General features: G+C 67.3%; 73 protein-coding genes and 1 pseudogene (1 of these 74 cut by a window edge). 23 read left to right on the top strand and 51 right to left on the bottom strand.

Annotated elements, in window-relative coordinates; all coding sequences use genetic code 11:
• Nucleotides 1-306 precede the first annotated feature (306 nt).
• Nucleotides 307-990, top strand: coding sequence for a rhomboid family intramembrane serine protease (locus ASD68_RS14705; RefSeq protein ID WP_056084306.1), 684 nt, complete (start codon nucleotides 307-309; stop codon nucleotides 988-990).
• Here the strand turns inward: ASD68_RS14705 and ASD68_RS14700 are convergent.
• Nucleotides 955-1,758 (bottom strand): glutamine amidotransferase, encoded by an 804-nt coding sequence (locus ASD68_RS14700; RefSeq protein WP_056608052.1) that lies wholly within the window; start codon nucleotides 1,756-1,758, stop codon nucleotides 955-957. The genes ASD68_RS14705 and ASD68_RS14700 overlap by 36 nt on opposite strands.
• A gap of 32 nt (nucleotides 1,759-1,790) precedes the next feature.
• Complete coding sequence (locus tag ASD68_RS14695; protein WP_056608049.1) at nucleotides 1,791-3,611, bottom strand: GspE/PulE family protein; 1,821 nt, start codon at nucleotides 3,609-3,611, stop codon at nucleotides 1,791-1,793.
• 95 nt (nucleotides 3,612-3,706) lie between these two features.
• Between ASD68_RS14695 and glyQ the strand changes: the two genes are divergently transcribed.
• Both glyQ and glyS read left to right on the top strand, forming a co-directional pair.
• A complete protein-coding gene (gene glyQ / locus ASD68_RS14690) occupies nucleotides 3,707-4,618 on the top strand; it encodes a glycine--tRNA ligase subunit alpha (protein WP_056608047.1) in 912 nt (303 codons plus the stop codon).
• Complete coding sequence (gene glyS, locus ASD68_RS14685; protein ID WP_056608046.1) at nucleotides 4,611-6,749, top strand: glycine--tRNA ligase subunit beta; 2,139 nt, start codon at nucleotides 4,611-4,613, stop codon at nucleotides 6,747-6,749. The genes glyQ and glyS overlap by 8 nt, the downstream gene beginning before the upstream one ends.
• A gap of 182 nt (nucleotides 6,750-6,931) precedes the next feature.
• Here glyS and ASD68_RS14680 read toward each other — a convergent pair whose 3' ends face one another.
• Complete coding sequence (locus ASD68_RS14680) at nucleotides 6,932-7,228, bottom strand: hypothetical protein (RefSeq protein ID WP_156458429.1); 297 nt, start codon at nucleotides 7,226-7,228, stop codon at nucleotides 6,932-6,934.
• A gap of 514 nt (nucleotides 7,229-7,742) precedes the next feature.
• Here ASD68_RS14680 and ASD68_RS14675 point away from each other — a divergent pair.
• Nucleotides 7,743-10,805 (top strand): TonB-dependent receptor, encoded by a 3,063-nt coding sequence (locus tag ASD68_RS14675; RefSeq protein ID WP_056084325.1) that lies wholly within the window; start codon nucleotides 7,743-7,745, stop codon nucleotides 10,803-10,805.
• Nucleotides 10,806-11,075: 270 nt separating this feature from the next.
• Complete coding sequence (locus tag ASD68_RS14670; protein ID WP_056608044.1) at nucleotides 11,076-11,948, top strand: YbaY family lipoprotein; 873 nt, start codon at nucleotides 11,076-11,078, stop codon at nucleotides 11,946-11,948.
• A gap of 75 nt (nucleotides 11,949-12,023) precedes the next feature.
• On the opposite strand, the gene ASD68_RS14665 is transcribed toward ASD68_RS14670, so the two are convergent.
• From ASD68_RS14665 to mnmG, 4 genes are all read right to left on the bottom strand, one after another.
• Nucleotides 12,024-13,991 carry an autotransporter domain-containing protein gene (locus ASD68_RS14665; protein ID WP_056608042.1) on the bottom strand — a complete coding sequence of 656 codons (1,968 nt, stop codon included), beginning with the start codon at nucleotides 13,989-13,991 and terminating at the stop codon, nucleotides 12,024-12,026.
• Nucleotides 13,992-14,089: 98 nt separating this feature from the next.
• The gene (locus ASD68_RS14660) at nucleotides 14,090-16,438 is read right to left on the bottom strand and encodes a Tex family protein (protein WP_056608039.1); all 2,349 of its coding nucleotides are present in this window, start codon (nucleotides 16,436-16,438) and stop codon (nucleotides 14,090-14,092) included.
• A gap of 173 nt (nucleotides 16,439-16,611) precedes the next feature.
• Complete coding sequence (locus ASD68_RS14655; protein ID WP_056608038.1) at nucleotides 16,612-17,361, bottom strand: RDD family protein; 750 nt, start codon at nucleotides 17,359-17,361, stop codon at nucleotides 16,612-16,614.
• Between the two features lie 77 nt (nucleotides 17,362-17,438).
• A complete protein-coding gene (gene mnmG / locus ASD68_RS14650; protein ID WP_056608117.1) occupies nucleotides 17,439-19,316 on the bottom strand; it encodes a tRNA uridine-5-carboxymethylaminomethyl(34) synthesis enzyme MnmG in 1,878 nt (625 codons plus the stop codon).
• Nucleotides 19,317-19,927: 611 nt separating this feature from the next.
• Between mnmG and ASD68_RS14645 the strand changes: the two genes are divergently transcribed.
• A complete protein-coding gene (locus ASD68_RS14645; RefSeq protein ID WP_235577638.1) occupies nucleotides 19,928-20,107 on the top strand; it encodes a hypothetical protein in 180 nt (59 codons plus the stop codon).
• Between the two features lie 19 nt (nucleotides 20,108-20,126).
• On the opposite strand, the gene pepN is transcribed toward ASD68_RS14645, so the two are convergent.
• On the bottom strand, nucleotides 20,127-22,778 hold the full coding sequence (gene pepN, locus ASD68_RS14640) for an aminopeptidase N (protein ID WP_056608035.1): 2,652 nt from the start codon (nucleotides 22,776-22,778) through the stop codon (nucleotides 20,127-20,129).
• A 66-nt stretch (nucleotides 22,779-22,844) separates the two neighbouring features.
• Between pepN and ASD68_RS14635 the strand changes: the two genes are divergently transcribed.
• Nucleotides 22,845-23,858 (top strand): aldose epimerase, encoded by a 1,014-nt coding sequence (locus ASD68_RS14635; RefSeq protein WP_056608033.1) that lies wholly within the window; start codon nucleotides 22,845-22,847, stop codon nucleotides 23,856-23,858.
• Nucleotides 23,855-24,808 (top strand): pyridoxal-phosphate dependent enzyme, encoded by a 954-nt coding sequence (locus tag ASD68_RS14630; RefSeq protein WP_056608031.1) that lies wholly within the window; start codon nucleotides 23,855-23,857, stop codon nucleotides 24,806-24,808. Before ASD68_RS14635 ends, ASD68_RS14630 begins: the two co-directional genes overlap by 4 nt.
• Before the next feature lie 105 nt (nucleotides 24,809-24,913).
• Here ASD68_RS14630 and ASD68_RS14625 read toward each other — a convergent pair whose 3' ends face one another.
• On the bottom strand, nucleotides 24,914-25,798 hold the full coding sequence (locus ASD68_RS14625; protein ID WP_056085128.1) for a DMT family transporter: 885 nt from the start codon (nucleotides 25,796-25,798) through the stop codon (nucleotides 24,914-24,916).
• 200 nt (nucleotides 25,799-25,998) lie between these two features.
• Between ASD68_RS14625 and pyrC the strand changes: the two genes are divergently transcribed.
• Nucleotides 25,999-27,051, top strand: coding sequence for a dihydroorotase (gene pyrC / locus ASD68_RS14620; RefSeq protein WP_056608029.1), 1,053 nt, complete (start codon nucleotides 25,999-26,001; stop codon nucleotides 27,049-27,051).
• Nucleotides 27,052-27,108: 57 nt separating this feature from the next.
• Nucleotides 27,109-27,699, top strand: coding sequence for a DNA-3-methyladenine glycosylase I (locus ASD68_RS14615; RefSeq protein ID WP_056608027.1), 591 nt, complete (start codon nucleotides 27,109-27,111; stop codon nucleotides 27,697-27,699).
• A gap of 10 nt (nucleotides 27,700-27,709) precedes the next feature.
• On the opposite strand, the gene treF is transcribed toward ASD68_RS14615, so the two are convergent.
• From treF to ASD68_RS14575, 8 genes and pseudogenes are all read right to left on the bottom strand, one after another.
• Complete coding sequence (gene treF / locus ASD68_RS14610) at nucleotides 27,710-29,305, bottom strand: alpha,alpha-trehalase TreF (RefSeq protein ID WP_056608025.1); 1,596 nt, start codon at nucleotides 29,303-29,305, stop codon at nucleotides 27,710-27,712.
• A 7-nt stretch (nucleotides 29,306-29,312) separates the two neighbouring features.
• Nucleotides 29,313-30,080: a glucose 1-dehydrogenase gene (locus ASD68_RS14605; RefSeq protein WP_056608023.1), complete on the bottom strand. Its 768-nt coding sequence runs from the start codon at nucleotides 30,078-30,080 to the stop codon at nucleotides 29,313-29,315.
• 88 nt (nucleotides 30,081-30,168) lie between these two features.
• A complete protein-coding gene (bioC, locus tag ASD68_RS14600; protein WP_056084364.1) occupies nucleotides 30,169-31,047 on the bottom strand; it encodes a malonyl-ACP O-methyltransferase BioC in 879 nt (292 codons plus the stop codon).
• Nucleotides 31,048-31,057: 10 nt separating this feature from the next.
• Nucleotides 31,058-31,831 carry a pimeloyl-ACP methyl ester esterase BioH gene (gene bioH / locus ASD68_RS14595; protein ID WP_056608021.1) on the bottom strand — a complete coding sequence of 258 codons (774 nt, stop codon included), beginning with the start codon at nucleotides 31,829-31,831 and terminating at the stop codon, nucleotides 31,058-31,060.
• Nucleotides 31,832-32,001: 170 nt separating this feature from the next.
• Nucleotides 32,002-32,718 (bottom strand): annotated as a pseudogene (locus ASD68_RS14590) (sulfurtransferase); the annotation flags it as partial.
• Nucleotides 32,719-32,744: 26 nt separating this feature from the next.
• Nucleotides 32,745-33,938, bottom strand: coding sequence for an 8-amino-7-oxononanoate synthase (gene bioF, locus ASD68_RS14585; RefSeq protein WP_056608017.1), 1,194 nt, complete (start codon nucleotides 33,936-33,938; stop codon nucleotides 32,745-32,747).
• Between the two features lie 117 nt (nucleotides 33,939-34,055).
• Nucleotides 34,056-35,096: a biotin synthase BioB gene (gene bioB, locus ASD68_RS14580; protein ID WP_056608015.1), complete on the bottom strand. Its 1,041-nt coding sequence runs from the start codon at nucleotides 35,094-35,096 to the stop codon at nucleotides 34,056-34,058.
• Nucleotides 35,097-35,195: 99 nt separating this feature from the next.
• Nucleotides 35,196-37,178 (bottom strand): multicopper oxidase domain-containing protein, encoded by a 1,983-nt coding sequence (locus ASD68_RS14575; protein WP_056608014.1) that lies wholly within the window; start codon nucleotides 37,176-37,178, stop codon nucleotides 35,196-35,198.
• A 136-nt stretch (nucleotides 37,179-37,314) separates the two neighbouring features.
• On the opposite strand from ASD68_RS14575, the gene ASD68_RS14570 reads away from it, so the two are divergent.
• The gene (locus ASD68_RS14570) at nucleotides 37,315-38,028 is read left to right on the top strand and encodes a ComF family protein (protein ID WP_056608012.1); all 714 of its coding nucleotides are present in this window, start codon (nucleotides 37,315-37,317) and stop codon (nucleotides 38,026-38,028) included.
• 84 nt (nucleotides 38,029-38,112) lie between these two features.
• On the opposite strand, the gene ubiA is transcribed toward ASD68_RS14570, so the two are convergent.
• Nucleotides 38,113-39,138, bottom strand: coding sequence for a 4-hydroxybenzoate octaprenyltransferase (ubiA, locus tag ASD68_RS14565; protein WP_235578755.1), 1,026 nt, complete (start codon nucleotides 39,136-39,138; stop codon nucleotides 38,113-38,115).
• A gap of 219 nt (nucleotides 39,139-39,357) precedes the next feature.
• Between ubiA and ASD68_RS14560 the strand changes: the two genes are divergently transcribed.
• Nucleotides 39,358-40,479, top strand: coding sequence for a GGDEF domain-containing protein (locus tag ASD68_RS14560; RefSeq protein WP_056084382.1), 1,122 nt, complete (start codon nucleotides 39,358-39,360; stop codon nucleotides 40,477-40,479).
• Between the two features lie 56 nt (nucleotides 40,480-40,535).
• Here ASD68_RS14560 and ilvA read toward each other — a convergent pair whose 3' ends face one another.
• From ilvA to ASD68_RS14485, 15 genes are all read right to left on the bottom strand, one after another.
• Complete coding sequence (gene ilvA, locus ASD68_RS14555; RefSeq protein ID WP_056084385.1) at nucleotides 40,536-42,125, bottom strand: threonine ammonia-lyase, biosynthetic; 1,590 nt, start codon at nucleotides 42,123-42,125, stop codon at nucleotides 40,536-40,538.
• A gap of 2 nt (nucleotides 42,126-42,127) precedes the next feature.
• Nucleotides 42,128-42,382 (bottom strand): acetolactate synthase small subunit, encoded by a 255-nt coding sequence (ilvN, locus tag ASD68_RS14550; protein ID WP_007081402.1) that lies wholly within the window; start codon nucleotides 42,380-42,382, stop codon nucleotides 42,128-42,130.
• 10 nt (nucleotides 42,383-42,392) lie between these two features.
• Complete coding sequence (ilvB, locus tag ASD68_RS14545) at nucleotides 42,393-44,258, bottom strand: biosynthetic-type acetolactate synthase large subunit (RefSeq protein WP_056608113.1); 1,866 nt, start codon at nucleotides 44,256-44,258, stop codon at nucleotides 42,393-42,395.
• 107 nt (nucleotides 44,259-44,365) lie between these two features.
• Nucleotides 44,366-44,713, bottom strand: a complete 348-nt coding sequence (locus tag ASD68_RS14540; RefSeq protein WP_056608009.1) for a hypothetical protein — start codon at nucleotides 44,711-44,713, stop codon at nucleotides 44,366-44,368.
• Between the two features lie 65 nt (nucleotides 44,714-44,778).
• The gene (gene ilvC, locus ASD68_RS14535; protein WP_056084392.1) at nucleotides 44,779-45,768 is read right to left on the bottom strand and encodes a ketol-acid reductoisomerase; all 990 of its coding nucleotides are present in this window, start codon (nucleotides 45,766-45,768) and stop codon (nucleotides 44,779-44,781) included.
• A complete protein-coding gene (gene ilvD / locus ASD68_RS14530; protein ID WP_056084394.1) occupies nucleotides 45,765-47,486 on the bottom strand; it encodes a dihydroxy-acid dehydratase in 1,722 nt (573 codons plus the stop codon). Before ilvD ends, ilvC begins: the two co-directional genes overlap by 4 nt.
• Before the next feature lie 37 nt (nucleotides 47,487-47,523).
• On the bottom strand, nucleotides 47,524-48,606 hold the full coding sequence (gene leuB / locus ASD68_RS14525; protein ID WP_056608007.1) for a 3-isopropylmalate dehydrogenase: 1,083 nt from the start codon (nucleotides 48,604-48,606) through the stop codon (nucleotides 47,524-47,526).
• On the bottom strand, nucleotides 48,603-49,184 hold the full coding sequence (leuD, locus tag ASD68_RS14520; RefSeq protein WP_056608005.1) for a 3-isopropylmalate dehydratase small subunit: 582 nt from the start codon (nucleotides 49,182-49,184) through the stop codon (nucleotides 48,603-48,605). The genes leuB and leuD overlap by 4 nt, the downstream gene beginning before the upstream one ends.
• Complete coding sequence (leuC, locus tag ASD68_RS14515; protein WP_056608003.1) at nucleotides 49,181-50,593, bottom strand: 3-isopropylmalate dehydratase large subunit; 1,413 nt, start codon at nucleotides 50,591-50,593, stop codon at nucleotides 49,181-49,183. Before leuC ends, leuD begins: the two co-directional genes overlap by 4 nt.
• Entirely contained in the window at nucleotides 50,590-51,579 is a 990-nt protein-coding gene (locus ASD68_RS14510) for a branched-chain amino acid transaminase (protein ID WP_056608001.1), read from the bottom strand. Before ASD68_RS14510 ends, leuC begins: the two co-directional genes overlap by 4 nt.
• The gene (locus ASD68_RS14505) at nucleotides 51,576-53,183 is read right to left on the bottom strand and encodes a 2-isopropylmalate synthase (protein WP_056607998.1); all 1,608 of its coding nucleotides are present in this window, start codon (nucleotides 53,181-53,183) and stop codon (nucleotides 51,576-51,578) included. The genes ASD68_RS14510 and ASD68_RS14505 overlap by 4 nt, the downstream gene beginning before the upstream one ends.
• 423 nt (nucleotides 53,184-53,606) lie before the next feature.
• Nucleotides 53,607-54,929: a threonine synthase gene (gene thrC, locus ASD68_RS14500; RefSeq protein ID WP_082546087.1), complete on the bottom strand. Its 1,323-nt coding sequence runs from the start codon at nucleotides 54,927-54,929 to the stop codon at nucleotides 53,607-53,609.
• On the bottom strand, nucleotides 54,926-55,906 hold the full coding sequence (locus ASD68_RS14495) for a homoserine kinase (RefSeq protein ID WP_056607996.1): 981 nt from the start codon (nucleotides 55,904-55,906) through the stop codon (nucleotides 54,926-54,928). Before ASD68_RS14495 ends, thrC begins: the two co-directional genes overlap by 4 nt.
• Nucleotides 55,903-57,072, bottom strand: coding sequence for a homoserine dehydrogenase (locus ASD68_RS14490; RefSeq protein WP_056607994.1), 1,170 nt, complete (start codon nucleotides 57,070-57,072; stop codon nucleotides 55,903-55,905). Before ASD68_RS14490 ends, ASD68_RS14495 begins: the two co-directional genes overlap by 4 nt.
• A gap of 392 nt (nucleotides 57,073-57,464) precedes the next feature.
• Entirely contained in the window at nucleotides 57,465-59,450 is a 1,986-nt protein-coding gene (locus ASD68_RS14485; protein WP_056607992.1) for a bifunctional 2',3'-cyclic-nucleotide 2'-phosphodiesterase/3'-nucleotidase, read from the bottom strand.
• Between the two features lie 162 nt (nucleotides 59,451-59,612).
• On the opposite strand from ASD68_RS14485, the gene ASD68_RS14480 reads away from it, so the two are divergent.
• The 3 genes from ASD68_RS14480 to ASD68_RS14470 all read left to right on the top strand — a co-directional run bounded on the left by ASD68_RS14480 (nucleotide 59,613) and on the right by ASD68_RS14470 (nucleotide 63,956).
• Nucleotides 59,613-61,361: an alkaline phosphatase gene (locus ASD68_RS14480; protein WP_056607989.1), complete on the top strand. Its 1,749-nt coding sequence runs from the start codon at nucleotides 59,613-59,615 to the stop codon at nucleotides 61,359-61,361.
• Nucleotides 61,358-62,401 carry a glycerophosphodiester phosphodiesterase gene (locus ASD68_RS14475; protein WP_235578754.1) on the top strand — a complete coding sequence of 348 codons (1,044 nt, stop codon included), beginning with the start codon at nucleotides 61,358-61,360 and terminating at the stop codon, nucleotides 62,399-62,401. Before ASD68_RS14480 ends, ASD68_RS14475 begins: the two co-directional genes overlap by 4 nt.
• Nucleotides 62,402-62,468: 67 nt before the next feature.
• Nucleotides 62,469-63,956 carry an amino acid permease gene (locus ASD68_RS14470; RefSeq protein WP_056607987.1) on the top strand — a complete coding sequence of 496 codons (1,488 nt, stop codon included), beginning with the start codon at nucleotides 62,469-62,471 and terminating at the stop codon, nucleotides 63,954-63,956.
• A gap of 40 nt (nucleotides 63,957-63,996) precedes the next feature.
• Here the strand turns inward: ASD68_RS14470 and ASD68_RS14465 are convergent, their stop codons facing one another.
• Nucleotides 63,997-65,091: a GGDEF domain-containing protein gene (locus ASD68_RS14465; protein ID WP_056608107.1), complete on the bottom strand. Its 1,095-nt coding sequence runs from the start codon at nucleotides 65,089-65,091 to the stop codon at nucleotides 63,997-63,999.
• A gap of 283 nt (nucleotides 65,092-65,374) precedes the next feature.
• Here ASD68_RS14465 and ASD68_RS14460 point away from each other — a divergent pair, with 283 nt between their 5' ends.
• The gene (locus ASD68_RS14460) at nucleotides 65,375-67,273 is read left to right on the top strand and encodes a M61 family metallopeptidase (protein WP_007081384.1); all 1,899 of its coding nucleotides are present in this window, start codon (nucleotides 65,375-65,377) and stop codon (nucleotides 67,271-67,273) included.
• A 64-nt stretch (nucleotides 67,274-67,337) separates the two neighbouring features.
• On the opposite strand, the gene ASD68_RS14455 is transcribed toward ASD68_RS14460, so the two are convergent.
• Nucleotides 67,338-68,084: a pteridine reductase gene (locus ASD68_RS14455; protein WP_056607985.1), complete on the bottom strand. Its 747-nt coding sequence runs from the start codon at nucleotides 68,082-68,084 to the stop codon at nucleotides 67,338-67,340.
• A 77-nt stretch (nucleotides 68,085-68,161) separates the two neighbouring features.
• Nucleotides 68,162-68,986 (bottom strand): hypothetical protein, encoded by an 825-nt coding sequence (locus tag ASD68_RS14450; protein WP_056607982.1) that lies wholly within the window; start codon nucleotides 68,984-68,986, stop codon nucleotides 68,162-68,164.
• Between the two features lie 265 nt (nucleotides 68,987-69,251).
• Here ASD68_RS14450 and ASD68_RS14445 point away from each other — a divergent pair, with 265 nt between their 5' ends.
• The 3 genes from ASD68_RS14445 to ASD68_RS14435 all read left to right on the top strand — a co-directional run bounded on the left by ASD68_RS14445 (nucleotide 69,252) and on the right by ASD68_RS14435 (nucleotide 73,093).
• Entirely contained in the window at nucleotides 69,252-71,387 is a 2,136-nt protein-coding gene (locus tag ASD68_RS14445) for a TonB-dependent receptor (RefSeq protein WP_056607981.1), read from the top strand.
• Between the two features lie 93 nt (nucleotides 71,388-71,480).
• Nucleotides 71,481-72,674 (top strand): SAM-dependent methyltransferase, encoded by a 1,194-nt coding sequence (locus ASD68_RS14440; RefSeq protein ID WP_056607979.1) that lies wholly within the window; start codon nucleotides 71,481-71,483, stop codon nucleotides 72,672-72,674.
• A gap of 8 nt (nucleotides 72,675-72,682) precedes the next feature.
• On the top strand, nucleotides 72,683-73,093 hold the full coding sequence (locus tag ASD68_RS14435) for a VanZ family protein (protein ID WP_056608104.1): 411 nt from the start codon (nucleotides 72,683-72,685) through the stop codon (nucleotides 73,091-73,093).
• 27 nt (nucleotides 73,094-73,120) lie between these two features.
• Here ASD68_RS14435 and ASD68_RS14430 read toward each other — a convergent pair whose 3' ends face one another.
• The 5 genes from ASD68_RS14430 to ASD68_RS14410 form a co-directional block, all read right to left on the bottom strand.
• A complete protein-coding gene (locus ASD68_RS14430) occupies nucleotides 73,121-75,298 on the bottom strand; it encodes a sulfatase-like hydrolase/transferase (protein WP_235578753.1) in 2,178 nt (725 codons plus the stop codon).
• Between the two features lie 72 nt (nucleotides 75,299-75,370).
• Nucleotides 75,371-76,606, bottom strand: coding sequence for a multifunctional CCA addition/repair protein (locus ASD68_RS14425; RefSeq protein WP_056085139.1), 1,236 nt, complete (start codon nucleotides 76,604-76,606; stop codon nucleotides 75,371-75,373).
• Nucleotides 76,607-76,650: 44 nt separating this feature from the next.
• Nucleotides 76,651-77,817 carry a PQQ-binding-like beta-propeller repeat protein gene (locus tag ASD68_RS14420; RefSeq protein WP_162247421.1) on the bottom strand — a complete coding sequence of 389 codons (1,167 nt, stop codon included), beginning with the start codon at nucleotides 77,815-77,817 and terminating at the stop codon, nucleotides 76,651-76,653.
• Nucleotides 77,818-77,906: 89 nt separating this feature from the next.
• Nucleotides 77,907-78,845, bottom strand: a complete 939-nt coding sequence (locus ASD68_RS14415; protein WP_056607972.1) for a complex I NDUFA9 subunit family protein — start codon at nucleotides 78,843-78,845, stop codon at nucleotides 77,907-77,909.
• A 2-nt stretch (nucleotides 78,846-78,847) separates the two neighbouring features.
• Nucleotides 78,848-80,899: a transglycosylase SLT domain-containing protein gene (locus tag ASD68_RS14410; RefSeq protein ID WP_056607971.1), complete on the bottom strand. Its 2,052-nt coding sequence runs from the start codon at nucleotides 80,897-80,899 to the stop codon at nucleotides 78,848-78,850.
• A 121-nt stretch (nucleotides 80,900-81,020) separates the two neighbouring features.
• On the opposite strand from ASD68_RS14410, the gene ASD68_RS14405 reads away from it, so the two are divergent.
• Entirely contained in the window at nucleotides 81,021-82,613 is a 1,593-nt protein-coding gene (locus tag ASD68_RS14405; RefSeq protein ID WP_056607968.1) for a hypothetical protein, read from the top strand.
• Here ASD68_RS14405 and ASD68_RS14400 read toward each other — a convergent pair.
• The 5 genes from ASD68_RS14400 to ASD68_RS14380 all read right to left on the bottom strand — a co-directional run bounded on the left by ASD68_RS14400 (nucleotide 82,518) and on the right by ASD68_RS14380 (nucleotide 86,311).
• Nucleotides 82,518-82,952, bottom strand: a complete 435-nt coding sequence (locus tag ASD68_RS14400) for a hypothetical protein (RefSeq protein WP_056607967.1) — start codon at nucleotides 82,950-82,952, stop codon at nucleotides 82,518-82,520. The genes ASD68_RS14405 and ASD68_RS14400 overlap by 96 nt on opposite strands.
• The gene (locus ASD68_RS14395; RefSeq protein WP_007081369.1) at nucleotides 82,949-83,767 is read right to left on the bottom strand and encodes an endonuclease/exonuclease/phosphatase family protein; all 819 of its coding nucleotides are present in this window, start codon (nucleotides 83,765-83,767) and stop codon (nucleotides 82,949-82,951) included. Before ASD68_RS14395 ends, ASD68_RS14400 begins: the two co-directional genes overlap by 4 nt.
• Nucleotides 83,768-83,863: 96 nt before the next feature.
• Nucleotides 83,864-84,520, bottom strand: a complete 657-nt coding sequence (locus ASD68_RS14390) for a thiol:disulfide interchange protein DsbA/DsbL (protein WP_056607965.1) — start codon at nucleotides 84,518-84,520, stop codon at nucleotides 83,864-83,866.
• Nucleotides 84,521-84,573: 53 nt separating this feature from the next.
• Nucleotides 84,574-85,464, bottom strand: a complete 891-nt coding sequence (locus ASD68_RS14385; protein ID WP_056084455.1) for a thiol:disulfide interchange protein DsbA/DsbL — start codon at nucleotides 85,462-85,464, stop codon at nucleotides 84,574-84,576.
• Nucleotides 85,465-85,555: 91 nt separating this feature from the next.
• A complete protein-coding gene (locus tag ASD68_RS14380; RefSeq protein WP_082546085.1) occupies nucleotides 85,556-86,311 on the bottom strand; it encodes a c-type cytochrome in 756 nt (251 codons plus the stop codon).
• Between the two features lie 114 nt (nucleotides 86,312-86,425).
• On the opposite strand from ASD68_RS14380, the gene yihA reads away from it, so the two are divergent.
• The 3 genes from yihA to ASD68_RS14365 all read left to right on the top strand — a co-directional run bounded on the left by yihA (nucleotide 86,426) and on the right by ASD68_RS14365 (nucleotide 88,574).
• Entirely contained in the window at nucleotides 86,426-87,076 is a 651-nt protein-coding gene (gene yihA / locus ASD68_RS14375; RefSeq protein ID WP_056607963.1) for a ribosome biogenesis GTP-binding protein YihA/YsxC, read from the top strand.
• A 15-nt stretch (nucleotides 87,077-87,091) separates the two neighbouring features.
• Nucleotides 87,092-87,724: a thymidine kinase gene (locus ASD68_RS14370; RefSeq protein WP_056607962.1), complete on the top strand. Its 633-nt coding sequence runs from the start codon at nucleotides 87,092-87,094 to the stop codon at nucleotides 87,722-87,724.
• A gap of 85 nt (nucleotides 87,725-87,809) precedes the next feature.
• On the top strand, nucleotides 87,810-88,574 hold the full coding sequence (locus ASD68_RS14365) for a hypothetical protein (RefSeq protein ID WP_056607960.1): 765 nt from the start codon (nucleotides 87,810-87,812) through the stop codon (nucleotides 88,572-88,574).
• A 105-nt stretch (nucleotides 88,575-88,679) separates the two neighbouring features.
• Here the strand turns inward: ASD68_RS14365 and mutM are convergent, their stop codons facing one another.
• The 5 genes in view from mutM to ASD68_RS14340 are tightly spaced (at most 13 nt apart) and all read right to left on the bottom strand, a layout consistent with a single transcriptional unit that may run on beyond the window.
• Complete coding sequence (mutM, locus tag ASD68_RS14360; protein WP_056607958.1) at nucleotides 88,680-89,507, bottom strand: bifunctional DNA-formamidopyrimidine glycosylase/DNA-(apurinic or apyrimidinic site) lyase; 828 nt, start codon at nucleotides 89,505-89,507, stop codon at nucleotides 88,680-88,682.
• A 13-nt stretch (nucleotides 89,508-89,520) separates the two neighbouring features.
• The gene (locus ASD68_RS14355; protein WP_056084473.1) at nucleotides 89,521-90,012 is read right to left on the bottom strand and encodes a hypothetical protein; all 492 of its coding nucleotides are present in this window, start codon (nucleotides 90,010-90,012) and stop codon (nucleotides 89,521-89,523) included.
• 1 nt (nucleotide 90,013) lies between these two features.
• Nucleotides 90,014-91,369, bottom strand: coding sequence for a Gldg family protein (locus ASD68_RS14350; RefSeq protein WP_056607954.1), 1,356 nt, complete (start codon nucleotides 91,367-91,369; stop codon nucleotides 90,014-90,016).
• The gene (locus tag ASD68_RS14345; protein WP_056607950.1) at nucleotides 91,369-92,139 is read right to left on the bottom strand and encodes an ABC transporter permease; all 771 of its coding nucleotides are present in this window, start codon (nucleotides 92,137-92,139) and stop codon (nucleotides 91,369-91,371) included. The genes ASD68_RS14350 and ASD68_RS14345 overlap by 1 nt, the downstream gene beginning before the upstream one ends.
• A protein-coding gene (locus ASD68_RS14340; protein ID WP_056607947.1) for an ABC transporter ATP-binding protein crosses the window boundary here: on the bottom strand, nucleotides 92,136-92,295 show its 3' portion. Its footprint extends 602 nt past the window's final position; 160 of the gene's 762 nt are visible here — the last part of the coding sequence; its start codon lies off the right edge, out of view; its stop codon occupies nucleotides 92,136-92,138. Before ASD68_RS14340 ends, ASD68_RS14345 begins: the two co-directional genes overlap by 4 nt.

The raw sequence follows: 92,295 nt of genomic DNA, 5'->3' as shown, positions 1-92,295 counted from the left end.
CGCCGATGGTAGTGTGGCTCGCCCATGCAAGAGTAGGTCACCGCCAGGGGCTTTATCCTGATCAACCCTCACCGGAAACGGTGGGGGTTTTTCTTTTGCGCGGCTTCTTTTTATCCGGCTGACGAAGCGCACCGTCCGGGCATTGGATAGCGCTGTTGAGGACGGCTTCCGTCGATATCTGGCCTGGTTTGTTCGTCGAGTCGATGCGATGGACCAGCGCCGCGCACAGTGCGCGCGATATGGACAAGCTGATGCTCATCTATGATGGGGAAGGCGCGCCATGTCGCGCACCTGAGGAGTGCGCACTTGTTTGTCCATGTCGAAACGCGTCGACGCGCCCGGTGGCATTGGGCGACCGCGTTGATCGTGTGTCTTTGCGTCATGTGTTTCGTGGGCCTGGCGTTGACGCCTGTGCCGACGCGTATCGCGCTGTTGCTGGAATGGGGCACGGTGCCCGCCAATATCTTCGATACCCACGAGGCATGGCTGCCGCAGTTGGTGGACCCTGCGTTGCTGCGTCTGTTTACCGCGCTGTTCATTCACGTCACGTGGTTGCACCTGATGAGCAACCTGTTGTTTTTGCTTATTTTCGGTCTGCCGGGTGAGCGGGCGTTGGGGTCGCTGCGGTTCCTGGCATTGTTCGTGATCGGCGGGATCGTGGCCAATCTGATCGGGGCCTTGTCCCTGGCCGGTGTGCGGCTGCCGATCATCGGCTGCAGCGGCGCGGTCTCGGCGGTGGTGGGCACGTATGTCGCGTTGTTTCCGCGGGCCAAGCTCGGGCTGGTATTGCCGTTGGGGCTCTATCTGGAATTCGTCCGCGTGCCGGCCTACCTGTTGATCGGTATCTGGGTGCTGCTGCAGCTGCTTTTCAGCTACGCGGGCCCCAGCTACGGCGCCTATGTATGGTGGGCGCACATCGGCGGATTCATGGTCGGCCTGGTGTTCGCGCTGTTCTCACGCGATGCCGTGGCGCGCCGCTTGCGCTATTGAGTCGGTGGGGGAGGGCGCCGCCTTCTGCCCCATGTGGAGATGGACGAACCGACGGAACAACCCGCGGGCCACCGGCGTAGCCGCCACCTCGCGGAAGATCTGGCGCGGGTCGGACCCCTCCCGCTGCATGTCGGCATGTTTGCGCCGGATATAGGCACGCATGACCTCGGCATTGAATTCCGGGTGGAATTGCGCGCTATAGGCCTGCTTGCCATAGCGCACCAGGTGGTTGGGGTCGCGCTCGGAACGGGCGAGCACGGTGGCTTCGAGTGGAATTTCCACAACGCTTTGTTCGTGCGTGGTGTGGGCACGAAAGCTGGTCGGCATTCCCTCGGTGAGGGCGTCGAGCGGGGCGTCGGCCAGGAAGTCGATCGGCAAGGTGCCAATCTCGCGCCCCCCGGGCAAATAATCGACACGGCCGCCCAAGGCGTGCGCCATCAGCTGATGGCCAAAGCAGATGCCGAACATCGGCAGTTCGGCGTCCATGGCGTTGCGGATCCAGCCGGCAGTGAGCTCGCTCCATGCGGCGCGCTCGGTAACCATCGCGGCCGAACCGGTAATGAGCGCTCCCGCCACCTCATTGGGCGCCGGTAGGCGTTCGCCGGCGGTCACGTCGATGACGCGAACCTGGCTGGACGGCAACCGCGCCGCGAGACAGAACCAGTGGGCGAAGTCGCCATGTCGGGCGCGGATGGGTTTGGGCGCGTGACCGGTGCGAATCACCAGAACGGGTTTGGACGGCGGAAAACGGTTGGGTGGAAATTTCATGCGGGCTGGAAGGGCAGGTGGAAAGAGGCGGGTTACGGTGCGCTGTCGCCAAGCGCGTCGATCGGGGGCAATACGGTGAGGATTTCCTGCACGGTGGTGAGGCCTTTGGCGACCTGGTCGGCCGCCGAGATCCGCAACGGGCGCATCCCTTCATCCAGTGCGGCCTGGCCGAACTTGCCAAGATCCAGTTGCGCCGACACAAGCGCCCGCAAGTGCGGGGACAGCATCATCATTTCGTAAATGCCGGTGCGACCCATGAAACCGGTGTTGCGACACTCCAGGCAGCCCACCGGGCGGAACACCTGCTCCGGCACGGGCATCGACCAGCCGTGGGTCAGCACGGCCCACGTGTGGGGATCCTGCGAGGTGGCTTCCTTGCAGTGGACGCATAGCGTTCGCACCAGACGTTGCGCCACTACGCCGGTGAGCGTGGATTGCAGCAGGTAATGCGGTACGCCCAGATCGAGCAGGCGGGTGATGGCGCTGGGCGCGTCGTTCGTGTGCAGCGTGGACAACACCAGGTGGCCGGTGAGCGACGCCTGCACCGCCATTTGAGCGGTTTCCAGATCGCGGATTTCGCCGATCATGATGATGTCGGGATCTTGCCGCAGCAGCGTGCGCACGCCGGCGGCGAAATCGAGATCGATCGATGCCTGCACCTGCATCTGGTTGAACTCGGTGGCCACCATCTCGATCGGGTCTTCCACCGTGCATACGTTGAGTGCCGGCGTGGCCAGATGCTTGAGGGTGGAATAGAGCGTCGTGGTCTTGCCCGAACCGGTGGGGCCGGTGACCAGCACGATGCCGTGCGGACGCTCCACCATGCTGCGCCACTGGGTACCCTCCGAGGCGGAAAAGCCGAGCTGCGCGAAATCCTTCACCACCAGGTCGGGGTCGAAGATACGCATCACCACTTTCTCGCCGAACGCGGTGGGCATGTTCGAGATGCGCAGTTCCACTTCGCGCCCGGCCGACGAGCGTGTCTTGATGCGGCCGTCCTGCGGGCGGCGCTTCTCGGCCACGTCCATGCGGGCGAGGATCTTGATGCGCGCGGTGACCGCCGTCATCACCGGTGGCGGCAGCTCGAACACCTTGTGCATGACGCCGTCGATGCGGAAACGGATCTGGCCGGCCTCGCGGCGTGGTTCCAGATGGATATCCGATGCACGCTGTTCGAACGCGTACTGCAGCAACCAATCGACGATATGCACCACATGGCGATCGTCCGCGCCCACTTCACCCGTCTTGCCCAGTTCCACCAGTTGCTCGAAGTTGAGCAGGGCGGACGTGTCGTAGCCATTGCCCTTGGCATCCTGCGCCATCTGGATCGAGCGCTGTACGCCGTAGAACTCCTGCAGGTAGCGATTGATGTCCAGCGGGCTGGACACCACCCGCTTCACGTCGCGCCGCAGCATCTGCGACAGGTCGCCGGCCCATGCCGCATCGAACGGTTCGCAGGTGGCGAACGTCACCGAATCAGGGGCGGCGGCGACCGGAAGGATGCGGTGCCTTTGCGCATACGCGTGGCTGACCACCTGGGTGACCGCGCCAGCGTTGATCTTCATCGGATCGATTTTCAGGTACGGCAGGTCGGCTTTCGCCGCCAGCCATTCGGTCAGCGTTTCCAGGCTGAGCGGCCGGCCGGGGTCGCGCTGATTGGGCAGCTTGGCGTTGGCCACGAGCACCAGCGGGTGCAGTTCCACCGTGGCGCGTCCGGCGCGGATACCCATGCGCACCCGTTTCGCATCGTCACCCAGCAGAAAGCCGTCCACCACCAGCGAAGCCAGCAGATCGTCCAGTTGCAGTCGGCCGCGACGGCCGAGCAGCGACGCGATTGGCGGTGACATGGCCATCCGAATGAATTCCCGTGAGCCCCGGCTGGCCGCAACCAGCGTCGAGGCAAGCTGCCGCTATACTAACGCGCTTTATTGCAAGGTCACGGAGAACCATGTCCGCCCGCACGTTCCAGGACATCATCCAGACCCTCAACCGCTATTGGGCGGCGCAGGGTTGCGTGTTGCTGCAGCCGCTCGATACCGAAGTCGGCGCCGGCACTTTTCATCCCGCAACCTTCCTGCGCGCGCTGGGCCCGGAGCCCTGGGCGGCGGCGTACGTGCAGCCTTCGCGTCGGCCCACGGATGGCCGTTATGGCGACAACCCCAATCGCTTGCAGCACTACTACCAGTACCAGGTGGTGCTCAAGCCCAATCCCGAGAACATCCTGGAGTTGTACATCGGTTCGCTGAAAGAGCTGGGCCTCGATCCGCTGGTACACGACCTGCGCTTCGTCGAGGACAACTGGGAATCGCCCACGCTCGGCGCCTGGGGTTTGGGTTGGGAAGTGTGGTTGAACGGCATGGAAGTGACCCAGTTCACCTATTTCCAGCAGGCCGGCGGGCTGGAATGTCGCCCCGTCACCGGCGAAATCACCTATGGCCTGGAACGCCTGGCGATGTACCTGCAGAACGTGGACAACGTCTACGACCTGGTGTGGACCGACGGCCCGCGCGGCACGGTGACCTACGGCGACGTGTTCCACCAGAACGAAGTGGAGCAGAGCACCTACAACTTCGAGCACGCCAACGTGGCCGAGCTGCTGCATTGGTTCGACGTCTGCGAAAGCGAGGCGAACAAACTGGTGGCCGCCAACCTGCCGCTGCCCGCCTACGAACAAGTCATGAAAGCCAGCCACACCTTCAACCTGCTCGATGCCCGTCGCGCCATCAGCGTCACCGAACGCCAGCGCTACATCCTGCGCGTGCGCACCTTGTCGCGCGCCGTGGCTGAAACCTACGTGGCGCAACGGGAGAAACTCGGTTTTCCGGGGCTGAAACAGGCAAAGGAGCAGGCCCGTGGCTGAGCATGAATCGCTGTTGATCGAACTGGGCACCGAAGAGCTGCCGCCCAAGGCGCTGGATGATCTCGCCGCGGCCTTCCTGCGCGGCATCTGTGACGGCCTGGCCAAACGTGGCATCGGCGCCGATCTGGATCACGCCATCCTTTATGCGTCGCCCCGGCGGCTTGCCGTGCATATCCCGCACGTGGCCACCCATCAGCCGCCGCAATCGATCGAACGCCGGGGCCCGGCACTGGCGGCCGCACACGGCAGCGACGGCCAGCCCTCGAAAGCGCTGCTGGGCTTTGCCCATTCCTGCGGCGTCGGCGTTGACCAGCTGGAGAAACTCGAGACCGACAAGGGCGCCTGGTTTGTCTGGCGCACGGTCAACCCGGGCCAGCCGGTTTCGGCGCTGCTGTCCGAGGTCATCAACGAGGCCCTGGGCCATCTGCCGATTCCCAAGGCGATGCGCTGGGCCGATCACGACTACAGCTTCGTGCGCCCCGCGCATTGGCTGGTGATCCTGCACGGGGCCGAGGTCGTTCCCGGCGAAGTGCTGGGCCTGAAGAGCGGCCGCATCTCGCACGGGCACCGTTTCATGCATCCCGAGCCGGTGACGATCGCCGATGCCGACAGCTGGCTGGACACGCTGCGCGCCGCGCACGTGCTGGCCGACCCGGTCGAGCGCCGCCAGCGGATCCACCAGCAGGTTGGGCAGGCCGCGCTCGAAACCGGCGGCGTGCCGCGCATGGATGACGCCCTGCTGGACGAACTGGCCAACCTCACCGAATGGCCCGTGGCGATTGCCTGCACGTTCGAGCGCGACTTTCTCGAAGTGCCGCCCGAGGCGCTGGTGACCACCATGGTCGCCAACCAGAAATTCGTCCCGGTATTCGACGCCAACGGCGCGCTCACCGAACACTTCATCGGCATCGCGAATATCCAGAGCAAGGAGCCAGCCGAGATCCGCAAGGGTTACGAGCGGGTGATCCGGCCGCGTTTCGCTGACGCCAAGTTCTTCTGGGATGAAGACCTCAAGACGCCACTCGCCGACAACCAGGAGTTGCTCAAGAGCGTCACCTATCAGCAGGCGCTGGGCAGTCTGTGGGACAAGAGCGTGCGGGTGGCGGAACTGGCGCGCATCGTCGCCAACCGCGTCGGCGCCGACGCCGGGCTCGCCACGCGTGCCGCAAGCCTGAGCAAATGCGACCTGCTGACCCGCATGGTCGGCGAATTCCCGGAACTGCAGGGCGTGATGGGCCGCTATTACGCCAATCGCCATGGCGAACCGGCCCAGGTGGCGAACGCGCTGGACAGCTATTACCAGCCGCGTTTCGGCGGCGACGCCATCGCCAGCGACGCGATCGGCCAGGTGCTGGCGGTTGCCGAACGACTCGATACGCTGGCCGGCATCTTCGCGATCGGCATGAAACCCGGCGGCAACAAGGATCCCTTCGCCCTGCGCCGCGCCGCGCTCGGCCTGGCGCGTACCTTGATCGAGGCGAGCATGGACCTCGATCTGCACGGCAGCTTCCTGGAAGCGCTGGAACTCATACCCGACAGCGCGCTGTCGGCAGCGCTGAAACCCGGCAAAGATGGCGTCGTACCTGCGCTGAAGCCCGGCCGCCGCGCCGTCCTGGCGGCTGAACTGTGTGATTTCGTGTTCGACCGCCTGCGCGGCTACTACGCCGAGCAGGGCTTCGACACCAATCAGTTCGAGGCCGTCCTGGCCGTGCAGCCGCGCAGCCTCATCGACTTCGACCGCCGCCTGCGTGCCGTGGCTGAATTTGGCCGCCGCCCCGAGGCCACGAGCCTGGCTGCCGCCAACAAACGTGTGGCCAACATCTTGCGCAAATCCGAGTCCGAGGGGGGCGCCGCGCTGCCCGCCGTGGACCCGGCACTCTTCGAAACCGACGCCGAACGCCAGCTCGCCGCCGACCTGGACGCTGCCCGTCGCGATACCAGCGATGCCCTGGCCCAGGGTGATTACACCGCCGTACTGAGCCGCCTGGCCCGGTTGCAGGCCCCGGTGGACAGCTTCTTCGACAGCGTACTGGTCAATGCGGAAGACCCGGCCACCCGTGCCAATCGCACCGCCTTGTTGCGACAACTGCAGGATCAGTTCACGGCGATTGCCGACATCGCCAGGCTGTAGCCGCGCGTCGGGCATCGGATCAATCGTGCTGATGGGCGGTCGACCACCGTTCCTGACGAAGCACCGGCTGTAACGATCAGCGACCTGCACGTCCCGCCATTGCGGCGGTGCGCGCGGACGTCTGGGCGTCCATTCGGATCTGACGGCCGCCGGTTCCCGTCACTCATGACAACGGATCGATGTCATGGGTTGTGCGCCAGATCGCTGGGTACGACGTCGGTGTAGTTCGCAAATTCGCTGTAGGTCAGGCGATGGTCGCCATTGAGGTCGTACCGCGTGAACTGGGACCGCAGCAGAGGCATTCGCGGCGGCACCTCGGAGAAAGACAACACCTTGTCGCTGTTGCGATCGAGGGAAAGAAACGCTTCGGTGGACTCCATCGGCGTCATCAGCGGCTTGCGGTGCGCGCGCTTCAGCGCTTCACGGGTGGCCTGCACGTCGAATGGCTCCCGGCCCGATGTGCTGATCTGCCGCGACATTTCCATTCGGGCTTCGGAACGACCCTTCTGCGCATCCTGCCCATACAGCGGGGTGGCCAGGATGACGCAAGCGATGAACAGCGACGAGGACGAGAATGTTTTCATAAGGTTTCAATCCCATTCGATGGAACGCTGACAGGGGTCGAACTTTAACCTCGGCTTGCACGAAATCCGGGGCATCCGTGCTCACAATAATCGTTACTGCGGAAACCATCGATACAGCTTGTTGAATGAACTGACTATTCTGGCGTGATGCGGCACGCCGATCATGCTCTAGCACGAAATATTTCGTTACTCAAGAGCCCCGTTCTTGCTGGTGCAAATGTTAAGGTTTCGTACACGCGTGTTAGTAAAGTGTTGACCACCATGATTTCATGAATTAACGTCGGGCGAACTTCGCAGCAATCGCAGCAGGTCGAAGCGGCACTTCGGCAATAGCGAAGGCGGCAGTTTAGGGTCCCAACAATAAGTTTCATGCGCCCGGATACCCGGGTAGAACCTTGGAGTCACCACTATGAATTCGCGGAAAACATCCATCGCGCGCCAGCTTCCACGCACCGCGCTCGCCATGGCCGTCGGCTTGGGCTTTGCCGGTTTGGCTTTCGGCCAGGCGACCACCGGCAGCATCTTCGGCCAGGTTCCCGCCGGCAACGGCGATACCGTAACGGTCAAGAGCTCGTCTGGCGTGACCCGTCAGGTCGGGGTCGATTCGTCGGGCCGTTATGACATCGGTTCGCTGCCGCTCGGCAGCTATACGGTTACCTTGCAGCGGGACGGCAAGACCGTTGATTCCCGTTCCAACGTCACTTTGCGCGTGGGTTCGGGCACGGAAGTCTCCTTCGGCGGCGCCGAGGGCGCACGGAACCTCGCCGCGGTCACGGTTCAGGCGAACGCTTTGCCGACCATCGACGTGACCGGCGTCGACTCGCGCACAGTCATCACCGCCGAGCAGCTGGCCAAGTTGCCGCTGGCCCGCAGCGCGGAAGCCATCGCCTTGCTGGCACCGGGCGTCACCCAGGGTAGCTCGCTGTTCACCAACGCGACCGGCGGTTCCGTTGTCTCGTTCGGTGGCGCGTCCGTCACCGAGAATGCTTATTACCTCAATGGTTTGAATACCACCGATCCGCTTAGCGGTTTTGGTGGCATCAGCCTTCCCTATGGCGCCATCGATCAGCAGGAAATCCTCAGCGGCGGCTACGGTGCGGCTTACGGTCGTTCCGATGGTGGCGTGATCAGCCAGGTCGGCAAGCGCGGCACCAACGAGTGGCACTTCGGTGGTCAGGTCCTGTGGACCCCGGATGACCTCAAGGCCGACCCGGACAACTGGTATTACCGCAACAAGGACGGCTCGAAAGGTGACATCCGCCAGTATCGCCACGACAACAAGTCCTGGACGACCACGGTGGATGCCTATGTCGGCGGCCCGTTGATCCAGGACAAGTTGTTCATTTTCGCGGCGGTGGAAGCCGAACGTCAGCAGGGTAAGAGCACCGGCTCCAACGCGGCTCCGTATGTCACGCATTACCGCTACGACAACCCGAAGTGGTACGCCAAGCTGGATTGGAACATCACCGATCGCAACATTCTTGAAGTCACCGCGGCGTCGAACAAGTCCTCCTACGAGGGCGTGATGAACAACTTCGACTACGACACCCAGGAAGAGGGTGGTTTCAACAGTTACGACACCAGCACCAAGAAGGGTGCGGACATCTATCTGGGCAAGTTCACCAGCTACATCACCGATGACCTGACCGCGACCGTGATGTACGGCAAGATGAAGGGCACCTGGTACAGCGACACGCCCGGATACGATCCGACTTATCCGTACCTGTTCGGTTACCCCGATCAGAACCCGGATGTCCCGGGCGCCGGCAACCAGAACACCCAGACGGTGTCCACCATCAACCTGCCCGGCCACCGTTCGACCAGCACCAACTTGCGCGTTGACCTGAGCTACAAGCTGGGCGATCACACGATCACCGGTGGTATCGACAACCAGACCGTCAACAATATCGATGCTGGTACCAAGTTCCCGGATTCGGGCTTGGGCTACGCCTGGGAATACGACACCATGGACGGCGATGCCGACACGTACGTTGTCGGTGGACCCGATACGGGTGCGGGTTGGGAGAAGCGCCCGTGGGTGGTTAACACCGGATCGCAGCCTGGTGGTGATACGGGCTTCTACGTCGCACGGTACCGGTATCACGACGATGGGTCGTTCCGTGTCGTCCAGCGTGCGCAGTACATCGAGGACAGCTGGCAGATCAATGACCGCTGGTTGGTCAAGTTGGGTCTGCGCAACGACCAGTTCACGAACTACAACGCCGGTGGCGAACCGTATCTGCGCTTGACGTCGCCGCAGTGGGCCCCGCGCCTGGGCTTCAGCTGGGACGTCAATGGCGACTCCAGCTTCAAGGTCTACGGCAACGCCGGTCGCTACTATCTCGCCCTGCCCAGCAGTGTGGCGCAGCGTTCGGCAGGTTCGTCGCTGTATACCCGCGAGTACTACACCTACGACAGTATTGATGCTAATGGCGTGCCCGTCGGCTTGCACGCCCTCGATACCAGCGTAGGTGCTGGCCAGCCGTTTTCTGCCAATGGTGAGTACGGTCAGCCGCGTGACCCGAAGGTGGGTTCGGCGGGCGATCTGACGTCCGAGTACCAGGACGAGTACATCTTCGGTTTCGACAAGTCGCTGGGTGACGCGTGGGTCTTCGGTGCGAAGGCTACCTACCGCAATCTTCGCAACGCGATCGACGACATCGGTGATGCGCCCTCGATCCTTGCCAAGATGGACGAGATGGGCATCGATCCCACCACTTATGACGTTGGTCAGATTCCCGGTAGCTTCCTGATGAACCCGGGTAAGGATGCGGTGTACTCGATCAAGAAGCTGGACGGCGGCTATTACGAAGTGCCGATGCGCTGGAAGGAAGATTTCGGCTTCAACACCACCATGAAGCGTCACTACTACGGTCTCGATCTGTACTTGGAGCATCCGTTCGACGGCAAGTGGTTCGGCAAGATCGATTACCTGTATTCGCGCAGCTACGGCAACAGCGAAGGCCAGGTTCGTTCGGACATCGGTCAGGAAGACGTGTCGGCCACGGTGGACTGGGATTACGCCGCGACCATGGAGTACGCCAACGGCGCGCTGGCTAATGATCGTCGCCATCAGTTGAAAGCGTATGGCTCGTATCAGATTGCTCCGGAATGGCTGGTTTCGGGCAACGTGGCCATTGCGTCTGGTGCGCCGAAGACCTGCTTGGGCTACTACGGCCCGGGACAGACCAACCCTGGTCTGGGCTACGGTCCGTACTATCACTATTGCAACGGCAAGTGGACGCAGCCGGGCGATACGCGTCACCCCTGGACGTACCGCGTGGATCTGAGCGCCGAGTACCGTCCGGAGTGGGCGGGCAAGAAGCTGGCCTTCAACGCCATGGTCTACAACGTGTTCGACAATCAGGTGATCACGCAGACCTATCCGATCTCGACGAGCGCAAGCTATGGCCGTCCATACGGTGCGACGACCCCGCGTTACGTCCGTTTCGGTGTGTCGTACGACTATTGATGGTGAGTTAGGTAGCAAATTCACTGCTGTTTGAGTGACAAGAAGGCCGCCGGTTCTCCGGCGGCCTTTTTCGTGCGTGGGCAAACCCGCGTTCTGCCCAGCCCGGTGTCCGGACGACGGGGCGGAAAACCCGCTAACGCGGGTGAATACCCGGTTGACTTTTCCAGCCGGACTGTTTCCGCTATGCTCCGGGTTTCCCCCGCGAATGACTGTGGCGTTACGACGTCTGACAGGTTCGTGTCCGTTGAACGCAGAATTCGAGGTTTCCCCATGCGCAAGCTGGTTTTGTTGCTGACGTCACTTGCGGCGTTGGTTTTGGCCGGGTGCAATGCATCCCCTTCGTCGCAGCAGAACGGCGCGGGCGTTGCCGCGTCGGGCAGCGCGGCTTCCGGCGTCGCGGCCAACGTGGTGAGCGGCACGGTCGCTCTGCGCGAGCCGGCGCAGTTGTCGCCGAAGGCGAACCTGGTGATCAGCCTGGTCAACGTGTCGTCGACGGCGCAGACCGGCACGGCGCCGCTGGCCAGCAAGACGGTGTCGCCCGCGACGACGTTTCCGCAGTCGTTCGAGCTCACTTTCGATCCCGCCAAAGTCAATCCGTCGGACCTGTATGTGGTCAAGGCGCAGCTGACCGATGGCGAACGCCAGTACACCATGCCGCTGCAGGCTCCCGTGTTGACCAATGGCAACAAGAACGAGGTGTCGATCCAGCTGGTGGCCGAGCAGACTGCCGCGGAGAAGGACCTGGCTGCGTTCAATTCACTGGAGCAGCAGATCGGCGGCATGATGGTCAAGAGCGGCACCAAGCTGGGTGACGGCGTCTCCCGCGGGTGGCAGATTTTCCGTCAGGCCGGTGATATCAAGTTCATCCGCGAGCTGGTGGATTACGGCGACAAGGGCTTTACCAGCACCGATTTCGCCTACCGGGATGGCAAGCCGTGGGCGGCGGTGCAGCAGAAGAAGGCCAGCCGGACCGCCAAGCCGACGTCCACCGACAGCGCGAGCTGGGCCGAGAACGGCACCCTGGTGCTGAAGCTGCACGAGGCGGATGGCAAGACCGAGACGCTGGATTCCGATACGGCGTCGAGCTTGCACCAGCAGGCCGTGAACATCCTGAGCCTGGCGACGGGCGGCAAGAACAAGTAGCAGCAGGCTTCCCCTGCAGCAGATAAAAAAAGCCGCCAGCGCAAACTGGCGGCTTTTTTCATGGCGATCAGATCATCAGAAGCCGATCTTCATGCCGATGTTGACGCTGTTGTACTTCTGGCTGTTGTCGCTGAAGCGGCCGCTGTAGCCGATCCAGCTGCTGATGTTGGACGTCAGCTGCGCCGATAGGCCCACGTCGGCGGTGCCCCAGCTGTCGTCGGGGATGAAGCCGGTCAGGGCGAAGGTGCCGCTCATGCTGTTGAGGCCGGCGCTGACGGTGCGCGGGTCGGCCTTGCTGTCGTGGTTCCAGGCCACTTCGGCGTAAGGCGACAGCACCGTGTTGCCGGCCTGCCAATGGCCCTGCAGACGCCAGCCGGCGGTGGCCACCAGTGCGTCGCGCTGCTGCCGACCGAACCACATCGCGGTACTGTCGTTGCCGTTTTCGGTGTAGCCATTGATCTTGACGGTCTGCCATTCCACGGTGGCGAACGGCCCGGTACGCAGGTCATTGAAATCGAACCACCAGCCACCGGTCAGCCCGCCGCCCAGATGCGAGCCGTCAGCCTTGCCCGTTTCGCTGCGATGGGCGGCGCCGATCGCCACGCGACGCTCGATGTCCTTGAAGTTGGATTGTCCGAAGTTCGCGTAACCGCCCACGTAGCCGCCGCCGGCATGGTAGGTGACATAAGCCTGGCCGCTGATGTCCTGCAGCTTGTAGCCGCCACCGCCGGCGAAATCGGCGGTGTGCTGGCCCACGCCCAGCGCCATGCCGGCGGAAACATGATCGGTGGCGCGTACGTCGGCGCCCAGTGTGAGGTTGACGTTGTTGCTGTCGGTTTTCGGAGCGCCGTTGACGGCCTTGAAGCGCTGGCGGCCGTAATCGATGTTGACGAAGGCGCGCGTGTCGCTGCCGGCGCTGTCGGCCAGCATCTCGTTGCGGATCGCGCGGGTCTGCGCGTTGTTGGCGGCCAGCGGGGCTTCGCCCAGCAGCGATACCTGTTCCGGCGCGCGCAGTACCGACAGCACGTATTGGCCCAGCATGGCGTGGGCCGCGGTCGTGGGATGCACGCCATCGGCGAACAGGTAGCTGTTTTCCGTGCCCGGCGCATAAGTGACCGTGGCGCCCGGCGTGCCTTGCGGCGCGCACGCCACCGAGCTGCCGCTGCCGCCGGTGCAGGCCGGGTCAGTGACATTGCTGAAGCCGTACATCTGCGGGTTGGCCACCACTTCGTTCAACAGGCTGTAGGTGTTGATCGGGATGATGCCGGTGCCCAACCGCGAAATACCGGCGTTGAGCTGGCCGTTGAAGATCAGGCTCAAGCCGCTCAGCGAGGCGGCCGCTTCCGCGCCCTGCGACCTGGCCGAGGGCGTGATGCCCACGTTGGGCAGGTTGAACACCAGGATGTTGGTGGCGCCCGCGGCCTGCAGCTCGCCGATCAGCTTGACCTCCTGCTGCGCGGCGGCGGCGACATTGGCCTGCACCTGCTCGGCCGTTTCGAACGAACTGACGCCGGCGGTCGCCATGACCTGCGAACTGATCTGTGCGGCCACCTGTGCGGCCGTCGTGGCCGGCAAGCCCGCTGTATTGGCAGCGATCAACTGCTGCGCGGTCGCGCCGGCACCTGCGGCGGTGGCGTGATAGAAAATATCGTTGGCACCACCCCAGACCGAATAAAGCGCCTTGCCATCCACTGCGCCGGCCGCCAGATAGCCATCGATTTGCGACGTGATGGTCGGCACGCCTGCCGGCGTGCCCGGCGAATTGGTGTTGATGCCGGCGCCGCCCCACGCGTAATCGCTGCCGCCGGTGAGCGAGGGTGCCAGCTGGAACCCCAGATCCGTCGCCACGTTTTCGATCGTGGTGGTGCCAGGGTTGGTGGTGAACCGCATGGGCACCGGCGATTGCGCGAACGTGGAAAGGTTGCCGCTGTCGCTGAGGCTGTCACCAAAAACGACGACGTTGCTGAACTGGGCGGCGCTGGCACTGGCGCTGAATAGCAGTGCTGCGGAAATGGCCCCGGCGAGATAACGAGAACGCGGCATGGAAGCACTCCTGATCGGAAAACTTGTTATGTCCGAGTTACGTTAATCCAATCCATACGGAAGCGCATGCTGCGGTGCACGGCGGCCGGGGCGCGGCGTCAGCGCTCGCGCGCCTTGGCCAACGCATCGGCAAAAGCGCTGTTGGCGGGAGGGGTGGTCGGCTTGGGCACACCGCCGCCGGAGCGTGTGCCGCCGCGCCCATCGCGGGCGCCGCCGCGCGACGACGGCTCGCCATTGCCCGCCGGTTTGCCGCCGCGCGGCTGGCCCGGTTCGTCATCCAGTCGCATGCTCAGCCCGATGCGCTGGCGCGGCAGGTCGACTTCCATGACCTTGACCTTGACGATGTCCCCGGCCTTCACCGCATCACGCGGATCCTTGACGAAGGTGTGCGACAGCGCCGACACATGCACCAGCCCATCCTGGTGCACGCCGATGTCGACGAATGCGCCGAAGGCGGCCACGTTGGTGACGCGGCCTTCGAGGATCATGCCGGGCTTGAGATCCTTCACGTCCTCCACGCCTTCGGCGAAAGTAGGCGCCACGAATTCGGGGCGCGGATCGCGGCCGGGCTTCTCCAGCTCCTTCAGGATGTCGCGCACGGTGGGCACGCCAAACTTTTCGTCGGTGAACTGTTCGGGCTTCAGCGCGCGCAGGAAGCTGGCGTCGCCGATGACGCTTCTCACCTCGCGGCCGCACTGCGCAATGATGCGCTCGACCACCGGGTAGGCCTCCGGGTGCACCGCGCTGGCATCCAGCGGGTTGTCGCCGTTGGATACGCGCAGGAAGCCGGCGCACTGCTCGAACGCCTTGTCACCAAGCCGCGGCACTTTCAGCAGCGCCTTGCGATTGGCGAACGGGCCGTTGCCGTCGCGGTGCTTCACCACGTTTTCAGCCACGCTCGCGGAAAGGCCGGCTACCCGCGACAGCAGCGCGGCCGAAGCGGTGTTCACGTCGACACCGACCGCGTTGACGCAATCCTCCACGCGGGCGTCCAGTGCGCGCGCCAGCTTGATCTGGTTCACGTCGTGCTGATACTGGCCCACGCCGATGGCCTTGGGTTCGATCTTCACCAGTTCGGCCAGCGGATCCTGCAGCCGGCGCGCGATCGACACGGCGCCGCGCAGGCTCACGTCGAGGTTGGGGAATTCCTTGGCCGCGGTTTCCGAGGCGGAATACACCGAGGCGCCGGCCTCGCTCACCACTACCTTCGACAGCTTGTGCTCCGGATGGGTCTTGGCGAGGCCCTTGATGAGTTCGGCGGCCAGCTTGTCGGTTTCGCGCGAGGCGGTGCCGTTGCCGATGGCGATCAGGTCCACGCCGTGCTGCTTGCACAGCCGCGCCAGCGCGGCCAGCGATTCGGTCCACTGTCGTCGCGGCTCCAGCGGATAGATGGTGTCGGTGGCCAGTAGTTTGCCGGTGGGATCGACCACGGCCACCTTGCAGCCGGTGCGGATGCCCGGGTCCAGGCCCATCACGGTTTTGGCGCCGGCCGGTGCGGCCAGCATCAGGTCTTTCAGGTTGTCGCCGAAGACGCGGATCGCTTCGTCCTCGGCGCCTTCGCGCACGCGGCCGAACAGGTCCAGGGTCAGGTGCAGATGCAGTTTCACGCGCCAGGTCAGGCGCACGGTTTCGCGCAGCCAGGCATCGGCAGCGCGGCCGCGGTTGTGGATGTCGGCGCGGGCGGCGACGCGGCCTTCGGCCTCGGCGTGGCCCTGGTCGGCGTCGGTGTCGGGTGCCAGTTCCAGCTCCAGCACGCCTTCGTTGCGCGCCCGCATCAGTGCCAGCAGACGATGCGAGGGGATCTTGCCGATCGGTTCGACGTGATCGAAGTAGTCGCGGAACTTCGCGCCTGCCGCCTCCTTGCCTTCAACCAGCTTGGCGCGAATCTGGCCCTTGCTCCACAGCCAGTCGCGCAACTCGCCGACCAGCGCGGCGTCTTCGGCGATGCTTTCCATCAGGATGGCGCGGGCGCCGTCCAGCGCCGCGCGTACGTCGGCCACACCCTTCTCTGCATCGACGAAGGCCTCGGCGAAGGCTTCCGGCGTTTGCGTGGGGTCGTCGCGCAGGCCCAGCGCCAGCGGTTCCAGCCCGGCTTCACGGGCGATCTGCGCCTTGGTGCGGCGCTTGGGTTTGTACGGCAAGTACAGATCTTCCAGCCGCGCCTTGGTGTCGGCCGCGAGCAGGTCGCTTTTCAGCGCATCGGTGAGCTTGCCCTGTTCCTCGATGCTGGCCAGGATCGCCGCACGCCGGTCTTCCATCTCGCGCAGGTAGTGCAGGCGCTCTTCCAGCAGGCGCAGTTGCGTGTCGTCGAGCCCGCCGGTGACTTCCTTGCGATAGCGCGCGATGAACGGCACGGTGGCGCCGCCATCGAGCAGATCCACGGCGGCGCGAACCTGTTCGGTTCTGGCGGCGATATCGTTGGCGATGCGTTGTTCGATGCTGAGCATGGGTGGCTTTCAATTCCTGGCGACGGCGCGTGGCGTCGGTTCACTGTGGTCGAACCGCCGATGATAACAAGCAGGCCAACGCTGTTCAGCGCGCGGCGCGCGGATCAGTTCGGCGGCGGATTCGAGGGGTCTCGCTCGGGCGCCGTGCTTCAGGGCGACGGCGCCGATGCCGGTCAGGCACTGAACGTGTTGCTGTTGCCGGGCGGCGATGAGGGGTTGCCTGCGTCGCTGGCGCGGCCGTTCAACACCAGGGTTTTTGCCAGCATGTCGTGCAGGCCCTGGTGACGCGAGGTCCAGGCGACCGTCAGATAGCTGATCAGCGGAATCAGCGCGGTAATCGCGTTGGCCAGCCGGACCGCATTGCGCAGCGCGCTGCGGGCGAAGCCGAGGCGCTGGCCGTCCATGTCGGTGACGCGCAGCCCGAGCGCCAGCTTGCCCGGCGTGGCTTGCCACCGTGAGCACTCGAAAAACGCGTAATAGAGGAAGCCCACCAGCAGCGACCACATCGCCGCCGGCCGCACCGTGCGGGAATAGTCGGCCATTGCCACCATCGGGGCGATGCCGCTTTCCACCTGGCTCATGAAGTGCTCGAACGCGGCCGGCGCACCCATCGACAGGGCGATCAGGGCGGTGGGCAGCAACAGGATGAGATAGTCGATGATCCAGGCGCCGAGGCGCTTCCAGAAACTGGCCACGTCCTCCAGTGCGCTGTCGTTGATGGTCGGCAGCGGCGGCACCCGCGGGGCGTCGGAGGTTTCGGGTTGCGCCTGGGGGAAAAGCACCGACAGCGGTTGCCAGTCGGCCAGCCCTTCGTACCAGCCCAGGTCGGCGGGGCTGACTTCCCCGCTGGCCAGCCATTGGCGGATATCGGCTTCCGTATACGGGCCGTGGCGCTCACCGTCCCGACCGATCCAGACTTCCATCGTGCATGTTCCTGCTTGGTGATGCCGGCCATGATGCCATGCGCGGGCGGAGGCGATGTGACCGGAAACTCCGGAAGTCAGGCCGCGTCGCGACGTTTCAGATGCACCAGCAGCAACGAAATGGCGGCGGGAGTCACGCCGCTGACGCGGGCCGCCTGGCCGACGGTGGTGGGCAGCGTGCGCTTCAGCTTCAGCAGCACTTCGGCGGACAGCCCGCGTACCTTGTCATAGTCGAAGCTGGCGGGAATGGCGGTGTGCTCGTGGCGCCGCTGGCGCTCGATCTCCTCGCGCTGGCGTTCGAGGTAGCCGGCGTACTTGATCTGCACCTCGACCTGCGCGGCCACGTCGTCGCGCGCCACGGCAGGGCCGAATTCGGCGATGGCGGTGAGCTGGGCGTAATCGATTTCAGGACGGCGCAGCAGATCCGTGGCGCTGGTTTCGCGACTCACCGCAATGCCAAGTTCGCGTTCGACGGCCGCCCCGAATCCATTGTTGGGGCCGGCCCACAAACCGCCCAGCCGCTGCATTTCGCGCTCGACGGCCTCGCGTTTGGCGCGCAGCGCATCGAAGCGCGCCTGCGGCACCACGCCCAGCGCGTGGCCGGTTTCGGTGAGGCGCAGGTCGGCGTTGTCCTCGCGCAGGTGCAGCCGGTATTCCGCGCGCGAGGTGAACATGCGGTACGGCTCGATGGTGCCATTGCTGGTGAGGTCGTCGATCAGCACACCGATGTAGGCCTCGTCGCGGCGCGGATACCACGGCGCCTTGCCTTGCACGGCCAGCGCGGCGTTCATGCCGGCGATCAGGCCTTGCGCGGCCGCTTCCTCATAGCCGGTGGTGCCGTTGATCTGGCCGGCGAAATACAGGCCGGGGATGGCCTTGGTCTCCAGCCACGGGTTGAGTCCGCGCGGGTCGAAATAGTCGTATTCGATGGCGTAGCCCGGGCGGGTGATGTGCGCGTTCTCGAAGCCCTTGATCGAGCGCACCAGCGCCAGCTGCACGTCGAACGGCAGCGAGGTGGAGATGCCGTTGGGGTAGATCTCGAAGGTGTCCAGCCCTTCGGGCTCGATGAAGATCTGGTGCGAGGACTTCTCCGCGAAGCGCACCACCTTGTCCTCGATCGACGGGCAATAGCGCGGGCCGATACCCTCGATCTGGCCGGTGTACAGCGGTGAGCGGTCCAGCGCGCCGCGGATCAGTTCGTGGGTATGCTCGGACGTGTGGGTGATCCAGCAGCTGACCTGGCGCGGGTGTTCGTCGCGGGTGCCGAGGTAGGAAAATACAGGTGCCGGAGAGTCGCCGGGCTGTTCCTGCAGCGTGCTGAAATCGATGCTGCGCTGGTCGATGCGCGGCGGCGTGCCGGTCTTCAGGCGGTCCGTGGCGATCGGCAACTCGCGCAGTTTCGCGGCCAATGCGCTGGAAGGTGGATCGCCAGCGCGGCCGCCGGCGTATTGCGCCGGCCCGATGTGGATCTTGCCGGCGAGGAAGGTGCCGGCGGTAAGCACCACCGCGCGCGCGCCAAACGACAAGCCCATCTGCGTGACCACGCCGCAGACGCGGCCGTTCTCGATGATGAGGTCGTCCACCGCCTGCTGGAACAGCTCCAGGTTGGGCTGGGTTTCCACAATGTGGCGGATCGCCGCCTTGTACAGCCCACGATCGGCCTGGCAGCGGGTGGCGCGCACGGCGGGGCCTTTCGACGCATTCAGGGTGCGCCACTGGATGCCGGCACGGTCGGCGGCGTGCGCCATCGCACCGCCCAGCGCATCGACCTCCTTCACCAGGTGGCCTTTGCCGATCCCGCCGATGGCAGGGTTGCAGCTCATCTGCCCGATCGTCTCGATGTTGTGGCTGAGCAACAGCGTGCGCGCGCCGGTGCGCGCGGCGGCAAGCGCTGCTTCGGTGCCGGCATGGCCGCCGCCGATCACGATGACGTCGTAGTGGGTGGGATGACGCATGAAACTGCCCTGGTCGTGCAAAAGGTGACGAAATACGCGCAATGGTACTGCCATCAACCCGTTGCGGCAGGATTTGGCTGTGCTGGCACGCATCCTGCTTTTCCCGGGCTGCACTTTCCCGGGCAGACGCTGCGCCCGGCGCGCCGAGATCGAACGACAGGGGTTTGATCGCGTACCGGGAAAGGAAGCCTAGACGGCACCCTTTGGGGTGCCGTCGCCTTTTGCGGAGCCGGAAAAACCAGACCCGCGACAAGCGCGGGTTGCGGAGCTGGAAAAGCCAGACCCCGCGCAAGCGCGGGGTCTGGGGGCTGCTTAGATCTGGCGTCCGGCGGTCTCAGGAACAGGGGGAATCCAGGATGACCGTGTTGCCGGACGCCAGAAGCCGTGAAAACTGGCGCGTTCAAGGCCAAGCGGCGGTCTTGAAGCTTCAGTCGATATTTACTCCGCGCGCGTGAACACGCAGTGACTGGCGCGGGAGTTTGTGTCCAATCGCGGCAACAGCTGACACTCCACGGCAGCCGAGGCCTACATTTCCGCTCGTGAGCGGATCTCCCCCTCTTTTTGGCATGCCAGTTGCAGCAGGCACGGCAACCCAGGGAGGACGTTTGACCATGAACTTCGATTTTGAACCGGTGTATGCCCATCACGATCTGTTGATCGAAATGGGCCGGGTGGAACTGGCCATGGAAAATATCGAGGAGCGCGCGGGCGAGGAAAGCTCCAGCCTGCTGCCACGACTGGTTTCGCGCATGAACAACCTGCGCGAGGCGCTGGACCATCTGCCCGCCTGATCCAGCCCCTTGCGACGGACTACTGCTTCCGTACGTTGGCCACGATTTCGCGCAGGTTGCGTGACAATCCTTCGCGATTGGCCAGATCCTCGATGACCCTGCGGGCCGCTTCACGACGGCCCGGCTCCAGCCGCTGCCAGCCGTTGAAAGCGGTGGCCAGCCGCGCGGCCACCTGCGGGTTGAGCGCATCGAGCTGCACCAGTCGCTCGGCCAGGAAGCGGTAGCCCGCGCCATCCGCACGGTGGAAGCCGCTGGGGTTGGCGCGCACGAATGCACCCAGCAGCGACTGCACGCGGTTGGGATTCTTCAGGGTGAACGAGGCGTCACGCTCCAGCGTCAACACGCGACCCAGCGCCGTCTCGCCCGGCACCTGTGCCTGCGCCATGAACCATTTGTCCAATGCCAGCGCGTTGTCGGCATAGCGCTGGCGGTAGTGCGCCAGCGCCGCCGGTGCCTGCGCGGCGTCGCTGCGCAACAAGGCCATCAATGCGCCAAGCCGATCAGTCATGCCAGGTGCGCTGTCGTATTGGGTAGCGGCAAGTGGCTGCGCCGCGCCGGGATCGATCAGGCACAGCAGTTCCAGCACGCGCTGTTTCAGCCGGCGTCGGGCCTGACTGGCGGCATCGAGGGAAAGGCTGGCTTCGCCGGCCAGCGCCAGATAACGCTGATGCAGCGCCTCGGCGCCGATGCGCTCCGCCAGCTGCCGCTGCAGTTGCTGGCGCAAGGCGTGGATGCGCGCCGGGTCGACGCTGGCCTCCCGCTCGGCCCACTCCACTTCGCTCGGTGGCGTCAGCAGGTTGGCCAGCAGGGCGGGCTCGACATCGTTGTGGGCGAACAAGACAGACAACGCGTCGAGCCACGCCTCCAGTGCGTGGCTGGCGCCGCCATCGCGCAGCTCGACATAGGCCAGCGTGGCCAGTTGCTGGCTGGCCTCCCAACGGTTGAAGCCGTCAGGGTCGTGGCGCAGCAGCAGGGCCAGTTCGGCGGCGTCGTAGTCGCATTCCAGGATTACCGGTGCGGAGAAGCCGCGCAGCAGCGACGGGACCGGTGCCGTCGGTACGTCCCGGAAGATGAAGGTCTGCTCGTCCGCCTCCAATACCACCACGCACTCGGTTTGTGGTTTGGCCGTCTGGCCGTCCAGATGCAAGGCCATCATCTGCCCATCACCGTCGAACAGCGCCAGCTTCACCGGAATGGGCAGGGCCTGTTTTTGTGGCTGGCCTGACGTGGCTGGCGTGTGCTGGCGCAAGGTCAGCGCATAGCTGCGGCGGGCTTCGCCGTACTCGCCGCGCGCATGCAGGCGGGGCGTGCCGGCCTGGCCGTACCACGCCAGGTAGGGGCCGAGGTCGGTGTGGTTGGCTTCGCCCAGCGCACCGAGGAAATCCTCCAGCGTGGCGGCGCGGCCATCGTTGCGCGCGAAGTACAGGTCCATGCCGCGTCGGAAACCCTCGGGACCCAGGCGGCCGGCCAGCATGCGCACCAGTTCGGCGCCTTTCTCGTACACCGTGGCGGTGTAGAAATTGTTGATCTCGCTGTACTGCGCCGGGCGCACGGGGTGGGCCAGCGGGCCGGCGTCCTCGGGGAACTGGGCGCGGCGCAGCAGCGATACGTCCTCGATGCGCTTCAGCGACGTGGAGTTCATGTCGGCCGAGAAGCTCTGCTCGCGGAACACCGTCAGCCCTTCCTTCAGCGACAGCTGGAACCAGTCGCGGCAAGTCACCCGGTTGCCGCTCCAATTGTGGAAATACTCGTGCGCGATCACCGATTCCACGTGGCGGTATTCATCGTCCGTGCTGGAGTCGGGGGCGGCCAGCAGGTACTTCGCGTTGAAGATGTTGAGGCCCTTGTTCTCCATCGCACCCATGTTGAAATCGTGGGTGGCAACCACGTGGAAAACATCCAGATCGTAGTTGCGGCCGTAGGTCTGCTCGTCCCAGCGCATCGAGCGCTCCAGCGCATCCATCGCGTAATCGCAGCGATCGATGACGTCGGCTTCCGACCAGATTTTCAGCGTGACCGCGCGGCCCTCGGCGGTGACGTAGTCGCGTTCGATCGACTGCAGGCGGCCGGCCACCACGGCGAACAGGTAGCTGGGTTTCGGGTGCGGATCGACGAAACGCGCCCAGTGCCGGCCATCGTCCAATACGCCGGCGCCATCGGGATTGCCGCCGGCCAGCAACACCGGGAAGCGGTCGCGATCGGCGCGCAGGGTGACCGTGTAGCGTGCCTGCACGTCCGGCCGATCGGGGAAGAACGTGATATGCCGAAACCCTTCGGCCTCGCATTGGGTCAGCAGGAAACCCGCCTCGGCCGACCCGGAAAGATAGAGCCCCTCCAGCGCGGTATTGGCCGCGGGGCGCAGGCGCACGCGGGTTTCCAGCACGCTGCCATCGCGCGCGCCGTCCACCTCCAGCACGTTGCTGGCGTAGCGGAAGGCGTCGGGTGGAAGCGTGGTGCCATCGAGCGTGATCGACAGCAACTCCAGGTTTTCGCCATCCAGACGCAGCGGTTGCGTCTGTGCGGGGTCGCGACGCAAGTGCAATCGCGCGGTGACTTCGGTGGTGTCGATGGCCAGGTCGAAGTCCAGTTCGACCGTTTCGACGCGCCACGCCGGCGCGCGGTAAGCGTCCAGGCGGGTGGGGGCGGCAAGTTGTTCAGGGCGGGCATTCATGCGGAAAACAGATGGGTGTGAGAGGCGATCAGGCTAACATGGGCCTTTTCGCGACAGGAGCATCCGATGACGCGCTATACCGTCGAAGAGGTCTTGTGGGACGAGCAAACCGTCCTGGTGCTGACCGACCAAGCGCAGCAACGGCACGTGCAGATTGCCCGCCACGGCGCGGCCTTGCTCACCTTCAAGATCATGGTCAACGGCGTGCTGCATGACCTCGCCGACGGCTATCGCGATGCCGCCGAGATCGTCAGTCGGCCGAGTTCGCGTTTCGCCATCATGGTGCCGTTCGGTGGCCGCATTGCCGCCGCGCGCTATGAATTCGATGGCCAGGCGCAGGATCTGCAGCCGGGTGTGGTGGGCGATCAGCGCGCCAGCCGTCACGGCTTCGTGCGCGGCGTGGATTTCGACATCGTGGCCTTGTCGGCCGACGAGCAGCGCGCGCAGCTGACCCTGGCGACGTCGTCGATCCGGCCGCAACCGGGCTACCCGCACGCGATCGACCTCAGCATCACCTACACGCTGGACGTGCAGGGGCTCACGCTGGAAGCGGCCATGCGCAACGTGGGCGACAGCGCCGCGCCGTGCTTTTTCGGCTGGCATCCGTACTTCCGCCTGCCGGCCGGCGAGGTGGACGACTGGCAGCTGCAGATACCCGCGCAAACGCTGATCCACACCGACGCCAACCTCATCGCGTTGCCCGGCGCGCCCGCGTACGTGGCGCTGGATGACGCGCCCGCGCTGGATTTCCGCGTGCCACGACGCATCGACGACGCCATCATCGACCAGGGCTACACCGACCTGGAGCCGGAAACGGACGGGCGCATCCGCACCTATTTGCGCGACCCGGCCAGCGGCGTGGGCATTGCGGTGTGGCAGGAGCGCGGCATGATGCACGCCTTCACCGCCGACACGGTGACGCGCGACGTGCGCGGCGCGGTGGCGCTGGAGCCGATGGAATGCATGGCCAACGCGTTCAACCGGCCCGAGTGTGCCGACACGATCCGGTTGATGCCGGGCGCCGAGCGTCGCTTCCGCTGCGGCGTGGAAATCGACATGGACGCCGTGGCCTCGGCATGAATCGCGACGCACTCCCAACCCTCGACGATATCCGTGCCGCCGCTGCGCGCATCGCGCCGTATGCGCAGCTCACACCGGTGCTGCGCAGCGACGCGCTGGACACGTTGGCCGGCGCGCGGCTGCATTTCAAGTGCGAAAACCTGCAGCGCAGCGGCGCTTTCAAGTTTCGCGGCGCCTGCAACGCGGTGTGGGCGCTGGACGATGATCAGGCCGCGAGCGGCGTGATCACGCATTCGTCCGGCAACCACGGCAACGCGCTGGCGCTGGCCGCGGCCACGCGCGGCATCGCGGCGCACGTGGTGATTCCCGAAGGCGCGGTGCGTGCCAAGGTCGAGGCGATCGAACGCGCCGGCGGCACCGTGCATCGCTGCGCCCCCACGCAGGCTGCGCGCGAGGCTATGGCCGCCGAATTGCAGCGCCAGACCGGCGCCGTCTTCGTGCACCCCTATGCCGACACCCGGGTGATGGCGGGGCAGGGCACGCTGGCGTTGGAGCTGTTGCAGCAGGTGCCGGACATCGACACCTTGATGACGCCGGTGGGCGGTGGCGGGCTGGCCACCGGCGTGGCGATTGCCGCGCATGCGCTGGATCCGACGCTGGCGCTGTTCGGCGCCGAACCGGCCGGCGCCGATGACGCGGCGCGATCGCTGGCGCAGGGTTCGCGGGTCACCACCGTCGTCCCCGACACGCTTTGCGATGGCCTGCGTGCGCTGGTGGGCGAGCACAACCTGGAGGCGCTGCGCGCGCACCATGTCGAGGTCATCACCGTGACCGACGACGAAACCGTGGCCGCGATGCAGCTGTTGTGGCGCGAGTTGAAAGTGCTGGTCGAAGTGTCCAGCGCCACGGTGCTGGCGGCGATCCTCAAGCAGCCGCAGCCGTTCGCCGGCCGCTGCGTGGGCGTGGTGCTTACCGGCGGCAATATCGACCTTGCGGCGTTGCCTTGGTGAATGCGCTGTGGGAGCGACTTCAGTCGCGATGCCCTTTCTTTGGAGCTCCAGAACAAGAGCATCGCGGCTGAAGCCGCTCCCACAAAAGCCGCTCCCACAGTAGTGTCAGCGGATAGCCCGCCGTGCGCCGACACCACTGATCGCCAGCAATCCCAGCAGCACCAGCACGATGCCGACCCACTCCATCAACGACGGTCGTTCGTGCAGGATCAGCCACGCCAGCACCACGCTGACGATCGGCACGCCCAGGCTGGAGACGCTGGCCACGGTGGTCGGCAGGCGCTGCAGCACGATGGACCACAGCCACCACGCCAGGCTGGACGCCAACAGCACGCTGTAGGCCAGGCCGGCGATGAAGGCGCCACTCCACTCGATGTCGCGCTCCGGCGTCACCAGTGCCAACACGCCCAGCGCCATGCCGCCCAAGAGCATCTGCCATGCCGTCAGGTTCAGCACCGACGGCGCGTGGCGCTGGAACATGCGCTTGCTGAGCACCGTGCCGGCGGCCCAGGCCGCGCCGCCGGCGATCGCCAGCGTGGTGCTCAGCGCGCTGCCCAGCTCGTGCCAGGGTTCGATGATGCAGACCAGGCCGATCGCGGCCAGCGCCACGCCAACCCAGTGACGCGCGGTGGGGCGGTCGCCCAGCACCAGCCACGCCAGGAACACCGCCCAGAACGGCATCGTGTAGGCCAGCAACGCCACATGGCCGGCGCCGCCGTCCATCAGCGCCCACTGTTCCAGCCCCTGGAACGCGGCGGTCTGGCACAGGCCGATCGCCAGCGTGAGCAGCAACGGCGGCGGCCGCAGCGATTGGCGCGACAGCAGCAGTGCCACAAACAGCACGCCGGCACCGAGCAGGTAGCGCAAAGCGGCGAAGTGGAACGGCCCGGCATACGCCAGCACCTGTTTCATCACCACCCAGCTGTAGGCCCAGATCAGGATGGTGCCGATCAACGCGAACAGCGCGCCGCGTTGCGGAGAGGGGGAAATGGTCATGATGGGGCGATACGGAAGGTGGCGCAGTGTAGCGTGCCGCAGCGAAGTGGCGTGTCCGTGGCAATCATGGGCGCGCGGCGTTTCGGTGGCGCGACGCAGCGGCTTTGCGCCCCGCCGCGATACCATGGGCAAATCGCGAGACCGCCTGTTGCGCGGCGGTCGCCACCCCTTAACCTGTTTCGAGTCTGCATGCCATGAGCCCTACGCGCCTGGAAATCACCCGCCCCGACGACTGGCACCTGCATCTGCGTGATGGCGAGGCGCTGGCGTCGGTCATCGCGCATACGGCAAAGCGGTTCGCCCGCGCCATCGTGATGCCCAACCTCAAGCCGCCGGTAACCACCGTGGCCCAGGCCGAGGATTACCGCCAGCGGATTCTCGCCAGCCTGCCGGCCGGTTCGCGCTTCCAGCCGTTGATGACGCTGTACCTCACGGAAACCACTACGGTCGACGAGATCGCCCGCGCCGCCGCCAGCGACAGCGTTTTCGCGGTGAAGTATTACCCGGCCGGCGCCACCACCAATTCGCAAGCGGGTGTGCGCGATCTGGCCCACGTCTATCCCGTGCTGGAGGCGATGGAGAAACATCAGCTGCCGTTGCTGATGCACGGCGAGGTCACCGATCCAGCGGTCGACATCTTCGATCGCGAGCGCGTCTTCATCGAGCGTCACCTGCTGCCACTGCGCGAAAAATTTCCGGCCCTGCGCATGGTGCTGGAACACATCACCACCCGCGACGCCGTCGATTTCATCAGCACCGCACCGGCCAACGTGGCCGCCACCATCACCGCGCATCACCTGCTGCTCAATCGCAATGCGCTGTTCGAGGGCGGCATCCGGCCGCACAACTACTGCGCGCCGGTGTTGAAGCGTGAAACCCATCGCGCGGCGCTGCTGCAGGCGGCCACCAGTGGCAACCCGCATTTCTTCCTCGGCACGGACAGCGCGCCACACATCCGCGAAGCGAAGGAAACGGCCTGCGGCTGCGCCGGCGTCTACACCGCCCACGCGGCGATCGAGCTGTACGCCGAAGCGTTCGAGCAGGCCGGCAAGCTGGACCAGCTCGAAGCCTTTGCCAGCTTCCACGGCCCGGATTTCTATCGCCTGCCACGCAACCAGGATCGGCTCACGCTTGAGCGCACGCCCTGGCAGGTGCCCGACGAGTTCCCCATGGCCGGCGCCACCTGCCGGCCGATGCGTGCGGGCGAATCGATCGCGTGGTCGATCGCCGACAACGCTGTGGCCTGAGCCTTTGGTGGCGGCAGCGTGTGGCAACATGATCGCTTTCCCGCCAGGCCTGTTTCCATGAGCGTCCCCTCGAATCCCGTGCGTTGCGCCTGGGCCGGCAGCGACGCGCTGATGCGCGACTACCACGACACCGAATGGGGCGTGCCGCTGCACGACGACCGCGCGCTGTTCGAATTCCTCTGCCTGGAAGGCGCGCAGGCCGGCTTGTCCTGGCGCACCGTGCTGACCAAGCGCGACAACTACCGCAAGGCGTTCCACGATTTCGAGATCGCCCGCGTCGCCGCGATGACGGACCGCGCGCTGGAAAAGCGCCTGCTCGACCCCGGCATCATCCGCAACCGCCTGAAAGTCTCATCCACCCGCGGCAACGCGATTGCCGCGCTCGAGGTGATTGACGAGTTCGGCAGCCTCGACGCGTACCTGTGGTCCTTCGTCGACGGCAAGCCGCTGCTGAACCGCTGGCGTGAACCGTCCGATGTGCCCGCCAGCACCGCGCTTTCCGATCGCATGAGCAAGGCGCTGAAGAAGCGCGGCTTCCGCTTCGTGGGCAGCACCATCTGCTATTCGCTGCTGCAGGCGACCGGCATGATCAACGACCATCTGGTCGGTTGTTTCCGGCACCCCGGATCCCGGCCGCACCAGCCGTAGCGAACGCCGATCAATTCCGGCTGGCGGCTTTCGCGGTATTGGCCTCGTTGGCCGGGTCTTCGCGCAGCAGGCGGCGTGTGACGCCGTTGGTCCAGCCGAAGCCGTCCTGCAGCGGGTATTCGCCGCCGCCACCGCCCACGGCGCAGTCGTCCTGTTTCATCACCACGTATTTTTCGACCAGCTTGCTTTCGCGCTGGTACAGGCTGCCGACCGTGTGCAGCCAGCGTTTGGCGATCTCGTCGGCCAGCGGGTCGTCGTAATGGCGCAGGCCGCCGATGGCCAGCCATTGCAGTGGCGCCCAGCCATTGGGTTGGTCCCATTGCTGGCCGCTGATGCTTTCGCTGGTGCCGATGCCGCCGTCCTGCAGCAATCGCGCGCGAAGCGCTTCGCCCACGCGCCGGGCCTGCTCGCGGGTGGCGATGTTGATGTACAGCGGTGTGGCGGTGGCCGCGTTCAGTGCGGTGCGCGGTGCCTGCCGCTGCCAGTCGTAGTCGAGGTAGGCGCCGGCCTCTTCGTTCCACAACATCTTGTCGATCGCCGCGCGTCGGGCGCGGGCCTTTTCCTGGAAGGCTTCGCCCTGTTCACGCTGGCCGTTGGCGCGGCTGAGCAGGCCGATCTGCCCTTCGAGCTTGTACAGCAGCGCGTTCAGATCGACCGGCAGGATCGAGGTGGTACGGATGCTGGCCAAGCTGGCATCGTCGTCGCACCAGCGGGCGCTGAAATCCCAGCCGGAGGCGGCGCCGGCACGCAGTTCGCGGTAGACCTCGTGCACCGGACGTGAGGATTGTTTGGCCGTGGTCACGTCCTCCAGGTAGGACTCTTCGCGCGGTGTGTCACGGTCATCCCAGTAGCGGTTGAGCAGGCTGCCGTCCTCCAGCCGCACGCAGTGGCGGTGGGCGTCGCCGGGGCGCAGGTCGTCGGCACCGTCCATCCAGTAGGTGTATTCCTTGCGCAGCCGCGGCAGGTATTCCATCGCCGCGCAGATGCCGCTGTGCTCGAACAACTCCACCATCAACGCGAACACCGGCGGTTGCGAGCGGCTGAGGTAATAGCTGCGGTTGCCGTTGGGCACGTGGCCGTAGGTGTCGATCAGGTAGGCGAAATTGTTGGCCATGTCGCGCAGCAGATCCTGCCGCCCACTCTCGGCCAGGCCCAGCATGGTGAAATAGGAATCCCAGTAGTACAGCTCGCTGAAGCGCCCGCCCGGCACCACGTAGGGGTTGGGCAGGGGCAGGATGGAGCTGTGCGCGGGGTGCTCGCGCGGCTGCCGCGTGAGCACGTTCCACAAGCCGTCGATGTGGTCCCGCAGCGGCTGGCCGGGTGTCGAGACGTAGTGGCTGTGATGGACTTCCGGCGGCGAGAAATGCTGTTTCACGAACGCCTTGAGATCGAAATCCGCCGCGTCGCTCTGGCAGCGGTAGGCGTCCAGTATTTTCTCGGGATCGCCGCGCGGCGCGCAATCGACGAAGGTCTTGCTGTCCTCGAACACGCGGCCCGATTGCACCGCCACGAACAGCTCCTGATAGCGATCGGCTGGTGTGAGCGTGTCGGCCGGTGCGGCGCGGGCGGCGCGCTCGGCGTTGGCATGCGGGTCCAGTACGGTCATCGCCGGCTCACTGTTCGTGGTAGTTCCACAGCAGGCCGCCGTCGATGCCCACCGTGGTGCCGGTGATGTACGCCGCATCGTCGCTGGCCAGGAAGGCCGCCACGCCGGCCACGTCCTCCGGCGTGCCCAGACGCTTCAGCGGGATGTTCGCGCGCAGCGCTTTCAGCAGCGCGGGGTCGTCCATCAGGTCGGCGTTGATCGGCGTCTTGATCGCGCCCGGCGCGATGTTGTTGATGGTGATGCCCAGCGGCGCCAGCTCGATGGCCAGGTCGCGCGTCAGCATTTTCAGGCCGCCCTTGCTGGCGCAATAGCTGGCGAAATGCGGAAACGGCAATTCCTCGTGCACCGAGCTGATGTTGATCACCCGGCCGTCGCCACCGCGTTCGCGCACGTGCCTGGCGAAGGCCTGGGTGATGAAGAACGGGCCTTTCAGGTTGACGTGCATCACCAGGTCGTAATCGGCTTCGCTGGCGTCCAGGAAGCCGGCGCGCCGCTCCACGCCGGCGTTGTTGACCAGGATGTCGATGCGGCCCATCGCGGCCACGCCTTCGCGGATCACACGCTGGCCATCGGCCACCTTGCCCACGTCGCCGACCAGCAGTGCCGTCTTGGCGCCCATCGCCTGCAGCTCCTGCAGGGTCTCCTCGGCGCGCGGGTTGTCCGACAGATCCTCGATGATGACAGCGGCGCCTTCCTGCGCCAGCCGCGTGGCGATGGCGCGGCCGATACCCTGCGCGCCGCCGGTCACCAATGCCACCTTGCCTTGCAACTTCATCGCGGCTCCCTGCATCGAAAACAATGTCTTCGAGGATAAGCCGCGGTGGTGTGAACGCGATGCGAGCGGGGAGCGCGCGGGGCTCAGGTCAGCGCCGCGAACCGCGCAGGCTGTCGACCGAGAAACTGGCGATCTCGACGCCGCCTGCGCCGCGCCGCGCCTGTCCTTGCGGCGGCCCCCATGCGTGCGCGGTGACCACTTCCCAGGTGGCCGGGATATGGCCGTCCAAACGCATGGACTCGTACGCTTCCAGCATGCGCTGGTAGCGCGCCTTGCCGGTGAGGCCGCGCTCGCGCGCGCGGTCGGCGTTGGTGGCGCCAAGACCTTGCAGGTCCTGCAGCAGCTTGCGCGGTTCGCTGTAGGTGAGGGTGTAGCGGCACACGTCGAGCACCGGATCGCGCAGGCCCGCGGCCAGTACCGCATCGCCCACGTCGTGCATGTCCAGGAAGCGGCTGACGTGGGCTTGCTGGTCGGCCTCGGCCCAGGCCGCGCGCAGCTCTTTCAGCGTGTCCGGGCCGAAGCTGGAAAAGACCAGCATGCCGCCGGGTTTCAGCACGCGTACGCATTCGGCGAACAGCGGCGGCAGCGTATCGACCCACTGGAAACAGAGGTTGGAATGCAGCACGTCGACGCTGTGGTCGGCCAATGGCAAGGCGGTCGCTTCGGCGCAGACGCGCAGGAACGGCTTGCGCCAGCTGCTGTGTTTTTTCGCGGCGCGCAGCATCGGCAGCGCGAGGTCGATGGCGATCACTTCCGCCTTGGGATAGCGTTGTTTCAGCAACGCGCTGCCGCGGCCGGTGCCGGCGCCGATGTCCACCACGCGCTGCGGCGTCTGCAAATAGAAGTCCAGACGATCGAGCAGCAGCGACTGCACTTCGCGCTGCAGCACGTCGTGCTTTTCGTAGGTGCCGGCGGCGCGGCCGAACTGATGGGCTATGCGGGATGGGTCGAGCTGGAACGCGGTCATGGCATCGGTTTCATCGTTCGAAAGTGGCCAGCAAGGGCTGCAATGCCTGCGCCACGGCATCGGCGTGGGCGAAGAACGGCGCGTGGCCGGCTTGCGGTATGTCGTGATAGCGCCCGGCGCACTGGCTGGCCGACCACTGCATCGCCTGCGGCGGCACCAGCCGGTCGCGGCGACCGGAGATCCACGTGCTGGGTACGGTGAGGTCGGGCAGGGCGGCGCGGCGATCGCTGGTTTCCAGCAGCGCGATGCCTTCCTGCAGCACGCGCCGGTCGGGTTCGCCACGCTCGAATACCAGTGTGCGCAGGTGGCGCAATTCTGCGCGCGGGTCGGCGCTGCCCATCGCCTCCAGCGCCAGGAAGCGCTCCAGCGTGGCGTGGTAATCGGTTTCCAGATCGGTCGCCAGCTGACGGACCAGCGTCTCGTCGGCGCCATGCGGCCAGCTGGCGTCGCGTGCGAATTTCGGCGTGGCGCACAGCATCGACAGGCCGCGCACCTGGCGCGGCATGTCCAGTGCGGCGGTGAGCGCGATCAATCCGCCCAGCGACCAGCCCAGCCATATCGCCGGTGGCGTCTGCGCCGCGATCGCGGCGGCGCAGACGCGCGGCTCCAGCGGCAGCTCGCTGTCGCGCGAATAGCCATGGCCGGGCAGGTCGACCACATACATCGTGCACTGGTCGTCGAGCGCCTCCACCAACGGCGCCAGCACGCCGCCGTGCATGGCCCAGCCGTGCAGCATCACCAGTGGGATGGGGCCGTGGCCCGCCTTTTCGACAAAAAGCTTCACGCGTTGGCCTCCTCTCCCCTGCGGGGAGAGGATTGAGGAGAGGGGGCGGGGCTTGCGGGAGGGATGATCGGAGCGCGCTTCGCATCAACAGGGCCGCCAGCGCGTCCCCTCTCCCCAGCCCTCTCCCCGCAGGGGAGAGGGGGAGTAGTGCGCGGCGGCGCCGCTACCGCAAGCTTCGCATCCAGCGCCACGCGTCCGTCGAACACGAAGCAGTCGCCCTGCCAGTGCACGCCGTCGGTTTGTTCGAGGTATTTCAGGATGCCGCCCTCGAGCTGGTAGACGTGGTCCATGCCCAGCGCCTGCATGTGCAGCGCGGCTTTCTCGCAGCGGATGCCGCCGGTGCAGTACGACACCACGGTCTTGCCGGCGTAGCGCTGGCGGTCGGCGGCGATGGCGGCGGGGAAGGCGGTGAAGTTGGCGAGCGCGTAATCGACCGCGCCGCTGAAGCGGCCCAGCGCGATTTCGTAGTCGTTGCGGGTATCCAGCAGCACCACGTCGCGGCCGGCGTCGTCGTGGCCGCTCGACAGCCAGCGTTGCAGCGTGGGGGCATCGACGGCGGGCGCGCGGCCGCCCTCGGGCTGGATGGTCGGCTGGCGCATGCTGATGATTTCGCGCTTCAGGCGCACCCGCAGGCGGCCGAACGGCACGCTGTCGGAGAGCGATTCCTTCACTGCCATGTCGGCAAAGCGTGCGTCGGCATGCAGATACGCCAGGAACTGGTCGATACCCTCGCGGCCGCCGGCCAGGAACAGGTTGATGCCTTCGGGCGCCAGCAGGACGGTGCCCTTCAGCGCGGCCGATTCGCAGCGTTCGCGCAGGTGTTCGCGCAGCCCGGGAAGGTCGTCCAGGCGGATGAATTTATAGGCGGCAATGTTGACGATGGACATGGAAAACTTCGCAAGCAAGCCCGCAATTATACGCGGCGGGGCGAAGCGGCCGGTGCGGGCAGGGTTTCCAGCGCGGCCAGCAACTGGTCGACATGGGCGTCGTCATGGGCCGCCGACAGCGTGATGCGCAGGCGCGCCTTGCCGGCGGGCACGGTGGGCGGGCGGATGGCGCCGACCAGCAGGCCGTATTGTTCCAGGTGGTGCGAGGCGGCCATGGCGGTGTCGGCGTCGCCCAGCATCAGCGGCTGGATGGCGCTGGAGGACGGCAGCAGCGGCAGGCCCAGCTCAGCGGCGCCACGGCGGAAGCGGGCGATGTTGGCGGCGAGTTTTTCGCGGCGCCACGTTTCGGATTGCGCCAGTTGCACCGCGACCCGCGCAGCGGCGGCCACGGCCGGCGGCATTGCGGTGGTGTAGATGTAGGGCCGGGCCAGCTGGGTGAGGCCGTCGATCAGCGACGCCGAACCGGCCACGAATGCGCCGGCGCAACCCAGCGCCTTGCCCAGCGTGGCCATCAGCACGGGCACGTCATCCTGGACCAGACCCGCCACGCTGAGGCTGCCGGCGCCGTCAGTGCCCAATACGCCCAGGCCGTGGGCGTCGTCGACCATCAAGGTGGCCTGTTCGCGCGTGCATAGATCGGCCAGCTCGCGCAGCGGCGCCACGTCGCCGTCCATGCTGAATACGCCGTCGGTGGCCAGCAGCGCAGCGGCCTCGCCGCGGCTGGCGAATTGCCGCGCCGCGGCCGCTACGTCGGCGTGCGGATAGCGCTTCAACTCGGCGCCGGAAAGCTGCGCGCCATCCAGCAGGCAGGCATGGTTGAGCTTGTCCTGCAGGCACAGGTCGCCGCGCGCGAGCAGCGTCTGCAGCACGCCCAGGTTGGCCATGTAGCCGGTGGAAAACAGCAGGGCGCGATCGCGCCCGGTCCATGCGGCCAGGGCCTCTTCCAGCGCGGCATGGTCGCGCCGGTGGCCGCAGATCAGATGGGCCGAGGTGCTGCCCACGCCTTCAGCGTCAACCGTGCGCTTGAACGCGGCGACCAGTTGCGGGTGTTGCGCCAGGCCCAGGTAGTCGTTGCTGCAGAACGACAACAGGCGCCGGCCGCCGCTTTCCAGCCAGGGGCCGTCGGCGTGGTCGATCGTGCGCAGGCGGCGCAGCAGTTGGGCGGCTTCGCGTTCGGCGCGCTGGGCGGCCAGGCGTTGGAGCAGGTCGGGGCGGGTCATGCTTCAGGGGGGAAGAGCACCCCCTCCCAGCCTCCCCCTGCGAGCAGGGGGAGGGGACAAGCCGCTCTGCTCCCTCCCCCGCTTGCAGGGGAGGGTTGGGGAGGGGTGCTCCTGCTTTTAAGCCGCCGCACTGCAACCGCAACCTTGCCCGCAACCCGCCGCCGCGCCCTCGGCGATATCGGCATGCACCGTGTTGGCCTGTTCGACGACTTCCATCGGATGCAGGTCGAGACGGCGGAACAAGGCGTGATCGGCGGCCACGTCGGGATTGCCGGTGGTGAGCAGCTTGTCGCCCAGGAAGATCGAGCCGGCGCCGGCGAAGAAGCACAGCGCCTGCACCGCGTCGTCCATCTGCTGGCGACCGGCGGACAGGCGCACGATCGAGCGCGGCATCAGGATGCGTGCCACCGCGATGGCGCGCACGAACTCGAACGGGTCCAGCGGCTCGGCATCGGCCAGCGGTGTGCCGGGCACCGGTACCAGCTGGTTGATCGGCACCGACTGCGGATGCGCGGGAAGGTTGGCCAGCGCCTGCAGCAGGCCGGCGCGCTGCTCGCGCGTCTCGCCCATGCCCACGATGCCGCCGCAGCAGGTTTTCAGGCCGGCGTCGCGTACCTGTTCCAGCGTGACCAGGCGATCCTGGTAATCGCGGGTGTGGATGATCTCGCCGTAGAACTCCGGCGCGGTGTCGATGTTGTGGTTGTAGTAATCCAGCCCCGCGTCCTTCAGCGCCTGCGCGTGGCCGTCGCCCAGCAGGCCCAGCGTGGCGCAGGTTTCCAGGCCCAGGTCCTTCACCGCGCGCACGATCGCGGCAACCTTGGGGATATCGCGATCCTTGGGCCCGCGCCACGCCGCGCCCATGCAGAAGCGGCTGGCGCCCGCATCCTTCGCGGCGCGGGCACGCTGCAGCACCTCGTCGATCTCCAGCAGTTTCTGCGCCTGCACGCCGGTGTCGTAGCGCGCCGCCTGCGGGCAGTAGGCGCAGTCCTCAGGGCAACCGCCGGTCTTGATCGACAACAGGGTCGACACCTGTACCGCGTTCGGGTCGTGGTGTTCGCGGTGCACGGCGTGCGAACGGAACAGCAGGTCGTTGAACGGCAGGGCGAACAGCGCGACGACCTCGTCGCGGGTCCAGTCGTGACGGACGGCAGCAGGCATGGCGGACTCCAGGGCAGAGGCCGCGAAGTGTGGGCGGGGCTCGCCGCCTCGTCAACCTGAAATGAATCATCAAGGTTGACGAGGTGGCCGCCCGCCGCGCTATTTACTGGCGTCGCGTACCGCCTTCACCTGTTCGGCAGTGACCTGCTTGGCCTGGTTGCCCCACGAAATGCGCTCGTGGTTCGCGATGTCGGCGATGTCCGCGTCGTTGAGGCTGGCGGCGAACGGCGGCATCGCGCTGGGATAGCTGACGCCATCGATGGCCTCGCCATGCAGGCCGTGCAGGATCACGTCGAGCTGCTTGGTCGGATCCGCGTTCAGCACGGCAGGGTTGCCCTTGAGTGGCGGAAACGCGCCGGGCAGGCCCAGACCGGTGGGCTGGTGGCAGGCCGCGCAATACGTGCCATAGAGCTGCGCGCCGTGGGCGGGATCGAACGTGTACGGCCCGGTGGCGGCCGGCGGCGGCGCGGCGTTCTCATCCACCGGTGCCTTGGTGATTTGCGGCTTGGCCAGCGCCTCGCCCGGCGTGGCGATCTCCAGGATGCCCTGCGCGCCCAGCACGGCGTGCGCCATCGAGTGATCCACGAACGGATAGTGGCCCGCCTCGTCCAGGGTGAGGTCGAACACCGCGCCCTCGCCCGGCCCCACCGTGTAGGTGGAGACACCGTCGATGGCCTGCGCCGGGTTGCCCCCGGGGTAAACCTTGTCGAAGATCGCGCCGATCACGTGGAACGCGCTCCACAGGCTCGGCCCGGCGTTGACCACGTACAGGCGCACCAGATCGCCCGGCTTGGCGGTCAATGGATGCTGCACGTACTGGAAGGCGGCGCCGTTGAACACCACTTCGTCGGGGCGGATCTGCTGCATTTTCTCGTAGTTGCCCGCCATCAGCGTGCCGGACACCTGCTGCGTGTACCACTCGCCCTGCACCAGCACGTAGCTTTCAGCCGCCGGCGGCAGCGGCTCGGCCGGGTCGACGATGATCGCGCCATACATGCCGTTGCCGATGTGCAGCAATACCGGCGGCGTACCGCAGTGATAGAGGAACGCGCCCGGCACCTTGGCCACGAACGAGAAGGTGATCGACTCGCCCGGCATGATGTCCACGTAATGCAGGCTCGGTGGCGTGATTGCCGAATGGAAGTCGATCGAGTGCTGCATGGTGCCGCGGTTGGTGAGGGTGACGTTCACCGTCTGCCCCTGGCGCACATGGATCACCGGGCCGGGTACGGTCTTGCCGAACGTCCAGGCCTGGTACTGCACCCCGCTGGCGATCTCCACGGTGTCGTCGCTGGAGGTGATCTGCACGTCCACGCTGTCGCCCGGTTGCAGTGGCGGCAGGCGTGCATCACGGGCCTGCTTGATCGGCTGGGTGGAAGCCAGCGACAGCGGCGTCACCGCGGCGGCGGCGGCGGCGGGGCTGGCGCTGCGCACGTTCAACGCGCTGTGCAGACCGGCCAGCAGCAGCGCCACCAGCAGCAGCACGCCAGCCAGCGCCGGACCCTGCACGCGCCAGGACAGGTGCTGCACCTGCTCCAGCGGTACACGGCTGTTCCATTCGGAAAACCGGCGCCAGCTCGGCCAGCGGCTCTCGATCAGGTAGTCGACGCTGTATGGGCTGGGGCCGGCGCGCAGGTTGATCACGATCAGGGCGGCGAAAATCAGCACGAAGCTGATCGCTGCGCCGATGTTGTTGGCGCCCACCGAATAGGGCCCGCCAAAGCCCTCGGCCGTACTCCAGATCAGCAGGCTGAAAAGAATGCCCACGACATAGGTGATCTTGCGCGCGAAGCCCAGCAGCAAGGCCAGCGCCAGCAAGGTCTCGGCGATCCGCGTGGCCCACACGAACAGGCCCACGTTCGGTGTCACCAGGGCGATCCACATCTGGAACCACCACGCCGACCACGCCGGCTGTCCGGTGGCGGCGTTGTGCAGGTAGCCCACGTAGTGATCGGCAAAACCATCGGTCCAGGTCAGCGCGGCGCTTACCGCCCAGATCACGCCGAAGGCTACGCGCAGCGCGGTGCCGGCGAGTGTCGGCCAGGTCGATGGAGCGGCTTGGTTGTCGTGCGACGAGATCATGCAGGCCTCCTGGTGGGAAGAGACGATGGGTACGCGACACGGCGTACCCGTCGATCATCGAGTGTAGAGCGTGAACGTGCAATCGGCGCGAACCGGTTTTGCCGCTACCATCGAGCGATGCCGGAACGGTAGGTACATGGACACGACCCATCGCCAGCGATCCTGGCCGGTGCTGCTGCACTGGATGTTGCCACTGCGCTGCCTGCTGTGCGGCGGCGCGGGCGCGCACGGCATGGACTTGTGTGCCGACTGCAGCGACGAACTGCCGCGCAACCGGAGCTGTTGCGCCCGCTGCGCCCTGCCGCTGGCCATACCCGCCGCGCTGTGCGGCGAATGCCAGCGGCGGTCGCCACCATGGGATGCCGCGTGGGCGCCGTTCCGCTACGGCTGGCCGCTGAACCGGCTGGAATCACGCTTCAAATTCGGCGCCGACCTGGCTGCCGGCCGCGTGCTGTCCAGCCTGTGGCAGCGCGAAAGCCGCCCCATGGCATTGCCCCGGCAGATCCTGACCGTGCCGCTGCACCGCAGCCGCCTGCGCCAGCGCGGCTACAACCAGGTGCTGGAACTGGCACGGCCGCTGGCGCGCGAACTGCGCCTGTCGCTATGCGTCGATGCGATCCAGCGCGTGCGCCGCACCGAGGCGCAGACCGAGCTCGATGCGGTAGCTCGCCGACGCAACGTGCGTGGCGCCTTCGCGCTGCGCGAGGGCGTGGCGCTGGCGCCGCACGTGGCGGTGATCGACGACGTGATGACCACCGGCGCCACCCTGGCCGAATGCGCCCGCGTGCTGAAACGTGCGGGTGTGCAGAGGGTCGACGTGTGGGCGCTGGCGCGGGCCGGCAACCGGTAGGAGCGCACCCTGTGCGCGATGCTTTTTGCGGAATTCGGGATTCGCAAGGGCCAAGAGCAAGAGCATCGCGCACAGGGTGCGCTCCTACATGGCAAGTGCCAGCACGATGCCGATCCACAGCGCCAGCCCGACCCAGTTGTTGTGGCGGAAGGCGGCCAGGCAGGCGTCGCGTTGGCGGTCGCGGATCAGCCACAACTGCCAGGCGAACAAGCCGGCCACTGCCAACAGGCACAGCCAGAACGGCCAGCCCAGCGCGGCGCGCTGGCCCACGAACAGCATTGCCAACAGGAACGTGCCCATCAGCACGCCCAGGATCGGCACGTCGGCATCGCCAAACAGGATCGCGGTGGACTTGGCGCCGGCCTTGAGGTCGTCCTCGCGATCGACCATCGCGTATTCGGTGTCGTAGATCACCGACCACAGGATGTTGCCGATGAACAGCAGCCAGCCCACCGGTGACACCGTACCGGTCGTGGCCGCGAACGCCATCGGAATCGCCCAGCCGAACGCCGCGCCCAACACCACCTGCGGCATGTAGGTGTAGCGCTTGGTGAACGGGTACAGCGCCGCCAGCGCCGCGCCCACGAAGGACAATTCGATGGTCAGCCGGTTGGTGAACAGCACCAGCACGAACGCGACCGCCAACAGCGCGCCGGCCACCAGCAGCGCCTCGCGCGGCGTGACCCGGCCGGCGGCAATCGGCCGCCCCGCCGTGCGGGCCACCTGCGGGTCGAGGTGGCGGTCAGCGTAATCGTTGATGGCGCAGCCGGCGGCGCGCATCGCGAACACCCCCAGGGTGAAGATGGCCAGCAGCTTCCAGGACGGGAAATCGCCCGCCGCCAGCCACAGCGCCCACCAGGTCGGCCACAGCAGCAGCAGCGCGCCGATCGGGCGGTCCATGCGGGTCAGCACCAGGTAATCCAGCGCCTTCTCGCGGTGGCGCGCAGGCCAGCGGCGCAGCAGCCAGTTCAGGACCCGCGTGGCCGTGGTGGAGCTGTCGGCCGGGCGCGGCGCCTTCGCGCGTGGCCGCGTCGCCGCGCCGGGGCGCGGGCGGGGGGCTGGCGAGGGGGCAGCTTTCTGCGGGCGGCGCTTGCGGGACGTGGGAGCCATGGGCGAAGTTTAGCCCGAGCCCGGTGCCATGGCTGTGCCACGCCGCACGCCCGCTGCGACCCTGCCCGCGGCATGGATCGACGACGAAAACACGGCGGCTTCGACCATGGTCGCCCTAAAGCGCCATGACAAACAGCCGATACATGTTCAGGCCTGCCGTTTCGGCCCTCCGCCACCTCTGGCCTTGGGCGGATGGCGCCTTGGAGTTCGGGAGGAGTGATGGTCGAGTGTGAATGCTCCGGGCGGGAGAACCAGGCGGCGTCGGGCACAGCCAACGTCGAGCCTGTCGACGCGTCCCGGTTGCTGGCGCATTCGCGCCTGCTCGATTCCGTGGCGGCGTTCACCCATCACCGCGACGTCGATGCGCTCGATCACAGCCTGGTGCTGTCGCTGGCCGAATTGACTTCGGCGCACAGCGTGTCGCTGGGCAAATACACCGCCGACAACCTTGGCCGGCTGCGCACCGTGGTGCGCTGCACGGTGGGCGCCCATGGCCATTACGAGTTGCGTGCGTTCGAGCCGGCGCCGAATGATCCGTCGCTGCACCTGTTGCGCCAGGGACTGGAGCGGGTGGACGCGCATGCGGAACAGGGTGCCGAAGGGCTGCACCGGCTGATCGTGCCGATACTTTCCGAAGGCCGCGCGGTGGGCGCGTTGCAACTGGAAAGCGACGTGCCTTGCGGCGACAGCCTGCCGCTGGTCGCCGGCTTCGCACGCATCTATGCCAATTACACCGCGCTGCTCAACGAGAGCGAGCGCGACAAGCTGACCGGCTTGTACAACCGCCGCACGTTCGAACGGCACCTGCGACGCCTGTTGCAGCCGGACCCTGCGGCGATCACCACCGAAGCGCTTGACGAGCGCCGTCATGGTGGGCCGTCTGCGCGCGACGAGGTCTGGCTGGCCATCCTCGACATCGATCACTTCAAGCGCATCAACGACAGCTACGGCCATGTCTACGGTGACGAGGTGATCCTGCTGCTGGCACAGCAGATGCGCGCCTGTTTCCGCCAGTCCGACGTGTTGTTCCGCTTCGGCGGCGAGGAGTTCGTGATCCTGCTGGCGGCGCATGACGAAGCCACCGTGCGCAGCGTGCTGGAGCGGTTCCGCCTGCGCATGGCCGCGTACGTCTTTCCGCAGGTGGAGCACGTCACCGTCAGCGTCGGCTATGCGCGTATCGGCGAGCACGACTACCCCGCGACCATCCTCGAGCGCGCGGACAAGGCGCTGTACTTTGCCAAGGAGCACGGGCGCAACTGCGTGCAGGGCTTCGAGGCGCTGACGGCGCAGGGCCTGCTGGCCTCCGGCGGCGCGGCGGCGGGAAGCATCGACCTGTTCTGACCGACCTGTTCTGATCGAGCTACCCTGGCCGAGCTACCCTGGCCGAGCCGCGCGGGTCAGCCCTGCAGCAACAGCCGATAGGCGCTGTGGTCGCTCTCGTTGCGATACGGATAGCCCAGCGTTTCGAGGAAGCGCTGGAACAGTTCGCGTTCGTCCGGCGGCACCTGGATGCCGACCAGGATGCGGCCGTAATCGGCGCCCTGGTTGCGGTAGTGGAACAGGCTGATGTTCCAGTCCGGGTGCATGTGGCCCAGGAAGCGGGTCAGCGCGCCGGGGCGCTCGGGGAATTCGAAACGGTACAGCTGCTCGTCCTGCGCCAGTGGCGAGCGGCCGCCCACCATGTGGCGCAGATGCAACTTGGCCAACTCGTCGTCGGTGAGGTCGAGCACACCGAAATCCTGCGCGTGGAAGGCGGCGATCAAGGCCTCGCGTTCGTTCCGGCCGGTGGTCTGCACGCCCACGAAGATGTGCGCCAGCCGGGTGTCGCCGACGCGGTAGTTGAACTCGGTGATGCTGCGATCGCCCAGCGTGGCGCAGAAACGGCGGAAGCTGCCGCGTTGCTCGGGTACGGTCACCGCGAACACGGCCTCGTGCTGCTCACCGACTTCGGCGCGCTCGGCCACGAAGCGCAGCTGATCGAAATTCATGTTGGCGCCGGAGACGATCGCCACCAGCGCGCCCTCGCTCTCCTCGCCCGCGGCCTTCTGGTCGGTGATGTATTGCTTGAGACCGGCCAGCGCCAGCGCGCCAGCGGGTTCGGGAACGCTGCGGGTTTCCTGGAACACGTCGCGGATGGCGGCGCAGATCGCATCGGTATCGACCCGCAGCATGGCGTCAACGTGACGCTTGCACAGGGCATAGGTGCGTACGCCGACCTGCTTCACTGCGGTGCCATCGGAAAACAGGCCCACTTCGTCCAGCGTCACCCGTTCGCCGGTTTCCAGCGAGCGGGCCATCGCATCGGAGTCGGCCGCCTGCACGCCGATGACCTTGACCTCCGGGCGCAGCGACTTGATGCAGGCGGCCACGCCGGCCAGCAGGCCGCCGCCGCCCACCGGCACGAACACCGCATCCAACGGGCCTGGGTGCTGGCGCAGGATCTCCAGGCCGATGGTGGCCTGGCCGGCGATCACGTCCGGGTCGTCGAACGGGTGCACCACGGTGTAGCTGTGGGCGTACTGCAGGCGCAGCGCCTCGGCCTGGGCCTCGCTGTACGAGTTGCCGCACAACACCACTTCGACGGAACTGCCGCCGATGCGGCGCACGGCATCCAGCTTGACCTTCGGTACCGTCACCGGCATCACGATGACCGCGTGGATGCCCAGCTTCGCCGCCGCCAGCGCCACGCCCTGGGCATGGTTGCCGGCGGACGCGGCGATCACGCCGCAGGCACGCTGGGGCGGGTCGAGGCGGCTCATCTTGTTGTAGGCGCCGCGCAGCTTGAACGAAAAGACCGGTTGCTGATCCTCGCGCTTCAACGCCACCGACCGGCCGTAGCGGGTCGACAACAGCGGTGCCGGCTGCAACGCCGTCTCGCGCGCCACGTCGTAGACGCGCGCGGCGTACATGCGCCGCAGCAACTCCTCGTCGGACAACGAGGGCACCCCGTCCGGTTGCACCGGCGCCTTGCTGGTGACGGCATTCATCATCAGTCCGCCGTTGCCTGGTGGCTGACTTCAAGCACGTCGATCAGCTTGCGCGTCTGGCGCACGATCTGCACCACGGCCTGGTCGTCGCCGCGGATGCTGAGCACCAGCTTCGAGATGGCGGGGTCGGCGGTGGCGGCCACGTTGAGCGAGTCGATGTTGTAGCTGCGCGAGGCGAACAGCCCGGCCACGCGCACCAGCGCGCCGGTTTCGTTCTGCAGCATGATGGTAAGCGTGTGTTGCGTGACGGCGTTCATGGGCATCCGCTCAAAACATGTCGTTGCGTAGGGTTTCGTCGCCGGCGGCGCGCTGCCGCGAGGCGATGAAATCACCGGTGATCATCTGGGCGTACGACATGCCCGGGCCCACCATCGGGTAGACGCCGGCGTCCGGATCGATCATCACTTCCAGGAAGGCGGGGCCCTCGAACGCCAGGAATTCGGCGATGGTGTCGGCCAGTTCCTCCTTGCGCTCCAGCCGGCGCGCCCAGGTGAAGCCGTCGGCCTGCACGGCCTTGATGAAATCCTTGGTGTGCAGGCTCTTGTCGGAGGAGGCGAAGCGGCCCTTGAAGAACAGCTTCTGCCACTGCCGCACCATGCCGTCGCCGCGATTGTTGAGCAGCACGATCTTCACCGGCAGGCCATACGTGGTGACGGTTTCCAGCTCGCCCAGATTCATGCGGATGCTGCCGTCGCCATCGATGTCGATGACGGTGGCGTCGCGCCGCGCAAACTGCGCGCCAATGGCCGCGGGCAGGCCGAAACCCATCGTGCCCATCGAGCCGGAGCTGAGCCAGTGGCGTGGCGCGCGGTAATCGAAATACTGCGCCGCCCACATCTGGTGCTGGCCCACGCCGGTGCTGATGATCGCGTGGCCGTCGGTGATGCGGTTGATCGCCTCGATCACCGCATACGGCTGGATCAGCTCGCTGTCGTGGTCGTAGTTCAGCGCGTGCACGCGCTTGAGCTCGGCGATATGCGCGTGCCAGGCGGCGTAGCGGCCGTCCTGCCGTGGGTGGATACCGTGCGCCGCGCCGTACTCGCGCAGGCGCTCGAGCGTGCGCCGCAGGTCGCCGATGTGGTGCCAGTCCACCGCCTTGACCTTGCCGATCTCGGCCGGATCGATGTCCACCTGGGCGATGAATTTCGCGCGGGGAGCGAACTTGTCCGGCACGCCGGCCACGCGGTCGTCGAAGCGCGCGCCCAGGGTCAGCACGAAGTCGCAATCCTCCACCGCGTAGTTGGCGTAGGCGGTGCCGTGCATGCCCAGGAAATGCAGCGCCAGCGGATCGGTGGTGTCGAACGCGCCCAGCCCCATCAGCGTGGTGGTGACGGGCAGGCCGAAATCGGCCACGAAATCACGCAGCGCCTCGGCGGCGCCGGAGGCGATCACGCCGCCGCCGGCGTAGATCAGCGGACGCCTGGCCTGGGCCAGCGCGTCGAAGAAGCTGGCGCAACCGGCATCGTCCAGCTGGGCCGACTGCACGTTGCGCAGGCGCGCGCGGTAGCCAGGAATCGGCAGCTGGCCCTGGCCGGCAAAGGTCAGCGCGGTGTTCTGCACATCCTTGGGTACGTCCACCACCACCGGGCCGGGCCGTCCGCTGCGGGCGATCTCGAACGCGGTACGCAAGGTGGCTTCCAGCACGCGGGCATCGGTCACCAGGAACACGTGCTTCGCGCAGGCGCCCATGATCGTGCTGACCGGCGCTTCCTGGAACGCGTCGCTGCCGATGGCGGCCACGCCGACCTGGCCGCAGATCACCACCATGGGAATCGAGTCGGCCATCGAGTCACGCACCGGGGTGACCATGTTGGTGGCGCCAGGGCCGGAGGTGACCACGGCCACGCCCACCTTGCCGGAGGCGCGCGCATAGCCGGCGGCCATGAAGCCCGCGCCCTGCTCGTTCGCCGGCACGATCAGCGGCAACGGCTCGCTGCCGTCGTCGTTCGGATGGGTGGCGTTGTACCGGAATACGGCGTCGTAGACCGGCAGGATGGCGCCGCCGGAATAGCCGAACATCACGTCGACGCCTTCGTCCGCCAATACCTGCACGATGACCTCGGCGCCGCTCATCGACTTCGCCGCCAGCGGGTGCAGGTCGCCGGCGGGAGCCGGGGTGGACTTGGTGTTCATCAGTTGTGCATTCACGATGTTGCGGTTCCTTGGCATGGCCGGCAGCCGCCGGGTGCTTGGACGCGATGCGATGACGGTGCGGCGCACCGGTCACCCCAACGCTTGTGTCATGAGTGGGAGGTCGATTCCCGTGGTGGTCGTCCTGACCTGACCGGAACGCCGTAGATCTCGGCGATCTTCAGATCCTGTTCCTTCGCGCAGAAGCTTTCCCACACCAGGCCATTGACGTCGGTGGTGCTGGAAAATCCTTCGGCGAGGTCATCCTCGAAGCCGATGTGGCGCAACTGGCCCGCGCGCTCCGGCATCTGGTTGATGGAGAAGTTCAGCAGGTCGGTACGCCACATCGCGTACTTGCCGGCGACGACGGCGCTCGGCTGGGCATCCAGTCGCTGGCTGTAGTCGTCGATCGACTCGGCCAGGTCGCGAACCGCCATCGCAATGTGAAAACGTTTCACGTCGTGTCCCCGATGGAAAAACGTTGCCGCTCCGTTCCCCGGCGAACCGGGGAACGGGACGTCGATCAGCCTGCCTGCTTCGCCGTTTCCGGCTGCAGCCACGGCATGCGGGCGCGCAGCTTGGCACCGACCACCTCGACCGGATGCTCCAGATCGGCCTGCTTGAACTTCTTGTAGTTCGGCAGGCCGGCTTCGTACTCGGCGATCCAGTTGCGCGCGAAGGTGCCGTTCTGGATGTCGGTCAGCACATCCTTCATGCGCGCCTTGACGCCGGCGTCGATCACGCGCGGGCCGCTGACGTAGTCGCCGTACTGGGCGGTCTCGGAGACGAACTGCAGCATCTTGGTGATGCCGCCTTCGTAGAACAGGTCCACGATCAGCTTCAGTTCGTGCAGCACTTCGTAGTAGGCGATTTCCGGCTGATAGCCCGCTTCCACCAGGGTCTCGAAGCCGGCCTGCACCAGCGACGAGGCGCCGCCGCACAGCACGGCCTGCTCGCCGAACAGATCGGTCTCGGTCTCTTCCTTGAAGTCGGTCTTGATCAGCATGGCGCGGCCGCCACCGATGCCGTTGGCGTAGGCATGCGCCTTGGCCTCGGCCTGGCCGGACACGTCCTGGTACACCGCCCAGATGCTGGGCACGCCGCGGCCGCGCTCATACTCGGTGCGCACCAGCGCGCCGGGGCCCTTGGGGGCCACCAGGATCACGTCGATGTCCTTGCGCGGGTCGATCCGCTTGAAGTGCACGTTGAAGCCGTGCGCGAACAGCAGCGCCGCGCCGGGCTTGATGTTCGGCTCGATGCTCTGCGTATAGACGTCTGCCTGCACCATGTCGGGCGTCAGCACCGCGACCAGGTCGGCACCCTTCACCGCCTCGCCCGGCTCGGCCACCTTGAAGCCTTCGGCACTGGCCTTCTCCCAGGACGGGCCGCCCTTGCGCAGGCCGACGACGACGTCGAGGCCGGAGTCGCGCAAGTTGAGGGCGTGGGCGCGGCCCTGGCTGCCGTAGCCGAGAACGGCGATGCGGGCATTGCCCAGGGTGTCGTTGTTGCTCATGCGGTAACTCCTGCTTTGGTTGGTTTGTTTGTGTGGGCGGGCGTCTGCACCGCCGTATCGGGATGGGTGTTGGCGCCGTCGGAGGCGGAACCAACCAGCCGCGCGTACTTGGCCAGCACGCCGCGGGTGACTTTGGGCTCGGGCGGCTGCCAGCTGGCGCGGCGGCCGTCGAGGTCGGCATCGGTGACCAGCTCGCGGGTGTTGGCATCGATGCGCAGGTGGTCGCCGTCACGCAGCAGCGCGATCGGGCCGCCACGCGCCGCTTCCGGCGCCACGTGGCCCACCATGAAACCGTGGGTGGCGCCGGAGAAGCGGCCGTCGGTGATCAGCGCTACGTCATCGCCCAGGCCGCGGCCGATCAGCGCGGCGGTGACGCCCAGCATCTCGCGCATGCCCGGGCCGCCGGCGGGGCCTTCGTTGCGGATCACCACCACGTCGCCCTTGCCGATGCGTCCTTCCTGCACGGCGGTGAAGGCCGCTTCCTCGCTCTCGAACACGCGGGCGGTGCCTTCGAAATGGGTGGCGCCATGGCCGGCGCTGTTCTTGCCGGGGATCTTCAGGATGCAGCCTTCCGGCGCGACATTGCCGTAGAGGATGGAATAGCCGCCGCGCGGCTTGATCGGTGCGCTGACCGGGAACACCACCTGCTGGTCCTCGAAACGCGGCGCCTCGGCGGCTTCGGCAAACAGCGTGCGGCCGGTGACGGTGGGTGCGTCCTGCAGCATGCCGGCGGCGATCAGCTCCTGCGCCACGCGGGCAATGCCGCCGGCGTCGAACAGCTCGACCGCGGTGTACTGGCCGCCGGGCAGCAGGTCGGAGATCACCGGGGTGTTCTCCGAAGCGGGCTGGAAGTCCTCCAGCGTCCACGGCACGCCGGCCTCGCGGGCGATCGCCAGCAGGTGCAGCACGGCATTGGTGGAGCCGGCGGTGGCGGCGACCATGCGCGCGGCGTTGCTCAGCGCGGTGCGGTTGAACATCGAGCTGGGGCGGCGATCCTCGCGCAGGCATTCCATCACCAGCTCACCGCAGCGCTGCGCGGCGGCGAGTTTGTCGGGATGCGTGGCGGGGATGTCGTTCAGGCCCATCGGCGACAAGCCCAGCGTGGTCAGCACCATCGCCATGGTGTTGGCGGTGAACTGGCCGCCGCAGGCACCGGCGCCGCCGCAGGCATCGCATTCCACTGAGCGCAGCTCGGCATCGTCGATCTTGCCCGCGCCGTGCGCGCCGACCGCCTCGAACACCTGCTGGATGGTGATCGGGCGGTTCTTGTGCAGGCCATGCGCGATGGTGCCGCCGTACAGCGCCACCGCCGGGATATCCAGCCGCGCCATCGCCATCGCGGCGGCGGGGATGGTCTTGTCGCAACCGCACAGCACCACCATGGCGTCGCACAGGTGGCCCTCGACCGCCGCCTCGATGGAGTCGGTGATGACCTCGCGGCTCACCAGCGAATAGCGCATGCCGGCCGTGCCCATGGCGATGCCGTCGGTGACCGCGATGGTGTTGAACTCCACTGGCGTGCCGCCCGCGGCGCGGATGCCCTTGGCGACTTCCGCAGCCAGATCGCGCAGGTTGAGGTTGCACGGGCTGACGTCGGACCAGGTGTGCACCACGGCGATCAGCGGCTTCTTGATCGCGTCGTCATCCATGCCGGTGGCGCGCAACATGGCACGGGCGGGAGCGCGATCGGCGCCGGTCTTGATTGCATCACTACGCATGGCGGTTCCAGTAGGACATGGGGAAGGGGGCGTCCGGTCAGCCGGCCGAGCGCAGGGAAGGGGCGCTGGCGTAGCCGTCTAGGGCCTGCAGCACCGCGTCCAGCACGTCCTGCGTGCCGGCCTGGCCGCCGATGTCGCGGCTGTGCGGGCCGTCGCTCAGCACGCGGTCGATGGCGGCTTCGATCGCCACGGCTTCGGCTTCCAGCTGCAGCGAGTGGCGCAGCAGCAGGGCTGCGGAGAGGATGGTGCCGACCGGGTTGGCCACGCCCTTGCCGGCGATGTCCGGGGCCGAGCCGTGGATGGGCTCGTACAGGCCTACGCGGCTTTCGCCCAGCGACGCCGACGGCAGCAGGCCCAGCGAACCGGCCAGCGCGGCGGCCTCGTCGGTGAGGATGTCGCCGAACAGGTTCTCGGTGACCACTACGTCGTAGCGCGACGGCTGGCTCAGCAGCAGCATCGCCATCGAGTCGACCAACTGGTGCTCCACCTTCACGTCCGGGAATTCGGTGGCGATGCGCTGCACCGTGCTGCGCCACAGGCGCGAGGTTTCCAGCACGTTGGCCTTGTCCACCGAGGTGAGCTGCTTGCGGCGGCCGCGTGCCAGCGCGAAGGCGCGGCGGGCCACGCGTTCCACTTCGGCCACGGTGTATTTGCATTCGTCGGTGGCGGTGTCGTCGGTGCGGGTCTTGGCACCGAAGTAGGCGCCGCCGGTGAGCTCGCGCACGAACAGCACGTCGACGCCTTGCAGGCGCTCGTTCTTCAGCGGCGACAGGTCGGCCAGCGCCGGATGCACCTGCAGCGGGCGCAGGTTGGCGTACACGCCCAGCGCGGCGCGCAGGCCCAGCAAGCCCTGCTCGGGGCGCACCGGTGCGTTCGGATCGGACCATTTCGGCCCGCCCACGGCGCCCAGCAGCACCGCGTCGGCCTGCTTGCAGGCGGCCAGCGTGGCGGCGGGCAGCGGCTCGCCGGTGGCGTCGATGGCGCAGCCGCCGATCAGCTGTTCGTCGAAGGTGAACTCGTGGCCGTAGTGGCCAGCCACGGCTTGCAGCACGGCGACAGCCGCGGCGGTGACTTCCGGACCCACGCCGTCGCCGGGCAGAGTGACGATGCGTGCCTTCATGCCGCTTTCTCCTGTTTCTCAAAATGGCCGATGGCGTCGGTGTGCTGCAGCAGGAAGCCGAGCTGATCCACGCCGTTCAGCAGGCAGTGGCGGGCGAATGGCTCCAGCGTGAAGGCGACGTGGCTGCCGTCGGGCAGGGTGATCGTCTGCGCCTGCACGTCGATGGTCAGTTCCACGCCGGGGTTGTCCAGCAGCCAGCGGTGCTGCGCCTCGGCGATCACGATCGCCAGCAGGCCGTTCTTCAGCGCGTTGTTGCGGAAGATGTCCGCGATCTCGCTGCACAGCACGGCCTTGATGCCGTAGTCGAGCAGCGCCCACGGCGCGTGTTCGCGCGAGGAGCCGCAGCCGAAGTTGCGCCCGGCCACCAGGATCTCGCAGCCCTGCGACTGCGGCTGGTTGAGCGGGAAGGCGGGGTTGTCGGAGCCGTCGCTCTGGTAGCGCCAGTCGTTGAAGCACAACTTGCCCAAGCCCTCACGCACCGTGGTGGTGAGGAAGCGCGCCGGGATGATGCGGTCGGTATCGATGTTTTCGTCGGTCAGCACGGCGGTGCGTGACTGCAGGCGGGTAATCGGTTTCATGCTGCGGCCTCCGTCAGGTACACGCGTGGGTCGGCGACCACGCCGGCCACGGCCGATGCGGCCGCGGTGGCCGGGCTGGCCAGCACGGTGCGGGCGCCCTTGCCCTGGCGGCCCTCGAAATTGCGGTTTGAGGTGGACACCACCAGCTGGCCCGGCTGCGCCAGATCGCCGTTCATGGCGATGCACATCGAGCAACCTGGCACGCGCCATTCGGCGCCGGCATCCAGAAACACCTGGTGCAGGCCCTCGCGCTCCGCATCGCGGCGCACCGCTTCGGAGCCGGGCACCACCAGCATGCGCACGCCCTCGGCGACGTGGCGACCGCGCAACACGCTGGCGGCCTCGCGCAGGTCGGGCAGGCGCGAGTTGGTGCAGCTGCCGATGAACACCACGTCCACCGCCATGCCTTCCATCGACTGGCCCGGCTCGTAGTGCATGTAGTCGCGGGCGCGGCGCTCCTGCGCGTTGGTGGGTTCCGGCAAGGTGGCGCTCAGGGCGCTGGCCATGCCCGGGTGGGTACCGTAGGTGACGGTAGGGCCGATCTTGCTGGCGTCGAAATGCACCTCGCGGTCGTAGCTGGCGCCCTCGTCGCTGCGCAGCGCGCGCCACTTCGCCACGGCGACGTCCCAGTCCGCGCCTTGCGGTGCCAGCGGGCGGCCCTTGAGCCAGGCAAAGGTGGTCTCGTCGGGGGCGATCATGCCGGCGCGGGCACCGGCCTCGATCGACATGTTGCAGATCGTCATGCGCTCTTCCATCGACAACGCCTCGATGGTCGGGCCGCGGTATTCCAGCACGTAGCCGGTACCGCCATCGACGCCGATGCTGCCGATGATGTGCAGGATCAGGTCCTTGGCGCCCACGCCGGCCGGCAGCTTGCCGTCCACGTGGATCGCCAGAGTTTTCGGCTTGCGCTGCAGCAGGCACTGGGTGGCCAGCACGTGGCCCACTTCGGTGGTGCCGATGCCGAACGCCAGCGCACCGAACGCGCCATGGGTGGAGGTGTGGCTGTCGCCGCAAACGATGGTCATGCCCGGCTGGGTGGCGCCCAGCTCCGGGCCGATCACGTGCACGATGCCGCGTTGGTCGCTGTCCCAGCCATGCAGGGTGACACCGAACTCGGCGCAGTTGGCTTCCAGCTGTTCCACCTGCGCCTTGGCGGCGGCATTGGTGTACGGCCGCACACCGTCCGCGCCGGTGGGCAGCGTGGGCGTGGAGTGGTCGAGCGTGGCCAGGGTGCGATCGGGGCGGCGCAGGGTGAGGCCGCGCTGGCGCAATTCGCTGAACGCCTGCGGCGAGGTGACTTCGTGCACCAGGTGCAGGTCGACGTACAGCACGGCGGGCGTATCGGTGGACTCGGGCGCCACCACGTGGGCGTCCCATACTTTTTCGAACAAGGTTCTTGCGGTCATGCGTTGGCTCCAGTCGACGCTGGCTGTTCCTGGGGAGTCCGGCCGTGGATGGCCGGTTCTTGATTGTCGCGGTCACTGACAACATTCAGCCAGTTCCAGCGGTCTTCGGTACGGCCGTCGAACAGGCCGAAAAATGCCTGGCGCAGGGCCTTGGTGATCGGGCCGGGCGTGCCGTCGCCCACGTTCTTGCGATCGACCGAGCGCACCGGTGTGACCTCGGCGGCGGTGCCGGTCATGAAGATCTCATCGGCGGTATACAACGCCTCGCGCGGCAGGTCACGTTCTTCCACGCTCAGGCCCAGGTCGGCCGCCAGCGTCAGCACGGTGTCGCGGGTGATGCCGGCCAGGATGCCGGCGCTGGACGGCGGCGTCAGCAGCTTGCCGCGCTTGACCAGGAACAGGTTCTCGCCGGCGCCTTCGCTGAGCAGGCCGTTGTGGCCAAGGGCGATGCCTTCGTCGTAGCCGCCGCGGCGCGCCTCCAGCCCGATCAGCTGGCTGTTGAGATAGTTGCCGCCGGCCTTGGCCCAGCTGGGGATGGTGTTTGGGGCCGGCCGGTTCCACGAAGACACGCACACGTTCGCGCCATGCTCGGCCGCGTCACCCAGATACGCGCCCCAGTCCAGTGCCATGATCGCCACGTCCACCGGGGCCTCGCCCTTGGGCAGCACGCCCAGGCCGCCGGCGCCGCGGAACACGATCGGGCGCACGTACGCCGACTGCATCTGGTTGGCGCGAATCAGCTCGATGCAGGCGGCATTGATCTGCGCCTCGGTGTAGCCGATCTCGATCTCGTAGACCTTGGCCGACTCGAACAGGCGTCGGGTGTGGTCTTCCAGCCGGAAATACGCCGGCCCGCGGTGGGTTGCGTAAACGCGCTCGCCCTCGAACACGGAGGAGCCGTAATGCAGCGCGTGGGTGCTGACATGGACATTGGCCTCGGCCCAAGGCTTGAGCTGACCGTTGTGCCAGATGAAAGGCGTGCTCATGGTGTGGATTCCAGTGCTTTCGGTGCGGAATGCGAGCGGGCCGGAGCCTGCCGTTCGATGCGGTTGACGATCGCCAGCGCGGCCAGTGCGGCGGCTTCCACGATGTCGGTGCTGACGCCGTTGCCGTGCCAGTCGAGGCTGCCGTGGCGAGCGGTGAGTTCGGCGCGACCCTGGGCATCGCCACCTTCGCCCATCGCGCGGACCTGGAACTGGGTCAGCGCCAGTTCGATACCGGTGGCGCGGGTGATGGCGTGCAGCACGGCGTCGACCGGGCCGTCGCCGGCACCCGTTTCGGCGACCTCGCGGCCATCCTCGTGGACCAGCGTCACCGCAGTGGAACTGCCGCCGCCCAGCTGCGAGCTGGCGTTCAACCGCAGCAGGCTCCAGGGGCCGGTGGTGTCCGGGTCCTGGCCCAGCGCCAGCGCCTGCAGGTCGTCGTCGTGGATGTCGCGGCGCTGGTCGGCCAGCGTCTTGAAACGGGCGAAGATGCCGTCCAGGGTGGCGTCGTCGGGCGTGTGGCCCAGCTTCTGCAGCCGCTCGCGCAGCGCATGGCGGCCGGAATGCTTGCCCAGCACCAGACTGGTTTCGGCGATGCCGACGTCCTGCGGATGCATGATTTCGTAGGTGCCGCGATGCTTCAGCATGCCGTGCTGGTGAATACCCGATTCGTGTGCGAACGCATTGTCGCCCACGATCGCCTTGTTGCGCGGCACGCCCTGGCCGGTCAATTGGGTCAGCAATCGCGAGGTGGGATACAGCTTGCGCGTATCGATGCCGGTGCTGACGCCGAAATGTGGCGCGCGCACTTTCAGCGCCATCACCAGTTCCTCCAGCGCGGCATTGCCGGCGCGCTCGCCGATGCCGTTGATGGTGCATTCCATCTGCCGCGCGCCCGCGCTGACGGCGGCCAGGCTGTTGGCCACGGCCATGCCCAGGTCGTTGTGGCAATGGCTGGAGAAGATCAGGTTCTCGGCGTTGCGCACGTTCTTGCGCAGGTAGGTGAACAGCTCGAACATCTCCGCCGGCGTGGTGTAGCCGACGGTGTCGGGGGCGTTCAGCGTGGTGGCGCCGGCGGCGGCCGCGGCGTTGAACACCTCGACCAGAAACTCCGGCTCGGTGCGCAGCGCGTCCTCGGCGGAAAACTCCACCTCATGGCACAGCTGGCGGGCGCGCTCGACCGAGCGCACGGTGGCCTCCACGACCTGCTGCTTGCTCATGCCCAGCTTGTGCTCGCGGTGCAGCGGGCTGGTGGAAAGGAACAGGTGGATGCGCGAGCGGCGCGCGCCTTCCAGCGCGCGGGCGCAGCTGTCGATGTCGCCGGGAACGCAACGGGCCAGGCCGGCGACGGTGGTCTTCGTCAACGACTGGGCGATTTTCGCCACCGCGTTGAAGTCATCCGGCGACGCCTGTGGGAAGCCTGCCTCCAGGATGTCCACGCCGAGTTCTTCCAGCGCATGCGCCAGTTTCAGCTTGGCGTGCAGATCCATCGAGAAGCCGGGCGCCTGCTCGCCATCGCGCAGGGTGGTGTCGAAGATCAATACGCGATCGGACGACACGTCTTCGCCGTCACTGCTGTCGTTCGTTGCTGCCGGTTGGTTATTCATCGCTGGCTCCGCGGGGCGGTGCCAAGGGCATGAAAAAACCCCGCATTCGTTTCCGGGTGCGGGGTTCTTCGGGAGTCATCAGGTTATCTTCTAACTACCTGGACACATGCCCTCAGCCCGCACCTCCGTTGGTAATAAGGAGTACGAGTACAAGGACAAGGATGAGCGCGCCGCGCAATCGCGGCGGACCAGCAACCATCGCGGGATGATTCATTCCGGTGATGCGGCGATGTGTGCTGCGCTGCGACATGTCGTTGACCGTACGGCACACCCTCTGGCTTGTCAACACTTACGTTTGTAATTGAGTGCACCGACAAACGAACGCTGGTGTATGGACGTCCAGAAGTCCGGACGTCCATCGGCGCGAGGCGTACTTTGCGGGCAATCATGGGCGAATCAACCATTCGTCGACGTACGGTTGGATCAGGCCGTGTGTGCAAGCAGCCAGTCGTGCAGCGCCGCGTCGGTGGCCGCCAACGGCAGCGCGGTTGCCGGGCGCTGGAGCATCGCCGCCAGCGCCGGCGGTACGTCCAGCGGATGGCCGAGCAACGGTTCCACCACGCTTTCGAACTTGGCGGCATGGGCCGTGGACACCACGGCCCAGCTGCCGTTGTCGCCCGCGGCGCGCAACTGGTCGAGCAGATGCATCGCCGTGGCCGTATGCGGGCAGAACACCTCGCCATGCTGGCGCGCATGCAGCGCGATGGTCTCGCGGATGGTGGCGTCATCCACGCAGTCGGCGCGCAGCAGGCGGCGCAGCACCGACGGATCGGGGTAGGTCCAGCGCAGCCGCTCGAAATTGCTCGGTGCGCCCACGTCCATCGCATTGGCCAGCGTCGCCACCGCGTCGCGTGGCGTGTACTCGGCGCCGCCGAAATAATCCGCCAGCGTGGCGTTGGCGTTGCATGCCAGGCGTACTTCGCCAATCGGCAGACCCATCTCGCGCACCCACAGGCAGGCCAGTGCGTTGCCCAGGTTGCCGGTGGGCACGATGAAGTTCAGCGGCTCGCCGTGCGCATGCCACCAGCGCAGCGCGGTGTACGCGTAATAGCTCATCTGCGGCAGCAACCGGCCCAGGCTGATGCTGTTGGCTGACGACATCGGCACCTGCGCCTGCAACCCGGCGTCGTTCAATGCCGCCTTGACCATCCGCTGGCAATCGTCGAAACGCCCGTCGACCCTCAGCGCGGTGACGTTGTCGCCGAAGCTGCCCAACTGGTGCGCCTGTCGCGGCGAGACCTTGCCGTCGGGGTAGAGGATCACCACCCGCACGCCGGGCCGCTGGTGGAAGGCCGCGCCCACCGCGGCGCCGGTGTCGCCGGAGGTGGCCACCAGGATCGTCAACGGCTGGCCGCTCACCCGCGGCAAGCGCTGCAGGCATGCCGCCAGGAAGCGGGCGCCGAAATCCTTGAACGCCGAGGTGGGTCCGTGGAACAGCTCCAGCATCAGGCTCTGCGGATGTTGCGGCAGCGGGCGCAGTGGGGCGTCGAACACGAACGCCTCCGCGCAGATGGCGGCCAGCTCGTCGGCCAGCGGGTCGCCGGCAAAGAACGGCGCCAGCAGCGTGGCGGCGGTGTCGGCCATGCTGCCGCGCGGGTCGAACGTGGCCGGGTCGATCCTGGGCAGTACCTCGGGCACGTACAGGCCGCCATCGGGTGCCAGCCCCGCGGCGATCGCCTGGCTGATCTCCACCGAGGGGCTGCGTGCGCGGGTGCTGGTGTAGAGCAGGGGTTCGATGCGGCTCATGGATTGCCCTCGATGGCGGAAATGACGGCGGCAGCCGGGCCGTTCACCGGCGACACCAGGGCGTCGCTGTCCAGCCCCGCTTCGGCGAAGGCGGCGTGCATTGCGGCCGCTGCGCTCTCGGCTTCGGCGCGCGATTCGTACCAGCCGAACACGCTGGGGCCGCCGCCGGAAATGCTGGCGCCCAGCGCGTTGTGGTCGAGCGCGGCCTGCTTCACCTTGGCGAAATTGGGTACCAGCGCGGCGCGGCGCGGTTCGACCAGCACATCCTTCAGGCCTTCGCGCACCAGCGCGGCCTCGCCGCGATAGCAGCCGGCCAGCAGCAGGGCCAGATTCGTGCTTTGCGACACGAACTCGCCCAGCGCGTAATTGCCCGCCAGCGCGGCGCGTGCCTTGCGCGTTTCCAGCACGTAGTGCGGATGCACCAGCGCGCAATGCCACGCTGCCGGCACCGGCACGCGCAGCAGCCGGGTTTTGGTGGCCAGCACCAGGCCGCCCAGCAGCATCGGGCCAAGGTTGTCGCCATGCTGGCTGCCGCTGGCCAAGGCCTCGCCTTGCAGTGCGAACGGGTACAGCGCTTCGGGCGAAAGCGGCTGCGGCAACAAGGCATTGGCGGCCACCAGCGCGGCCACGCAGGAAGCGGCCGAACCGCCCATGCCCGACCCCAGCGCGATGCCCTTGTGCAGGGTCAGTTCGAGGCCATGGTCCAGCCCGAGCGCCTTGTGGAATGCAAGCAAGGCCACGCCGGCGGTGTTCTTCTGCGGATCGGTGGGGAGCGCGGTGACGCAGCCACGAATGTCGGCGATGCGCACCTCGGGTGATTCGATCCGGCGTACCTCGGCGCGATCGCCGGGACCGGCCAGGCTGTGGCCCAGGATGTCGAAGCCGACGGCAACATTGCCGACGCTGGCATAGGCCACCGCGCAGGCGACTTCGCGGCCGGTTTCGTTGCGTGCGGGGGTGAGGACGGACGCGTTCATGCGCGCACCCCCAGCGACTCGGCAATGCGCAGCAGGTCGGTGAACACGCCCGCGGCGGTGACCTCCGGGCCGGCGCCCGGCCCCTGCACGACCAAGGGGTTGTCGCAATAACGGCGGGTGGTGAATTGCACGATGTTGTCGGTCAGGCGGGTGTGGGCGAAGGTGTGCGCCGCGGGCAGCACCGCCAGTTTCACGCTGGCGTGGCCGTGGCGGTCGAGGCTGGCGACATGACGCAGCACGCCACCGCCGGCGCGGGCGGCAGCCAGCTGGCTGGCCATTGGCGCATCGAGATCGGGCAGGCGCTGCATGAAAGCCTCGGGCGACAAGGCCGCCAGTTCGGGCGGCACCAGGCTCTGCACGTCGACCTCTTCCAGCGACAGCGGCCAGCCCGCCTCACGGGCCAGGATCACCAACTTGCGCGCCACGTCCATGCCGGACAGGTCGTTGCGCGGGTCCGGTTCGGTATAGCCCAGCGCGTGGGCTTCGCGGACCAGGGTGGAAAACGGGTGGTTGCCGTCGTGGCGGTTGCACAGCCACGCCAGCGTGCCGGAGAACATGCCGTCGATGGCCAGCAGCTCGTCGCCGGTATCGAGCAGGTCGCGCAAGGTCTGCACGATCGGCAGGCCGGCGCAGACGGTGGCTTCGTAGCGGAAACGCGCGCCGCCGTTGGCGCAGGCGGCGCGGATCGCATGCCAGCGCTGCAGCGGACCACTGCCGGCCAGCTTGTTCGGGGTGACGACGTGGATGCCCGCCGCCAGCCAGTCGGCATAGCGTTCGGCCACGGCGTCGTTGGCGCTGCAGTCGATCAGCAAGGCGTGGCGGCCGTCATCGCCGGTGACATGGGCAGCGAACTCGTCGAGGTTGCCCGGGCGCCAGATCTGGGCGCGCTCGGCGCCGCTGCCCAGCCCGACGCGCAGTTCCGGGTCGTCGCAATCGAGCCACATGCGTTTGCTGGCGGCCACGCCGCACAGTCGCAGGTCAAGCCCGGCGTCGCGGGCCAGCCGCGGTTGGGCGGCGCGCAACTGCGCCAGCAGGGCACTGCCGACCCGACCGGGGCCGATCAGCCCGACAGCCAGTACGCGACGGCGCGCGGTCGAGCCGGGCGTGGTCGCGGTCAGCGGCAAGGGCTGCAGTTGATCGACGAGTGGTGGTGCGCAGGTGTTCACGATTGCCTCTCCGGAAGAGGCCCGTGCTCGCTGGCGGTGATCGGTGTGTGCCGGCCCGCTTCATCGAGGGCGGGGCCGTTTGCGTCTGTAACTCTATGCGCGCACGGATACCCACCCGAAGCCAGTAATGGTAATCGGGGTAATCGTGGCGGTGATGATCACGGCGTCGAACGACGGCGGCACGGAGCCGCGACCAGGCGGCGTGGGATGCATGTGTGCTGGCGTGGATGACGGCGACATGACGTCGACCATAAGGGCGTTGCTGCACTGCAGTCAACAGATTCATTTGTAACTTTATGCGGCGCGCACGGCGGCGCTCCCGGCGTGTTGCACACGCCGTGCGGATGGAATGCGGCGCCGCAACGAACGCCGGTCGCGCCGTACCGCCTCGCTCAGTGCGCCAGGTCGATGGCGTAGGTCGCGGTGCCGTCGCCGTTGTCGCGAAGCACGCTGATGTTCGTCAGTCCCGCCGCGCGCGCCACGGGCAGCTTGCCGCCGGGTGCGCTGAACACCACGGGGCCGCGCGTCCTGAGTGGCGCGAAACGCCAGGTCGCCAGTTCCAGCGAGGCGGCGCCGACGGTCCCGCGTTGTTCCAGCCACCTGGCCAGGATCTCGCGGTTACCGTCCGCCACGCTGAGTACGATGCTGCTGCCGTCCAGGCCGGGGAAATGGCCGCCACCGTTGGCGCGGTAATTGTTGGTGACCACGATGAACGGCTGGGTCGGGTTTACCGGTTTGCCGTGGAAGGTCAGCGAAACGATGCGTTGGCCCGTGGGCTTCGACACGTCGATCAGATAATGGATGCCGCCCTGGATCTGATCGAAGTTGTACCCGGTGAAGTGGGTATTGATCAGCGCCTGCTCGCCGGTTTTGGCCGGGTCGATGCGGTTGAAGCGCTGGGCGGATTTCTCCAGCCAGGCCTTGACCCCGGCACCGTCGGTTTTCACCGCGGCCAGGGTGTTGGGATAGAAATACAGGTCGGCGGCGCTGCGCAGGGTCAGCGGGCCGGCGGGCACGTCGGTGTAATCATCGATGCCGCCGAAGCCGGTGCGGAAGGCGGCGGCGGCGGAAAGCACCGGCACCTTCGCCAGCTCGGGGTGCAGCCGCGGCAGTTGCCTGCGCACGTAATCGGCCTGCGCCGCATTGACCGGCGCCAGCGCGGTCAGGTTGCCCTCATCGGCGAAATAGCTGCTCATGCGCAGCGTGCTTTCGCCGATCGGGGTGTCGATGTAGGCGATGGCGGCTTCATGCGCTTTCTGCACCAGCGGTGCGATGGCAGGATCGGCGGGCACGCAATCATCCTTTGCCTTGCAGATCGGCCGCACCTCGCTGTGGCTCTCGTCGCGATTGACCGCCCAGCGACCGTCCTTGCGCTCCAGCACCAGCTGGATCACGCCCAGGTCCTTGCCGAAGAAGCCGCCCATCACCGCGGGTACGCCGCGCACGAGACCGCGCTTGGCGTCGACATCTTTCATGCCGGCGTAGCGCGGGCCGGGGAATTCGGTGTGCGAATGGCCCAGCAGCAGCGCATCGATGCCGGGCACGCCGGCCAGGTACCAGCCGGCGTTTTCCATCTCGGGCGTGTACGGCGCGGTGTTGAGGCCGCCGTGCAGGATCGCCACGATCAGGTCGGGGTGCTGCGCCTGCAGTTGCGGCAGGTATTTGTTCGCCGCCTCGACCACGCCGCTGACCGTGACCTTGCCGGCCAGGTTCCGCTTGTCCCAGTCGATGATCGGCGGCGGGGTGAAGCCGATGATGCCCACTTTCAACGGCACGCGGAGTTTGCTGCCGTCGGCGGTGTAGGCGTCGATGGTTTTCGTTACCACCGTCAACGGCTGGAAGATCGGCTGCCCGTCGCGGACGCTGAAGACGTTGGCCAGCACCAGCGGAAAGTGCGGGCCGGCGCAGCGGTCGGCGTGGCCGCCATCGACATTCATCGGCGTGCCGGTGACCTGCGACAGGAAGCCCAGTCCGTAGTTGAATTCATGGTTGCCGGCGGTGCCGCCGTCGTAGCCCACCGCGTCCATCGCCCGGTAGATCGCCAGCTCCTGGTCGCAGCGCACCGGCTTCACCAGCGCCTGGTAATCGGCCAGCACGGTGCCCTGGATGGTGTCGCCGCTGTCAAACAGGAAGGTGTTGGGGAATTCGTCGCGGGCGCGCCGGATCAGCGTGGCGGTACGCTCGTAGCCCAGCGAGTCGTCCGCCTTCAGCTTGTGATAGTCGTAGCTGAGCACGTTGGCGTGGACGTCGGTGGTCTCCAGGATCGCCACGCTGGCGCGCGCGCCGTCCGGCGCCGAAACCGGATGCGATGGCTGGCTGGCGCAGCCGGCCAGCAGCGCGGTGGCGAAAACAAGCGGGAGCAGCGCGCGGTTCGACATGGGGGAGGTCCGTGCGCCGTCCGGGCGCAAAGCGGCAGGATAGGCATGCGGCGGTGCCGGCGCCAATGCTGTCAGTCACGGTCGGCAGCATCACGCGATTTGTCATGTTCAACGATTATCATGCCGCGCTCGTGCACCGCCGCCCTTCCACCGAGTACTGCCATGCATCGTCGTTCCATCATCGCCGGTCACCTTGCCCTCGGCATCACGCTCTCGCTGCTGGGCGCCTGCGCCAGCGCGCCGTCGACGACATCCGCACATGCCGCGATCGATGTACCGGCCATCCAGCGGCCGCAGGGCGAGACGCCGCAGTGGTGGTTCCGCAGCGGCGCGGCGCAGGCCGCGCAGGCTTCCGCCCAGGCGCATGCCGATGGTCAGCGGGCGAAGAATGTCATCGTGTTCCTGGGCGACGGCATGAGCATCCCCACGATCGCGGCCGCCCACGTGATGGCCGGCCAGCGCAAGGGCGTCGATGGCGAAAGCTACCGCCTCAGTTTCGAGAAGCTTCCGTTCAGCGCATTGTCGCGCACGTATGAAACCGATCAGCAGACCCCTGACTCGGCCGGCACCATGACCGCGATCATGAGCGGCGTGAAGACGCGCGCCGGCTTCATCGGCGTGTCGCAGGTGCCGGCCCGGCAGGACTGCGCCGCCAGTCGCGGGCAGGAGCTGGTGAGCACGCTGGAACTGGCGGCCGCGGCGGGCATGAGCACCGGCGCGGTCACCACGGCGCGAATCACGCACGCCACGCCCGCGGCCACGTACGGCCATCTGCCCGAACGCAACTGGGAAGTGGATGCGGCGATGCCGGCCGCGGCACGCGCCGAAGGCTGCAGGGATTTCGCGACGCAGTTGATCGACTTTCCCGCCGCCAGTGGACTCACCGTGGCGATGGGCGGCGGGCGGCGGAATTTCCTGCCCGTCGCCGTGGCCGATCCGGAGTATCCAAAGAAGTCGGGCGCACGCATCGATGGGCGCAATCTCGTCGACGAATGGACGGCCAAACACCCCGACGGAAAGTACGTCTGGAACACTGCCCAGTTCAATGCGCTGGACCTGGCGCACACGCCGCGCCTGCTGGGCCTGTTCGAGCCGTCGCACATGCAGTACGAGCACGACCGCTCGAAAGGCCCCGGCGGCGAGCCCAGCCTGGCGCAGATGACGCGCAGCGCGATCACCGTGCTCAAGCAGAACCCGAACGGCTTTTTCCTGATGGTCGAGGGCGGTCGCATCGACCATGCCCTGCATGCGGGCAACGCGTACCGCGCGCTGGATGAAACGATCAGCCTGGCCGACGCGGTGCAGGCCGCGCTGGACGCCACCGACCCGGCCAATACGCTGATTGTGGTGACCGCCGACCACAGCCACACGCTGACCTTCGCGGGTTACCCGCGCCGTGGCAACCCGATCCTGGGCAAGGTGCGCGGCACCACCGACAGCTACGACGAGAAAAGTACGGGGGCGCTGGCGCACGATGCGACCGGCTTGCCGTACACCACGCTGGGCTTCGCCAACGGCCCCGGCTACACCGGCGCCAGCGACGAGCAGGCCGAGGGATCGAAACATTTCCCTCACCAGCCGAAACATTACACGGCGATCAGCAAGGGGCGTCCCGACCTCACTGACGTCGACACCACCGATCCGGATTACCTGCAGGAGGCGGTGGTGCCGCTGGGCGGTGAAACGCATGGCGGCGAGGATGTGGCGATCTTCGCCAGCGGCCCCGGCGCGGCGGCGTTCCACGGCGAGCTGGAGCAGAACGCGATCTTCCACGTCATCGTGCAGCACGCACCGCGGATCCGCGCCGAGCTGTGCCGGCTGGGCAGTTGCAATGCCGATGGCGTGCCGGTGGATCGACCCACGCGGCAGGCCTGGCTGCGGCAGCTCGGCGCACCCGCCGCCACCCGGTGACAACGCCGGCACCGGCGTTGCCGATCGCCGCGCAGGTGCGGGTGATCGCCCATCGCGGCGCCAGCGCGTGGCGGCCGGAACACACGCTGGCGTCGTACGCCAAGGCGATTGCCGACGGCGCCGATTTCATCGAACCCGATCTGGTGATGACGCGCGACGGCGTGCCGGTGGCGCGCCACGGCAACGAGATCGGCAGCACCACCGACGTGGCCGATCACCGCGCGTTCGCCAGCCGCCGCACGCGCAAGCGCATCGACGGCGACCTGGTCGAGGGCTGGTTCGTCGAGGATTTCACCCTGGCCGAGCTGAAACGGCTGCGCGCCCGCGAGCGGCTGCCACCGCTGCGCGGGTCGCGCTACGACGGCATGTTCGCGATTCCCACGCTGGAGGAAATCATCGACTTCCTTGCGGCCCAGGCGGACGTGCAGGGGCGAACCATCGGCCTCATGCCCGAGCTGAAACACGGCAGCTATTCGCGCGGGCTCGGCCTGCCGATGGAGGATCGCGTGCTGGACATCCTGGCCGCGCACCGCTACACGCGCCATGCGCCGGTGGAGCTGCAGTCCTTCGAGATCGGCAACCTGTTGTACCTGCGTCGTCAGTTGGGGCCGGAACGCGCCAACATCAGCCTGCTGCAATTGATCGATGACGATCATCCGCAACCGGCGGATGTGCTGGCCGCGCATGGCACGCTGACCTATGCGCAGATGCTCACGCCGGCCGGCCTGCACCGGATCGCCACGTATGCCGAGGCGATCGCGCCGCCCACGCGCATGATCATTCCGCTCGGCGCCGATGGCCGGCTGGCGCATCCGACCACGCTGGTGCGCGACGCGCACGAAGCGGGGCTGCAGGTGCAGCCGTACACGTTTCGCCCGGAAAACATCTTCATTGCCGCCGATTTTCACGATGGCGGAGCGCCGGAGGCCTGCAACGAGGCCGGCTCCATCGCCGAGATCCGCGCCTATCTCGATACCGGTATCGATGGCTTCTTCACCGACGATCCCGCGTTGGGGCGCAAGGCGCTGGCGTTGCGCTGAAACCGCGTGAAATACGGCAAAAAAAGCCTTTGTTATGCTGACCCATTGTCGCAAGGGGAAAAGCTCTATGGGTTTTATCGCCAAACTGGTACGTCACAAATCAATCGAACACCTTCAGGCCGAGGCCGGGCAGCGCGGCGATTTCCGTCGCGTGCTGGGCTTGTGGCAACTCACCGCGATCGGCGTGGGCGCCATCGTCGGCGTGGGCATTTTCGTTCTCGCCGGCCAGCAGGCCGCCGCCAATGCCGGCCCGGCGGTCGTGCTGAGTTTTCTCATCGCCGGCCTGGGCAGCGCCTGCGCCGCGCTGGCCTATGCCGAGTTTTCCGGCCTGATTCCGGTTACCGGCAGTGCCTATACCTACAGCTACGCGGTGCTGGGCGAGTTGTTCGCCTGGATCATCGGCTGGGACCTTTTGATCGAATACGCGCTGATCGTGGGTGTGGTGGCGATCGGCTGGTCCGGTTACGTGCAGGCGCTGATCGAGCAATTGTTCGGCGCGCATTTGCCGGTGTGGGCGCAGGGCGCCTATGACCCGAGAAACCCCGACAGTGGCAAGGTATTCAACGTGATCGCTGCGGGGATCACGCTGCTGATCGCCTGGATGCTGACGGTGAAGACCGAGTGGGGCGCGCGTGCGAACACCGTGATCGTGGCCATCAAGGTGATCGGCGTGGCACTGGTGATCGGCGTGGGCGCGTTCTACGTCAACACCGCCAACTGGCACCCGTTCATTCCCGCGGCGATCACCACCGAAGGGCTGACCCAGTACGGCTGGGGTGGCGTGCTGGCGGCGTCCAGCATCGTGTTCTTCGCGGTGTTCGGTTACGACACGCTGACCACGGCGGCGGAGGAGTCGACCAATCCGCAGCGTGACCTGCCGCGCGCGGTGCTGCTGTCGCTGGCGGTATCGATGGCGCTGTACGTGATGGTGTCGCTGGTGTTGACCGGCATGGTGCCGTACCAGCAGCTGGCCGGCCCGGCGCCGGTGGATGCGGCATTCAAGGCGCTGGGCCTGCACTGGGTACGCGGGATCATTTCGGTGGCGGCGGTGGCCGGCATCACCAGCGTGATGTTCGCCTTCATGCTGGGCGCGGCGCGCATCTGGTTTGCGCTGGCGCGCGACGGCCTGTTGCCGAAGTGGTTCGCCAGGGTGCATCCGAAGTACGGCACGCCGGCGCGGCCGACCATCATCCTGGGTGTGTTCACCGCGCTGGTGGCCGGCTCGTTGCCGATCGGCGAAGTGGCCGAGCTGGTGAACATCGGCACGTTGGCGGCGTTCATCATCATCTGCGGCTCGGTGCTGTTGTTGCGCGTGCGCAAGCCGGATCTTCCGCGCGGCTTCCGCACTCCCGCGCTGTGGCTGGTGGCCCCGGCCGGCATGCTGTTTTCGCTGTTCCTGATCATCGGCTGGCCGTGGTTCAGCGACGGCCGCTTCCATCTGCTGGGCGGCCTGCCGTGGATCACCATCGAGCGCTTCATCATCTGGATGGCGCTGGGCCTGGTCATCTATTTCGGCTTCGGCATCCGGCACAGCCGGCTGGAACGCGAGCCGTGATGTGACGGGGCGCCCGGCGACCAGGTGCCGCCGGGCGTCGTCAATTGACCTGTTCGGCCGCGGGGTGCCGACTGCTGATGACCCGGTCGCGGCCCTCGCGCTTGGCTTCGCGCATCGCCTGGTCGGCACGGGCCAGCAGGGCTTCGATGCTTTCGTGCGGCAGGTGGCAGGCGGCCACGCCGACGCTGATGGTCAGCGGGCCGTCCGGCCGTTCGACCTGGCGTACGGTCTGGCGCAGCAGTTCGGCGCGCCTGCAAGCCTGGGCCAGGTCGAGGCCGGGCAGCAGCAGGGCAAACTCTTCGCCGCCGATGCGTGCCAGCAGATCCGTGCCGCGTGCCTGCCCGCGCAACACCCGGGACAGCGCCACCAGCGCGGCGTCGCCGGCGGCATGACCGTGGTTGTCATTGAGCAGCTTGAAGTGGTCGGCATCCAGATAGAGCAGGCAGGCCGGCCGCTGTTGCTGGTGAAGCTCGCGCAGCGTCCGTCGGGCCAGTTCAAGGAAGCGGTTGCGCAGCAGCAGTCCGGTGAGGTCGTCGGTATTGGCCCGCTCGCGCAGCTGCTGCTCCAGTTGAAACTGCGCAAACAGCGTACGCGCCATGAACGCTCGCAGCACCGTCGACAGCATGATCGCGATGCACATGTAGACCAGGTACTGCATCACCCGCGTGTGGTCGATGTCGCCGATCAAAAGCATCGGCAGCGGGCCCAGCGCACATAGCGCCATGGCGCAGAGGAAATCCCAGCGGGCCAGCCAGATCACCGATGACGCCACCGGCAGCAGCAGCCCCGGCATCACGCCCGATCCGTGGACGCTGCCGATGCTGTTGAGGTTGATGCCCCCTTCCAGCAACAGCACGCACAGCAGCGCGAGCAGGCTGAGGTGCCGTGGCTCGCTTGCGCGGCGGGCCGTCACGGCCACCAGCAGCAGTGGCAGCAGCGGTGCCAGTCGCAGCGGCAACGGCAGCGCCGAGCTGCGGATGAAGGTGCTGGCGATGGCCGCCACGGCATAGGCCAGGGTGGCTACCAGCATCAGCGCATGGATCATCGGGCCGCGCTGCCGTGCCAGATAGCGAACGTATTCGCGGCGCTGGTCGGCGTCGTCGGCATGTCGTCGGCTTTCGAACAAGGCGGCCATGGAGGTCTCGTGGGTGAAGGCGGCGCGGAAACGGGTCAACTCGCTAAGACACTGAGGGTGATGCAGCAAGAACGGTGCCAAGGTCATGCCAGTGGATGGGGTCGTGACCTTCGGCATGGGTTAAGCGCAGGGGCGCCGGTCTAGGATCGGCGGGCCGTATCTCTGTCATGACAGTTTTGCCTGCCGCCAAGCACGCTCCAGGCGAGCCGAGTGGCATCGTTGCGCTGCGAGTCCGGCGCTGCCTGTCGGGCGCCCGACACGATCCCTTTCCCCGGAGAAGCTTTTGAAACTCACCTGCCTCACCTCAGCCCTCGCCGCCGCTGCCCTCGGGATCAGTTCCTTCGCGGCCTTCGCCGATGTGCCGCCGCCGCGCGACGTGCCGTTCGAGGGCACCGTGCAGATCAATGTGGATGCCACCGACGTGGCCCATCGCATCTTCCGCGTGCACGAGGTCATCCCGGCGCAGCCCGGTCCGCTGACCCTGCTGTACCCGCAGTGGCTGCCGGGCAACCATTCGCCGACCGGGCCGATCGACAAGCTGGCCGGGCTGGTAGTGACCGCCAACGGCAAGACGCTGCCGTGGAAGCGCGACACGCTGAACGTCTACGCGTTCCACGTCGATGTGCCGGCCGGCGCCAGCAGCGTGGAGGTGGCGTTCCAGTTCCTTTCGCCGCAGGAAAAAAACCAGGGCCGCGTGGTGATGACGCCGGAAATGCTGAACCTGCAGTGGAACGCGAGTTCGCTGTACCCGGCCGGCTACGCCACCAAGGGCATCACCGCGCAGACCAGCGTGAAATTCCCCGCCGGCTGGCAGTTCGGCAGTGCGCTGGAAGTGGCCTCGCGCGACGGCGACACCGTGCACTTCAAGCCGATCAGCTACGACAACCTGGTCGATTCACCGATCTACGCGGGCAAGTACTTCAAGCGCGTGGACCTGGACCCGGGCGCCAAGGTGCCGGTGCACCTCAACATCGTGGCCGATGCGCCGAAGTACCTGGAGATCACGCCGGAGCAGCTGAAAGTGCACCGCAACCTGGTGCAGCAGATGTACAAGCTGTACGGCGCGCGCCACTACAACCACTACGATTTCCTGTTCTCGCTGAGCGACAAGATGAGCGGCAACGGCCTGGAACATCACCGTTCCAGCGAGAACGGCGTGGGCACCGGCTACTTCACCGAGTGGGACAAGAACGTACTGGACCGCGACCTGCTGCCGCACGAATTCAACCACTCGTGGGACGGCAAATACCGCCGCGGCGCCGACCTCACCACGCCCAGCTTCAACGTGCCGATGGAGGATTCGCTGCTGTGGGTGTACGAAGGCCAGACCCAGTTCTGGGGCTTCGTGATGGCCGCGCGTTCGGGCCTGTGGAGCGAGGCGCAGACGCGCGACGCACTGGCCGAGGTGGCCGCGCGCTATGACCGCGGCCGCCCGGGCCTGGCCAGCTGGCGCAACCTGCAGGACACCACCAACGACCCGATCATCGCCCAGCGCGCGCCGCTGCCGTACCGCAACTACCAGGCCAGCGAGGATTACTACTCCGGCGGCCAGATGATCTGGCTGGACGTGGACGCCAAGCTGCGCGACCTCAGCCGCGGCAAGCACTCCATCGACGATTTCGCCAAGGCCTTCTTCGGCATGAACGACGGCGACTGGGGCGTCAACACCTACGTGTTCGAGGATGTGGTCAAGACCCTCAACGACATCCAGCCGTACGACTGGAACAGCTACCTGCGCACGCGGCTGGACGGCCACGGCCCGCTGATCGGCGGCGTCGAGGGGCACGGCTGGAAGCTGGTCTACGACGACAAGCCGTCCGACATGGTGAAGGCCATCGAGGCACGCCGGCATTCCGCCGATCTCACCTATTCGATCGGCTTGTCGATCGGCAAGAGCGGCGCCATCGGCGACGTGCTGTGGGACAGCCCCGCGTTCAAGGCCGGCATTTCCCCCGGCATGACCGTGGTGGCGGTCAACAACCATGAGTACGACGCCGATGCACTGAAGGACGCGATCACCGCCGCGGCGAAGGACAAGAGCCAGCCGGTGGAATTGCTGGTGAAGAACTTCGACGAGTACAAGACCGTGCGCATCGACTACCACGGCGGCCTGAAATACCCGCACCTGGTGCGCGACGACAGCAAGCCGGACACGCTGGGCAAGCTGCTCAAGGCACGCTGACTCATGCCTTTCCTTCCCCCGTAAACGGGGGAAGGGAAAGCTGAGGCCTCCCGCGCTGCGGTTGTTACACCGACAGCGTGCGTCCGCCATCCACGCGCAGCACCTGCCCGGTCACGAACGGCGCATCGCGCAACAGCCACAGCACCGCGCTGGCCACGTCTTCGGGCGTGCCGGCGCGCTGCAAGGGCGTGCGTGCCAGCATGGCCTGTTGATCGTCATAAGGCTTGCCGTCGCTCGGCCACATGACGGCGCCGGGTGCCACGCCGTTGACGCGTACCAGGGGCGCCAGATCCAGTGCCAGCGAACGCGTCATCGCCGCCAGCGCGGCCTTGGCCATGCAGTACAAGGGGTGGTTCGCCAGCGGCCGCTCGGCATAGATGTCCAGCAGATTCACGATGCCGCCGCGCGCCTCGCGCAGCGCCGGCATGGCCGCCTGGCTGAGGAAGAACGGCGCCTGCGCGTTGGAGGCAAACAGCTCGTTCCATTGCGTCGGCGTGGCCTCGCCCACGGGGGTGGGGTAGAAAGCGGAAGCGTTGTTGACCAGCGCATCGAGCCGGCCGTAATGCGCCAGCAACGACTCGACCAGCGCGGGCAGCGCGGCGGTATCGGCGAGCTCGCCCTGCAACAGCAAGGTGCTGCCTGCGCGTTGCCGTTCCAGCGTGTCGGCCAGCGCGGTGGCCTCGGCGGCGGAGTGGCGATAGTGCAGCGCCACGTCGTAGCCGGCCGCATGCAGCGTGTGCGCGATCACCGCACCCACGCGGCGGGCGGCGCCGGTGATCAGGACGACGGGACGTTCAGTGGGTGACTTCATGCATCGGTTCCACGGCGATTCGACCGACAGCTTGCCGCAAAGCCCGGCCGGGCGTCACCGCCACGCTGCGGCCACGCTCATTCCGGCGTGGGCTTGCTCGGTTTCCGGCTGACCCTCTTGTGCGCCGCGCCGGCCGCCTTGCTTGCGCTGCCCACGACGTTGCGCGCTGTTTTGGCCGCCTTGCGCGCGGTGCCCGCCACTTTGCGTGCGGCGCCGACGACGGACTTCTCCCCGCTGCTGCGCGACGGTTTCGCTTTCGGCTTGGCCGGCGCGGCGCCATCACCGTCATCAGCCTCATCTTCGACGGCGATCTCGCTCTCGAACATCTCGATCGCCGTTTGCGCCACTTGTCCCGTGTCGTAGTACGCATACGCGCCCACGCCCAGTGCACCGATCACCGGCAGCCAGCGCGAGAGGCCCTTGTTCAAGGTGCGCTGGGTGATCTTGACGCCCACCTGGCGCGCCACCCGCTGCGCCACGCTGTGCGACATGCGGCGGAACACCAGCCGGTCGCCCATGCGCACCACCAGGTCGCGGAACGCCTGCGCCGCGGTATGCCGGAACAGGCACCACAACATCTGCTCGCGCCCCAGCGTGGCGTGCCGGCCGTAGGCGGCGGCGATGTCGCTGACCATCTGGCCCTGGATCTTCCAGATCGCCACCAGCTCCGGCAGCAAGGTCAGCCAGCCCAGCGGGCCGGGCGGCAAGGCCAGTGAACCGGCCGCCAGCGCCGCGCGCTGGGCCGCGCGGGTGGCGAGCTTGCGCGCCTCGCTATCCGGGTCGGTGCTGTGGCCGATGCGGCTCGCCGGTACCTGGCTGACGAAGTCCAGCACGGCCTGCGCGATGCGGCCGTGGTCGGTGGGCATGAGGGTGGCGGGAACGTTTTCGCTGCGACTTGGCATGCGGACTCCGTGGCGGCGTGCCGGTGTGGACGCACTCACTCGCCAGTGTAGGCACGCGACGTGAAGCGCGGGTGGCGCCACGGGCTCGCAGGAGCGACTTCATCGCGATGCCTTTCGTTGGCTGAACCAGAAGCATCGCGACTGAAGTCGCTCCTACAAAAAGCAGGGCTTCCCGGTGGCCCGTGACTTGCGGCAGGGGGCGCTTGCGATTGAATAGATATGTTATAACATAACAATAAATCTCCCCGCCCCACTGGAATCCCTGATGAAACCTTCCCTGCTCGCCGCGAGCCTTGCCGTCGCGCTGGCCGTGCCGTCCGCCCGCGCCCTTGCGGCCGATGCGCCAGTGGCAACCGCGCTGCCCCAGGAGAGCAATGCGCAGAATCTCAGCGTCATCGACGTGTCGGCAGCGCTGGACCAGGCGCGCAACGCGCTGTCGCCCGACACCGGCAGCAGCCAGTACGTGATCGACCACAAGGCCATCGCGCAACTGCCGCTGGGCGCCTCCACGCCGATGAACCAGGTGCTGCTGCAGGCGCCCGGCGTGGTGCAGGATTCCTACGGCGGCCTGCATGTGCGCGGCGATCACGCCAACCTGCAATACCGCATCAACGGTGTGATCATCCCCGAGTCGATCTCCGGCTTCGGCCAGACCCTGGACACGCGCACGATCCAGACCGTGAAGCTGCTCGACGGGGCGCTGCCGGCACAGTACGGCCTGCGCACGGCGGCCGTGGTCGACATCACCACCCGCAGCGGCCATGACCTTGGCAACGGCGGCAGCGTGGGCATCACCGGCGGCTCGTTCGGCACGCTCAATCCGAACGCCTCGATCTGGGGCAACGCCGATCGCTGGAGCTGGTTTTTCACCGGCAACTACATGGAAAACGACGCCGGCATCGAAAACCCCACCGCCAGCCGCAAGCCCGTCCACGACCACACCAACCAGGCCCGCGGCTTTGGCGACATCAGCTACCTGATCAACGACACCACCCGCCTCAGCTTCCTGTTCGGCGTCAGCAACAACCGCTTCGAAATCCCCAACAACCCGAACCAGCAACCCGAGTTCGGCTACCTCGATACGGTGGATTTCAATTCGGCCGATCTGAACGAGCGTCAGCGCGAAAACACCCGTTTCGGCGTACTGGCCCTGCAAGGCAAGGTGGGCGCGACGAACTATCAGGTGTCACTGGGCCAGCGCTACACCAGCGTGGCCTACAGTCCGGACCGGATCGGCGAACTGATGTTCAACGGCGTCGCCTCCGACGTCGGCCGCAGCAATCGCGCCAGCACGCTGCAGGCGGATTTCGCGATGCCGATGGGCAGCAGCCACACCTTGCGCTACGGCCTTTACGGCAGCTTCGAGCGCGCCGCCAGCGGCAACGATGCGTGGGTGTTTCCCGCCGATGCCGACGGCAACCAGGCCAGCACCACGCCGCTCAACATCCTCGACAACAGCCGCCTCATTGCCAAAACCTGGTCCGCCTACGTGCAGGACGAATGGAGCCTCGGCGAAGACTGGACGCTGAACTACGGCCTGCGCGGCGACCAGTACCAGCTGACCCGCACCGAGAGCCAGTTGAGCCCGCGCCTGGGCCTGGTATGGCAGGCCAGCGACAGCACCGTGGTACATGCCGGCTACGCGCGCTACTTCACGCCGCCGGCCACCGAGATGATCGCCAGCAGCAACATCGCCAAGTTCGATGGCACCACCAACGCGGTGGCCGACAGCGGCAACAACACCCCGCTGGCCGAGCGTTCGGACTACTTCGATGCCGGCATCCAGCAGACCATCGGCACGGCCTGGACCATTGGTGTGGACGCGTACTACCGCAAGGTGCAGCGGCTGCAGGATGAAGGACAGTTTGGCTCGGCGCTGGTCTATTCCACCTTCAACCTGGCCGACGGCCGCGTGAAGGGCGTGGAATTCACCACCAATTACGCGCAGGGGCCGCTGTCGGCGTACTTCAACGCCTCGCTGGGCAAGGCTATCGGCAAGCGCATCATCACCAGCCAGTACAACTTCGATCCGGCTGACCTCGCCTACATCGACAACCACTGGACCCTGCTGGATCACGACCAGAGGCTGACCTCGTCCGGCGGCATCCACTACGCGTTGAACGATCGCACCAAGGTCGGCGCCGACTACCTGTTCGGCAGCGGCCTGCGCAAGGACGGCGACGTGCCCAACGGTGCCTCGCTGCCGGCGTATTTCCAGCTGAACCTCAACGTCGCGCATGACTTCATGCTGGGTGACAGCGGCAAGTTGCACACGCAACTGGCACTGCTCAACGCGCTCGACCGCAGTTACGCGCTGCGCGATGGCAGTGGCATCGGTGTCGGCGCCCCGCAGTTCGCCCCGCGCCGTGGCGTCTACCTCAGCGTGCAGAAGGATTTTTGAGGAGCCGGGAACAGGGAATGGGGAAGAGGGAATGGCAGGAGCGGTGGGCCGTATCCACTATGCTTGCGGCGCTATCACCACCCGTCAAAGCCGATGCCTTCCCGACTCCCCGAACCCAGCGCCGACGAGCGCGCGCATTCCGACCATCTGCTGCAGCTGCTGCGCGAGATGATCGCCTCGCACGGGCCGCTGCCGTTTTCGCAATACATGGAGCGCTGCCTGTACGCGCCGGGGCTGGGTTATTACAGTGCCGGCCGCACCAAGTTCGGCGCCGCCGGCGACTTCGTCACCGCGCCCGAGCTGGGGCCGTTGTTTGCGCGCTGCGTGATCCACGCGTTGCAGCCCACGCTGGCGTCGCTGGGTGACGAGGCGGATTTCCTCGAGCTGGGCGGCGGCAGCGGTGCGTTTGCCGAAGCGGCCCTGCTGGCCTTCGCGGACAGCGGCACGCTGCCGCGTCATTACCTGATTCTTGAGCCCAGCGCCGACCTGCGCGAGCGCCAGCGCGAACGCCTGGCCGCCAGCTTGCCGGCCGAGCTCAACGCCCGCGTGCGCTGGCTGGATCGTCCGCCCGAGCAGGATTGGCGCGGCGTGCTGTTCGCCAACGAGGTGATCGACGCGCTGCCGGCCACCCGCTTCACGATGCGCGACGGCGAGGTGTACGAGGAGTACGTGGCGCTCGATGGCGAGGGCCGCCTGATGCGTGTCGATCGTCCCGCCGATGCACTGGTAGGTGGCGCCGTGCGCCATGTCGAGCGCGACATCGGCAACGAGTTCGCTGCCGGCTACCGCTCGGAAATCCTGCCGCAGCTGCCGTACTGGATCCAGGCCGTGGCCGGTTCGCTGGTGGCGGGGCTGATGCTGTTCATCGACTACGGCTACGTGCGCCGTGAGTTCTACCTGCCGCAGCGCGACGACGGCACGCTGATGGCGCATTACCGCCACCATGCGCACAACGATCCGCTGTACCTGCCGGGCCTGAACGACCTCACCGCCTCGGTCGATTTCACCGCACTGGCCGAGGCCGGCAACAGCGCCGGCTTCTCCGTGGCCGCCTACCTGCCGCAGGCGCAGTTCCTGATCGGCGCCGGCCTGCAGGCCATCTTCGAGCACGAGCAGGCGCAGGCCGCCGACGAACATGCGCGCTACCGCCTGTCACAGCAGGTCAAGACCTTGATGCTGCCCGACCAGATGGGCGAGCGTTTCCAGGCGATGCTGCTGGCGCGCGGACTCGACGTGCTGGCGTTGCCGGCCGAGCTGATGGCGGCCGACCAGGGCGGCCGGCTTTGATCAAGGCGATGGACGTCCAGACGTCCATACGGCTTCGTTGGCATGGGTCCTGGGTGGCGCTGGGTGGGGCGATCATGCTGTTCGTGCTGTGGATGGCGCTATCGCCGGACCCGGGCATCACCTTGTCGTTCACCTACGGTGACAAGCTGCTGCATGCCACCACGTTCTGCTGCCTGATGGGCTGGTGGGGCAATGTTTACCGCGGCCATCGCGCACGCGCTTGGACCGTGTTGGGCTGTCTCGCGTTCGGATTGTTCATCGAATTTGCGCAGTGGCTGGACCCGCCACGCGATGCCAGCAGCTGGGACGTGCTGGCCGATGTGGTCGGCGTGTTCGTGGGGTTGCTGTTGCTGCGCACGCCACTGGCCCGCGTGCTGGCGGGCATCGAAACGGCTGTTGGTCGCAGGCGCGCCCGGTGAGGGGTCAGCGCGCCCACACGCCTGGCGTCATCGCCTGCCGCTACTGGCAGCCGCGGCAGGCGCGGTGACGGTCGGTGGTGTCAGTGGCTGCACCGGTAGGGCGTCGTCCGGCCGGCGCACCAGCTTGCCGCGTTTGAACAGGTCGCTGGCGACCTGGTAGTAGGCGATCGTCTGGGCGATCTGCTCCTCGTTCTGCGGTGTGATGGCGGTGCCGTCGCCGGTGACGTAATCGGGTTTCATCTGCTCCAGCTTGCGGCCGGGTTCCAGCACGGTGAGCACGTCATTGTGCAGATAGCCCAGCTTTTCGTAGGTGGCCGGGAAGGCGCGTTCGCGGCCCGGTTCCAGCTGGAACACGTCGTAGCCGAAGAAGCGCGAGCGGTAGCTGAAGTCGAGCAGGCCCAGCAACGTGGGGGCGATGTCGATCTGGCTGGTCAGCCGTTCGACCCGCTGCGGCTTGATGTGCGCGGGCGCGTAGATCCACAGCGGGATGTGGTAGCGGTTCACCGGCACGCTGGTCTTGCCCGCGCTGGAGGCGCAGTGGTCGGCGGTGATCACGAACACGGTGTCGTTGAAATACGGCTTCGCCCGCGCCCGCTTGATGAAATCACCGATCGACCAGTCGGTGTACGCCACCGCGCCGGCGCGGGTGTGCTCTGCCTGCTTCACCCGGCCTTCGGGGAAGGTGTACGGGCGGTGGTTGGAGGTGGTCATGATGTGCAGGAAGAAGGGTTTTCCCGCCGCGTGGATCTGGTCCATCTGGCCCAGCGCCAGCGTGTACATATCCTCGTCAGCCACGCCCCACACGTTTTCGCTGTGGATCGTGGCGCTCTTCGGGATGTCGCGACGGTCGACCGTGCGGTAGCCGTTGCTGCCGAAGAACTGGTTCATGTTGTCGAACTCGCCGTAACCGCCGTAGACGAAGTCCGACTGGTAGCCGCGGTCGTTGAAGATGTCCGCCAGCGAGAACAGGTTTTCGTTGTGCTTTTCCTTCAGCAGCGAGTCGCCGGGCGTGGGCGGCACCGACAGCGACAACGCTTCCAGCCCGCGCACGGTGCGCGTGCCGTTGGCGTAGAGGTTGTCGAAGAACATGCTCTGGCCGACCAGCGAGTCGAGATACGGCGTGATGCCTTCCTTGTTGCCGAACGTGGCCAGGTAATCGCCGGACAGGCTTTCCACGCTGATCAGCACCACGTTGAGGTGCCGCTCCGGCCCGGCATGGCGGATCGCGCGGGTGAGGTCGCGCGGGTCGTCGCTGACATAGGTGGCGTCGGGCGTCTTCAGCATCTCGCGTACGCGGCGGAACGCTTCGTCCTCCGGCAGGGTGCGGTAGAACTTCGCGTAGTCGAGATGGCTGCTGCGGAACGCGTTGAAGAACTGGTAGATGCCGTTGCCGGCGAGTTCGTTGACGTAGTTGTTGCCGGTGCGGTCCTTCATGCCGCCGTTCACAGCGGCGACCGAGATGATGGTCAGCACCAGCCACAGCAGCGCCACCTTGCCGCGCTGCCAGAAGCGGCTGCCGTCATCGCGCGCGCGCAGGCCGCGCCGGCTGATCGCGAACAGCACCAGCGCGCCGACCACCAGCAGGGCCAGCCAGCGGCCGATCGGATACGACTCGCGGATATTGCCGATCACCTCGGTGGTGTAGACCAGATAGTCCACCGCGATGAAATTGAAGCGCACGCTGAACTCGTTCCAGAACACCAGTTCGGACGCCGCCACGAACAGCAGCCCGTACAGCAACAGCAGCGCGAAGCCGTACAGCACCCACTGGCCGGCACGCGAGGTATAGGTGAACGCGGTCAGTGGCAGCACGAACAGGAACGGCAGGATCGCCGGCCAGGTGGTCCTCAAGGTGGCGTGGTACATCAGGTGCAGCACCACCAGGCAGAGGGCGCAGGTCAGCACCAGCGCGGCGGCGCACAGCAGCCAGCGCCACAGCCCGTGCATGCGTCCGGTCCGCGTCGGCACCAGCCACAGGAACAGCACCATCGGCCAGGCCACGTAGATGAAGGTGATCAGGTCGTAGCCCAGCCCGACGCCGAAGGCGTAGAGCAGGTTGCCCGGCGTGTGCGGCACTTCCGCGCCGGACATCACCAGCAACACCACCCGGGTGACGAACGCGATCGCCAGGAAGACGATGCCCAGCCACAGCAGCGGGCGGAAGCGCTGGCGCAACGTTGAAGAGGGCGGGTAGGTGCGCGACACGGGCAGCTCCAGCAAGCGTGGGGTTGATCGGCGTCCCGGGCGGGCGATCAGTGTTGCGGCTTTATAGCGCGATCAGCTTGCTGGAAGCTTAGTTTTCACCGTGGCGATGGCGTCGATGCGCGCCCGCTCCATCGCCGCGCCGATGGCCGGCCCGGCCAGGCCTTGCGCCACGAACGCGGAAGCATTGACGGCGGCGGCCGCGGCGCAGGCCTCGCGCAGGTAATCCGCTTGCGGGTAAGCATCGTCCTGATGACCGAGGCGGCCGCGCTTGTCGGCCATGCAGGCGGCCAGGAAAGCGTCCAGTCGCGCCGGGCGCCGCAAGGCATCCAGCGAGGACAGCAGCTTGGCCACGGTGGCCGGTTTCAGTTCGAACGCGCGATGCGCATTCAGATGCTCGCGGCACACCGCCTCGGCCAGCGCCGCATGTTCGGTGGGCACCTTCAATCGCGCCGCCAGCTGGCGCAGCGGGGCCAACCCGCGTTGTTCGTGGCCGATGTGGCGGGGCAGCGCATCGGCCGGCGTCAACGCCTTGCCCAGGTCGTGGGTGAGCGCGCAGAAGCCGACCAGGTCGTTGCGCGGCGCCAGTTTCGCGGCGGCATCCAGCACCATTTCCACGTGCACGCCGGTGTCGATTTCCGGGTGGAACTCGGCGCGCTGCGGCACGCCATACAGCGCATCCACCTCGGGAAACAGCACGCGCAGCGCACCGGCTTCGCGCAGCACGCGCAGGAAGGCCGAAGGTCGCGGCTCGGTCAGCGCCTTGCGCGTTTCCGCCCACACGCGCTCCGGCACCAGGTGATCGACCTCGCCATCACGCACCATCTGCTGCATCAGGGCCATGGTTTCGGCGGCCACGGTGAAACCCAGCGGCGCGAAGCGGGCGGCGAAACGGGCCACCCGCAGCACCCGCACCGGGTCTTCCACGAACGCCGGCGACACGTGGCGCAGCACCCGCGCCTCGATATCGCGCACGCCATCGAACGGGTCGGTCAATGCGCCGTGTTCGTCGCGCGCGATCGCGTTGATGGTGAGGTCGCGGCGCGCCAGATCCTGCTCCAGCGTCACCGTGGCGTCGGCCTGGAACACGAAGCCGTGATAGCCGCGGCCGGTCTTGCGCTCGGTGCGCGCCAGCGCGTATTCCTCGCCCGTGTCCGGGTGCAGGAATACGGGAAAGTCCTTGCCCACTGGCCGGTAACCCAGCGCCAGCAGGTCGTCCGGCGTGGCCCCGACCACCACGTGGTCATGGTCCACCACCGGTCGGTCCAGCAGGGCATCGCGGACGGCGCCGCCGACAAGATAGATACGCATGCCGCGATCTTGCCACGCGCCGCGCATGCGCATCGTCATGGTGTTCAGCGGGCGGCGTAGATGAAGCCGTCGTCGCTACCGAAATACACGCTGCCGTCGTGCACCGCGGGCGACGAGTAGACCGTGCCTTCGGTGGACACGTAGCCCAGCAGTTTGCCGGTGGGTCGGTCCAGCGCCACCAGCTCGCCATCGCATAAGCCCACGTACACAGCCTTGCCGACCACCACCGGCGAGGAAAACACGCGCCCGCGGGCATCGAACGACCATTGCTGCTCGCCGCTGGCCGCATCGATCGCCAGCACGGTATGCGCATCGGAGGTGCCGACGTAGACCGCGCCGTCGGCCACCGCGGGGCTGGAGATCACCCATGAGCCCTGGTTGTCGAACGCCCAGCGCTTGGTGCCGGTGCGGGTATCCAGCGCGTAGAGAAAGCCATCGCGACTGCCGAAATACACCGTGCCGCCGGCCACTGCGGGTGACGATTGCAGTTCGCCCAGCGGGAACTGGGCATTGCCCGCGGTCTTGAACGTCCAGCGCGGTTTGCCATTGCGGGCGTCCAGCGCGTAGAGCTTGCCATCCATGCTGCCGGCGTAGACCACGCCATCGGCCACCGCCGGCGTAGCGCGCACGCGGGCCTGGGTCTGGAACGACCACAACGGCTTGCCGTCAGCCGCGGCGAGCGCGTACACGCGGCCATCGGCGCTGCCCACGTACACCACGCCGTCGGCCACGACGGGCGAGGACTGGTAGAAATCCCAGCCCATGTACGGCGGCGGCAACGGCTTGCCGGTGCGGAACGTCCAGCGCGATTTGCCGCTGGCAGCGTCGACGGCGTGGATGGTGCCGTCGCCGGCGGCGACGTAGACCGAGGTGGCATCGGTGGCCGGCGAGGAGGTCAGTTCGCCGTCGGTGTGGAACGTCCACTTCTTCTTGCCGTCGACCGCGCCCAGCGCGTACAGGTTGCCGTCGTGGCTGCCGACGTAGACGGTGTCGTGTGCCACCACTGGGCTGGAGCGGTTCAATCGACCGGTATGGAACTTCCACGCCGGCGCGATGAGCTCGGGCGCGTCGGCATTCAGCAGCGCATCGCGCCAGCCACTGGTGGCGCACACGCCACTGCGCTCGGGGGTGCAGCCGAACATGCCCGCCCGCGCCGCCGACGTGCACAGCACGCCGCCCCACGCCACAGTGGCCAGCACCAGCATTCGCATCCAGGAGCTCGATGACATTCGTGTAAACCCCTTCAGGTGGTTCCCGGCAGACGGCCTGCCGAAAAGTGCCCCACTGTGTGGCAGGCGCCTCAGCGGCGCAACGAACGCGCGGCCGACAGCCGTCGTTGCCGCGCGGAGGCCGTCAGCAGCCGTGGCAGCCAGGGGGCGAACGCCTGTGGCGTGATGCCCAGCATGGCGTAGCCGTCGTTCTTGCCCACGGAATCGGTGCGCAGCGAGCGGAAGTTGTCCAGCGAGAAGGGTTTGCCCGGCAGCAGTTCGGCCAGTTGCGCCTGCAGCCGGCCGAGGCCGTCGGGCAACTCGAGGATCGGCGTACGGCGCCCGCTGGCGTCGCGGATCAGTCGCACGATCTCGCCCAGTGAAAACACATCCGGCCCGTAAAGCTCGAAGCCGCGCTGGCGGCCGAGCGCCGGGTTGTCGACGCAGCGGGCGATCGCCGCGGCCACGTCGCCCACCCAGGTCGGCGCCAGCCGCGCCTGGGCGCGCGCCAGCGGCAGCACCGGCAGCTGGCGCAGCAGACGGCCGAACCGGTTCACCAGGCCATCGCCTTCGCCGAACATCACGCTGGGCTGGTACAGGGTCCAGTCCAGGCCGGACTGGCGCACGCGCGCCTCCATCTGGCCGCGCGATTTCAGGTAGTTGGACAGGCCCTGGCCGGCCTTCAGCGCGCTCATCTGGTGCAGTCGGGTCACGCCGTTGGCGCGGCAGGCCTCGATCACTTTCTCGACCAGTTCCACGTGCACGTGCTCGAAGCTGTGGATGCCGCGCGGGTTGAGGATGCCGACCAGGTTGATCACGGCATCGGCGCCGGCCAGTTCGCGCTGCAGGACAGCCGGATCGTGCGCGTCGGCGCTGCGCACCTGCACCCCGGGCAGCACGCCGAGCTCGCGATGCTGCTCGCGGTTGCGGCTCAGCACCACGACGCGGTGGCCGTCGGCGGCCAGTCGCGGCACCAGGTGGCGGCCGACGAAACCGGTGCCGCCGAGCACGACGAGTTGTTGGGCGGGCATGCTCAACGTCCGTCAGCCGAGGTGGCGATCGGCGCGGCGGCGGACGTTGCCGCCGCCGGTGCCGTGCTGGCCGGGCAGCTGATGGCCTTGCGCGCGGCGTTCGCCGCCGCTGTCGCATACGGCTGCCCGATGGTGCTGAGGCGGGTCGTCAGCGGAATCACGGTGCCGTTGAGGCGCCAGTCGTAGATCACGCTGAACGCCATCACGCGGGCCACGTATTCGCGCGTTTCCTTGAACGGGATGCTGGCGATGAAGACGTCCGGCGCCAGCGTGCCGCGCGCGGCCAGCCACTGGTCGACGCGGTTGGGGCCGGCGTTGTACGCGGCGCTGGCCAGCCATGGCGAGCCGTTGAAGCGCGATGCCATATGGGCCAGATAACGCGTGCCCAGCGCGATGTTGGTGACCGGGTCGTAGAGGGTGTCGCCGCCGCCCCAGCTCATGCCGTTGCGCCGTGCCACCAGCGCGCCGGTGCTGGGCAGCAACTGCATCAGGCCGCGCGCATCGGCGCCGGAGCGGGCGTCGCTCATCCAGGCGCTTTCCGCGCGCAGGATGCCGTAGGCCCAGGCCGGGTCGATCCCGGCCGCCTCGGCCTGCGGCACCAGGCCATCCTGGCTGGCCAGCGGAAAGCGCAGGTCGTACAGGCGCAACGCGTCGCCGCTGCTGAAGGCGAACACGGCGCGGTCGTACCAGCCACGCTGGTTGGCGAGCGCGGCGGCAACCCGCACGGTGGCCTGGTCGGCGCCTTGCAGGGCACGGTTCCATTCGCGTCGGGCCGGCTTGGGCAGGTCGACCGCGAACAGCTCGAACGCGCGTTGCAGCCCCGGCAGCGTCAGCAGCGATGCCTGCGCCGCGGGATCGTCGGCGAGCGTCAACGGGCAGATCGCGTACGGCTGGCCAAGCGCGTCGGCGGCAAGGAAACCGAAGAAGGTCGCTTCGTCCGCCAGCGCCCGGAATTGCGCCTGCGCCTCGCCGGTGCTGCCCTGCGCGGCCAGCGCGCGGCCGCGGAAATAGCGCCATTCGCCGTCCTCGCGCAGCGTCGCCGGCATCGCGTCGATCGCCGCGATCACGGCCGGCCAGTTCTGCCGCGCCAGGGCCACGCGGGCGCGCCATTCGTAGGTGCCGTCGGTCTGCGCCGCGGCAGGCAGGGCAATCAGCCGCGCCAGCGCCTGGTCGTCGAAATCGGTGGCGTGGAACAAGGCCAGCGTGGCCAGGATATGGTTGCGTTGCGCTTCGCTGAACGGGAAGCGGCCCTGCAGCGCCTGCCACGCCGCATCGGCGGCGGTCGACTGGCGCCGTGCCAGTCGCGTCAGCGCCAGCGTGACCGCGCGGGTATCGCGCGCGCTGGTGCTCCAGTTGGGCGCGGCCGCCACCGCGGCGGCGGGATCGCGCCAGGCCTGGGCCAGATGGAGTGCGGTGGGTCGGTCGGCGGTCGGCAGCCACGACGCCAGGCTGGCGACCGTGCCGGCCTTGCCCGCCTCGGCGGCGCGATCGATCCGCTCCCACAACCGCGCCGTGGTCAGCAAGCCCTGGTCGTGCGCGGCATTCAGCACCGGGTCGCAGGCGCCGGGCAGATCGGGCTTGGCCCACAGCGCGGCCAGATCACGCTGGAAATCGAGCGTGCCGCCGCTGGCCAGTCTTGCCTGCAGTGCGTCGCAGGCCAGCGCATCGCCCAGGCCGGGTTGGTACAGCGCGGTGAAGCCGGCCCAGTCCTTGCGCCGCGCCAGTTCGCGCAGGAAGTCGCGGCGCAGGTCAGCGGCGGGGATGAGGTCGGGATAGCTGGCCAGATAATCCTCGACCGCCGCGCGGTCGATCAGGCGAATGTCGTGCTCCAGCGCCGCCGCCGGCAGGTACGGATACAGCGGGTAATCGTGCAGGCTGGCCGCCAGCGTGCGCCAGCTGGGGTCGCCCTGGCTGGCGGCGGCGTAGGCCTGCTTGAATGCGATGCGCTGCGCATCGGTGGATGCCGCGGCCTGCGCCTGGGGCATGGTCAGCAACGCGCCGGCCAGCGCCAGCAACCCGCAGAAAAAGCGCCGTGGCGCTGCACTCAAAAACATGGAAGCTCCTCTTCGGCCGATCCCCAGTGTAGTGGATGCGCCCCGCACCGCCGCCGTGAAGGCCTTGGCGCCGCGCTGTTAAACTGGTGCGTTCCCGCGCTTCAATCCAGCAAGGATCGGCATGTCCCCATCGTTGCCCCGCTACCGCCCGCAGGTGTTCGCCTGGCTGGGCTTGCTGCTCGCCGCGTTGGCGGTTGCCGCGGGCTGGTGGGCCGAGGGCCGGCCGGTGGCCTTGCCCGATGCGCCGTCGGCGCGGATCTCCTGCGTGTCCTACGCGCCGTTCCGTGAAGCGGGGGAAACCCCGCTCGATCCCCACGCCTTCATCAGCCCGCAGCGGATCGACGCCGATCTGCAGGTGTTGTCGCAACGCTTCGACTGCGTGCGCACCTATTCCCAGGGACAAGGGCTCAGCGCGGTGCCGCGGATCGCCGTGCGCCACGGCATGAAAGTGCTGATGGGCATCTGGCTGGGTGCCGACCCGAAGGCCAATGAGGAACAGGTACGCCTGGGCATCGCCGCGGCCAGGGAAACACCGCAGGCCTTGCGCGGCGTGGTCGTGGGCAACGAAGTCCTGCTGCGCGGCGAACTGTCGGCGACGGCGCTGGCCGGCTACGTGCGTCAGGTGCGCGACGCGGTGGACGCGCCGGTGACCTACGCCGACGTGTGGGAATTCTGGCTGCGCTACCCGCAACTGGCCGCGTCGGTGGACTACATCACCATCCACATCCTGCCGTATTGGGAAGACAAGCCGGTGGCGCCCGAGCGCGCCGTGCAACACGTGGCCGAGGTCTATGCCCGGGTGCAGCAGGCGTTTCCCGGGCGGCGCGTGATGATCGGCGAAACCGGTTGGCCCAGCGCGGGCCGGCCGCGCCAGCGGGCCGCCGCCAGCGTGATCAACGAGGCGCGCTACCTGCGCGAGTTCCTGCGCTACGCGGCGAAGGTGGACCTGCCGTACAACGTGATCGAGGCGTTCGACCAACCGTGGAAGCGGGCGCAGGAAGGCACCGTCGGCGGTTACTGGGGCATCTTCGACGCGCAGGCGAAAGCCAAATTCCCGATGCAGGGGCCGGTGGTGGAAGAGCCGCGCTGGTGGATCGGTGAAGCCGCCGCGGGCGCCGGCGCGCTGCTGTTCGTGCTGGTCGGCGGCTGGCGGCGGCGTTGGCGCGGACGACTGGCGCTGATGCTGGCCGGCTGGGCCAGTGGCGGTGCGCTGGCGTGGCAGGCGCGGCAAATGGCCTACGCCTGCCGCGACGCGTGGGAATGGAGTATCTCGACCATCGCCTGCCTTTGCGCGCTGGGCACCGCGCTGTGGCTGGCGCGCTGGATCGCGGCACGGCTGGATGGCGAGCAGCGGGCGGAACTGCCGATGCTGCCGGTGCGCTTCGGCTGGCTGTTTGTACTGGCTTTCTACGGCTTGCTGCTGGTGTTCGACGGCCGCTACCGCGATTTCCCGCTGGGGCTGTTCGCGTTGCCTTGCGTGGGTTTTGCGCTGGCCGCGTGGCTGAGCCCGCGCGCGGTGTCGGCACTGTTGCTGGAGGCGCGCTTCCTGGCCGTCGCCTTGCTGCTGCTGGGCAGCATCGTGCTGGTACAGGAGCGTGGCCTGAATCCCGCCAGCTGGTTATGGCTGGGACTGAACCTGCTGCTGGCCGTGCCGGTGTTGCTCGGCTGGTGGCGCGCTGCGCGGCGGCGTGGCCTGCCGACGCAACAGGCGTAGGCAGCCGATCAGCAGGGCCAGCGCGCCCGCTTCGAAGCAATAGAGCTCAAGCGCAAACACGCCCAGCGCCGCGGCCAGCCACGCCAGCCATGCGCTTCGGTGCAGCAGAGCCGCAGCCGCGGCGATCAGCGCCGCGATACCGTAGATGTCATGCAGGAAACCCAGCACCAGCCATTGCCGCACGCTGCACCACCACGGGCCGTTGGCGGCGCCGCACAGCTGACCCATCGCGCTGCTTTCGATCAGGCCGTAGCGCAGCACCGCGGCGCCCACGCCCACCAGCGCCAGCAGCAGCCAGGGCAGGGCGGTTCGCCACCGTTGTCCGGCGGTGGTCGTCATTCGCGGTGACCGTTGGCGACGCTGCCGACGTTGGCCGGCAAGCGGATTTCCGCCGCCAGCGGCAGATGGTCGGAGAACGCCTGAGGCAGCGCCCAGACCTTGTCCAGCACGATGCCGGGCGAGGTGATGATGTGATCCAGCGCCCGCCGCGGTTTCCAGCTGGGAAACGTGGGCGTCGCCTGCGCGGGCGGCTGCAGGCTGCATTTGGCGAACAGCCGGGCCATCTCGGTGCTGCCCGGCTCGGTGTTGAGGTCGCCCATCAGCACCGCGTGCGGAAAATCCTGCAGCAGCTCGGCGATGAAGCCCAGTTGCTGCGCGCGGGCCGCGGCGCTGAGCGACAGGTGCGCGATCATCACCGCCAGCGCATTGGGGCCTTCACCGAATTGCGCCAGCAGCGCGCCGCGGCCGGGTATGCGGCTGGGCAGCGGGTAATCCAGCACGGCGTGCGGCTCCATCCGGCTGATCAGGCCATTGGCCGAATGCGCCAGCCGCGCCATCGGTCGGTTGGGCTGGTGGCTCCAGAACGGCATGCCGGCGGTTTCCGCCAGGTAGCGCGTCTGGTTGAGGAAACCCGAACGCAGGCTGCCGGCGTCGGCCTCCTGCAGGCCGATCACGTCGAACTGCGGCAACACCTCGGCCAGCCGGTCCAGGTTGTCCATCTTGCTGCGCCCGGGCAGCACCGCGCTGAGGCTGCGGGTGACGTACTCGCGATAACGCTGCACGCTGCCGCCCGCCAGGATGTTGCAGCTGAGCAGGCGCAAGCGGCGTTCGTTGCCGCTTGCGGGGCTGCTGGTGGTGGGTACGGCGCGGTTCATCGCATCACATCGTGGGAAAGGAGGCGTCGGCGGGCCGATGCGGTGCCAAGCATGGAACAGCAAACGTGAAAGCGTGTGCGCTGGCCGACGCCGGGCTTATTTCCTGGCGGCCAGCTCGCGCTTGGCCAGCCACAGCGCCACCGCAGCCATTTCTTCCTGCGTCTTCACGCCGGTGATGCGGTATTTGCCGTCGACCACGATGGTGGGCGTGCTGTCGACCTGCCAATGGCGGATCAGGTCCAGGTCGCTTTTCATCGCGGCTGTGGCTGCGTCGGAGTTGGCGATGCGCAGGAATTCGGCACGATCCACGCCCTGGCGCGCGTAGAAATCAGCCAGATCGTCCAGCGAGTTGATCGGATAGTTCTGCTTGAACTTGGCGTCGAACAAGGCCTGATGCGTGCGCTCGACCACGCCCAGCTGCTTGGCGGCGTAGTAGGCCCGCGCATACGGCAGCCATTCCGCGCTGAACGGTGCGGGCAGCAGCTTGAATGTCACGCCGGCGGGCAGCTCCTTGCGCAGCTTCTCGGCCATCGGCGCGAAGTGGGCGCAGTGCACGCAGCCGTAGGAGAAGATCTCCACCACCTCGACCTTGCCGTCATTGCTGAGCCGCTGGTTCGGCGCGGGCAAGGTGACGTACTCCGAGCCCTCGGTATAAGGCGCGGGCGTGGCCGGGCCGGGCTGCGCGGTGCAGGCGGCGGTAAGCATGAGGCCGGCGGCCAGGGTCAACACACGCAAGCGGGAAAATGTCTTCATGTGACCTCTCGATATGGGTGGCTTCGCGACCCGCCTCAAGTGCCGGGCGCGACTTACTTGCCGGCGGCTTCCTTCGCCACCAGCCAGCGGGTCAGCTCGACCGTCTGCGCATAGCCGCCGGCGCTGCCAACGGTGTAGCGATACTTGCCATTGACCACCATGCTGGGCGTCTGTTCAATGCCCAGCGCCTTCACGCGCTCATCGGCGCGCTTCATCTTCAGGTTGGTGGCGAACGAGGCGGCCACCGCCTCGAATTCCTTCGGGTCGACGCCGAACGGCGCGTAGACCTTGGCCGCATCGGCGATCGTGGGCAGCGCGCTGGCGGGCTTGAGGCCGGTGCCGGCGGGGTTCATGGCGCTGAGCGCGCGGGTCTTCCACACCGCGTCGTACATGGCGTCGTTGCCCTTTTCGGCCACGCCCAGTGCCTGCGCGGTGAAGTACGCGCGCTGCAGCATCACCCAGTTTTCCGGCGGGTTGAACGAAGCCGGCAGGTAGGTCATCACCGCGTTGGCGGGCAGGCTGGCGGCGATCTGGTTGGCGGTGGCGTGGAACGCGTTGCAGGCGGGGCAGCCGTAGGAAAACACCTCGGTGACCTCGACCTTGCCCGGCTGGCTGGTGGGCTGCGCCGGTTCGATCAGGAAGTAGTTCTTGCCTTCGACCCACTTGCCGTCGTCAACGAACGGCGTGGCACTGCTGGCGACCGGGGTGGCCGCCTCAGGCTCGACGGCGCTCTCCGGTGCTGGCGCGGTGCTGGCCATGGCGGGGGCCATGATGGTGGTGGCGGTCGCCGCCGGTGCTGGCGCCACGCTGGCCGGTGCCGCCGGAGCGGTGGCGGTGGCCGTTGCCACGGGGGCGGCGGTCGGTGCGCTGGTGGTATCGCTGGAATTGCTGCAGGCCGCGAGGGCAAACAGGGCGGCACAGAGAAGCGGCAGACGTTTCAACATGGATCACCTCGACGGGTGTGGCGCAGCGGGAGCAAGCGCCAGAGTGGGGGCCCAAACCGAAAGCGCCGGCACAGGGCCGGCGCACGGGGAATCAGGGTTGGGTGGTCGATTCGGCGTCGGCGCTGTGCAGCCCTTCGATGTAGCTGGCCAGGGCGGCGATGTCCTTGCTGTCGAGCTTGGCGGCGATCGACGGCATGATCTTGGCGTGGGCGTCGTCGCCCCAGGTGGTGCCGTCGTGCCAGGCTTTCAGCGTGGCTTCCACGTACTGCGCATGCTGGCCGGCCAGGTGCGGGTACATCGCGCCGGGGTTGCCGCTGCCGTCGATGGAATGGCAGGCCATGCAGGCCGGGATGTCGCGGCTGGAATCGCCCTGGCGGTACAGCTTCTCGCCGTGCTCGACCAGCGCCTGATCGGCCACGCCGGGCAGCGGCTTCTTGGTGGAGAAGTAGGCGCCGAGGTCATGCATGTCCTGCTCGGAGAGCGGCGCGGCCATGCCCATCATGATCGGGTTCTGGCGCTTGCCCGACTTGAAGTCGGTCAGCTGGCGCACGATGTACTGCTCGCTCTGGCCGGCCAGCTTCGGGTACTGCGCATCGGCGGAGTTGCCATCCATGCCGTGGCAGGCGCCGCATACGGCGGCCTTGGCCTGGCCGGCGGTGGCGTCGCCCGGCTTCACGGCGGCGGGCGCTGCAGCCACGGCCGGCGCGGCGGCAGCAGCCGGTTGGGCGGCCGTGGCGGCGGCAGCCGGCTGGGCATCCTGCGCCAGGGCCGTGCCGGACAGCACCAAGGCAAGGGCTACGGCGGCCCCGAGAACAGCTGGCCGAAAACCGGCGGACCGAAAACTCATACAATTGACTCCCGAGAGACTGCAGACACTGCCGTTGATTGCGCCCATGGGCCCGCGATCGGCAGAAACCGCAGAATTATCCCTGTGCCACCGTACCTTGGTCAAACCATCCCCATGCCGAATCCCTTGCAAGGTGCGCAGTTCGTGCTCGCCGCCCATCGCATCAGCCAGTTGCCCGCCGATCAGGGCGCCGAGGTGGCGTTCGCCGGCCGCTCCAACGCGGGCAAGTCCAGCGCGCTGAATGCGTTGACCAATCACAAGGGGCTGGCGCGTACGTCGAAGACGCCCGGGCGCACGCAGCAGATGGTGGCTTTCAGCCTGCCGCCGACTCAGATCGACGGCGTGTCGCTGGAGCCGCGCCTGATCGACCTGCCCGGCTACGGCTACGCCAAGGTGCCGCTGGAGATGCGCGAGCACTGGAAGCTGGAGATCGACGCCTACCTGCACCAGCGCCGCAGCCTGCGCGGGCTGGTGTTGATCGTGGACATCCGCCATCCGCTGAAGGAATTCGACCGGATGATGCTGGAGTTCTGTTTCGCCACCCAGCTGCCCTGCCACGTGCTGCTGACCAAGGCCGACAAGCTGTCGCGCAACCAGGCCATGCAGGCGCTGGCCGCCTTGCGCAAGCAGTTCGCCGACAACAGCCCGCACGCCACCGCGCAGATTTTCTCGTCCTCCGCCAACACCGGCGTGGACGAGGCGCGCGAAGCGGTGATGACCCTGCTGCGCACGCCGCGCGAAATGGCTCCGGCCCACGACCGCTGACGTCCGCGCTCCGTCATGGCCAAGCTTTATTTCTATTACTCGGCAATGAATGCCGGCAAGACCACCAACCTGTTGCAGGGCGCGTACAACTATCACGAGCGCGGCATGCGCACGCTGATCCTCACCCCGGCGCTGGATGATCGTTACGGCGAGGGCGTGGTTGCCTCGCGCATCGGCCTGAAGGCGCATGCGTGCCGCTTCCGCGCCGAGGAAAACCTGCTGGCGCTGGTGCAGGCCGATATCGCGGCCCACGGTCCGCTGCATTGCGTGTTTGTCGACGAGGCGCAGTTCCTGGCCAAGGCGCAGGTATGGCAGCTCAGCGACGTGGTCGACCAGTTGCGCATCCCGGTGCTGGCGTATGGCCTGCGCACCGATTTCCGCGGCGAGCCGTTCGAGGGCAGCCAGTATCTGCTGGCCTGGGCGGACGAGCTGCAGGAGATCAAGACCATCTGCCACACCGGCAGCAAGGCCACCATGGTGGTGCGCGTGGACGAGCACGGCCGCGCCGTCACCGACGGCCCGCAGGTTGAGATCGGCGGCAACGAGCGCTATGTCTCGGTGAGCCGGGCCGAGTTCAAGAAGATCAACCAAGGCGACGGCTCCATCGAACTGCAGCAGCCCGTGTTGCCGCTGGGCGAGCCGCGATGACGTTGCCGGGCTCACCCGCTGGCGACAATGCTGCCGTTACCTTGACCGACCGCCCACCGTTTTCGCGCATCCCAAGGAATCCCGCATGACCGAGACAAGCCCCGCCTGGCCGCGCCCGTACTGGACCCCGGGCGAAGAGAAAGCCGTGCTGGTGTTCTATGTGTTCGGCAAGTTCGACGCGGAGCTGGTGATCCCGTCGATGCGCTACCAGAGCCCCGGTTTGCCCCAGGGCATCGAGATCCAGCGCTTCCAGAACGCGGTGCTGCGCCAGTGGGATGGTTACCCGTTGCAGGGCGCCTTGGGCGAAATCCTGCACACCGAGAACCCCGAGGTCACCCAGCAGGCGCGCATCGCGCCCGAGGTGCTGGTGGTGCGCGGAGAGATCGACGACCGCAACAGCCTCGACTACCTGCACGACACGCTGGGCGTGCTGGCCGGCCTGCTCGACGTGGGCGGCACCTCGATCCTCGATCCGCAGATCCTGAGCCTGTTCAGCGCCGACCAGTGGCGTCAGCGCTACCTGGTGCCCGGTGGCGCGCCGCCGCGCAATCACGTGCTGATCCTGTGCAACGCCGATGAAACGCCCGACCGCTCCTGGGTGCGCACCCGCGGCATGCGCAAGTTCGGCCGCCCCGACCTCAGCGTGCGCAACGTGCCCGAAAGCGAGCTGGGCCGCGCCGGCAGCATGTGCGAGCGGCTGATGGAATTCCTGTCGATGGGCGGCCATTTCCGTGCCGGCCAGGAACTCGCCGTCGACGGCCTGTCCAGCGACATGGTGGCCGAACCCGGCGGCAGCGCCGACGACCCGCAGTTCAACAACACCCATGTTGCGTTCCACTGGCCTGATTGAGGCCGGTAGGAGCTCACTTGTGGGAGCGGCTTCAGCCGCGATGCTTCTGCTCTGGAGCCCAAAGCAAGAGCATCGCGACTGAAGTCGCTCCCACAGGGTGTGGCCCTACTTTTGGCAGCGCGGGCACCAGAACGTGGAGCGTTGCCCCAGCGTCACCTGCCGGATCGGCGTGCCGCAGACGTGGCACGGCTCACCGCTGCGGCCGTAGACATTGAGCTCGCGAAAGAAATAGCCCGGCGCACCGTCAGGGCTGATGAAATCGCGCAAGGTGGTGCCGCCGCGTTCGATCGCCCAGGCCAGGATACGTTTCACCTCGGCGGCCAGCCGCGCATAGCGGGCGCGCGACACCGTGCCGGCGGCACGGCGCGGGTCGATGCCGGCGGCGAACAGCGCCTCGCTGGCGTAGATGTTGCCCACGCCCACCACGATCGCGTTGTCCATCAGGAACAGTTTCACCGCCGCCTTGCGGCCGCGCGAGCGGCGCCACAGCAGGTCGCCGTCGAAGTCATCGGTCAGCGGCTCGGGGCCGAGGCCGGCAAGCAGTTCGTGGGTTTCGCCCGGCGCCTGCCACAGCAGGCAGCCGAACCGGCGCGGATCGGTGAAGCGCAGGATGCGCGGCGCCTGCGCGATCGTGCGTTCCAGCGCGATGTCCACGTGATCGTGCTTGCCCACCGGCGCGTCCGGCGGCAGTACGCGCAGCACGCCGCTCATGCCCAGGTGCAGCAACGCGCTGCCGGCTTCGGTGTGCAGCAGCAAATACTTCGCGCGCCGTTCCACCGCCTCGATGCGCTGACCGGGCAGCAGGGTGGCGATCTGCGGCGGGATCGGCCAGCGCAAGTCGGGCCGGCGCAAGGTGACGCCCAGCACGCGGCGGCCAATCAGGTACGGCGCGATACCGCGGCGGGTGGTTTCGACTTCGGGCAGTTCGGGCACGGATGTTCCGCCGTCAGTGCAGATCGGTGACGTGGCCGGTGGGCGGCCGCGGCGTGTAGTGGGCGGGGACCAGCGCAACGCGATCACCCACGCGGACGTAGCGCTGCGGACCGGTGACCGAGGTCTCGCCGAATTCGATGCGCTGGCCGTTCAGGGTCAGCACGGCAGAGGGCGGCGCCAGGCCGATCTTCGCGGGCTGGAAATCGGCGGCCGGCCGCCAGCTCAGCACGTTGGCGGCGGCGGTATCGGCCAGTTCGGCGAGGCGCCCGTCATCGGTGCGGCGGGGCGTGCCATCCACGATCCACCAGTGACCATCGCGCTTTTCGTAATGCACCGCTGGCGCGCCAGAAATCGCCAGTGCGATATGGTCGACCGAGGCCGGTTCCAGAGTCAGCAAGCTGCCGGGTGCGGCTTGCGCATCGCGCTGCCACTGCCATCCCGCCACGGCCAGCAGTGCGACCACCACGGCCAGCAGGGCAAGGCGACGGCGACTGGCGCGGGTCATCTCAGCGCCGCCGCCGGCGCCACACGATGGCGCCGCCGATCAGCAGCAACAGCAGCGGCAGCACGATCAGGAAGCCCACGCTGATCGCGTTGAGCCCGCCTTGGGAGATCTGCAGCAGCCGGTCGGGTGCGCCGCGCGGCGGCAGGTTGACCAGCTTGTCGTCGCCCAGCAGCCAGTCGAATACGCGCTCGCCCAGCGCGCGGTTGCCACCGTTGCCCAGGAACGTGTTGGAGAGGAAATCGCCGTCGCCGATCACCACGGCGCGCTGCTCGCTCTTGTCCGGGCTGGGCGAAAGCCGGCTCAGCGCCAGCCCGAAATCCAGCGGCCCCTTCAACTCGCCCGCGGCGGCATCGAAGCGGATATCCGACGTGGCGTCGTTCGCGATCGGCTGGAATTCCGTCCAGCTTTGCGGACCCGAACGCAGGAACGGCGCCACCGCCCAGTCGCGCTGGCTGACCTGCGCCAGCGCCGACGCCTGCGGAAACAGCGTGGTGAAGGTGAAACCGCGGGTGATCGCCTGCGCCGGGTAGTCGCCGCGCGTGATGATGCGCGGATCGTGCAGGCCCAAGGCGGCGCCGGAACCGTCGACCAGCACGCCAGGCAACACGTGGACGCCCAGCACGCTGGCCAGCGGATCGAGGCCCAGTGTGTCGTTCGCCGGCTCGGTCAGCCACAGCAGGTTGCCGCCGCGCTGCACGTAGTCGACCAGGGCCTGCACCGCGCCAGGCGGCAGTGCCACCGTGGGGCTGGCCAGTACCACCAGGTCGGTGTGTTCCGGCACCGCGCTGACCTGGCTGAAATTCAACGGCACCGCGCGCATGCCGCGGCTTTCCAGCTGCGCCATGAACGTGCCCATGTCCGCATTCGCCTTGCCGTCGGCACGCCGCTCGCCGTCGCCGGTGACGAAGGCCACCATGCGGTCGCTGCCGCGGATCAGGCGCTCCAGCGCGTTGGTGAGGCTGCGCTCGGAGAGTTCGTCCAGCCGCTGCTCGCGCTGGCCGTAGCGGATGATCAGCGCGCCATCCACGGTGATGCCCAGCTCGCGCATCGCGGCCGGGTCCTGCTGCGGATCGACAAAGCGCAGTTGCAGGTCGGGCTTCACTGCCTGGTAGCGCTGCAGGAAGCCGGCCACGGTCTGGCGCAGATCACCTTGCGGGCTGGCGTAGCTGGTGATTTCCACCGGGCCATCCAGCCGCGCCAGCACCGCGCGGCTTTGCGCTGACAGGCTGGTGCGGCCGCCGGCGGTCCAATCCGATACATGGGCGAAACGCGTACTGAGAAGGCCCAGCGCGCCGGCGGCCAGCAGCAGCATCAGTGCGAACAGCCAGCCGTCCAGACGTCTGAATAGTGCGCGCATCAGCCGCGCTCCCGCTCGTTGTCGAGCCGTCGCGACGCCAGCGCCAGCGCCACCACGATCAGCAGCACAAACCAGGCAATATCGGCGGTGGAAACCAGCCCGCGCAGCAGTGGTTGCTCATGCGTGCTCATCGCCAGCCAGTTGAGTACGCCACCGTTGATGCCGGCCATCTGTGCGCCCACGTTCACGCTCCACAACGCCAGCGCGATGATCAACGCGGCCGCGGCGGCGATTGCCGGATGCGACGCGAAGGCGGAGCAGGCCACGCCCAGCGCCGCCAGCGCCGCAAGCATCAGCGCCAGCCCCAGCGTGGCGGCGGCCAGCTTGCCCCAGTCCAGATCGGTGGCGTGCGCCAACGCCAGCGGCATAGCCAGCGTCAATGCCAGCCACAACAGCAGCCAGCCCAGCAGCGCCAGGTATTTGCCCAGCACGATGCGCGAGGCGGGCAGGCCGGCGGCAAACAGCAGCGGCAAGGTGCCGTTGCGCCGCTCGCCGGCGATCACCGACATGCCCAGCAACGGCACCACCAGGAAGGACAGCTGGGCCAGCTGGCCCAGTAGCGGCACCGCGACCAGATCGGTGAAACCCGGGCCATCCGGCAACGCGGCGCGCTGCACCTGTCCGGCCAGGAAGCCGCCCAGCAGCAGGGTGAAATTCCACGCCAGCCAGGCCAGCGTCAATGCCGCCAGCACCCAGGCCAGCGGGCGCACCACCATGCGACGCCATTCCAGTCGCGTCACCGCGAACGTACCGGCCACGCCGCCGCTCATGCGGCGCGCGCCGCGGCGTCGCCGTGCATCGCGATCTCGAAGAAGGTGCGTTCCAGCGCCTGATGATCGTCCGCCTGCACCGGGCCGTCGTGGCGCAGGCAGCCGTCGTGCAGGATCGCCACGCGATCGCAGACGGCGGTGACCTCGGCCAGCAGG

The organism is Rhodanobacter sp. Root627, assembly GCF_001427835.1.
Taxonomy (GTDB): Bacteria; Pseudomonadota; Gammaproteobacteria; order Xanthomonadales; family Rhodanobacteraceae; genus Rhodanobacter; species Rhodanobacter ginsenosidimutans.
This window is presented reverse-complemented; position numbering and strand designations above follow the sequence as displayed.

Coding starts and splice junctions, on each gene's coding strand:
- ASD68_RS14700 (WP_056608052.1), bottom strand. CDS start 1,758: ATGAAATTTCCACCCAACCGTTTTCCGCCGTCCAAACCCGTTCTGGTG.
- ASD68_RS14695 (WP_056608049.1), bottom strand. CDS start 3,611: ATGGCCATGTCACCGCCAATCGCGTCGCTGCTCGGCCGTCGCGGCCGA.
- glyQ (WP_056608047.1), top strand. CDS start 3,707: ATGTCCGCCCGCACGTTCCAGGACATCATCCAGACCCTCAACCGCTAT.
- ASD68_RS14680 (WP_156458429.1), bottom strand. CDS start 7,228: ATGTCGCGGCAGATCAGCACATCGGGCCGGGAGCCATTCGACGTGCAG.
- ASD68_RS14675 (WP_056084325.1), top strand. CDS start 7,743: ATGAATTCGCGGAAAACATCCATCGCGCGCCAGCTTCCACGCACCGCG.
- ASD68_RS14670 (WP_056608044.1), top strand. CDS start 11,076: ATGCGCAAGCTGGTTTTGTTGCTGACGTCACTTGCGGCGTTGGTTTTG.
- ASD68_RS14665 (WP_056608042.1), bottom strand. CDS start 13,991: ATGCCGCGTTCTCGTTATCTCGCCGGGGCCATTTCCGCAGCACTGCTA.
- ASD68_RS14660 (WP_056608039.1), bottom strand. CDS start 16,438: ATGCTCAGCATCGAACAACGCATCGCCAACGATATCGCCGCCAGAACC.
- ASD68_RS14655 (WP_056608038.1), bottom strand. CDS start 17,361: ATGGAAGTCTGGATCGGTCGGGACGGTGAGCGCCACGGCCCGTATACG.
- mnmG (WP_056608117.1), bottom strand. CDS start 19,316: ATGCGTCATCCCACCCACTACGACGTCATCGTGATCGGCGGCGGCCAT.
- ASD68_RS14645 (WP_235577638.1), top strand. CDS start 19,928: ATGAACTTCGATTTTGAACCGGTGTATGCCCATCACGATCTGTTGATC.
- pepN (WP_056608035.1), bottom strand. CDS start 22,778: ATGAATGCCCGCCCTGAACAACTTGCCGCCCCCACCCGCCTGGACGCT.
- ASD68_RS14635 (WP_056608033.1), top strand. CDS start 22,845: ATGACGCGCTATACCGTCGAAGAGGTCTTGTGGGACGAGCAAACCGTC.
- ASD68_RS14630 (WP_056608031.1), top strand. CDS start 23,855: ATGAATCGCGACGCACTCCCAACCCTCGACGATATCCGTGCCGCCGCT.
- pyrC (WP_056608029.1), top strand. CDS start 25,999: ATGAGCCCTACGCGCCTGGAAATCACCCGCCCCGACGACTGGCACCTG.
- ASD68_RS14615 (WP_056608027.1), top strand. CDS start 27,109: ATGAGCGTCCCCTCGAATCCCGTGCGTTGCGCCTGGGCCGGCAGCGAC.
- treF (WP_056608025.1), bottom strand. CDS start 29,305: ATGACCGTACTGGACCCGCATGCCAACGCCGAGCGCGCCGCCCGCGCC.
- ASD68_RS14605 (WP_056608023.1), bottom strand. CDS start 30,080: ATGAAGTTGCAAGGCAAGGTGGCATTGGTGACCGGCGGCGCGCAGGGT.
- bioC (WP_056084364.1), bottom strand. CDS start 31,047: ATGACCGCGTTCCAGCTCGACCCATCCCGCATAGCCCATCAGTTCGGC.
- bioF (WP_056608017.1), bottom strand. CDS start 33,938: ATGACCCGCCCCGACCTGCTCCAACGCCTGGCCGCCCAGCGCGCCGAA.
- bioB (WP_056608015.1), bottom strand. CDS start 35,096: ATGCCTGCTGCCGTCCGTCACGACTGGACCCGCGACGAGGTCGTCGCG.
- ASD68_RS14575 (WP_056608014.1), bottom strand. CDS start 37,178: ATGATCTCGTCGCACGACAACCAAGCCGCTCCATCGACCTGGCCGACA.
- ASD68_RS14570 (WP_056608012.1), top strand. CDS start 37,315: ATGGACACGACCCATCGCCAGCGATCCTGGCCGGTGCTGCTGCACTGG.
- ubiA (WP_235578755.1), bottom strand. CDS start 39,138: ATGGCTCCCACGTCCCGCAAGCGCCGCCCGCAGAAAGCTGCCCCCTCG.
- ASD68_RS14560 (WP_056084382.1), top strand. CDS start 39,358: ATGGTCGAGTGTGAATGCTCCGGGCGGGAGAACCAGGCGGCGTCGGGC.
- ilvA (WP_056084385.1), bottom strand. CDS start 42,125: ATGAATGCCGTCACCAGCAAGGCGCCGGTGCAACCGGACGGGGTGCCC.
- ilvN (WP_007081402.1), bottom strand. CDS start 42,382: ATGAACGCCGTCACGCAACACACGCTTACCATCATGCTGCAGAACGAA.
- ilvB (WP_056608113.1), bottom strand. CDS start 44,258: ATGAACACCAAGTCCACCCCGGCTCCCGCCGGCGACCTGCACCCGCTG.
- ilvC (WP_056084392.1), bottom strand. CDS start 45,768: ATGAGCAACAACGACACCCTGGGCAATGCCCGCATCGCCGTTCTCGGC.
- ilvD (WP_056084394.1), bottom strand. CDS start 47,486: ATGCGTAGTGATGCAATCAAGACCGGCGCCGATCGCGCTCCCGCCCGT.
- leuB (WP_056608007.1), bottom strand. CDS start 48,606: ATGAAGGCACGCATCGTCACTCTGCCCGGCGACGGCGTGGGTCCGGAA.
- leuD (WP_056608005.1), bottom strand. CDS start 49,184: ATGAAACCGATTACCCGCCTGCAGTCACGCACCGCCGTGCTGACCGAC.
- leuC (WP_056608003.1), bottom strand. CDS start 50,593: ATGACCGCAAGAACCTTGTTCGAAAAAGTATGGGACGCCCACGTGGTG.
- ASD68_RS14510 (WP_056608001.1), bottom strand. CDS start 51,579: ATGAGCACGCCTTTCATCTGGCACAACGGTCAGCTCAAGCCTTGGGCC.
- ASD68_RS14505 (WP_056607998.1), bottom strand. CDS start 53,183: ATGAATAACCAACCGGCAGCAACGAACGACAGCAGTGACGGCGAAGAC.
- thrC (WP_082546087.1), bottom strand. CDS start 54,929: ATGAGCCGCATCGAACCCCTGCTCTACACCAGCACCCGCGCACGCAGC.
- ASD68_RS14495 (WP_056607996.1), bottom strand. CDS start 55,906: ATGAACGCGTCCGTCCTCACCCCCGCACGCAACGAAACCGGCCGCGAA.
- ASD68_RS14485 (WP_056607992.1), bottom strand. CDS start 59,450: ATGTCGAACCGCGCGCTGCTCCCGCTTGTTTTCGCCACCGCGCTGCTG.
- ASD68_RS14480 (WP_056607989.1), top strand. CDS start 59,613: ATGCATCGTCGTTCCATCATCGCCGGTCACCTTGCCCTCGGCATCACG.
- ASD68_RS14470 (WP_056607987.1), top strand. CDS start 62,469: ATGGGTTTTATCGCCAAACTGGTACGTCACAAATCAATCGAACACCTT.
- ASD68_RS14465 (WP_056608107.1), bottom strand. CDS start 65,091: ATGGCCGCCTTGTTCGAAAGCCGACGACATGCCGACGACGCCGACCAG.
- ASD68_RS14455 (WP_056607985.1), bottom strand. CDS start 68,084: ATGAAGTCACCCACTGAACGTCCCGTCGTCCTGATCACCGGCGCCGCC.
- ASD68_RS14450 (WP_056607982.1), bottom strand. CDS start 68,986: ATGCCAAGTCGCAGCGAAAACGTTCCCGCCACCCTCATGCCCACCGAC.
- ASD68_RS14445 (WP_056607981.1), top strand. CDS start 69,252: ATGAAACCTTCCCTGCTCGCCGCGAGCCTTGCCGTCGCGCTGGCCGTG.
- ASD68_RS14440 (WP_056607979.1), top strand. CDS start 71,481: ATGCCTTCCCGACTCCCCGAACCCAGCGCCGACGAGCGCGCGCATTCC.
- ASD68_RS14435 (WP_056608104.1), top strand. CDS start 72,683: ATGGACGTCCAGACGTCCATACGGCTTCGTTGGCATGGGTCCTGGGTG.
- ASD68_RS14425 (WP_056085139.1), bottom strand. CDS start 76,606: ATGCGTATCTATCTTGTCGGCGGCGCCGTCCGCGATGCCCTGCTGGAC.
- ASD68_RS14420 (WP_162247421.1), bottom strand. CDS start 77,817: ATGCGAATGCTGGTGCTGGCCACTGTGGCGTGGGGCGGCGTGCTGTGC.
- ASD68_RS14415 (WP_056607972.1), bottom strand. CDS start 78,845: ATGCCCGCCCAACAACTCGTCGTGCTCGGCGGCACCGGTTTCGTCGGC.
- ASD68_RS14410 (WP_056607971.1), bottom strand. CDS start 80,899: ATGTTTTTGAGTGCAGCGCCACGGCGCTTTTTCTGCGGGTTGCTGGCG.
- ASD68_RS14405 (WP_056607968.1), top strand. CDS start 81,021: ATGTCCCCATCGTTGCCCCGCTACCGCCCGCAGGTGTTCGCCTGGCTG.
- ASD68_RS14400 (WP_056607967.1), bottom strand. CDS start 82,952: ATGACGACCACCGCCGGACAACGGTGGCGAACCGCCCTGCCCTGGCTG.
- ASD68_RS14395 (WP_007081369.1), bottom strand. CDS start 83,767: ATGAACCGCGCCGTACCCACCACCAGCAGCCCCGCAAGCGGCAACGAA.
- ASD68_RS14390 (WP_056607965.1), bottom strand. CDS start 84,520: ATGAAGACATTTTCCCGCTTGCGTGTGTTGACCCTGGCCGCCGGCCTC.
- ASD68_RS14385 (WP_056084455.1), bottom strand. CDS start 85,464: ATGTTGAAACGTCTGCCGCTTCTCTGTGCCGCCCTGTTTGCCCTCGCG.
- ASD68_RS14380 (WP_082546085.1), bottom strand. CDS start 86,311: ATGAGTTTTCGGTCCGCCGGTTTTCGGCCAGCTGTTCTCGGGGCCGCC.
- yihA (WP_056607963.1), top strand. CDS start 86,426: ATGCCGAATCCCTTGCAAGGTGCGCAGTTCGTGCTCGCCGCCCATCGC.
- ASD68_RS14370 (WP_056607962.1), top strand. CDS start 87,092: ATGGCCAAGCTTTATTTCTATTACTCGGCAATGAATGCCGGCAAGACC.
- ASD68_RS14365 (WP_056607960.1), top strand. CDS start 87,810: ATGACCGAGACAAGCCCCGCCTGGCCGCGCCCGTACTGGACCCCGGGC.
- ASD68_RS14355 (WP_056084473.1), bottom strand. CDS start 90,012: ATGACCCGCGCCAGTCGCCGTCGCCTTGCCCTGCTGGCCGTGGTGGTC.
- ASD68_RS14350 (WP_056607954.1), bottom strand. CDS start 91,369: ATGCGCGCACTATTCAGACGTCTGGACGGCTGGCTGTTCGCACTGATG.
- ASD68_RS14345 (WP_056607950.1), bottom strand. CDS start 92,139: ATGAGCGGCGGCGTGGCCGGTACGTTCGCGGTGACGCGACTGGAATGG.